The sequence below is a fragment of the Microbacterium sp. NPDC090007 genome (assembly GCF_044748345.1).
Lineage (GTDB): Bacteria > Actinomycetota > Actinomycetes > Actinomycetales > Microbacteriaceae > Microbacterium.
This window is the reverse complement of sequence record NZ_JBIVFV010000001.1, coordinates 1,645,312-1,757,642: the sequence shown is the minus strand read 5'-3', so window position 1 is coordinate 1,757,642 and position 112,331 is coordinate 1,645,312. Positions and strand designations below refer to the sequence as shown.

The 112,331-nt window shown below is 70.8% G+C and carries 110 protein-coding genes, 1 tRNA gene and 1 pseudogene (3 of these 112 cut by a window edge); 34 read left to right on the top strand and 78 right to left on the bottom strand.

Features of this window, described 5'->3' with window-relative positions:
- Nucleotides 1–7, top strand: the final stretch of a protein-coding gene (locus ACIPVB_RS08235) for an LON peptidase substrate-binding domain-containing protein (RefSeq protein WP_400368092.1). The gene continues 767 nt to the left of window position 1, outside the view; the window shows 7 of its 774 coding nt (coding positions 768–774); the start codon falls outside the window, past its left edge; it ends in the stop codon at nt 5–7.
- Here ACIPVB_RS08235 and ACIPVB_RS08230 read toward each other — a convergent pair.
- The 3 genes from ACIPVB_RS08230 to ACIPVB_RS08220 all read right to left on the bottom strand — a co-directional run.
- Nucleotides 1–678: the 5' portion of an isocitrate lyase/phosphoenolpyruvate mutase family protein gene (locus ACIPVB_RS08230; protein WP_400368091.1), read on the bottom strand. The gene continues 99 nt to the left of window position 1, outside the view; 678 of the gene's 777 nt are visible here — the first part of the coding sequence; the start codon lies at nt 676–678; the stop codon falls past the left edge of the window. The two genes, ACIPVB_RS08235 and ACIPVB_RS08230, sit on opposite strands and share 106 nt — an antisense overlap.
- Entirely contained in the window at nt 675–1,349 is a 675-nt protein-coding gene (locus ACIPVB_RS08225) for an SDR family oxidoreductase (RefSeq protein WP_400368089.1), read from the bottom strand. Before ACIPVB_RS08225 ends, ACIPVB_RS08230 begins: the two co-directional genes overlap by 4 nt.
- 100 nt (nt 1,350–1,449) lie before the next feature.
- On the bottom strand, nt 1,450–1,848 hold the full coding sequence (locus tag ACIPVB_RS08220) for a YchJ family protein (RefSeq protein ID WP_400368088.1): 399 nt from the start codon (nt 1,846–1,848) through the stop codon (nt 1,450–1,452).
- A gap of 79 nt (nt 1,849–1,927) precedes the next feature.
- Between ACIPVB_RS08220 and ACIPVB_RS08215 the strand changes: the two genes are divergently transcribed.
- Nucleotides 1,928–2,839, top strand: coding sequence for a 5'-3' exonuclease H3TH domain-containing protein (locus ACIPVB_RS08215; RefSeq protein WP_400368086.1), 912 nt, complete (start codon nt 1,928–1,930; stop codon nt 2,837–2,839).
- A 3-nt stretch (nt 2,840–2,842) separates the two neighbouring features.
- Here the strand turns inward: ACIPVB_RS08215 and ACIPVB_RS08210 are convergent, their stop codons facing one another.
- A complete protein-coding gene (locus ACIPVB_RS08210; RefSeq protein ID WP_400368084.1) occupies nt 2,843–3,835 on the bottom strand; it encodes a PHP domain-containing protein in 993 nt (330 codons plus the stop codon).
- Between the two features lie 2 nt (nt 3,836–3,837).
- Nucleotides 3,838–4,899, bottom strand: a complete 1,062-nt coding sequence (trpD, locus tag ACIPVB_RS08205) for an anthranilate phosphoribosyltransferase (RefSeq protein ID WP_400368082.1) — start codon at nt 4,897–4,899, stop codon at nt 3,838–3,840.
- Nucleotides 4,900–5,032: 133 nt separating this feature from the next.
- On the opposite strand from trpD, the gene ACIPVB_RS08200 reads away from it, so the two are divergent.
- The 6 genes from ACIPVB_RS08200 (at nt 5,033) to ACIPVB_RS08175 (ending at nt 11,046) form a co-directional block, all read left to right on the top strand.
- On the top strand, nt 5,033–5,704 hold the full coding sequence (locus ACIPVB_RS08200) for a heme-copper oxidase subunit III (RefSeq protein WP_400368081.1): 672 nt from the start codon (nt 5,033–5,035) through the stop codon (nt 5,702–5,704).
- A 15-nt stretch (nt 5,705–5,719) separates the two neighbouring features.
- Entirely contained in the window at nt 5,720–6,532 is an 813-nt protein-coding gene (locus ACIPVB_RS08195; RefSeq protein WP_400368080.1) for a c-type cytochrome, read from the top strand.
- Between the two features lie 39 nt (nt 6,533–6,571).
- The gene (locus ACIPVB_RS08190; protein ID WP_400368079.1) at nt 6,572–7,630 is read left to right on the top strand and encodes a Rieske 2Fe-2S domain-containing protein; all 1,059 of its coding nucleotides are present in this window, start codon (nt 6,572–6,574) and stop codon (nt 7,628–7,630) included.
- Nucleotides 7,627–9,471 (top strand): cytochrome bc complex cytochrome b subunit, encoded by a 1,845-nt coding sequence (locus ACIPVB_RS08185; RefSeq protein WP_400368078.1) that lies wholly within the window; start codon nt 7,627–7,629, stop codon nt 9,469–9,471. The genes ACIPVB_RS08190 and ACIPVB_RS08185 overlap by 4 nt, the downstream gene beginning before the upstream one ends.
- 145 nt (nt 9,472–9,616) lie before the next feature.
- Nucleotides 9,617–10,024, top strand: coding sequence for a rhodanese-like domain-containing protein (locus ACIPVB_RS08180; RefSeq protein ID WP_400368077.1), 408 nt, complete (start codon nt 9,617–9,619; stop codon nt 10,022–10,024).
- Nucleotides 10,025–10,095: 71 nt separating this feature from the next.
- Nucleotides 10,096–11,046, top strand: a complete 951-nt coding sequence (locus ACIPVB_RS08175) for an alpha/beta fold hydrolase (RefSeq protein WP_400368076.1) — start codon at nt 10,096–10,098, stop codon at nt 11,044–11,046.
- Nucleotides 11,047–11,083: 37 nt separating this feature from the next.
- On the opposite strand, the gene ACIPVB_RS08170 is transcribed toward ACIPVB_RS08175, so the two are convergent.
- From ACIPVB_RS08170 to ACIPVB_RS08145, 6 genes are all read right to left on the bottom strand, one after another.
- A complete protein-coding gene (locus ACIPVB_RS08170; RefSeq protein ID WP_400368075.1) occupies nt 11,084–11,875 on the bottom strand; it encodes a PP2C family protein-serine/threonine phosphatase in 792 nt (263 codons plus the stop codon).
- Nucleotides 11,876–11,879: 4 nt separating this feature from the next.
- Nucleotides 11,880–12,296 (bottom strand): cytochrome c oxidase subunit 4, encoded by a 417-nt coding sequence (locus tag ACIPVB_RS08165; RefSeq protein ID WP_400368074.1) that lies wholly within the window; start codon nt 12,294–12,296, stop codon nt 11,880–11,882.
- A 4-nt stretch (nt 12,297–12,300) separates the two neighbouring features.
- Entirely contained in the window at nt 12,301–14,064 is a 1,764-nt protein-coding gene (ctaD, locus tag ACIPVB_RS08160) for a cytochrome c oxidase subunit I (RefSeq protein ID WP_400368073.1), read from the bottom strand.
- A 2-nt stretch (nt 14,065–14,066) separates the two neighbouring features.
- Nucleotides 14,067–14,948, bottom strand: a complete 882-nt coding sequence (gene coxB / locus ACIPVB_RS08155) for a cytochrome c oxidase subunit II (RefSeq protein ID WP_400368071.1) — start codon at nt 14,946–14,948, stop codon at nt 14,067–14,069.
- Between the two features lie 164 nt (nt 14,949–15,112).
- Nucleotides 15,113–15,478: an iron-sulfur cluster insertion protein ErpA gene (gene erpA, locus ACIPVB_RS08150; RefSeq protein ID WP_056227791.1), complete on the bottom strand. Its 366-nt coding sequence runs from the start codon at nt 15,476–15,478 to the stop codon at nt 15,113–15,115.
- Between the two features lie 72 nt (nt 15,479–15,550).
- Nucleotides 15,551–16,945, bottom strand: coding sequence for a dipeptidase (locus ACIPVB_RS08145; RefSeq protein ID WP_400368070.1), 1,395 nt, complete (start codon nt 16,943–16,945; stop codon nt 15,551–15,553).
- A gap of 46 nt (nt 16,946–16,991) precedes the next feature.
- Between ACIPVB_RS08145 and ACIPVB_RS08140 the strand changes: the two genes are divergently transcribed.
- On the top strand, nt 16,992–17,564 hold the full coding sequence (locus ACIPVB_RS08140) for a DUF3043 domain-containing protein (RefSeq protein ID WP_400368069.1): 573 nt from the start codon (nt 16,992–16,994) through the stop codon (nt 17,562–17,564).
- Nucleotides 17,565–17,637: 73 nt separating this feature from the next.
- Here ACIPVB_RS08140 and ACIPVB_RS08135 read toward each other — a convergent pair whose 3' ends face one another.
- The 24 genes from ACIPVB_RS08135 to ACIPVB_RS08020 all read right to left on the bottom strand — a co-directional run bounded on the left by ACIPVB_RS08135 (nt 17,638) and on the right by ACIPVB_RS08020 (nt 44,621).
- Nucleotides 17,638–18,660: a quinone-dependent dihydroorotate dehydrogenase gene (locus ACIPVB_RS08135; protein ID WP_400368068.1), complete on the bottom strand. Its 1,023-nt coding sequence runs from the start codon at nt 18,658–18,660 to the stop codon at nt 17,638–17,640.
- A 10-nt stretch (nt 18,661–18,670) separates the two neighbouring features.
- The gene (gene nrdR / locus ACIPVB_RS08130) at nt 18,671–19,156 is read right to left on the bottom strand and encodes a transcriptional regulator NrdR (protein ID WP_400368066.1); all 486 of its coding nucleotides are present in this window, start codon (nt 19,154–19,156) and stop codon (nt 18,671–18,673) included.
- 10 nt (nt 19,157–19,166) lie between these two features.
- On the bottom strand, nt 19,167–20,468 hold the full coding sequence (gene hisD, locus ACIPVB_RS08125; protein ID WP_400368065.1) for a histidinol dehydrogenase: 1,302 nt from the start codon (nt 20,466–20,468) through the stop codon (nt 19,167–19,169).
- Nucleotides 20,469–20,531: 63 nt separating this feature from the next.
- Nucleotides 20,532–21,953 carry a hypothetical protein gene (locus ACIPVB_RS08120; protein WP_400368063.1) on the bottom strand — a complete coding sequence of 474 codons (1,422 nt, stop codon included), beginning with the start codon at nt 21,951–21,953 and terminating at the stop codon, nt 20,532–20,534.
- A gap of 105 nt (nt 21,954–22,058) precedes the next feature.
- Complete coding sequence (gene dnaE / locus ACIPVB_RS08115) at nt 22,059–25,523, bottom strand: DNA polymerase III subunit alpha (RefSeq protein WP_400368217.1); 3,465 nt, start codon at nt 25,521–25,523, stop codon at nt 22,059–22,061.
- A 157-nt stretch (nt 25,524–25,680) separates the two neighbouring features.
- Nucleotides 25,681–26,604: an RluA family pseudouridine synthase gene (locus tag ACIPVB_RS08110; protein ID WP_400368062.1), complete on the bottom strand. Its 924-nt coding sequence runs from the start codon at nt 26,602–26,604 to the stop codon at nt 25,681–25,683.
- Nucleotide 26,605: 1 nt separating this feature from the next.
- Nucleotides 26,606–27,190 carry a signal peptidase II gene (gene lspA, locus ACIPVB_RS08105; protein WP_400368060.1) on the bottom strand — a complete coding sequence of 195 codons (585 nt, stop codon included), beginning with the start codon at nt 27,188–27,190 and terminating at the stop codon, nt 26,606–26,608.
- A gap of 4 nt (nt 27,191–27,194) precedes the next feature.
- A complete protein-coding gene (locus ACIPVB_RS08100; protein WP_400368059.1) occupies nt 27,195–27,815 on the bottom strand; it encodes a DivIVA domain-containing protein in 621 nt (206 codons plus the stop codon).
- 120 nt (nt 27,816–27,935) lie between these two features.
- On the bottom strand, nt 27,936–28,238 hold the full coding sequence (locus tag ACIPVB_RS08095; protein WP_400368057.1) for a YggT family protein: 303 nt from the start codon (nt 28,236–28,238) through the stop codon (nt 27,936–27,938).
- A gap of 6 nt (nt 28,239–28,244) precedes the next feature.
- The gene (locus ACIPVB_RS08090; protein WP_108317885.1) at nt 28,245–28,715 is read right to left on the bottom strand and encodes a cell division protein SepF; all 471 of its coding nucleotides are present in this window, start codon (nt 28,713–28,715) and stop codon (nt 28,245–28,247) included.
- Nucleotides 28,716–28,746: 31 nt separating this feature from the next.
- Nucleotides 28,747–29,433 carry a YggS family pyridoxal phosphate-dependent enzyme gene (locus ACIPVB_RS08085; RefSeq protein ID WP_400368055.1) on the bottom strand — a complete coding sequence of 229 codons (687 nt, stop codon included), beginning with the start codon at nt 29,431–29,433 and terminating at the stop codon, nt 28,747–28,749.
- A 67-nt stretch (nt 29,434–29,500) separates the two neighbouring features.
- On the bottom strand, nt 29,501–30,700 hold the full coding sequence (ftsZ, locus tag ACIPVB_RS08080) for a cell division protein FtsZ (RefSeq protein ID WP_400368054.1): 1,200 nt from the start codon (nt 30,698–30,700) through the stop codon (nt 29,501–29,503).
- A 151-nt stretch (nt 30,701–30,851) separates the two neighbouring features.
- Nucleotides 30,852–31,790, bottom strand: coding sequence for an FtsQ-type POTRA domain-containing protein (locus ACIPVB_RS08075; RefSeq protein ID WP_400368053.1), 939 nt, complete (start codon nt 31,788–31,790; stop codon nt 30,852–30,854).
- A 2-nt stretch (nt 31,791–31,792) separates the two neighbouring features.
- Nucleotides 31,793–33,199 (bottom strand): UDP-N-acetylmuramate--L-alanine ligase, encoded by a 1,407-nt coding sequence (gene murC, locus ACIPVB_RS08070; protein ID WP_400368052.1) that lies wholly within the window; start codon nt 33,197–33,199, stop codon nt 31,793–31,795.
- A 257-nt stretch (nt 33,200–33,456) separates the two neighbouring features.
- Complete coding sequence (locus ACIPVB_RS08065) at nt 33,457–34,530, bottom strand: UDP-N-acetylglucosamine--N-acetylmuramyl-(pentapeptide) pyrophosphoryl-undecaprenol N-acetylglucosamine transferase (protein WP_400368051.1); 1,074 nt, start codon at nt 34,528–34,530, stop codon at nt 33,457–33,459.
- Between the two features lie 145 nt (nt 34,531–34,675).
- Entirely contained in the window at nt 34,676–35,914 is a 1,239-nt protein-coding gene (gene ftsW / locus ACIPVB_RS08060) for a putative lipid II flippase FtsW (protein ID WP_400368050.1), read from the bottom strand.
- A 10-nt stretch (nt 35,915–35,924) separates the two neighbouring features.
- On the bottom strand, nt 35,925–37,445 hold the full coding sequence (gene murD, locus ACIPVB_RS08055; protein ID WP_400368049.1) for a UDP-N-acetylmuramoyl-L-alanine--D-glutamate ligase: 1,521 nt from the start codon (nt 37,443–37,445) through the stop codon (nt 35,925–35,927).
- On the bottom strand, nt 37,442–38,548 hold the full coding sequence (gene mraY / locus ACIPVB_RS08050) for a phospho-N-acetylmuramoyl-pentapeptide-transferase (protein WP_400368048.1): 1,107 nt from the start codon (nt 38,546–38,548) through the stop codon (nt 37,442–37,444). Before mraY ends, murD begins: the two co-directional genes overlap by 4 nt.
- The gene (gene murF / locus ACIPVB_RS08045; protein ID WP_400368046.1) at nt 38,545–39,957 is read right to left on the bottom strand and encodes a UDP-N-acetylmuramoyl-tripeptide--D-alanyl-D-alanine ligase; all 1,413 of its coding nucleotides are present in this window, start codon (nt 39,955–39,957) and stop codon (nt 38,545–38,547) included. Before murF ends, mraY begins: the two co-directional genes overlap by 4 nt.
- Nucleotides 39,958–40,021: 64 nt before the next feature.
- Nucleotides 40,022–41,815, bottom strand: coding sequence for a peptidoglycan D,D-transpeptidase FtsI family protein (locus tag ACIPVB_RS08040; protein ID WP_400368045.1), 1,794 nt, complete (start codon nt 41,813–41,815; stop codon nt 40,022–40,024).
- Between the two features lie 4 nt (nt 41,816–41,819).
- Entirely contained in the window at nt 41,820–42,443 is a 624-nt protein-coding gene (locus ACIPVB_RS08035) for a hypothetical protein (RefSeq protein WP_400368043.1), read from the bottom strand.
- Nucleotides 42,440–43,393, bottom strand: coding sequence for a 16S rRNA (cytosine(1402)-N(4))-methyltransferase RsmH (gene rsmH, locus ACIPVB_RS08030; protein WP_400368041.1), 954 nt, complete (start codon nt 43,391–43,393; stop codon nt 42,440–42,442). The genes ACIPVB_RS08035 and rsmH overlap by 4 nt, the downstream gene beginning before the upstream one ends.
- 100 nt (nt 43,394–43,493) lie before the next feature.
- The gene (gene mraZ / locus ACIPVB_RS08025; RefSeq protein ID WP_264630642.1) at nt 43,494–43,925 is read right to left on the bottom strand and encodes a division/cell wall cluster transcriptional repressor MraZ; all 432 of its coding nucleotides are present in this window, start codon (nt 43,923–43,925) and stop codon (nt 43,494–43,496) included.
- Between the two features lie 315 nt (nt 43,926–44,240).
- Nucleotides 44,241–44,621, bottom strand: coding sequence for a DUF3040 domain-containing protein (locus ACIPVB_RS08020; RefSeq protein ID WP_400368040.1), 381 nt, complete (start codon nt 44,619–44,621; stop codon nt 44,241–44,243).
- A 64-nt stretch (nt 44,622–44,685) separates the two neighbouring features.
- On the opposite strand from ACIPVB_RS08020, the gene ACIPVB_RS08015 reads away from it, so the two are divergent.
- Nucleotides 44,686–45,768 (top strand): polyprenyl synthetase family protein, encoded by a 1,083-nt coding sequence (locus tag ACIPVB_RS08015; RefSeq protein WP_400368039.1) that lies wholly within the window; start codon nt 44,686–44,688, stop codon nt 45,766–45,768.
- 34 nt (nt 45,769–45,802) lie between these two features.
- Here the strand turns inward: ACIPVB_RS08015 and ACIPVB_RS08010 are convergent, their stop codons facing one another.
- Complete coding sequence (locus ACIPVB_RS08010) at nt 45,803–46,147, bottom strand: Rv2175c family DNA-binding protein (RefSeq protein WP_400368037.1); 345 nt, start codon at nt 46,145–46,147, stop codon at nt 45,803–45,805.
- Nucleotides 46,148–46,295: 148 nt separating this feature from the next.
- On the opposite strand from ACIPVB_RS08010, the gene ACIPVB_RS08005 reads away from it, so the two are divergent.
- Together ACIPVB_RS08005 and pknB are read left to right on the top strand one after the other, a co-directional pair.
- Nucleotides 46,296–47,312 carry a LysM peptidoglycan-binding domain-containing protein gene (locus ACIPVB_RS08005; RefSeq protein WP_400368035.1) on the top strand — a complete coding sequence of 339 codons (1,017 nt, stop codon included), beginning with the start codon at nt 46,296–46,298 and terminating at the stop codon, nt 47,310–47,312.
- A 59-nt stretch (nt 47,313–47,371) separates the two neighbouring features.
- Complete coding sequence (gene pknB, locus ACIPVB_RS08000) at nt 47,372–49,324, top strand: Stk1 family PASTA domain-containing Ser/Thr kinase (protein ID WP_400368034.1); 1,953 nt, start codon at nt 47,372–47,374, stop codon at nt 49,322–49,324.
- A 160-nt stretch (nt 49,325–49,484) separates the two neighbouring features.
- On the opposite strand, the gene ACIPVB_RS07995 is transcribed toward pknB, so the two are convergent.
- From ACIPVB_RS07995 to ACIPVB_RS07985, 3 genes are read right to left on the bottom strand one after another with little or no spacing between them, the layout of a single operon-like run.
- Nucleotides 49,485–50,822 carry a class II 3-deoxy-7-phosphoheptulonate synthase gene (locus ACIPVB_RS07995; protein ID WP_400368033.1) on the bottom strand — a complete coding sequence of 446 codons (1,338 nt, stop codon included), beginning with the start codon at nt 50,820–50,822 and terminating at the stop codon, nt 49,485–49,487.
- A 9-nt stretch (nt 50,823–50,831) separates the two neighbouring features.
- Nucleotides 50,832–51,545 (bottom strand): lysophospholipid acyltransferase family protein, encoded by a 714-nt coding sequence (locus tag ACIPVB_RS07990; RefSeq protein ID WP_400368031.1) that lies wholly within the window; start codon nt 51,543–51,545, stop codon nt 50,832–50,834.
- Between the two features lie 2 nt (nt 51,546–51,547).
- Nucleotides 51,548–52,483 (bottom strand): ROK family glucokinase, encoded by a 936-nt coding sequence (locus ACIPVB_RS07985; RefSeq protein ID WP_400368029.1) that lies wholly within the window; start codon nt 52,481–52,483, stop codon nt 51,548–51,550.
- A 150-nt stretch (nt 52,484–52,633) separates the two neighbouring features.
- Here ACIPVB_RS07985 and ACIPVB_RS07980 point away from each other — a divergent pair, with 150 nt between their 5' ends.
- A complete protein-coding gene (locus ACIPVB_RS07980; protein ID WP_400368027.1) occupies nt 52,634–54,460 on the top strand; it encodes an AMP-dependent synthetase/ligase in 1,827 nt (608 codons plus the stop codon).
- 192 nt (nt 54,461–54,652) lie between these two features.
- On the opposite strand, the gene def is transcribed toward ACIPVB_RS07980, so the two are convergent.
- Genes def through ACIPVB_RS07965 form a run of 3 tightly spaced genes read right to left on the bottom strand, consistent with a single transcriptional unit; the run spans nt 54,653 to nt 60,916 of the window.
- Nucleotides 54,653–55,144 carry a peptide deformylase gene (gene def, locus ACIPVB_RS07975; RefSeq protein WP_400368025.1) on the bottom strand — a complete coding sequence of 164 codons (492 nt, stop codon included), beginning with the start codon at nt 55,142–55,144 and terminating at the stop codon, nt 54,653–54,655.
- Complete coding sequence (locus ACIPVB_RS07970) at nt 55,141–57,462, bottom strand: MinD/ParA family protein (protein ID WP_400368023.1); 2,322 nt, start codon at nt 57,460–57,462, stop codon at nt 55,141–55,143. The genes def and ACIPVB_RS07970 overlap by 4 nt, the downstream gene beginning before the upstream one ends.
- Nucleotides 57,463–57,508: 46 nt before the next feature.
- Nucleotides 57,509–60,916: a pyruvate carboxylase gene (locus ACIPVB_RS07965; protein ID WP_400368021.1), complete on the bottom strand. Its 3,408-nt coding sequence runs from the start codon at nt 60,914–60,916 to the stop codon at nt 57,509–57,511.
- A 68-nt stretch (nt 60,917–60,984) separates the two neighbouring features.
- Between ACIPVB_RS07965 and ACIPVB_RS07960 the strand changes: the two genes are divergently transcribed.
- Nucleotides 60,985–61,797, top strand: a complete 813-nt coding sequence (locus ACIPVB_RS07960) for a ParA family protein (RefSeq protein ID WP_108320518.1) — start codon at nt 60,985–60,987, stop codon at nt 61,795–61,797.
- A gap of 302 nt (nt 61,798–62,099) precedes the next feature.
- Here the strand turns inward: ACIPVB_RS07960 and ACIPVB_RS07955 are convergent, their stop codons facing one another.
- The 3 genes from ACIPVB_RS07955 to ACIPVB_RS07945 all read right to left on the bottom strand — a co-directional run bounded on the left by ACIPVB_RS07955 (nt 62,100) and on the right by ACIPVB_RS07945 (nt 63,916).
- Complete coding sequence (locus tag ACIPVB_RS07955) at nt 62,100–62,645, bottom strand: MerR family transcriptional regulator (RefSeq protein WP_400368019.1); 546 nt, start codon at nt 62,643–62,645, stop codon at nt 62,100–62,102.
- A 96-nt stretch (nt 62,646–62,741) separates the two neighbouring features.
- Nucleotides 62,742–63,428 carry a MerR family transcriptional regulator gene (locus ACIPVB_RS07950; RefSeq protein ID WP_400368018.1) on the bottom strand — a complete coding sequence of 229 codons (687 nt, stop codon included), beginning with the start codon at nt 63,426–63,428 and terminating at the stop codon, nt 62,742–62,744.
- Nucleotides 63,428–63,916 (bottom strand): FHA domain-containing protein, encoded by a 489-nt coding sequence (locus ACIPVB_RS07945; RefSeq protein ID WP_400368017.1) that lies wholly within the window; start codon nt 63,914–63,916, stop codon nt 63,428–63,430. The genes ACIPVB_RS07950 and ACIPVB_RS07945 overlap by 1 nt, the downstream gene beginning before the upstream one ends.
- Before the next feature lie 269 nt (nt 63,917–64,185).
- Between ACIPVB_RS07945 and ACIPVB_RS07940 the strand changes: the two genes are divergently transcribed.
- Together ACIPVB_RS07940 and lpdA are read left to right on the top strand one after the other, a co-directional pair.
- A complete protein-coding gene (locus ACIPVB_RS07940; RefSeq protein WP_400368016.1) occupies nt 64,186–64,830 on the top strand; it encodes a copper resistance protein CopC in 645 nt (214 codons plus the stop codon).
- A 9-nt stretch (nt 64,831–64,839) separates the two neighbouring features.
- Entirely contained in the window at nt 64,840–66,237 is a 1,398-nt protein-coding gene (lpdA, locus tag ACIPVB_RS07935) for a dihydrolipoyl dehydrogenase (RefSeq protein WP_400368014.1), read from the top strand.
- 555 nt (nt 66,238–66,792) lie between these two features.
- On the opposite strand, the gene ACIPVB_RS07930 is transcribed toward lpdA, so the two are convergent.
- The gene (locus ACIPVB_RS07930; RefSeq protein ID WP_400368013.1) at nt 66,793–67,437 is read right to left on the bottom strand and encodes a CYTH domain-containing protein; all 645 of its coding nucleotides are present in this window, start codon (nt 67,435–67,437) and stop codon (nt 66,793–66,795) included.
- Nucleotides 67,434–67,661 carry a response regulator gene (locus ACIPVB_RS07925; RefSeq protein ID WP_400368011.1) on the bottom strand — a complete coding sequence of 76 codons (228 nt, stop codon included), beginning with the start codon at nt 67,659–67,661 and terminating at the stop codon, nt 67,434–67,436. Before ACIPVB_RS07925 ends, ACIPVB_RS07930 begins: the two co-directional genes overlap by 4 nt.
- A 68-nt stretch (nt 67,662–67,729) precedes the next feature.
- Between ACIPVB_RS07925 and ACIPVB_RS07920 the strand changes: the two genes are divergently transcribed.
- Nucleotides 67,730–68,485, top strand: coding sequence for a glutamine amidotransferase (locus ACIPVB_RS07920; RefSeq protein WP_400368009.1), 756 nt, complete (start codon nt 67,730–67,732; stop codon nt 68,483–68,485).
- On the opposite strand, the gene ACIPVB_RS07915 is transcribed toward ACIPVB_RS07920, so the two are convergent.
- The 6 genes from ACIPVB_RS07915 to ACIPVB_RS07890 all read right to left on the bottom strand — a co-directional run bounded on the left by ACIPVB_RS07915 (nt 68,473) and on the right by ACIPVB_RS07890 (nt 72,169).
- On the bottom strand, nt 68,473–69,216 hold the full coding sequence (locus ACIPVB_RS07915) for an NAD(P)H-hydrate epimerase (protein ID WP_400368008.1): 744 nt from the start codon (nt 69,214–69,216) through the stop codon (nt 68,473–68,475). The two genes, ACIPVB_RS07920 and ACIPVB_RS07915, sit on opposite strands and share 13 nt — an antisense overlap.
- Nucleotides 69,209–70,243, bottom strand: a complete 1,035-nt coding sequence (locus ACIPVB_RS07910; protein WP_400368006.1) for a YihY/virulence factor BrkB family protein — start codon at nt 70,241–70,243, stop codon at nt 69,209–69,211. The genes ACIPVB_RS07915 and ACIPVB_RS07910 overlap by 8 nt, the downstream gene beginning before the upstream one ends.
- 102 nt (nt 70,244–70,345) lie before the next feature.
- Nucleotides 70,346–70,798, bottom strand: a complete 453-nt coding sequence (locus ACIPVB_RS07905; RefSeq protein WP_400368005.1) for a prepilin peptidase — start codon at nt 70,796–70,798, stop codon at nt 70,346–70,348.
- Between the two features lie 5 nt (nt 70,799–70,803).
- Nucleotides 70,804–71,100, bottom strand: a complete 297-nt coding sequence (locus ACIPVB_RS07900; RefSeq protein ID WP_400368003.1) for a DUF1905 domain-containing protein — start codon at nt 71,098–71,100, stop codon at nt 70,804–70,806.
- Entirely contained in the window at nt 71,097–71,597 is a 501-nt protein-coding gene (locus ACIPVB_RS07895; RefSeq protein WP_400368001.1) for a DUF2809 domain-containing protein, read from the bottom strand. The genes ACIPVB_RS07900 and ACIPVB_RS07895 overlap by 4 nt, the downstream gene beginning before the upstream one ends.
- 5 nt (nt 71,598–71,602) lie before the next feature.
- Nucleotides 71,603–72,169, bottom strand: a complete 567-nt coding sequence (locus ACIPVB_RS07890; RefSeq protein ID WP_400367999.1) for a mismatch-specific DNA-glycosylase — start codon at nt 72,167–72,169, stop codon at nt 71,603–71,605.
- 56 nt (nt 72,170–72,225) lie between these two features.
- Here ACIPVB_RS07890 and ACIPVB_RS07885 point away from each other — a divergent pair, with 56 nt between their 5' ends.
- Entirely contained in the window at nt 72,226–73,023 is a 798-nt protein-coding gene (locus ACIPVB_RS07885; RefSeq protein WP_400367998.1) for an alpha/beta fold hydrolase, read from the top strand.
- 281 nt (nt 73,024–73,304) lie between these two features.
- Here ACIPVB_RS07885 and ACIPVB_RS07880 read toward each other — a convergent pair whose 3' ends face one another.
- Both ACIPVB_RS07880 and ACIPVB_RS07875 read right to left on the bottom strand, forming a co-directional pair.
- Nucleotides 73,305–75,260: an ArnT family glycosyltransferase gene (locus ACIPVB_RS07880; RefSeq protein ID WP_400367996.1), complete on the bottom strand. Its 1,956-nt coding sequence runs from the start codon at nt 75,258–75,260 to the stop codon at nt 73,305–73,307.
- 116 nt (nt 75,261–75,376) lie between these two features.
- A complete protein-coding gene (locus tag ACIPVB_RS07875; RefSeq protein ID WP_400367995.1) occupies nt 75,377–76,993 on the bottom strand; it encodes a cellulase family glycosylhydrolase in 1,617 nt (538 codons plus the stop codon).
- Here ACIPVB_RS07875 and ACIPVB_RS07870 point away from each other — a divergent pair.
- From ACIPVB_RS07870 to ACIPVB_RS07835, 8 genes are all read left to right on the top strand, one after another.
- Nucleotides 76,992–77,186 (top strand): hypothetical protein, encoded by a 195-nt coding sequence (locus ACIPVB_RS07870; protein ID WP_400367994.1) that lies wholly within the window; start codon nt 76,992–76,994, stop codon nt 77,184–77,186. The two genes, ACIPVB_RS07875 and ACIPVB_RS07870, sit on opposite strands and share 2 nt — an antisense overlap.
- Before the next feature lie 15 nt (nt 77,187–77,201).
- Nucleotides 77,202–77,672 (top strand): Lrp/AsnC family transcriptional regulator, encoded by a 471-nt coding sequence (locus tag ACIPVB_RS07865; RefSeq protein ID WP_400367992.1) that lies wholly within the window; start codon nt 77,202–77,204, stop codon nt 77,670–77,672.
- A complete protein-coding gene (locus ACIPVB_RS07860; protein WP_400367991.1) occupies nt 77,669–79,075 on the top strand; it encodes an aspartate aminotransferase family protein in 1,407 nt (468 codons plus the stop codon). The genes ACIPVB_RS07865 and ACIPVB_RS07860 overlap by 4 nt, the downstream gene beginning before the upstream one ends.
- A 235-nt stretch (nt 79,076–79,310) precedes the next feature.
- Nucleotides 79,311–80,672: an APC family permease gene (locus ACIPVB_RS07855; RefSeq protein WP_400368216.1), complete on the top strand. Its 1,362-nt coding sequence runs from the start codon at nt 79,311–79,313 to the stop codon at nt 80,670–80,672.
- Nucleotides 80,673–80,819: 147 nt separating this feature from the next.
- Nucleotides 80,820–82,295, top strand: coding sequence for a DUF3375 domain-containing protein (locus tag ACIPVB_RS07850; RefSeq protein ID WP_400367989.1), 1,476 nt, complete (start codon nt 80,820–80,822; stop codon nt 82,293–82,295).
- Between the two features lie 112 nt (nt 82,296–82,407).
- On the top strand, nt 82,408–83,133 hold the full coding sequence (locus ACIPVB_RS07845; RefSeq protein ID WP_400368214.1) for a DUF4194 domain-containing protein: 726 nt from the start codon (nt 82,408–82,410) through the stop codon (nt 83,131–83,133).
- The gene (locus tag ACIPVB_RS07840; RefSeq protein ID WP_400367987.1) at nt 83,130–86,477 is read left to right on the top strand and encodes an ATP-binding protein; all 3,348 of its coding nucleotides are present in this window, start codon (nt 83,130–83,132) and stop codon (nt 86,475–86,477) included. Before ACIPVB_RS07845 ends, ACIPVB_RS07840 begins: the two co-directional genes overlap by 4 nt.
- Before the next feature lie 246 nt (nt 86,478–86,723).
- Nucleotides 86,724–88,493, top strand: coding sequence for a Na+/H+ antiporter (locus ACIPVB_RS07835; RefSeq protein ID WP_400367985.1), 1,770 nt, complete (start codon nt 86,724–86,726; stop codon nt 88,491–88,493).
- 199 nt (nt 88,494–88,692) lie between these two features.
- Here the strand turns inward: ACIPVB_RS07835 and ACIPVB_RS07830 are convergent, their stop codons facing one another.
- From ACIPVB_RS07830 to ACIPVB_RS07820, 3 genes are read right to left on the bottom strand one after another with little or no spacing between them, the layout of a single operon-like run.
- Complete coding sequence (locus ACIPVB_RS07830; RefSeq protein ID WP_400367983.1) at nt 88,693–89,088, bottom strand: ribonuclease inhibitor; 396 nt, start codon at nt 89,086–89,088, stop codon at nt 88,693–88,695.
- 36 nt (nt 89,089–89,124) lie between these two features.
- Nucleotides 89,125–89,790, bottom strand: coding sequence for a response regulator (locus ACIPVB_RS07825; protein WP_400367982.1), 666 nt, complete (start codon nt 89,788–89,790; stop codon nt 89,125–89,127).
- On the bottom strand, nt 89,787–90,974 hold the full coding sequence (locus ACIPVB_RS07820; RefSeq protein WP_400367981.1) for a sensor histidine kinase: 1,188 nt from the start codon (nt 90,972–90,974) through the stop codon (nt 89,787–89,789). Before ACIPVB_RS07820 ends, ACIPVB_RS07825 begins: the two co-directional genes overlap by 4 nt.
- A 134-nt stretch (nt 90,975–91,108) precedes the next feature.
- Here ACIPVB_RS07820 and ACIPVB_RS07815 point away from each other — a divergent pair, with 134 nt between their 5' ends.
- Nucleotides 91,109–91,816, top strand: a complete 708-nt coding sequence (locus ACIPVB_RS07815) for an ABC transporter ATP-binding protein (protein WP_400367979.1) — start codon at nt 91,109–91,111, stop codon at nt 91,814–91,816.
- Entirely contained in the window at nt 91,813–93,114 is a 1,302-nt protein-coding gene (locus ACIPVB_RS07810; RefSeq protein ID WP_400367978.1) for an ABC transporter permease, read from the top strand. Before ACIPVB_RS07815 ends, ACIPVB_RS07810 begins: the two co-directional genes overlap by 4 nt.
- A 158-nt stretch (nt 93,115–93,272) precedes the next feature.
- On the opposite strand, the gene ACIPVB_RS07805 is transcribed toward ACIPVB_RS07810, so the two are convergent.
- The 3 genes from ACIPVB_RS07805 to ACIPVB_RS07795 all read right to left on the bottom strand — a co-directional run bounded on the left by ACIPVB_RS07805 (nt 93,273) and on the right by ACIPVB_RS07795 (nt 94,986).
- The gene (locus ACIPVB_RS07805) at nt 93,273–94,085 is read right to left on the bottom strand and encodes a shikimate 5-dehydrogenase (RefSeq protein ID WP_400367977.1); all 813 of its coding nucleotides are present in this window, start codon (nt 94,083–94,085) and stop codon (nt 93,273–93,275) included.
- A 311-nt stretch (nt 94,086–94,396) separates the two neighbouring features.
- On the bottom strand, nt 94,397–94,567 hold the full coding sequence (locus tag ACIPVB_RS07800) for a hypothetical protein (protein WP_400367976.1): 171 nt from the start codon (nt 94,565–94,567) through the stop codon (nt 94,397–94,399).
- Between the two features lie 59 nt (nt 94,568–94,626).
- Nucleotides 94,627–94,986: a YnfA family protein gene (locus ACIPVB_RS07795; protein WP_400367975.1), complete on the bottom strand. Its 360-nt coding sequence runs from the start codon at nt 94,984–94,986 to the stop codon at nt 94,627–94,629.
- A 215-nt stretch (nt 94,987–95,201) separates the two neighbouring features.
- Between ACIPVB_RS07795 and ACIPVB_RS07790 the strand changes: the two genes are divergently transcribed.
- Together ACIPVB_RS07790 and ACIPVB_RS07785 are read left to right on the top strand one after the other, a co-directional pair.
- Nucleotides 95,202–95,579 (top strand): DUF732 domain-containing protein, encoded by a 378-nt coding sequence (locus ACIPVB_RS07790; protein ID WP_400367974.1) that lies wholly within the window; start codon nt 95,202–95,204, stop codon nt 95,577–95,579.
- 39 nt (nt 95,580–95,618) lie between these two features.
- Nucleotides 95,619–95,960 (top strand): hypothetical protein, encoded by a 342-nt coding sequence (locus ACIPVB_RS07785; protein ID WP_400367972.1) that lies wholly within the window; start codon nt 95,619–95,621, stop codon nt 95,958–95,960.
- Between the two features lie 43 nt (nt 95,961–96,003).
- Here the strand turns inward: ACIPVB_RS07785 and ACIPVB_RS07780 are convergent, their stop codons facing one another.
- Together ACIPVB_RS07780 and ACIPVB_RS07775 are read right to left on the bottom strand one after the other, a co-directional pair.
- The gene (locus ACIPVB_RS07780; protein ID WP_400367970.1) at nt 96,004–96,642 is read right to left on the bottom strand and encodes a hypothetical protein; all 639 of its coding nucleotides are present in this window, start codon (nt 96,640–96,642) and stop codon (nt 96,004–96,006) included.
- A 203-nt stretch (nt 96,643–96,845) separates the two neighbouring features.
- On the bottom strand, nt 96,846–97,043 hold the full coding sequence (locus ACIPVB_RS07775) for a hypothetical protein (protein WP_400367969.1): 198 nt from the start codon (nt 97,041–97,043) through the stop codon (nt 96,846–96,848).
- Between the two features lie 92 nt (nt 97,044–97,135).
- Here ACIPVB_RS07775 and ACIPVB_RS07770 point away from each other — a divergent pair.
- Nucleotides 97,136–97,300 (top strand): annotated as a pseudogene (locus tag ACIPVB_RS07770) (CoA-disulfide reductase); the annotation flags it as partial.
- 222 nt (nt 97,301–97,522) lie between these two features.
- Here ACIPVB_RS07770 and ACIPVB_RS07765 read toward each other — a convergent pair.
- Nucleotides 97,523–98,035, bottom strand: coding sequence for a GNAT family N-acetyltransferase (locus tag ACIPVB_RS07765; RefSeq protein ID WP_400367968.1), 513 nt, complete (start codon nt 98,033–98,035; stop codon nt 97,523–97,525).
- Between the two features lies 1 nt (nt 98,036).
- A complete protein-coding gene (locus ACIPVB_RS07760; protein ID WP_400367966.1) occupies nt 98,037–99,341 on the bottom strand; it encodes an NAD(P)-binding domain-containing protein in 1,305 nt (434 codons plus the stop codon).
- Between the two features lie 81 nt (nt 99,342–99,422).
- Between ACIPVB_RS07760 and ACIPVB_RS07755 the strand changes: the two genes are divergently transcribed.
- Nucleotides 99,423–99,824 (top strand): ArsR/SmtB family transcription factor, encoded by a 402-nt coding sequence (locus tag ACIPVB_RS07755; protein WP_400367965.1) that lies wholly within the window; start codon nt 99,423–99,425, stop codon nt 99,822–99,824.
- Between the two features lie 272 nt (nt 99,825–100,096).
- Here ACIPVB_RS07755 and ACIPVB_RS07750 read toward each other — a convergent pair.
- A tRNA-Pro gene (locus ACIPVB_RS07750) sits at nt 100,097–100,170 on the bottom strand.
- Nucleotides 100,171–100,293: 123 nt separating this feature from the next.
- Between ACIPVB_RS07750 and ACIPVB_RS07745 the strand changes: the two genes are divergently transcribed.
- Together ACIPVB_RS07745 and ACIPVB_RS07740 are read left to right on the top strand one after the other, a co-directional pair.
- Complete coding sequence (locus tag ACIPVB_RS07745) at nt 100,294–100,872, top strand: GNAT family N-acetyltransferase (RefSeq protein WP_400367964.1); 579 nt, start codon at nt 100,294–100,296, stop codon at nt 100,870–100,872.
- 38 nt (nt 100,873–100,910) lie between these two features.
- Nucleotides 100,911–101,291: an RNA-binding S4 domain-containing protein gene (locus ACIPVB_RS07740; protein WP_400367962.1), complete on the top strand. Its 381-nt coding sequence runs from the start codon at nt 100,911–100,913 to the stop codon at nt 101,289–101,291.
- 159 nt (nt 101,292–101,450) lie between these two features.
- Here ACIPVB_RS07740 and ACIPVB_RS07735 read toward each other — a convergent pair whose 3' ends face one another.
- The 12 genes from ACIPVB_RS07735 to tyrS all read right to left on the bottom strand — a co-directional run.
- On the bottom strand, nt 101,451–102,353 hold the full coding sequence (locus tag ACIPVB_RS07735) for an NUDIX domain-containing protein (RefSeq protein WP_400367960.1): 903 nt from the start codon (nt 102,351–102,353) through the stop codon (nt 101,451–101,453).
- 254 nt (nt 102,354–102,607) lie between these two features.
- Nucleotides 102,608–103,051, bottom strand: a complete 444-nt coding sequence (locus ACIPVB_RS07730) for a DUF805 domain-containing protein (RefSeq protein WP_400367959.1) — start codon at nt 103,049–103,051, stop codon at nt 102,608–102,610.
- 89 nt (nt 103,052–103,140) lie between these two features.
- Entirely contained in the window at nt 103,141–103,578 is a 438-nt protein-coding gene (locus ACIPVB_RS07725; protein WP_400367957.1) for a DUF805 domain-containing protein, read from the bottom strand.
- 480 nt (nt 103,579–104,058) lie between these two features.
- Nucleotides 104,059–105,582, bottom strand: coding sequence for a ribosome biogenesis GTPase Der (gene der / locus ACIPVB_RS07720; protein ID WP_400367955.1), 1,524 nt, complete (start codon nt 105,580–105,582; stop codon nt 104,059–104,061).
- Nucleotides 105,572–106,309, bottom strand: coding sequence for a (d)CMP kinase (cmk, locus tag ACIPVB_RS07715; RefSeq protein ID WP_400367953.1), 738 nt, complete (start codon nt 106,307–106,309; stop codon nt 105,572–105,574). The genes der and cmk overlap by 11 nt, the downstream gene beginning before the upstream one ends.
- The gene (locus tag ACIPVB_RS07710) at nt 106,302–107,435 is read right to left on the bottom strand and encodes a prephenate dehydrogenase (protein ID WP_400367952.1); all 1,134 of its coding nucleotides are present in this window, start codon (nt 107,433–107,435) and stop codon (nt 106,302–106,304) included. The genes cmk and ACIPVB_RS07710 overlap by 8 nt, the downstream gene beginning before the upstream one ends.
- 52 nt (nt 107,436–107,487) lie before the next feature.
- Nucleotides 107,488–108,294 carry a pseudouridine synthase gene (locus ACIPVB_RS07705; protein WP_400367950.1) on the bottom strand — a complete coding sequence of 269 codons (807 nt, stop codon included), beginning with the start codon at nt 108,292–108,294 and terminating at the stop codon, nt 107,488–107,490.
- Complete coding sequence (gene scpB, locus ACIPVB_RS07700; RefSeq protein WP_400367949.1) at nt 108,291–108,938, bottom strand: SMC-Scp complex subunit ScpB; 648 nt, start codon at nt 108,936–108,938, stop codon at nt 108,291–108,293. The genes ACIPVB_RS07705 and scpB overlap by 4 nt, the downstream gene beginning before the upstream one ends.
- Nucleotides 108,928–109,827 carry a segregation and condensation protein A gene (locus tag ACIPVB_RS07695; RefSeq protein WP_400367947.1) on the bottom strand — a complete coding sequence of 300 codons (900 nt, stop codon included), beginning with the start codon at nt 109,825–109,827 and terminating at the stop codon, nt 108,928–108,930. Before ACIPVB_RS07695 ends, scpB begins: the two co-directional genes overlap by 11 nt.
- Complete coding sequence (locus tag ACIPVB_RS07690; RefSeq protein WP_400367946.1) at nt 109,811–110,713, bottom strand: ParA family protein; 903 nt, start codon at nt 110,711–110,713, stop codon at nt 109,811–109,813. The genes ACIPVB_RS07695 and ACIPVB_RS07690 overlap by 17 nt, the downstream gene beginning before the upstream one ends.
- 168 nt (nt 110,714–110,881) lie before the next feature.
- Entirely contained in the window at nt 110,882–111,763 is an 882-nt protein-coding gene (locus tag ACIPVB_RS07685; RefSeq protein WP_400367945.1) for a DUF4184 family protein, read from the bottom strand.
- A 1-nt stretch (nt 111,764) separates the two neighbouring features.
- Nucleotides 111,765–112,331: the final stretch of a tyrosine--tRNA ligase gene (gene tyrS, locus ACIPVB_RS07680; protein WP_400367943.1), read on the bottom strand. Its footprint extends 789 nt past the window's final position; only the last 567 of its 1,356 coding nucleotides appear in the window; its start codon lies off the right edge, out of view — the gene reads right to left on this strand; its stop codon occupies nt 111,765–111,767.

Sequence of the window (112,331 nt, the reverse complement as noted above, 5' to 3'; positions counted from 1 at the left end):
GCCGTAGGAGATGCGGGCCACGCCGAGCGCCTCGTACTCGGCCGCGGTCAGGTTGCCCGGCACGCCGATCACGCTGATCTTGCGCTCGCCGATGCCCTCCACGAGCCGGCGCGTGGTCTCGGCGTCGAGTTTGCCGGGGATGAACACCGAGGTCGCTCCGGCGGCGAGGAAGGCGCGGCCGCGCTCCACGGCATCCGCCACCTTGTCGTCGACGGCGCGATCGGCCCCCTTCAAGAAGACGTCGGTGCGCGCGTTCAGGACGAAGGGGACGCCCTCGGCCTGTCCGGCGGCGATCACGGCCTCGACCGCGGCCACCGCCTCGGCGAGGGGCTTGACCCGGTCCTCGACGTTGGCGCCGACGATCCCCCGGGCGATCGCCCGGCGCGTGGTCTCGCCGGGGTTGCCGAATCCGGCGTCGAGGTCGGCGCTCACGGGCACGTCGACCGCGTCGACGATGCGCCCGACCATGTCGAGCATGAGCTCGAGCGGGATGTTCTCGCCGTCGGGGTAGCCGAAGGTCGCGGCAATGGAGTGCCCCGCCGTGGCGAGGGCTTTCGTCTCGGGCAGGGCTGCGATCGCCTTCGCCGAGACGACGTCCCAGACGTTCACGACACGCAGGATCTCGGGGGCGGTGTGCAGCGCGGCGAGGGACTCGGCGCGGTCACGGGGCGCGGTCATGCGTCATCTCCCTGGTGGCGTGCGGAATCGTCGACGATCGCCTCGGCGATCAGGGTGTCTCCCGCGCCGAAGCGGATGAAGCGTCCGATGCTCGCCGGCTGGACGAGGACCGCGGCCGCTACCGCGGCGACGTCGGCGCGCGAGACCTCGCCCTTGCCCTCGGGGGCGGTGGTGATCCGCCCGGACGGCGGGTCGAGGGTGAGCGTGCCGGGTCCGAGGATCGTCCAGTCCAACTCGCTGGCGCGCAGGTGGTCGTCGGCGGCGAGTTTCGCGTCGGCGTAGGCGAAGAAATCGTCGTCGGGGTCGATCCCGTGGTCGGGCGTCGAACCGATCCACGACACCATGACGAAGCGCCGCACGCCCGCCTTCGCCGCGGCGTCGATCGCGCGCTGCGCGGCATCGCGGTCGACCGCGTAGGTGCGCTCGGCGCTGCCGCCGCCGGCGCCCGCCGACCACACCACGGCATCCGCACCCGAGAAGGCGTCGGCCATCTCGTCGATCCCGGCGTTCTCGACGTCGAGGACCAGCGGCGTTGCGCCGACCTGCTCGATGTCGCTCTTCTGGTCGGGGTTGCGGATGACGGAGGTGGCCTCGTCTCCGCGGTCGGCGAGCAGACGGGCGAGGTGCAGGGCCACCTTGCCGTGTCCGCCGATGATCACGATGCGTTCCATGTCGTTGTCCTCCTCGGGGGTCGGTCGCCAACGACCTTACGCAGGCCCTCCGACACGCCCGTGCGGGGTTGACGCCCTCGCGCGAGCGCTCTGATGCGTCTCAGTCCACGTCGCCGTCGACGTAGACCCAGCGCCCCGCGCGACGCACGAACCGGCTCCGCTCGTGCAGTCGGCCCGCCTCGCCCGCGTGCCACCACGTCGCACGGAACTCCACGACCGCGGCATCCACGTCTTCGTGCGCCTCGACGATGTCGAGCCCGGTCCACCGCGTGCCGTCGTCCGCCTCGATCCGGTCGGGTCGGGTGCGCGGATGCCACGACCTCGCCAGGTGCGCCGTATCGCCGAGCGCGAACGCGGTGTAGCGCGAGCGCATCAACCGCTCGGCGCTCGGCGCGGGCGCACCGTCGAGGATCGGCCCGCAGCAGGATGCGAACGCTCCCCCGCCGCACGGGCACACGGCCGTCGCGGACGGGCGGAGGGATGCCGAGCCGAAGGACATCACGCCACTCTAGGTCGCGTCGGCCGGCGCGAGCCGCCGGTACTGCCGGCGAGAAGTCGAGCGTGCCAGGATCGGAACCGTGACCGACCGCCTCATGCTCCTCGATACCGCGTCGCTGTACTTCCGTGCCTTCTACGGCGTGCCCGACAAGGTGAAGGCTCCCGACGGCACGTCGGTGAACGCGGCGCGGGGTCTGCTCGACATGATCGCCAAGCTGGTGAGCACCTATGCGCCCACGCACCTCGTCGCGTGCTGGGACGACGACTGGCGTCCGGCGTGGCGCGTCGAGCTGTTGCCGAGCTACAAGGCGCACCGCGTCGTGGAGCCGTCGGCCACCGGTCCCGATGTCGAAGAGGTCCCCGATCCGCTCGACGCGCAGCTGCCGGTCATCCGCGCCGCGCTCGAGGTGCTCGGCATCCCGATCGTGGGGACGGGCGCCCACGAGGCCGACGACGTCATCGGAACCCTCGCGACGCGCGCCGACATCCCGGTCGACATCGTCACGGGCGATCGCGACCTCTTCCAGTTGATCGACGACGACCGCGGGGTCCGGGTGATCTACACGGCTCGTGGCATGAGCAACCTCGAGGTCGTCGACGACGCCGCCGTCGTGGCGAAGTACGGCGTGCACGCGGCGCAGTACGCCGACTTCGCCGCCCTGCGTGGCGACCCCTCCGACGGTCTTCCCGGTGTGTCGGGGATCGGCGAGAAATCGGCGGCGTCGCTGCTGAGCGCGGGCGGCTCGCTCGACGGTGTGCGCGACGCGGTCACCGCCGGGACGCTGGGCACCGCCTCCCAGCGGGCGAAGATCGCCGCCGCCGCGGACTATCTCGATGTCGCCCCGACCGTGGTCCGGGTCGTCCGCGACCTCGAGCTCGCCCCCGTCGACGATCGCCTCGCGCCCGTGGACCGCGATGCGGCCGAGGCCCTCGCCGAGAAGTGGAACCTGGGATCCTCGATGACCCGGGCGCTGGCGGCCCTGCCCTCCTGAGGGTCAGCGCGGGCGTTCCAGCCACTCCCGGAGCCGGTCGAGCGGCCAGGTCGTGACGATGCGTTCGGTGGGGACACCGAGCGCCTGCGCCCGCGCGGCGCCGTGATCGAGCAGCGAGAGCTGACCGGGGGCGTGCGCGTCGGAGTCGATAGAGAACAGGCACCCGGCCTCGATCGCCCGTGTCAACAGCTCATCGGGCGGGTCCTGCCGCTCGGGACGCGAATTGATCTCGACCGCCACCCCGCTCTCGGCGCATGCGGCGAACACCGCCTCCACGTCGAACTCCGAGGGCGGACGCGTCCCCCGCGCCCCCTCGACCAGCCGTCCGGTCACGTGACCCAGCACGTCGACGCGTGTGTCCCGCGCCGCGGCGACCAGACGTCTCGTCATGGGCGCGCGCTCCATGCGCAGTTTGGAATGAACGGATGCCACGACCACGTCGAGGTCGCGCAGGAGCTCGTCCTGCTGGTCGAGGGCGCCGTCGTCGAGGATGTCGACCTCGATGCCGGTCAGCAGCGTGAAACCGTCGCCGCGATGACCCCGGACGATCTCGATCTGCGCCCGCAGCCGCTCCGGCGACAGACCGTTGGCGACCGTCAAGCGAGGAGAGTGGTCGGTGAGGGCGAGGTATTCGTGTCCGAGGCCGCGTGCCGCCTCGACCATCGCGTCGATCGACGTCAGGCCGTCCGACCAGTCGCTGTGGCTGTGCAGGTCGCCGCGCAGAAGAGCGCGCACCTCGGCACCCCCCACCGGAGCGGCCTCGGCGCGCAGGGTCGCCAACCGCTCGGGGACCTGGCCGGCCAGAGCCTGCTGGATCACCGCGAACGTGGAGTCGCCGATGCCCGGCCGACGCCGCAGCCCGGGATCTCGCAGGTCGTCGGCACTCAGCCCCTCGATGGCCGCGGCCGCGGTGCGGAACGCCTTGGACTTGTAGCGCGACGACCTCTCCCGCTCGAGCAGATACGCGATCTCGGTGAGGGCGTCGAGCGGGTCCACGATCACTCCGCCAGGTCGCGCGAGGTGTGCACCCAGGCGTCGAGCTTGGCCAGGGCCCGGCCGTCGTCCACCGCCGTCGCTGCGTCGGCCATGGCCTCGGCGAGACGCTCGATGATGGGGCGCTGCACCTCGGCGGCATCCTGGAACAGCCGGAACGACACCAGCCCGGCCGCCGCGTTCAGCAGCACGATGTCGCGGACGGGTCCCGTCTCTCCGGCGAGGACCCGCCGCACCACCTCGGCGTTGTGGTCGGGGGAACCGCCCAGCAGGTCGTCGATGTCGGCGAGGGGGATGCCGAGATCCCGCGGATCCAGGTCGTGCTCGTGAACGTCGCCCCGGCTGATCTCCCACACCCGGCTGTGTCCGGTGGTGGTCAGCTCGTCCAGGCCGTCGTCGCCCCGGAACACCAGCGCGGTGGCCCCGCGCGTGCGGAAGACGCCGGTGATCAACGGCACCCGGTCCAGGTGCGCCACGCCGACCGCGTTCGCCTCGGCGCGGGCCGGATTGCACAGCGGACCGAGGAAATTGAAGACCGTCGGCACCCCCAGCTCGGAGCGCGTGGCCGCGGCGTGGCGGAACCCGGGGTGAAAGGCCGAGGCGAACGCGAAGGTGATGCCCGTGCGCTCGAGCGTCTCGGCCACCTTCTCGGGCGACAGCGTCAGGGCGATGCCCAGCGACGACAGGACGTCCGACGAACCCGACGCGGAGCTCGCGGCACGGTTGCCGTGCTTGACGACGGGGACCCCGGATGCCGCCGCCACCACGGCGGCCATCGTCGAGACGTTGACCGTGCCGTAGCGGTCCCCGCCCGTGCCGACGATGTCCAGCACGTCGGCGCGCACCGGCAGGGGCACAGCGGCTTCGAGAATGGCGTCGCGGAAGCCGACGATCTCTTCGACCGTCTCGCCCTTCGCGCGCAGAGCCATGAGGAACCCGGCCAGTTGCGAGGGGGTCGCCTCGCCCGCCATGACCTTCTTCATCGCCCACGTCGATTCCGACACGCTGAGGTCGGTGCCGGCGAGCAGCGAGGTGAGCAGATCGGGCCAGGCGAAGCGTTCCGACATGCCATGATCCTTTCACACGCGGGTCCGCGCGCCGCGCTGCACCGACCACGAACGGAACCTCCTCCGTACCGGGGATTCCTTGCGGATTCTGAGGCTTCCCTAAGTCTCGACCGTGGAATATCTCATGTTGGGGATGGGAATATTGCGCCCCGGCATCGCGCATAATGGAACGGTGACGACCTCAGCGACGTATTCCCAGGCCGTGCGTGCCGTGAAGCGACCCGACCCGGTCGCCGTGGGCACCATCGTGTGGCTGGGCAGCGAGGTCATGTTCTTCGCCGGCCTCTTCGCGATCTACTTCACCCTGCGCAGCACCTCCGCCTCCCTGTGGGCCGAAGAGACCCAGCTGCTCAACGTCCCCTTCGCGACCGTCAACACGATCATCCTCGTGCTGTCCTCGGTCACCTGCCAGATGGGCGTGTTCGCCGCCGAGCGGTACCAGCCGTACCGCACGGGCACGCGCACCGGCATCCTGAAGTGGGGAATGGTGGAGTGGTTCTACCTCACCTTCATCCTCGGCGCGGTCTTCGTGTCGGGTCAGGTGTGGGAGTACGCGACGCTGATCGCCGAAGGCATGCCCATCAGCGCCAACCCCTACGCCTCGGCCTTCTACCTCACCACCGGCTTCCACGCCCTTCACGTGACGGGCGGCCTCATCGCCTTCCTGCTCGTGATCGGCCGTGCGTACGCCGTGAAGAACTTCGGACGAAAAGAGATGACCACCTCGATCGTCGTGTCTTACTACTGGCACTTCGTCGACGTCGTCTGGATCGCCCTGTTCTTCGTCATCTACTTCCTCAAGTAAGAGAGCTGCATCCACATGGCACGCGAGAAGAAGACTCGTAAGGCGACCGGGCGTCGGAGCCCCCTGGCCGCCGCCGCACTGATCGGTATCGGACTCCTCCTCACCGGAGGCGTCTACGCGGGCGCGACGGCGGCGGTCGCCGCCACCTCCAGCACCCCGGTCAGCGAGGCCAACAACGCGACCGCGGTCGACGAGGGCGAGAAGCTGTTCCAGGCGAACTGCGCCACGTGCCACGGCCTCGACCTCGAGGGCAGCGAGCAGGGTCCGTCGCTGTTCGGCGTGGGCGAGCTGTCGGTGCACTTCCAGGTCTCCACCGGTCGTATGCCGCTGCAGGCCCAGGGTCCTCAGGCACCGGTCAAACCCGTCCAGTTCACCGAAGAGCAGACCAACGCCATCGCGGCCTACGTCCAGTCGTCCGCCCCCGGTCCCGCCTACCCGTCCGAGGAACTCCTCGACGGCGAAGGCGACCTGGCCCACGGCGCCGAGCTCTTCCGCATCAACTGCGCGATGTGCCACAACGTCGCCGGCGCCGGTGGGGCGCTGACCGAGGGCAAGTACGCCCCGGACATCCACTCGACGACGCCCGTCAACATCTACGCGGCGATGGTCACCGGCCCGCAGAACATGCCGGTGTTCAACGACCTCAACCTCACCCCCGAAGACAAGCGCGACGTCATCTCGTACCTGATGTACAACCAGCAGAACGAATCCCCCGGCGGATTCGCCCTGGGCTCGCTCGGCCCCGTCTCCGAGGGCCTGTTCATCTGGATCTTCGGTATCGGCGGACTGATCGCCCTCACCGTGTGGATCACGGCGAAGTCCAACTGACCGTCGTCTTCGACATTACGTAAACGCACGAGGAGCACCATGGCACACGAGGACGACGCACTGGAGCACGAGAGGGCTTCCTGGAAGCCCGGCTCGGGGCTCGCCGTTGCGGTTCCGGACGCCGCGAAGAACCCGGGACTGCCCGGCCACCGTCAGCGCATGACGGACAAAGACCCGCAAGAGATGAAGCGCGCGGTCCGCACGGTATACACCCTGTTCTACGTCTCCGTCGCCGCGAGCATCTGGGCGAGCATCGCCTACATGATCTTCCCGATCGAATCGGGCGCGATGGTCGACATCCGCTACAACAACCTCTTCATCGGGCTGGGAATCGCGTTCGCGCTCCTCGCGATCGGCATCGCCACCATCCACTGGGGCAAGTCGGTCATGTCCGACAAGGAGTACATCGAGGATCGCCACGCGACGCGCGGCCGCGACGAGGTCCGCGAGGGCGCCGTCAACGTCTTCGTCGAGGCCGAGAAGGACTCCGGCTTCGGCCGTCGCGAGATCATCCGCAACTCGCTGTTCGCGGCTCTCGCCGCCTCGGTCATCCCCGGCATCACCCTGTTCCGCGGCCTCGCGCCGCAGGACCAGGATCCCGTGGCCAATCTCAGTCACACCATGTGGAAGCAGGGCATGCGCCTCGCGCACGACCCCTCGGGTCGCCCGATCCGCGCTGCGGACGTCACCCTCGGTTCCGCGTTCCACGTCATCCCCGAAGAACTCGCCGGCCTGGGCCACGACGAGGGTTACCTCGAGGAGAAGGCCCGGGCGATCGTCCTGCTCATGCGCATGCAGCCCGAGCAGCTCAACCCCGAGACCAACAACCTGGACTGGTCGTACGACGGCATCATCGCGTACTCCAAGGTCTGCACGCACGTCGGATGCCCCGTCGCCCTCTACGAGCAGCAGACCCACCACCTCCTGTGCCCCTGCCACCAGTCGCAGTTCGACGTCGCCAACGGCGCCGCCGTCATCTTCGGCCCGGCTGCCCGTCCCCTGCCGCAGCTCCCCATCACCGTCGACGCCGAGGGTTACCTCGTCGCGCAGAGTGACTTCCAGGAGCCCGTCGGCCCCAGCTTCTGGGAGCGCTCATGAGTACCGGTACTCACCCCACCGAGAACGTCACGACCGAACCGGCCGTGTATTCCGGACCGCCGCAGGCCCCCGCCGGCCGCGACGGCAAGCCGCTCGGCGGCAAGTTCGTCGGCGCAGCCGCCAACTACCTCGACGAGCGCACCAGCATGTCGGGGCTCGTCAAGGAGCTCGGCCGCAAGATCTTCCCCGACCACTGGTCGTTCATGCTGGGCGAGATCGCGCTGTGGAGCTTCGTCGTCGTGCTGCTGTCCGGCACGTTCCTGACGTTCTTCTTCCAGGCCTCGATGGTCGAGACGCACTACGACGGCGCCTACGAGCCGATGCGCGGAATCGCGATGTCGGCGGCCATGGAATCCGCCCTGCACATCTCGTTCGACCTCCGCGGCGGCCTGCTCGTCCGCCAGATCCACCACTGGGCCGCGCTCGTCTTCGTCGCCGGCATCGGCGTGCACATGCTGCGCGTCTTCTTCACCGGCGCGTTCCGCAAGCCGCGCGAGCTCAACTGGGTCGTCGGCTTCATCCTCTTCATCCTGGCGATGGCCGAGGGCTTCACCGGCTACTCGCTCCCCGACGACCTGCTGTCGGGCAACGGACTGCGCATCATCGACGGCATGATCAAGGGTCTCCCGATCATCGGCACCTGGACGTCGTTCCTGCTCTTCGGCGGCGACTTCCCCGGCACCGCGATCGTCGGACGCCTGTACACGCTGCACATCCTGCTGCTGCCTGCGATCCTGGTCGCCCTGCTGGCCGTGCACCTCATGCTGATGATCATCAACAAGCACACGCAGTTCGCCGGGCCCGCCCGCACGAACAGCAACGTCGTGGGCTACCCGATCCTCCCGGTGTACGCGTCCAAGATGGGCGGCTTCTTCTTCATCACCTTCGGTGTGATCGTCCTGATCGCCGCGCTGGTGACGATCAACCCGATCTGGAACTACGGTCCGTACGACCCGTCGCCGGTGTCGGCCGGTACCCAGCCGGACTGGTACATCGGCTTCGCGGACGGCGCGCTGCGCCTCGTCCCGCCGCACCTCGAGTTCGTGCTCTGGGGCCACACCTGGTCGTGGAACATCATCCTGCCGGTGGCCGTGCTGGGTCTGTTCATCGTCCTCGTGTTGATCTACCCCTTCATCGAGGCGTGGGTCACGGGTGACAAGCGCGAGCACCACATCGCCCAGCGCCCCCGCAACGCGGCGACCCGCACGGCGATCGGTGCGGCCGGTGTCACGTTCTACGCCGTGATGTGGGCGGCCGCATCCTCCGACATCATCGCGACGCACTTCAAGCTGACGATGGAGGGTGTCATCCACACCCTGCAGGCGCTGCTGATCCTGGGCCCGATCTTCGCCTACTTCATCACGAAGCGCATCTGCATCGCGCTGCAGAAGAAGGACCGCGAGATCGCACTGCACGGCTACGAGTCCGGACGCATCGTACGCCTCCCCGGTGGGGAGTACATCGAGGTGCACCAGCCCGTCGACGAGTTCGAACGCTGGAAGCTGGTCGACAACGAGACCTACGAACCGCTCGTCGTGCGCCCCAACGACAAGGGCCAGATCCCGTGGCACGAGAACATCCGCGCCTCCATCTCCCGCTGGTTCTTCGAGGACCGTCTCGCCCCGATCACGCAGGCGGAGCTCGACGCCGCGGTGGCCCACCAGCACCACGAGCTGGATCACATCGCCCACGAAGAGGCCGACGAGATCGCCGGTGCCAACGCCCGGGCCGACGAGGACGGCCGCCCGCCGATGGCCATCGGTGAGCGCGTCGAGGTCGAGATTCCGGCGCCGAAGGGCCTCGCGGATCGCAACCGATCCGGTGACGACAAGAACGAGTGACCACTCAGACGAAACCCCGGTGCATCGGCACCGGGGTTTCGTCGTTCTCCCGGGCGCGTACCGCCCGGCGCGCCTGGCAGGAACCCGCGGGCGGATGGCATCCGCTCCCCTCCCCCGCGTCCGCCTTCCGCCGTACCGTGTGGAGATGACCGATGCTCAGGATCATTTCTCCGCCCGCCTCGCCTTCGAGACGGACCCCTCGGACGTCTACGCCGCGCAGCGCGCGGGGGACGCCTTCACGCTCGTCGACGTGCGCGGACAGGACGCCTGGGCGCAAGGACGTATCACCGGGGCCGTGCATCTGCCGTACCGTGAGATCCCGGACCGCGCCGAGAACGAGATCCCGAGGGACCAGCCCGTCGTCGTCTACTGCTGGAGCCCCGGATGCAACGCGGGTCAGAAGGGCGCTCTCGCCCTCGCGCGACTCGGCTACGAGGTCCGCGAGATGATCGGCGGTTTCGAGTACTGGGTCCGTGAGGGACAACCGACCGAAGACGACCGCGGGCCTTGTGAGCGCATCTTCGACCCCACCGTCATGGTCGTGCGCAACTGAGCGCCCAGCACCGGCCCCAGCCCTCCCCCGCGCTCAGGCCCAGGCCCAGGCCCAGGCCCTAGGATGCCTCGATGCAGCATCCGCCACTCGAGCCCTTCGCCCACGGCTTCCTCGATCGACCCGACGGCGCCCGACTGTACTGGGAGACATCGGGGAATCCGCGCGGCCGCCCCGCTCTGTATCTTCACGGCGGTCCCGGCGGTGGACTCGGCAGGGGTGGGTACCGTCGACGTTTCGACCCCGACCTGCATCTCATCATCGGCGTGGACCAGAGGGGATGCGGACGCAGCACCCCGTGGGCCTGCGACGACCTGGCGAGCCTCACCCGACAGACCATGGACGATCTGCTGGGCGACCTCGAAGCGCTTCGCGTCCACCTCGGCATCGAGCGGTGGCTGTTGCACGGGGTCTCGTGGGGATCCACCCTGGCTCTCGCGTACGCCCTCGCCCACCCGACGCGCGTGACCGAGATCGTCAACCTCGCCGTCACGACCGGATCGCGCTGGGAGATCGACTGGATCACCGACGGGATCGCGCCCGTCTTCCCCGAGGCGTTCGCTCACCTGCGCGGGCTCCTCGGTGCCGAGGAACGCACGATCGAGGGGTACGCGCGACTGCTGCGGGACCCTGATCCCGCGGTGCGCGTCGAGGCCGCCGAGCGGTGGGATCAGTGGGAGGCCACGCACCTGTCGCTCGGCCCTCTCGCCTCCCCGGGCCCCCTCCACGCCGATGCCCGCCATCGGCTCAACTTCGCGACGCTGGTGACGCACTACTGGGCGCGGGACTGCTTTCTCGTCGGCGGGGACGCCGTCCTCACGCGCGCGGGTGAGCTCGCCGGCATCCCCGGCGTCCTCGTCCACGGCAGACGCGACATCAGCGGTCCCGTGCTGACACCCTGGCTGCTGCATCAGGCGTGGCCCGGCAGTCGTCTCCAGATCGTCGAGGAAGACGGACACGGCGGTCCTCGGAGCGCGGAACTCTGTCAGCTCGCGATGGACGCCTTCGCCGAGGCTGCGACCTGACGCCTCACTTCGGGGGCGGGATCCCGCCCGTCCGACGTCACGCCGTCTCGACGCCCTCGGTGAACCAGCGGGCAGCCGAGCCGAAGAACACGGGGTCCACGATCGTGGAGTCGTCATCGTCGACGACGTCGCAGACGACGACGGTCACGTTGTCGCGGGTCCCGGCCTCGAGGGCCAGGCTCACAGCCTCCGTCGCCGCGGAACGCGCATCGGGCGCCGCGGCGATCAACCGCGCGACGTCGGCCTCGGGGACGTAATCCGTGAGACCGTCGCTGCACAACATCCATCGATCGCCCGCGAGCGGAGGACGCTCCGCCACTGAGACGACATCACCTTCGGCACCTCCGAGGGATGCCGTGATGATGTTGCGTCGCGGATGAGCCGCCGCCGCCTCGGGCGGGATGATGCCGTGGTCGACGAGCGCCTGGACGTACGAATCGTCACGCGTCTCTCGAGAGAACTCGCCGTCTCGCAGGAGATAAGCGCGGGAGTCGCCCGTGTGCGCGAGCAGAAGATCGCCACTCGTGCTGAGGAAGATGCCGGTGAAGGTCGTCGCCATGCCCTCGAGGGCGGGATCGCGCTCGACGTGGGCGCGGATGTCCCAGTTCGCCTCGCGGATCCGCACGAGCAGGCCGTCGGCATCCATGCTGCGTCCGCTTGTCGCCACCAGGCGGTGGACCAGAGCAGCCGAGGCGAGGTCCCCCGACGGGCCGCCGCCGACGCCGTCCGCCACCGCCGCACCCCAGGATGCCGCGAAGGCGGCATCCTGGTTGGTGGGACGGTGGGCGCCGGCATCGGATGCGGCGGCCGTGATGAGCCGTACGGGCACGGGATCAGCGCGCGAAGTACCCGCGGTAGTACTCGTACACCCAGCCGACGATGGCCACAGCGAACACCGCGAATCCGACGGGGACGAGCCAACTACCCACGGCCAGGCCGACGACGGCGATCGCCGCGGAGGCGGCCAGGACGATGGGCCACCACGACCACGGGCTGAATTCGCCCATCTCGGGATCGCCGTCGTCGATGTCGGCGGTCAGCGTGTCTTCGGGAAGCTCGCCGCGCTGTGCCTTGAGGACGCGTCCGATGTAGAACGCGATCATCGTCGACATCAGGCCGAGGAAGGCCAACGCGACCGTTCCGACCCACTCGACGCCGCCGTGCTGGAGCAGGCTCCAGACCGTGTAGATGGCGGCGATCAGGTAGGCGAAGACTGCCAGGAGCCACCAGAGGTTGACGTTGGTACGCATGTCGTTATTTGACCTCTCCGCCAGCTGCGTCGACGACGGGTGCATCGGGGGCGTCCTTCGCCGGTCCCACACCGACCGGGATGCCGGCCTCGGGGTGGTTGAGGTCGAAGGCGGGGCGCTCGCTGCGGATACGCGGGATCGAGGTGAAGTTGTGGCGCGGCGGCGGGCAGGACGTCGCCCATTCCAGCGAGGCTCCGTAGCCCCACGGGTCGTCGACGGTGACCTTCGGCGCCTTGCGCGCAGTGATCCACACATTCAGCAGGAACGGGATCATCGACGCACCGAGGATCATCGAACCCACCGTGGAGAGCTGGTTCTCCCAGGTCCACCCGTCAGCGGCGGCGTAGTCGGCGTAGCGGCGCACCATGCCGTCGACACCCAGCCAGTGCTGGATGAGGAAGGTCATGTGGAAACCGATGAACAGCATCCAGAAGTGCACCATGCCCAGACGCTCGTTCAGCATCTTGCCCGTCCACTTGGGCCACCAGAAGTAGAAGCCCGCGAACATCGCGAAGACGACCGTGCCGAACACGACGTAGTGGAAGTGCGCCACCACGAAGTACGAGTCGGACAGGTGGAAGTCCAGCGGCGGCGACGCCAGGATGACACCGGTGAGGCCACCGAAGACGAACGACACGAGGAAGCCGAGCGCGAAGACCATCGGTGTCTCGAATGTCACCGATCCGCGCCAGAGCGTGCCGATCCAGTTGAAGATCTTCACGCCCGTCGGGACCGCGATCAGCATGGTCATGAGCGCGAAGAACGGCAACAGCACACCGCCCGTGACGTACATGTGGTGCGCCCACACGGCGACGGAGAGGGCGGCGATCGCGATCGTGGCGTAGACCAGCGTCTTGTAGCCGAAGATCGGCTTGCGGCTGAAGACGGGGAAGATCTCGGACACGATGCCGAAGAACGGCAGCGCGATGATGTAGACCTCGGGGTGTCCGAAGAACCAGAACAGGTGCTGCCAGAGCAGCACTCCGCCGTTCTCGGGGCTGTAGATGTGCGAGCCGAGCACGCGGTCGCTGGCGGCGGCGAAGATGGCCGCAGCGAGGACCGGGAAGGCGAGCAGGATCAGGATGCTCGTGATGAGCGTGTTCCACGAGAAGATCGGCATGCGCCACATCGTCATACCGGGGGCGCGCATGGTGAGGATCGTGGTGATGAAGTTCACCGCACCGAGGATCGTTCCGAAACCGCTGATGCCGAGACCCAGCATCCACAGGTTGCCGCCGACACCGGGCGAGAAGCTCGCGTTGGCGAGGGGCTGATAGGCGAACCAGCCGAAGCCGGCTGCACCCTGCGGGGTGAGGAAGCCGGAGACCGCGATGGTCGAACCGAACAGGAAGAGCCAGAACGCGAAGGCGTTCAGACGCGGGAAGGCCACGTCGGGGGCGCCGATCTGCAGGGGCAGCAGCGCGTTGGCGAAGCCCGCGAACAGGGGCGTCGCGAACATCAGCAGCATGATCGTGCCGTGCATCGTGAACAGCTGGTTGTACTGCTCTTTGGTCGGGATGATCTGCATGCCAGGCTCGAACAGCTCGGCGCGGATGATGAGCGCCATCACACCGCCGAGCATGAAGAACACGACTGAGGCGATCAGGTACATGTACCCGATGGTCTTGTGGTCGGTGGAGGTGATCCACTTGACGACCAGATTGCCCTTCTGCTCGACACGCGTGGTGCTCAGCAGTGCGGCTTGACGCGGCGGGAGAGTCGTCGGGCGAGAAGTGCCCGTCCCCTGGAGCGGAAGCGTCGTGGCCATGATCACTCGTTCCCTTCGGCGCCGGCCGTGTTGAGGTTCTGCAGGCGCGACAGATCACTGATGTCGCCGACGTCACCGGCCGCACGCAGCGAGTCGAGGTAGTCCTCGTACTCGGCCTCGCTCACGACCTTGACGTTGAAGAGCATGGCGGAGTGGTACTCACCGCACAGCTCGGCGCACTTGCCCTCGTAAGTGCCCTCACGAGTGGGCGTGAACGACCACTCGTTGTCGCGGCCGAGGTACATGTCTTTCTTGTACAGGAAGTCGATGATCCAGAACGAGTGGATGACGTCGCGCGAGCGCAGGTCGATCTTCACCGTCTTGTTCACCGGCAGGTAGAGGGTGGGCACGTCCTCGAGGTCGTAACCGTCGCTGGTGGCCGTGGCCTGCACACCCATCGAGTAGACGGCGTCCGAGTTGTCCTCACGCTCGCCGTTGTACTGGAAGTCCCACGCCCACTGCTTGCCGTACGCGGTGATGGAGACGTCGGGGTCTTCGTACTGCGTCTCGAGCGTGTTCTGGTCGCGGGCCGTGAAGGCGAAGAACCCGACCACCAGGATCAGCGGGACGATCGTGTAGAAGATCTCGACCGGCATGTTGTAACGCAGCTGCACCGGGAGGCCGGACTGGCCCTTGCGACGGCGGTAGGCGATGACCGACCAGAGCATCAGGCCCCAGGTGATGACGCCCACGGCGAGCAGGACGATCCACGAGTTGACCCACAGACCGGCGACCATGTCGGTGTGGTTCGTGGCAGGCGTGCCGTCATCGACGAAGCCGGGGAGGAAGCCGTGGAGCTGGGTCGTGGTGCAGCCCGAGAGGAGTGCGACGGAGGCGATCCCCAGGGGGAGCGCTGCCCAGCGAAGGCGACGTTTGGAGGGCACAATGCACCTTTCCGGGTCGTGGATGTTGCTCTGACAGTCTAGAGCAACCTCTCACCGTTCTCAGGCCAATCGTCCAGCGCCGAGACATCGAGAACCCCCGGAATCCACGGGATGATCCGTGGCCCGGGGGCTCTCGATCCGACGCCGGGGAGCGGCGTTTCAGGTCAGTGGAAGCTGTCGCCGCAGGCGCAGGATCCCTGGGCGTTCGGGTTGTCGATCGTGAAGCCCTGCTCCGAGATCGTGTCCTTGAAGTCGATGTTCGCCCCGTCGAGGTACGGCACGCTCATGTCGTCGACGATGACCTCGACGCCGTCGAAGTCGACGACCTTGTCGCCGTCCAGATAGCGCTCATCGAAGTAGAGCTGGTAGATCAGGCCGGAGCAGCCACCGGGCTGCACCGCGACGCGCAGGCGGAGGTCGTCGCGACCCTCCTGCGACAGCAGGCTCTTCACCTTGTCGGAGGCGGCCGCGGTCAGGCCGACGCCGTGCTCGCGGGTCTCGGCGGAGGACGACAGAGTGGTGTCGGTCATGGCGATGCCCTTCGGGTTGTTCGGTCGCGGGGACGGGTCGAGTCTACGCCCGTCCCGCCCCCGCGGCCTCGTTCAGATCGTGCGGGCGTTCAGGCGCGCCAGCAGCAGCGCCTCGGAGACGAGCGCATTGCGGAAGGTCTCGAGGTGCAGCGACTCGTTCGGGCTGTGGGCGCGGGCGTGAGGATCCTCCACCCCGGTGACGAGGATCTGCGCCGTGGGGAACTCGCGCACGAGGTCGGAGATGAAGGGGATCGAGCCGCCGATGCCGACGTCCACGGCGTCCACGCCGTACCCGTCGGCGAATGCCCCCCGGGCCTCTTCCACGGCCCAACCGCCCGTGTCGACGAGGAACGAGTCGCCGCAGTCGACGTCGCTGAACTCCAGATGCGCACCGAACGGCGCGTGGGCGCGCAGGTGCTTCTCGACCGCGGCGAAGGCCTCTTCGGCATCCTGTCCCGGCGCGACGCGGGCGCTCACGACGACGCTCGTCTGCGGAGCGAGGGTGTTCGAAGCCGCCGCGACGGGCGTGGCATCCCACCCGGTGATCGTGATCGACGGCTTGTTCCAGATGCGGCTGAGGATCGAGTCGCGACCGATCGGGCTCACCCCCTCGAGCAGACCGGATTCGGCGCGCAGCGTCGCCTCGTCGTACGGAGGCGTCTCGGCGTCGCGCACGGCGAGACCCTCGACGGCGACCGCGCCGTCGTCGTCCCACAGGGTGGCGAGGAGCTTCACGGTGGCGAGCATGGCATCCGGCACCGCTCCACCCATCATCCCGGAGTGCGAGGCGTGCTCCAGCGTGCGCACCGTCAGGGTGAAGCGGGCGTTGCCGCGGAGGGACACGGTCAGACCGGGGGTGCGCTCGTCCCAGTTGCCCGAGTCGGCCACGACGATCACGTCCGAGCGGAGGACGTCGAGGTTGTCCGCGAGGAACTGCCCGAACGAGCGCGAGCCGTATTCCTCCTCGCCCTCGATGAAGACGGCGATGCCGAGGTCGAGGTCGTCGCCGATCGCTTCGGCGATCGCGCGCACGGCGCCGACGTGCGCCATGATGCCGGCCTTGTCGTCGGCCGCGCCGCGACCGTAGAGGCGGCCGTCACGGACCGTGGGCTCGAACGGCGGCGAGTCCCACAGGGCTTCGTCGCCCGGCGGCTGGACATCGTGATGGGCATACAGCAGTACCGTGGGGCGGCCGTTGCGGGCGGCGCGGGTCGCGAGCACCGCCGGCTGACCGAACTCGTCGGTCCCGGGGATCGCGGCGCGCTTGACCTCCACGGAGTCGAACACGCCCGTCCCACGCAGGAGCGCGGCGACGGCGTCGGCACTGTGCACGAGGGCGTTCTGGTCGAAGGCGGGCCAGGCGATCGAGGGGATGCGCACCAGGGATCCGAGATCGGCGAGGGCTACGGGGATTCCGGCGTCGGCTGCTTTTTGCACAGCTTCCTGCCGGGACAGGTCGAGGGTCATGCGGGTAATCTTAAGTCTCCCGATCAGCGAATCACCGAGGTTTCCCGTGGCCAAGTCCCCCGCCCCCGCCCCCAACGACACCCCCGTCGAGCCGACGGAGCTCGGATCGGGCAAGGGCCGCGCGACGCCGTCGCGCGCCGAGCAGGAGGCCGCGCGCAAGCGCCCCCTGGTCCCCGACACGAAAGAGGCCAAGGCCCGCGCACGCGCCGAGCTCGCCGCTCAGCGCGAGAAGGCCCGCATCGGCATGGCCGCGGGCGAGGAGCGCTACCTGCCCGTGCGCGACCGGGGCCCCCAGCGTCGCTTCGCCCGCGACTTCGTGGATGCCGGATGGCACCTCGGCGAGGGCGTCATGCCGTTCATGGTGCTCGTGATCGTCGCCACGCTCATCCCGGTGGCGTTCTTCCAGTACTGGTCGTTCGTGGCGCTGTGGATCTTCATCCTCTTCGTCGTCGGCGACATGATCATCACCTCGATCCGCGTCAAGCGCGCGGCGAAGGAGAAGTTCGGCGAGACCCGTCTCGAGAAGGGTCTGGGCTGGTACGCGGCGATGCGCACCGTGCAGATGCGCTTCATGCGGCTTCCCAAGGCCCAGGTCAAGCGCGGTCAGTACCCCGCCTGATCCGACTCCCCACGAAGCGGCGTACCCTCGGGTGCGCCGCTTCGGCGTCCGGGGCGGGTTGCGACCGACCGGGTCACCGGCGGACGAGACCGTGGTTGATCTGGCGGGCCCAGAGCGGACCGCGGTAGAGGAAGGCCGTATACCCCTGCACGAGTGTCGCCCCCGCCGCGACGCGCTCGCGGACATCGTCGGCGGTCTCGACTCCCCCGGCCGAGATCACCACGAAATCCGCGGGCACGGCCGCGCGCACGAGACGGAGCACCTGCACCGCGCGATCCTTGAGCGGGGCGCCCGAGAGACCTCCCGCGCCCATCGCCTCGACCGCGGCCACCGGGGTCGACAGACCCGAACGCTCGATCGTGGTGTTGGTGGCGATGAGGCCGGACAGACCCGCGTCGACCGCGAGCCGCGCGATGTCCCCCACCTCGTCGTCGCTCAGGTCCGGCGCGATCTTCACCAGCAGCGGAGTGTCCCCGGCCGCATCGCGCACGGCCGTCAACAGCGGCCGCAGCGTCTCGACCGCCTGCAGACCGCGCAGTCCGGGTGTGTTGGGCGACGAGACGTTGACCACGAGGTAGTCGGCCAGGGGGGCGAGCAGACGGGCGCTGCGGACGTAGTCGGTCGTCGCGTCGTCGACGGCGACGACGCGGCTCTTGCCGATGTTCACGCCGATCACCGGCCGCCGTCGAGACCGACGCAGCCGGCGCAGACGGTCCGCGGCGAGGACCGCGCCGTCGTTGTTGAATCCCATGCGATTGATGACCGCGCGGTCGGCGACCAGGCGGAACAGGCGCGGCCTCGGGTTGCCGGGCTGCGGCAGGGCCGTGAGGGTTCCCACCTCGACGTGCCCGAAGCCGAGCGCACCCAGCCCGCGGCCCATCGTGACGTTCTTGTCGAAGCCCGCGGCGACGCCGAACGGCGAGTCGAAACGCAGACCCAGCGCGTCGACGCGCAGCTCCGGCGACGGGGCGGTGAAGCGGCGGACGAGGGATGCCACCGGCTCGACGCCCGCGGCGCGGATGACCAGCGCCCCGAGGTGGTGGGCGAACTCCGGGTCGAGCCGGGCGAGGATCGTGCGGAAGACGAGGGGATACATCCCCGCCAGGTTACTGGACCGCGTCGCCCTCGACGCTCGTCGCGCGCGCCGCGTGATCGGCCCGGAGCTGCGCGATCGCCGCGTCGAAGTCCTCGAGCGAGTCGAAGGCCTGATACACGCTGGCGAAGCGCAGATACGCCACCTCGTCGAGCTCGCGCAGCGGCCCGAGGATCGACAGGCCGATCTCGTTCGCCTCGATCTGCGAGGAGCCGGTCTGTCGGATCGCCTCCTCGACCTGCTGGGCCAGGACCGCCAGGTCGGCATCCGTCACCGGTCGCCCCTGGCACGCCTTGCGCACGCCCGACATGACCTTCTCGCGACTGAACGGTTCGACCACGCCCGACCGCTTGATCACGTTGAGGCTCGCGGTCTCGACGGTCGAGAAACGACCGCCGCACTTGGGGCACTGTCGACGGCGACGGATGCTGAGGCCGTCGTCGCTGGTGCGCGAGTCGATCACGCGCGAGTCCGGGTTGCGGCAGAACGGGCAGTGCATGACGTCGCTCTCAGACCTCGAAGCGCGCGGTCACGGCCTCGCCGTGGGCGGGCAGCGCCTCGGCCTCGGCCAGGGTGACGATGGCATCGCGCACGCGGGACAGGGCGTCGCGGTCGTACTGCACGACCTGCTGCGGGCGCAGGAAGGTCGCGGCCGAGAGTCCCGCGCTGTACCGGGCCTGTCCCCCGGTCGGCAGGACGTGGTTGCTGCCGGCCAGGTAGTCCCCGAGGCTCACCGGCGTGTACGGGCCGACGAAGACGGCGCCCGCGTTCACGAAATCCTCGGGACGCGGGTCGGCGAGGTGCAGCTCGAGGTGTTCGGGCGCGTAGGCGTTGCTGAACGCCGTCGCCTGCGCGAGGTCGTCGACGAGGACGACGGCGGACTGCGGTCCGTGGAAGGCCGCCGTCACCCGCTCGCTGTGCCGGGTAGCCGCCACGCGCGCCGGGAGGGCCGCTCGGACGGCCTCGGCGAGGGCCGGCGAGTCGGTGACGAGCACGGCGGAGGCCTGCTCGTCGTGCTCGGCCTGGCTCACCAGATCGACGGCGACGAGATCGGGGGTGGCGGAGTCGTCGGCGACGACGAGGATCTCGGTCGCCCCCGCCTCGGAGTCCGTGCCGACCCGACCCGCGACCGCACGCTTGGCGGAGGCCACGAAGTTGTTGCCCGGTCCCGTGACGACGTCGACCGGGTCGAGACCGATCTCGGCCACTCCGTACGCGAAGGCGCCGATGGCTCCGGCGCCGCCCATGGCGTAGACCTCGGTGACCCCCAGCAGGCGGGCGGCGGCGAGGATGACCGGGTGCACCCGGCCGCCGAACGCGGCCTGCGGCGGCGAGGCGAGGGCGACCTCGCGCACACCCGCGACCTGGGCGGGGACCGCGTTCATCACGACGCTCGAGGGGTAGACCGCTTTACCGCCGGGGACGTACAGGCCCACGCGACGCACCGGCTGCCACCGCTGGGTGACGCGGGCGCCGTCGGAGAGCTCGGTGACAACGGGCGGGGGCACCTGGGCTGCGGATGCCGTGCGCACGCGATCGATCGCCTCGTCCAGCGCCGCACGGATCGCCGGATCCAGATCGCGCAGCGCCTCGTCGAGGTGGGCGGCGGGGACTCTCAGCACGTGGTCGCTCACGCGGTCGAAACGTGCCGCCTGCTCGCGAAGGGCCTCTTCGCCGCGGCGGGCGACATCGTCGACGAGGCGCGCTGCCGTGGCCAGGGCCTCGTCACGGGCGGCGTCGGCGCGGGGGACGACGGCGAGGAGCTCGGCCGGCGAGAGCACGCGGCCGCGGAGATCGATCGTGCGGAGCATCGTCCCAGGCTACCGGCCCCCTGCGAGCCGCCTCGCGCGACGCGGGCGGCTCGCAGGCGGTGCTCAGCCGCGGGTGACGCCCGAGACGTCGTGGAGGTAGCCGATGCGACCGTCGTCGTGGCGCACGACGAACGTCTCGCCGCGGTCCTCCACGACGAGCGCCCACGCCGTCGGACCGATGTGGAAGATCGGCGTGCCGTAGTCGTCGACGATCTCGCGCTCCTCGGGGGCGAGCGCCCAGAACGCCTGCGCGTGGGGATGCTCGTCGCGGATCGGCTCGGCCGACGCGCTCACGTCGCGCCGGTTCTCGTCACGCTCGTCGTCCGAGGTGCGCAGCGGCGCGAAGATGTCGGTGTCGTTGTCGTCCCCGTGCGGGGCCGCGGCCCCGCCGTCACCCGCCTCGTCGCGATGAGGACGGTCCGCATGGGGGGTGGGCAGAACGCTCGTGCGCGGTGCGGCGTCCTCGTGCGAGAGGTCGGTCGACCCGGTGTAGCTGCCGGGGGTGGGCGCGTCGTCCGCGTCGGGCGCGACGGGCGTGCCGTGCGCGAGCGCGCGGTCGTCGACCGGCGTCGTGGCGGGGGTGCGCGCGGGGCGCGGGGTCCGCGGTGTCCGGGGACGGGCGACCACGGGGCGGATCGGACGCGCGTTACGGTGCGCGGGCACCTCGTCGCGGTCGCGGAAGTCGCGCGAGAACGGAGGGATGATCGGCGCGAAGACCGTCAGGACGACACCGGCGAGGAGCACGACCGCTTCGACCCAGATGACCCACGAACGCGTCCAGATCCCGGTCTCGCCGAAGACCGCCACGGTGTCCCACACCCACGAGACCCACACGAGCGCGGCGACGGCGAAAGCGACGGACGCGAACTGGTCGATGCCGAGGGATCCGACGCGCCGGATGCCCTGCGGTGAGAGGCGTCGCAGCACGATGAGCCCGACGGCGACGGTCGGCAGCGCCACGGCGGGGATCCACCACAGCCCGGACAACCAGACATTGCTCCCGCCGACGAGGACGCCGGAGGGAGAGTCGAGGATGTTCGTGCGGAAGAACGAGACGAGGAAGGCCACGACCCACACGCCGAGCAGGGCGACTTCGCGGACCGAGAACGGGCCGACTCCGTAATGGGGGCCTTCGGCGCCGCCCGCCGCCGCGCGCGCGGGGCCGGGGGTCGACGCGGCGTCGCCCCGCCCGGACTCGTCGTGAGCGGGGACGCCGCCGAACCGGGCGGCATTGGCGTGGGCCGAGGCGGGGACGGACGAGACGCCGAGCGCGCCGCCGCCCGAGGACTCCGGAGCACCCGACGCGTCGGCGCGATCGAACGCGTCGACGGCCCCGGAATCACCCCTGTCTGCGGCGACCGCGTCGCGGTCGAGCGCGGGGCGGGCGCCGGAGGCGACCTCGTCGCGTGAGCGCCGGTCGCGTGAGAGATCGTCCGACGCGGACGCGTCGGACGCGGAATCGTGATGGGGGGTCTGATCGGTCACGGTGGTCCTTTCACCAGGGGCGCCGGAGCGCCCGGTCATCCTAACCAGCGGGTGTTCTGCATCCGCTGGGGTTGTGGCGACGGCATACGAGGGGATGGAGCGGGGTCAGCCGAGACAGTTCGGTCCCAACAAGCCCTTCAACTCGCCGAAGAGATCGGCGGTCACCCGGACGGGCAAGGGGACCTCGAAGACCTTCGCGGACCCGCCCTTGTGGAGTTTGAGGACGACCTCCGTCGATCCCGCGTGGCGACGGAGCATGTGCGCGAGCTCGCCGACGAGGGCCTCGTTCGCGCGCTGCTCGGGGACGACCAGAGTGAGACCGCCGGTCTCGTCGAGCCCCTCGAGATCGGGGGCGAAGGCGCTCTGGGCGTGCAGGTTGAGCCCGTCGTCCCGACGGGACACGCGGCCGCGGACGACGAGGATCGAATCGGCCTGGAGGACGGGCGCGAACTCGGCGTACGTCTTGCCCATGAACATCACGGTCACCTCGCCGTTGAAGTCCTCGACGGTGACCATGCCGTACGGGTTGCCGCTCTGCTTGGCGACGCGATGCTGCACGCTCGTGAGCAGCCCCGCCACGGTGACCTGGTCGCCGTCCTGAACGTCTTCTGACGCGAGCAGATCGTGGATCGACGTCGAGGCGTGCTTGGCCAGTGGGACCTCGAGACCGGCGAGCGGGTGATCGGAGACGTAGAGCCCGAGCATTTCGCGCTCGAACGCCAGTTTGTCCTTCTTCGTCCACTCCGGCCGCTCCGGCACCTTGACGACCTGCTGCGGTTCGTCCCACAGAGAGTCGAAATCGAACCCGACCTCGCCGTTGGCCTCACGGCGTTTGTCGAGCACCGCCCCTTCGCAGGCGTCCTCGTGCACCTCGACCAGGGCCCGCCGCGTCGAGCCGAGGGTGTCGAACGCGCCCGCCTTGATGAGCGACTCGACCGTGCGCTTGTTGGCGACGTGCATCGGCACCTTGGACAGGAAGTCGTGGAACGACGTGTACGCGGCATCCTGTCGGGCCGCGACGATCCCGTCGACGACGTTCGTTCCGACGTTGCGCACCGCGCCGAGGCCGAAGCGGATGTCTTCGCCGACGGCGGCGAAGAAACGGATCGATTCGTTGACGTCGGGGGGGAGCACCCTGATCCCCATGCGGCGGCACTCGTTGAGGTAGACCGCCATCTTGTCCTTCGAGTCGCCGACGCTGGTGAGCAACGCCGCCATGTACTCGGCGGGATAGTGCGCTTTGAGGTAGGCGGTCCAGTAGGACACGAGTCCGTAGGCGGCGGTGTGCGCCTTGTTGAAGGCGTAATCCGCGAAGGACTCCAGCACCTTCCACAGCGTCTGCTGCGCGACCTCGCCGAACCCGCGCTCGGTCATTCCGCCGAAGAAGATCTCTTTCTGCTTGTCCAGCTCGCTCTTCTTCTTCTTACCCATCGCACGACGCAGCAGGTCGGCCTGGCCGAGGGTGTAGCCGGCGACGCGCTGGGCGACGGCCATCACCTGCTCCTGGTAGACGATGAGGCCGTAGGTCGTGTCGAGGATGTCGGCGAGCGGCTCTTCGAGCTCGGGGTGGATCGGCTCGATCTCTTGCTGCTTGTTCTTGCGCAGGGCGTAGTTGATGTGCGAGTTCACACCCATCGGGCCGGGGCGGTAGAGCGCCAGCACGGCAGAGATGTCCTCGAAGTTGTCGGGACGCATCAGGCGCAGGAGCGACCGCATGGGTCCGCCGTCGAGCTGGAAGACGCCCAAGGTGTCGCCGCGGGCGAGGAGCTCGTACGAGGCCGTGTCGTCGAGATCGAGGTCCTCGAGGACGAGGGGGTGGCCGCGGTTGGCCTCGATGTTGTCGAGCGCGTCGTTGATGATCGTGAGGTTTCGAAGCCCCAGGAAGTCCATCTTGATCAGGCCCAGCGATTCGCACGCCGGGTAGTCGAACTGCGTGACGATCTGCCCGTCCTGTTCGCGGCGCATGATCGGGATGATGTCGATGAGCGGCTCGCTCGACATGATGACGCCGGCCGCGTGCACGCCCCACTGGCGCTTGAGGTTCTCGAGTCCCAGGGCGGTGTCGAACACCGTCTTGGCCTCGGGATCGGTCTCGATGAGCGTGCGGAATTCGCTCGCCTCTTTGTACCGGGGATGCTCGGGGTTGAACATGCCGTCCAGCGGCATGTCCTTGCCCATGACGGCGGGCGGCATGGCCTTGGTGAGCTTGTCGCCCATGCTGAAGGGGAACCCGAGCACACGGCCGGCGTCCTTGAGGGCTTGCTTGGCCTTGATGGTGCCGTAGGTGACGATCTGCGCGACGCGCTCGTCGCCGTACTTCTCGGTGACATATTGGATGACCTCGCCGCGGCGGCGGTCGTCGAAGTCGACGTCGAAGTCGGGCATCGAGACGCGGTCGGGGTTGAGGAACCGCTCGAAGATCAGACCGTGCTGCAGCGGGTCGAGATCGGTGATCTTCATCGCGTAGGCGACCATCGAGCCGGCCCCCGAGCCACGGCCGGGACCGACGCGGATGCCGTTGCGCTTGGCCCAGTTGATGAAGTCGGCGACGACCAGGAAGTACCCCGGGAAGCCCATCTGCAGGATGACGTCGGTCTCGTATGCGGCCTGCGTGCGCACGGCATCGGGGATGCCGCCGGGATAGCGGTCCTGCAGGCCGTTCTCGACCTCTTTGATCATCCAGCTGCTCTCGGTCTCGCCCGCGGGGACCGGGAAGCGCGGCATGTAGTTCGCCGAGGTGTCGAACTCGACCTCGCACCGCTCGGCGATGAGAAGGGTGTTGTCGCAGGCCTCCGGGTTGTCGCGGAACACCTGGCGCATCTCGGCGGGCGACTTGACGTAGTACCCGTCGCCGTCGAACTTGAACCGCTTGGGGTCGTCGAGGGTGGACCCCGACTGCACGCACAGCAGAGCTGCGTGGCTGGTGGCGTCGTGCTGGTGCGTGTAGTGCAGGTCGTTCGTCCCGACGAGGGGGATGCCGAGATCCTTCGAGATCCTGAGCAGGTCGGCCATGACGCGGCGCTCGATGGACAACCCGTGGTCCATGATCTCGGCGAAGTAGTTGTCTTTGCCGAAGATGTCCTGGAACTCGGCCGCCGCCGCGCGCGCCGCGTCGTACTGCCCCAGCCGCAGGCGGGTCTGCACCTCGCCCGAGGGGCAGCCGGTGGTCGCGATGAGCCCCTTGCCGTAGGTCTGCAGCAGCTCGCGGTCCATGCGGGGCTTGAAGTAGTAGCCCTCCATGCTCGCCTTGGACGACAGGCGGAACAGGTTGTGCATGCCCTCGGTGGTCTCGGACAGCAGGGTCATGTGCGTGTACGCGCCCGAACCCGAGACGTCGTCGCTCTGCTGCTCGGGCGTGCCCCACCGCACGCGCGCCTTGTCGGAACGGTGCGTCCCGGGGGTGACGTAGGCCTCGATGCCGATGATCGGCTTGATCCCGGCATCCTTCGCCGTCTTGTAGAACTCGTAGGCTGCGAAGGTGTTGCCGTGGTCGGTCACCGCGATCGCCGGCATGCCCTGCGTGACGGCCTCTTGGACCATCGGGCCGATGCGCGCGGCGCCGTCGAGCATCGAATACTCGCTGTGCACGTGAAGGTGAACGAAGGAGTCTGCTGCCACGCGTCGAGTCTACGTTCGCCCTCCGACATCGACCCCGGATGTTCGGGGTGGACGCCCAGTTCGGTCGTCCCGCCCGGGCGCGTCGACGACCTGGTCCGGGACGCCCGTCTCAGGCGCCGTCGGCGAGGATCTCGAGCGCCCGCGCCAGATCGGCGGGGTAGGGCGACGCGAACTCGACCCACTCCCCCGACCCCGGGTGGGTGAAGGCGAGACGATGGGCGTGCAGCCACTGGCGGGTGAGCCCGAGACGCGCCGAGAGCGTGGGATCGGCACCGTAGAGGGGGTCACCCGCGCACGGGTGGCGGTGCGCGGCCATGTGGACGCGGATCTGGTGCGTACGCCCCGTCTCGAGGTGCACCTCGAGCAGAGACGCACGGGGGAACGCCTCGAGCGTCTCGTAGTGGGTCACCGAGTCCTTGCCGTCGGGCGTGACCGCGAATTTCCACGAGTGGTGCGGATGCCGCCCGATCGGCGCGTCGATCGTTCCGGCGAGGGGGTCGGGATGCCCCTGGACCACCGCGTGGTAGATCTTGTCGACCTCGCGCTCCTTGAACGCGCTCTTGAGCAACGTGTACGCCCGCTCGGTCTTGGCCACGACCATGAGACCGCTCGTACCGGCGTCCAGCCGGTGCACGACCCCGCGGCGTTCGGCGGGGCCGCTCGTGGCGATGCGGAAGCCCGCGGCGGCGAGGGCGCCCAGCACCGTCGGCCCCTCCCACCCGACCGACGGGTGGGCGGCGACACCCGCGGGCTTGTCGACCACGACGATGTCGTCGTCGTCATGGACGATCCCCAGATCGGGCACCTCGACCGGGATGATCTCGGGGTCGCGCTTGGGCTCCCACTCGACGCTGATCCACGAGCCCGCGCGCAGGCGGTCGCTGCGACCGGCCGTCCGACCGTCGACGCTCACTCCCCCGGCATCCGCGACCTCTGCCGCGAACGTCCGTGAGAAGCCGAGCATCTTGGCCAGCGCCTGATCGATGCGCGTCCCGTCGAGCCCGTCGGGGACGGGAAGGCTCCGCGACTCCATGTCAGCGGGTGCCCGGCTCGGCGCCCGAAGGCGCGTCGTCGGCCGCCCCCGCGTCGGGGGTGCGTGCGGGCTTGGTCTCGCGAGTGCCGTCGAGGCGCAGACCGACCAGCACCAGGATCGCCACCGAGATCATCATCGACACGATGAAGATGTCGGCGACGTTGTAGATCGCGGGCATCATCCACGGGGTCGAGATGAAATCGACGACGTGGCCCACGGGGAATCCGGGCTCGCGCAGCAACCGGTCGGTGAGGTTGCCGAGCACCCCGCCGAGCAGCAGGCCCAGGACCACGGCCCACAGGCGGGAGCGGACGCGGCGAACCGCGAGGTACACGATGATCGCGGCGACGACCGCGAGGGCGATGGTGAAGATCCAGGTGACGCCCTCGCCCAACGAGAAGGCGGCGCCGGGATTGCGCACGAGGTAGAACTGCAGCGCCTCACCGATCACCGGGACGACGCGCTCGGGCGGCAGGGTGTCGATGGCGACGGTCTTCGCCAACTGGTCGGCGGCCAGCACCAGCACCGCGAGGATCGCGATGATGATGCCGGCCGCCGCCGAACGCAGAGGAGGTCGACTGCGCAAAGAGTTACAGACCGATCGCCGACACCGGGGTCGAGCCCGACGACGTCGCGGTGGTGTCGAGGTCGCGGAGCTGGCCCTCGATGTAGGAACGCAGCTGCGAACGGTAGTCCCGCTCGAAGTTGCGCAGCTCGGTGATGCGGCCCTCGAGCGTGGTGCGCTCCTTCTCGAGACGGGCGCGCTCTTCGCGGCCCTTCTGCTCGGCCTCGGCGACGATCGACGCCGCCTGCGCCTGAGCCTCGCCGATGAGCTGATCGCGCTGGGCCTTACCCTCGGCCACGTGCTCGTCGTGCAGACGCTGGGCGAGCTCGATGATCCCCGCGCTCTGCGCGGCGGGCTCGGCGTCGGCCTTGGGGGCCTCGGCGACCGGCGCCGGGGCGGGCGCCTCGGCGACGGGCTCGTCGGCCTTGGGCGCCTCGGCGACGGGGGCCGCGGTCGCGGCCGGAGCGGTCTCGCCGGACTCGTACGCGGCGAGCTTGGTCTTCAGCTCCTCGTTCTCGGCGATGGTCTTGCGCCACTCGACGACGATCTCGTCGAGGAAGTCGTCGACCTCGTCGGGGTCGAAGCCCTCCTTGAAGCGCACGTGCTGGAACTGCTTGGTGACGACGTCATCGGGGGTCAGTGCCATGGTGTTTCCTCTTTCGAGAGCTCTGATGTCGGAACTATGGGGGTGTCGCACCGGGGCGTACCGCTTCGGAACAGCATAGCCGCCGCCCTCGACCGGTGTCGAAGGGCGGCGGCGAGAGCGTCAGGCGGCCGCGAGGGACCGCGTGACGCTCAACAGCATGAAGCAGACGAACATGACGATCGCGAAACCGAAGTCGATCGCGATGCCCCCGATGCGCAGGGGCGGGATGATACGGCGGATCAGCTTGATGGGCGGGTCCGTCACGGTGTAGACGATCTCGGCGAGCACCAGGACGGCACCCCGGGGACGCCACTCGCGATTGAACATCGGGATGTACTCGAGCACGAGGCGCGCGAGCAGGACGATGATGTAGATGAACAGGATCGCGCTGAGGACGGAGCCGATCAGGCTCAGGACGGCCACGATCGGTTACTGGGACGCGAAGGGCGCAGCCTCGGGGTCGGCCTGCGCGATCGCACCGTCGCCGGAGACGGCGATGTTCTCAGGAGAGAGCAGGAAGACCTTGCTCGTCACCCGCTCGATACGGCCGTACAACCCGAGCGAGAGACCGCTCGCGAAGTCGATCAGGCGGCGCGCGTCGGCGTCGCTCATCTGGGAGAGGTTGATGATGACCGGGATGCCCTCGCGGAAGTTCTCGGCGATCGTCTGGGCGTCGCGGTACTGCTTGGGGTGCACCGTGAGGATCTCGCTCACGGGTCCGGCCGAGGGCTGACGCACCACGGCGGGACGGTGCAGGGGGGTGACCGGCGCGGCCTTCTCCACGGGAGCGGCCGGTGCGGCCTGCTTGCGCGCGATGGGCTGCGGCGCCGTCTCCTCGTAGGTCTCTTCCTCGTCGGCGAGGCCCAGGTACACCATGGTCTTCTTCAGGGGGTTCGACATCGCATCCTCCGTTCGCTCGTCTGGTCCGAGGCTAGTCGCGCGTGGGCCTCGGGCCCGTGATTGCGGAGCCGATCCGCAGGTGTGTCGCGCCCATCGCGATCGCTTCGGGGAAGTCGCCGGTCATGCCTGCCGAGATCCAGTCGGCGTCCGCCACCACGGCCTTCACCGCGTCGGCGCATCGACGCAGCCTTTCGAAGGCTCGGGCGGGTCGCTCATCGAGGGGGGCGACCGCCATGACGCCCCGCAGGCGCAGGCTCTGGAGCGCGGCGACGTGGGTGGCGAGCTCGTCGACCTCGTCGGGCGCGACTCCCCCGCGACCCGGGTCGTCCGTGAGGTTGACCTGGACCAGGACGTCCAGGACGTCGTCGCCGGCGGCGGCGTGGTGCAGCGCGTCGGCGATCCGCGCCCGATCGACGGAGTGCACGGCATCCGCCCCCGCCCGCACGGCACGCGCCTTGTTCGTCTGCGCCTGACCGATGAAGTGCCAGGTCAGATCCGGGATGCCGGTGAGCTGGGCGCGCTTGGCGGTGAGCTCTTGCTGACGGTTCTCGCCGACGTGGCGGACACCGAGGGCGTGGAGGTCGGCGACCAGCGAGGCGGGGTGGAACTTGGTGACGACGATGCGCGTGAGGGCGTCCGCGTCGCGGCCGGCGGCGCGGGCGGCATCCCGAATGCGTTCGTCGACGGCGGCGAGCCGGTCGGCCAGGGCGGTGTCCATGCTGCTCCTTCGACGACGAGAGCGGGCCCGGTGGAGACCGGACCCGCTTTCGTCGGAGAGATCGTGCTTACTTCAGGAAGTCGGGCACATCGAGGTCGTCGTCGGCGTAGCCGTTGTCGTACGAGGTCTCGGGCACGCGGGCGATGACCGGGGCCGGCTCGGGCCGACGCTCGGGAGCGCGCTCGATCGGACGCTCGGTCGCCGCCTTCTGCTCCTCGGCCGCGTCGAGGTCGCGGGCGACGTCGTCGGCGGGGATGACGGGCACCACGGGGATGCTGGCCGGACGCTGCGCGCTGACGGGGTCGATGCGCAGCGAGGGCTCACCGCCGTCGAAACCGGCGGCGATGACGGTGACGCGCACCTCGTCGCCGAGCGTGTCGTCGATGACGGTTCCGAAGATGATGTTGGCCTCGGGGTGAGCGGCCTCTTTCACCAGCTGGGCGGCGTCGTTGATCTCGAAGATGCCGAGGTTCGATCCGCCCTGGATCGACAGCAGCACACCGTGAGCGCCCTCGATGGAGGCTTCGAGCAGCGGCGATTCGACCGCGAGCTCGGCGGCCTTGATCGCGCGGTCGGCGCCGCGCGACGAGCCGATGCCCATCAGCGCGGATCCCGCACCCTGCATCACGCTCTTGACGTCGGCGAAGTCGAGGTTGATCAGACCGGGGGTCGTGATGAGGTCGGTGATGCCCTGCACACCGGCGAGCAGCACCTGGTCGGCGGTGGCGAAGGCCTCGATCATCGAGATGCCGCGGTCGCTGATCTCGAGCAGGCGGTCGTTGGGGACGACGATCAGGGTGTCGACCTCTTCTTTCAGCCGCTGCACCCCGCCCTCGGCCTGGCTCTGGCGGCGACGCCCCTCGAACGAGAAGGGCTTGGTGACGACACCGATGGTCAGGGCGCCGATCGACTTGGCGATCTTGGCGACGACGGGTGCGCCGCCCGTACCGGTTCCGCCACCCTCGCCCGCGGTGACGAAGACCATGTCGGCGCCGCGCAGGGCCTCTTCGATCTCTTCCGCGTGGTCCTCGGCGGCGCGTCGGCCGACCTCGGGGTCGGCACCGGCACCGAGGCCGCGCGTGAGCTCGCGACCGACGTCGAGCTTGACGTCGGCGTCGCTCATGAGCAGCGCCTGCGCATCGGTGTTGATCGCGATGAACTCCACGCCGCGCAGGCCGAGTTCGATCATGCGGTTGACGGCGTTGACGCCGCCCCCGCCCACACCGACGACCTTGATCACGGCGAGGTAGTTCTGGTTGTGGCTCATGCCGGCCTCCGTTTGTCCCCGAACCCGAAACTCTAAACCTCATGTTGAGGGTTAAAGAATTGCCCGGTATGCAATTCCTTAGCTCGAAGGTAGGTGGCGGATCCGGCGCCGGTCGCCCGACACGCGGCGTGTTCCGTTATCGCCCCGCAGATCAGCGGACGACGCCGGCGTCGGGCGACGTCACGTCGTACTCCCGGGCCTGATCCGGCGGGCTCTTGGCCGTCAGCCGGTCCAGGACGATCGCCTTCTCGGCCGAGCGCTCGGCGCTGCCCCACACCACGCGCGACCCCGATGCGCCGAGCGTCAGGGTCACGTCGTCGGGCGTGGATGCCGAGACCTGTGTCACCTGGACGCGGATCGCGTCCGGCAGGGCGCGCACGACCCGGCCCGCGGCGCGGAACGCCGCCGAACCGGTGCCCCCCGCGACCTCGAGCACCGCCTGACCCGCGGGGGCGTCGGGGGTCGTCGACAGCGCGACGCCCGCGGCATCCACCACCGTGAAACCCGCGGCCGTCTGCAGCGCCCCGATGGGGGTGCGCTCCACGATCCGCACGACGAGATCGTGCGGCGGACGGGCCTCGAGCGTGTAGGACTCCACCAGGGGGAAGCGCACCAGCGCGGCCTTGACCGCGCTGTCGTCCACCATCGCCAACGGCGTGCCCACCTGGCCCGCCAGGGCGTCGGTCACCGTCGCCACGTCGAGCTGCGACGTGCCCACCACGTCGATGCGCTCCACGGCGAACAGCGGGCTGTACGCCACACCGGCCGTGCCGAGCACCGTGACGAGGAACGCCGCCCCGACGCCGATCCACACCCGCCTGCGACGCCGCTGACGCACCGTGAAGCGCTTGACCTCGGCCGACAGCGCCCGTCGGCGCGCTCGGGAGGCGCGCCAGACGTCGCGCAGCCGCGTGGCCTCGGCATCCGGGGTTCCCGGCGTCGTCGGGTCGTGCTCCTGCCGCGCGAGGGGCGTGACCGGGGTGGCGTCGTCGACGGCGTCCGGATGCCGCGGGGCACGGGTCGCGGCACGCTCGGCCTTCGGCGAACGGGCGGACTCCGGCCGCTGCGGCAGGGGCGAGGGCCGGCGCACGCTCAGACCGCCGGCGCCTCGGTGCGGGAGAGCGCCTCGAGCACCTGCGGGATGATCTGGTAGACGTTGCCGCAGCCGAGGGTGATGACGTAGTCGCCGGGACGAGCCACGCGCGCGGTGTAGTCCGCGGCCTGCTGCCAGTCGGGTACGTAGTGCACGTGCGCGGGATCGGCGAACGCGCCGCTGACCAGCTCGCCGGTGACGCCCGGCACCGGGTCCTCGCGCGCGCCGAACACGTCGAGCATGACGGTGTGATCGGCGTGCGCCTCGAGCACCTCGGCGAACTCCCGGTACATCTCCTGCGTCCGGGAGTAGGTGTGGGGCTGCTGGATCGCGATGATGCGCCCCTCGCCCACGACCGTCCGCGCGGCCGACAGCGCCGCCGCGACCTCGGTGGGGTGGTGGGCGTAGTCGTCGTACACGCTCACGCCGTGCTGCACGCCGTGCAGCTCGAAGCGGCGGACGGTGCCGCCGAAACCCTCGACCGCGCGCGCGGCGTCGGGGAGCCGGTAGCCGAGCACCCGCAGCACGGCGATCGCGCCGGCCGCGTTCACCGCGTTGTGGGTCCCCGGCACGCGCAGACGCACCTCGACGCTCTCGCCGTCGGCGGTGAGCGTGAACGCGACCGGGCCGTCGGTGCGGATGCCGCTGAGCCGGACGTCGGCGGAGGGATCCTCACCGAAGGTCACGACCGACGGGTGCGTGATGCGCGCGCGGACGGCGCGGGCCCCCGGATCGTCGGCCGAGATGACCACGGCCTCGCCCGCGGCATCCGCGAACCGGGCGAAGGCGGCGTCGAAGGCGTCGCGCGAGCCGTAGTGGTCGAGGTGGTCGGGGTCGACGTTGGTGATCAGCGCGACCGCGGTGTCGTAGAGCTCGAACGTGCCGTCGGACTCATCGGCCTCGATGACGACGAGGTCGTCGGAGCCGGTGCCGCTGGAGACGCCGAGGTCGGCGATGACACCGCCGTTGACGAACGTCGGATCGGCGTCGAGCGCGCGCAACGCGGTCACGACCATGCCGGTCGAGGTGGTCTTGCCGTGTGCACCGGCGACCGACACCAGGCGGCGGCCCCCGATGAGCCAGTGCAGGGCCTGCGAGCGGTGGATGACGTGCAGGCCGCGCTCTTTGGCGGTGACGAATTCAGGGTTCTCGGGCCAGATGGCGCCGGTGTGCACGACGGTGTCGGCGTCGCCCAGATGCGCGGCGTCGTGGCCCACGTGCACGGTCGCCCCGCGCGCCGCGAGGTCGCGCAGCGCCGCGCTGTCGGCACGGTCGGATCCGGAGACGCGGATACCGCGGTCGAGGAACATGCGGGCCAGGCCCGACATCCCGGAGCCGCCCACGCCGATGAAGTGCGCGGAGGTGATGGTCTCGGGGAGAGGGAGGCTCAGGTCGGGTCTGATCATGGCGTCTGCGAGTTTACGTCGCCGATCCTGCGCGCGAGCCCCGGCGCGCGGGCCGGGGCTCGCGGGGCCGGGGCCGCGGACGGGCAGAGCGTCGACCGTCCTGCGGATGCCGGCACCGACACGCCGCGAGCCGGAGCCCCGGCACGGTGCGTCCCGGCCGGGATCCGTAGGACGGCGCCGACGAGCCGAGAGCGCGCCGCGCCGGCCGGGCCGGGCGGCATCCGCGGGACGGCATCGACGGGGCTCGCCGGGCGACGTCAGCGCGCGAGGGCCTCATCGATCATCGCGATCACATTCTCGGTGCCGGTGCGGATGCCGGTGCGCGCCGCCGCCGCGCGCATGGCCTCGCGCCGGGCCGCGTCGCCCAGCAGCGGCACCACGTCGGCGCGCACCCGCTCGGGCGCGAACTCGGCATCGGGGATGAGCACCGCGGCCCCCGCCCGGACCGCGGCGGCGGCGTTCAGACTCTGCTCGCCGTTGCCGACGGCGTAGGGGACGTAGATCGCCGGGATGCCGAGGGCGTTGATCTCGCTGACCGTGGCCGCGCCCGAGCGCGAGACCACCAGATCGGCGAGGGCGAAGGCGAGGTCCATCCGGTCGACGTACCGCACGACGGCGTACCCCTCGGCGCCGGGGTCGGGCAGGTCGGAGTTCTGTCCGGTCACGTGCAGCAGCTGCCACCCGGCGTCGAGCACGTCGCGCCACGCGCCGCCGAACGCGGTGTTCAGACGCAGGGCGCCGAGGGAGCCCCCGAAGACCAGCAGTGTCGGGCGCGCGGGGTCGAGGCCGAAGTGCGCCGCCGCCTCGGCCCGGGTCGCCGCGACGTCGAGGTCGACGATCTCGCGGCGCAGCGGCATCCCCACCTCTTTCGCACCGCGCAGCGGCGTCCCCGCGAAGGCCGCGCCGACGCCCGCCGCCGACCGCGCCCCCAGCACGTTGGCCAACCCGGGTCTCGCGTTGGCCTCGTGCACGACGAACGGCACGCGCTCGCGGCGCGCCGCGACGTAGGCCGGGGCCGCCGCGTAGCCGCCGAAGCCGACGACGACGTCGACGCCGCGCTCGCGGATGAGCCGGCGCACGTGCGCCACGGCCGCGAGGAACCGCGAGGGGAAGACGGCGGCCGCGCGGTCGGGACGCCGCGGGAACGGCACCTTGGCCACGATCAGCAGCTCGTAGCCGCGCAGCGGGACGAGCCGTGCCTCCAGGCCCTCGCGCGTACCGAGCACGAGCACGTCGGCCGCGGCGTCGCGCGCGCGCAGGCCGTCGGCGACCGCGAGGAGGGGGTTCACGTGCCCGGCGGTACCGCCGCCGGCGAGGAGGTAAGTCGTCACCGTACGACCCTAACCAGATCGGGCGGGGGTCCCGATCGAGATGGCGGGTGCCCCGGCATCCCCCCGCGCGGGACGGCGTGCGCTCGCGGGCCGCGCGGAAGGTGCCCGGGCGTCCCCGGCTCCGGCGCGTTCGGTCGCCGGCGGATCAGCCGCGCGACGCGGCTCGTCGGGCCGGACGAGGCGCCGTGGCCACGGCCGCACGGCGGTCGGGCAGGGTCCGCGCGCACGACAGGAGCACGCCGCACCCGATCAGCACGGACAGCAGCGAGGTGCCGCCCTGCGACATGAACGGCAGCGGCACGCCCAGCACGGGGAACACGCGCAGCACCACGGCCACGTTGATCATCGCCTGGCCGACGATCCAGATCGTGATGCCACCCGCGACGATGCGGACGAACGGGTCGTCCGTGCGGCGGATGATGTGGAACGCCCCGACGGCGAACAGCGCGAACAGCGCGAGCACGACGACGCAGCCGATCAGACCGAGCTCCTCGCCGACGATCGCGAAGATGTAGTCGTTGGCTGCGGCGGGCAGCCAGTCGTACTTCTCGGCGGAGTTGCCCAGGCCCACCCCGAACACCCCGCCCGCGGCCAGCCCCCAGATGCCGTGCAGCGGCTGGTAGCAGTCACCGAGGTAGTCGGCCAGGCAGTCCTGGTCGAGGAAGCTCATGATGCGGCGCATGCGGTCGGCGCTGGTGAGGGCGAACAGAGCGACCGCCGCGAGCGCGCCGAGCGCCGGGAGCAGGAAGATGCGCAAGCGCACCCCCGAGAAGAACAGGGCGCCCAGCAGGACGAGCACGAGGATCATCGTGGTGCCGAGGTCCCTGCCGCCCATGACTGTGGCGATCACCAGCGCCGCGACGGGCACGATCGGGATGAACACGTGGCGCCAATTGCCCAGCAGCGTCTGCTTGCGGAAGAGCACGTACCCGAGCCACAGTGCGAGGGCGAGCTTGAGGAACTCGGCCGGCTGGGCCTGGATCCCCCCGATGAGGATCCAGTTGCGGTTTCCGTTGGCCGAGATGCCCAGGGGGGTGAACACCAGCAGTTGGAAGATCGTGGCCAGGATCAGGGCGGGCCACGCCATACGCTTCCAGAACCGCAGCGGTGCGCGGCTGAGGACGAACATGAGCGGGATGCCGATCACCGCGAACACGCCTTGCTTCAGCACGTGCTCGAAGGGGTTCTGCGCACCGTCCAGCGCCGAGGTGGCCGAGAGCACCATGACGAGGCCGAAGAGCGTCAGCAGCAGGGCCGCCGAGGTGATGAGCAGGAACTCGCTGGGGACCGGACGAAAGGCCCGGCCGAGCGACACACGTGCGGACAGGCCCCCGCGGGGAGGCTCTTCGGGGATCCGCCGGGGAGGAGGCGCCGTCGTGGTCACGCGTGTCCCCTCACTCGGTCGGTCGAACTGCTCCGTCGCCCTGGCCCGCGATCCACGCCCGCACCGCGTCGGCGAAACGATCACCGCGGTCCGAGTAGGACGCGAACTGATCGAAGGATGCCGCCGCGGGAGCGAGGAGAACGGTGTCCCCGTCCCGCGCCACACCCGCCGCCAGTTCGACGACCTGGGCCATGACGTCTTCAGTCTCGGCGTGGTCGACCTCGAACAGCGGCACCGCGGGGGCGTGTCGCGCGAACGCCGCGACGATGTCGCCGCGCTCGGTGCCGATGACGATGACCGCGCGCACGGTCCCCCCGCGCTGACGGACGAGGTCGCCGAGGTCGACGCCCTTCAGCAGCCCGCCCACGATCCACACCGCACCCGGGTAGGCCGCGAGCGACGACGCCGCGGCGTGCGGGTTGGTGGCCTTGGAGTCATCGACCCACGTGATGCCGCGGTGCGCGCCGACGACCTGGATGCGGTGCGGATCCAGACGGAAGCGCTCGAGGGTGTCGAAGACGTGCGCGGGCGTCGCGCCCAGAGAACGCGCCAGAGCGGCGGCGGCGAGGATGTTCGCGACCATATGGGGGGCGGCGAGTCCCCGCTCGGCAAGAGCGGCGACGGTGGTCAGCTCCAGTGCCGAGGTCGCCCTCTCTTCGAGGAAGGCCCGATCCACGAGGATGCCGTCCACGACACCGAGATCGCTGGGCCCGGGGACGCCGAGGTCGAAGCCGATGGCACGGGCGCCCTCGACCACCTCTGCATCTGCGACCATCTCGCGGGTGGCCGCGTCGGCCTTGTTGTAGACGCACGCGACCCGGGTGCGGGCGTAGACGCCCGCCTTGGCCGCGCGGTACTCGTCCGCGCCGCCGTGCCACTCGAGGTGGTCGTCGGCGAGGTTCAGGCAGACCGCGGCGTGGGGCGAGAGGGCGTCCGGGCCCGTCTGCAGGTTCAGGTACCAGAGCTGGTGGCTGGACAGTTCCACCACGAGGGCGTCGAAGCCGCCCGGGTCGCGCACCGCGTCGAGCACCGGGGTGCCGATGTTGCCGACGGGGGCCGCACGCAGCCCCGCCGTCACCAGCATCTCGGCCGTCAAGCGCGTCGTCGTGGTCTTGCCGTTGGTGCCGGTGATGAGCACCCAGTCCGCGGGTCGACCGTCGGCGCGCACGACCTTGTCGCGGACGCGCCAGGCGAGCTCCACATCGCCCCACAGCGCGATCCCGCGCTCCTGCGTCCACTGGATCACCGGGTGGTGCGGGGGGAAGCCGGGCGAGGCGACGACCACCTCGGGGGCGAAGTCGGTCAGCTCGACCGGGACGGCGTCCAGCGGCCCCTCGTGCAGGCGCACGCCGAGGACCGGCAGCAGGCGGCCGTACTCGGCATCCGCCCGCTCGGTGACCACGAGCACGTCGGCACCGAGTTCGGCGAGGGTGTCGGCCACCGAGAAGCCCGTGACCGACAGGCCCATCACGGCGACGCGCAGGCCCTTCCAGTCGGCGTGCCAGCTGGTGAGAGTGGTGAGGTCGGTCATACGCGCGCGAGCCATTCGACGTAGAAGAATCCGATTCCCGAGACGGCCAGGAGGCCGGCGATGATCCACATGCGCACGACGATGGTGACCTCGGGCCACCCGCGCATCTCGAGGTGGTGGTGGAGGGGGCTCATGAGGAACAACCTCTTGCCCCGCGTGATCTTGAAGTAGGCCCGCTGCAGGATGACCGAGCCCGACGCGATGACGTAGACGCCGGCGATGAGCACGAGCAGCAGCTCGGTGCGGGTGAAGATCGCGAGGGCCGCGATCACACCGCCGATCGCCATCGAGCCGCAGTCGCCCATGAACACCTTGGCCTTGGGGGCGTTCCACCAGAGGAACCCGACGAGGGCCCCCACGAACGACGCCGATACGATCGCGAGGTCGAAGGGGTCGCGGACGGCGTAGCAGCCGGCCTGGACGCTCGGATCGAGAACGTCCGCGCACACCTGCTTGTTCTGCCAGAACGCCATGAGACTGTATGCGCCCACGACGAAGATGCCGGAGCCCGCCGCGAGGCCGTCCAGGCCGTCGGCGACGTTGACGGAGTTCGAGGTCGCGGTGCCGATCAGCGAGATCCAGGCGAGGTACAGCAGCCACCCCAGGATCGGACCGAGGGCGAAGAACGACAGCAGCTGGATGTCGCGGAACACCGAGACGTAGCCCGACGCCGCCGTCTGACCGACCGCGTTGGGGAAGTTGAGGGCGACGATGGCGAACGGGACGACGACGATGACCTGGCCGGCGATCTTGCGCCACCCCGACAATCCCAGGCTGTTCTGGTGACGCACCTTCATGTAGTCGTCGATGAAGCCGACGACGCCGAAGCCGAGCATCATCCACAGCACCAGCAGACCCGACATGGTGGGCGGGTTGTTGCCCGCGAACGAGCCGATCAGATACCCGACGATCGTGCCGAGGATGAAGATCGTGCCGCCCATGGTGGGCGTGCCGCGTTTGGCGCCGTGCGAGGGGTTGTGCACGTTCTCGGGGGTGCGGATGACCTGCCCCCACCCCCACTTGCGGAACCACCGCAGGAACACGGGGGTGAGGAACAGCGTGAAGGCGAGCGAGATCGCCGCCGACGTCAGCAGGCTTCTCACGCGAACACCTCTCCCAGACGGTCGCCGAGATGCCGCAGTCCCGCCGCGTTCGACGACTTCACCAGCACGCGGTCGCCGTCGCGCAGTTCGGTGCGCAGGTACGCGAACGCGGCGTCGGCGTCGGCGAAGAACACCGCCTCGCCGTCCCACGACCCCTGCGCGATCGCCTCGAGGTACATGCGCCGCGCCTCGGGCCCGATCACGACGATCCGCTGGATGCGCAGGCGCACGGCGAGCAGGCCCACGCGGTCGTGCTCTTCGTCGGCGTACTCCCCCAGCTCGCTCATCGCACCGAGCACCGCGACGGTGCGTTCGCCCGGGCCGGTGATCTGCGCGAGGGTGCGCAGGGCCGCGGCCATGGAGTCGGGGCTGGCGTTGTAGGCGTCGTTGATGATGCGCACGCGATCGGAGCCCATCGGCTGCATGCGCCAGCGCTCGGCGATCTCGACGGTCTCGAGCCGCGCGATCGCGTCGGCGGCCGAGACGCCCAGGGCGGTCGCTGCGGCGAGGGCCGCGAGGGCGTTCATCACGTGGTGCTCGCCCAGCACCCGCAGGGTCAGGGTGTGCGGTTCGCCGTCGACGAGCAGGTCGGCCCGGGTTCCGGATGCCGAGACCTCGACGTCGAGGGCGCGCACCTGGGCGCGCTCACCCCGGCCGAACCACCGGACGTCCTGCGCGCGCTCGCGCGCGATCGGTTCCATCGCCGCGACACGCGGGTCGTCGGCGTTCAGCACGGCGACTCCGCCCTCCCGGGTGGCCCGCACGAGCTCGCTCTTGGCGTGGAAGGTCGACTCGATGCCGCCGAAGCCGCCGGCGTGGGCCATGCCGACCATCAGGACGATGCCGATGTCGGGAGTGACGAGACCCGCGAGGTGGGCGATGGCGCCCGGCGCACTGGCTCCGAACTCGCTCACGAGGTAGCGGGTGGCATCCGTCACGCGCAGCATGGTCAGCGGGGCGCCGACCTCGTTGTTGAACGACGCGCGCGGGGCCACCGTCTCGCCCTCGGCCTCGAGGATGCGGGCGAGGAGGTTCTTGGTGGTCGTCTTGCCGTTGGAGCCGGTGATGCCGACGATCTCGAGGTCGCCCTGGGCGCGCACGCGGGCGACGACGTCGCGGGCCAGCGCGCCGAGGGCGGCCACGACGTCGGGGACCACGATCTGGCTGACCTCGTCGTCGAGTTCGCGCTCGACCAGGGCGAGGACGGCCCCGCGCTCGACGGCGGTGCCGACGAAGAGGTGCCCGTCGGTGGTCTCGCCGGGCTTGGCGACGAACACGCCGCCGGGTTCGATCAGGCGCGAGTCGGTGTCGACGGCTCCGGACACGACCGTGTCGGGCGTGTCGCCGCGGCGCACGACGAGGCGCCCGCCGATCACGTCGGCGATGTGGGAGAGCTGAGTGGGGATCATTGCTGTGCGGACGCCCTTTCCGTGTCGCATTCGTTACCGAGACGAGACCGGCGTCGGCGGTGTCTCAGCCGAACTTGGGCAGTTCGGGGGTCGTGGTTCCGGACGGGATGACGCGGTAGTTCTTGAGAACCTGCGTCATGGCCTTCTGGAACGCGGGGGCGGTGGCCGCGGACGATTTTACCGTCCGCGGTTCGTCCAGGTTGACCTCGACCACGTACTGCGGGTCGTCGGCCGGGGCGAAGCCGATCATGGTGGTGAAGTAGGCGTCGCCCTTGTAGGCGCCCGTGACGGGGTCGGTCTTCTCACCGGTTCCCGTCTTGATGCCGATGCGGTAGCCGGGGATGGCCACCTGCGAGGCGAGGGTGCCCTGCGTGGCGACGTTCTCGAGCATCTGCGAGACGGTGCGGGCGGCTTCTTCGGACACCACGCGCGTGCCCTCGGCGTCCGGCACGTCGGTGACGGTGCCGTCGGGGGCGGTGCAGCTCTCGACGAGCGACAGCGGCATGCGCACTCCCCCGTTCGCGATGGCCTGATAGGCACCGGCGAGCTGCGGGATCGTCACCGCGACGCCCTGGCCGAACGTGGTGTTGTAGAAGGTCTGCGTGTCCCATGTCGAGGGGTCGCGCAGGATGCCGGCGGACTCGCCCGGGAACCCGACGGCCGTCTGCTCGGTGAGGCCGAACTTCTGCAGGTACGAGATGCGGGTGTCCAGCGGGATCATCTCGCCGAACTTCGAGATGCCGACGTTCGAGGAGTCGATGAGCACCCCCGTCAGCGTGTACCGGTTCTCGGGGTGCGCGAACGAGTCCGACACGCGGGCTCCGCCGGGCAGGGTCTCGCTCGAGGACGCCGTCACCGTGGTGTCGGCGCCGAAGGACCCGCTGTCCAGCCCGATCGCCGCGGTGATCGCCTTCATCGTCGAGCCGGGCTCGTTCGGATCGGCGAACGCCGCACCCTCGCGCTCGTTCGCCGGGGTGGCGGTCGGGTCGTTGGGGTCGACCGTGGGGTATTCGGCCAGGGCGCGGATCTTGCCGGTCTTCGCCTCGACGACCGTGATCGTGCCGCGCAGCGAGCCGGTGTTCTGCACCTGCTCGGCGATGAGCTGTCCGAGGTACCACTGCAGGTCGCGGTCGATCGTCAGCTTCAGCGTGCCGCCGTCCACGGCGGGCTGGGTGACGACCTCGGTCCCGGGGAGCACGACACCCGAGGGGCTCCGCTGGAAGACGACCTTGCCGTCGGTCGACGCCAGGCACGAGTCGTCCGCCGCCTCCAGGCCCGCGAGAGCCTGGCCGTCGCTGCCGACGAAGCCCAGGATGTTGCCGGCCACGGCGCCGTCGGGGTACACCCGACTGGCCTGCGGCGGAAAGCTGAGGAAGGGCAGCCCGAGGTCGGCGAGGGCCCGGTACTGCTCGGTGGGCACCGCCTTGGCGACGATCGCGTACTGGGAGCCGGGGTTGTCGGCCACGGCATCCGTGACGATCTTCTGCACGTCGGCACTGCTCATGCCCAGGACCGCGGCGATCTTCGCGGCGAGGTCGGGCCAGGGCGTCTCGATCTTCTGCTGGTCGTCGCCGAGCGTTTCGATGCCCTGGACGGCGAGAGAGGGATCGATCTGCACGTCGTAGCGATTGATGCTCGTCGCCAACGACGTGTTGTCGGCGTCGACGATCGAGCCGCGCGACCCGTAGAGCGTGCGGGAGCTCTGCAGGCCCATCGACAGCGAGTCGTCCACGTGCTCGCGGGCGTTGACGACCTGGATGTCGATCAGGCGCACCACGAAGGCGACCAGCACGATCAGCACGACCGCGAGGGCGATGACGGTGCGGCGGCGCGGGGACCGGGAGGCGGCTGTCGTCATGCGCTTATCGTGTCGCGGGCGTCGGCAGACCGTCGCTGATCGACGGGGGTGTCGCCGATCCGGTCGCGGGGATCTCCCCCGCGGCCGCACCCTCGGCGGGCGCAGCGGGTGCGGCGGCGGTCGGTGCGGGGGGCTCGACGGCCGGGGCCGCCGGGTCGGTCACCAGCGGCACCCCCGCGATCAGGGAGTTGTTCACCGAACCGCGACCCTTGGCATCCACCGACGAGGTGGTGTCGGCGGGGGTGTCCGAGCCGATGACCGCCCCGTCGCTCAGGCGCAGGTAGGTGGGCGACTCGTCGATCACCATGCCGAGCGCGGCGGCGTTGGCGGCGAGGTACTGGGGCGAGCTGAGCCCGGCGGTCTCGTCGTACAGGATCTGCTTCTGGTAGGTCAGGTCTCGCTGCTGCTGCGTGAGCGTGGCGATCTCGAACGAGCTCTGGGTGGTCAGGATGCCCAGTCCCATCTGCACCAGCACGATCGCCAGCGCGCCGGCCACGGCGACGATGCCGAACAGGCGGCGCGGGGCACGACGACGGGCCGTCGCGGGGACGACGGTCAGCCGGCGTTCGCGGACCGGGGTCGGGAAGTCGGGAAGGAAGGCGGCGTCGATGGCCTGGGATGCACTCATGCGTCCTCCTGGATCCGCTCGGCCGCACGCAGTCGCACGGGGGTGGCTCGGGGGTTGGCGGCGCGCTCGTCGTCGCCGGCCAGTTCGGCACCGCGCACGAGCAGCCGGAATTTCGGCGCGTGCTCGGGCAGTTCCACGGGCAGTCCCCGGGGGGCGGTGGATGCCGAGGCCTCGGCGAAGACGCGCTTGACCAGGCGGTCCTCGAGCGACTGGTAGGACAGCACCACGATCCGCCCCCCGACACCGAGCACGCCGAGCGCCGCGGGGATGGTGCGCTCGAGGACCGACAGCTCGGCGTTGACCTCGATGCGCAGCGCCTGGAAGACGCGCTTGGCGGGGTGGCGCTCGCGCAGCACGGCGGCGGGGGTGGCCGCCTGCAGCACGTCGACGAGCTGGCCGGAGCGTTCGAGCGGCGCCTCGGCGCGCGCGGCGATGATGGCCCGGGCGTAGCGCCCGGCGAGCTTCTCTTCGCCGTAGCGCTCGAAGATGCGCCGCAGGTCACCCTCTCCGTAGGTGGCGAGCACCTCGGCGGCCGTGACCCCGGTGGTCTGGTCCATGCGCATGTCGAGGGGGGCGTCCTGCGCGTAGGCGAAGCCGCGGTCGGCCACGTCGAGCTGCAGCGACGACACGCCCAGGTCGAACAGGATGCCGTCGACCCTCGTCAGACCCGCGGATGTCACGGCCTCGGCGATGCCGTCGTAGACGGTGTGCACGAGCGTCACGCGGTCGCCGAAGCGTGCGAGCCGCTCGCCTGCGATGCGCAGGGCGTCGGTGTCGCGGTCGAGCCCGATGAGCGAGGCGTTCGGGAAGCGCTGCAGGAACGCCTCGGAGTGCCCGCCCATGCCGAGCGTGCCGTCGACGAAGACCGCGCCCGGCTTCTGCAGCGCGGGTCCGAGGAGCTCGGCGCAGCGCTCCAGCAGGACGGGGGTGTGGATGTCGCGGATATCCATGATGAGCGGGGACCGGTCCTCCGACTCTGATCCCCACCCGCATCGACCTGGCGCCGGGGAAGTGCGTCAGGGCGTGCGGCTGGGCATCACAGCCGGAGGGTCAGAACAGTCCCGGGATCACCTCCTGCTCCATCTCGGCGTAGGTCTCTTCGTTGCTTTCGGCGTAGGCGTTCCACGCCTCGGCATCCCAGATCTCGGCGTGGGCGCCGACACCCGTGACCACCAGTTCCCGCCCCAGCCCCGCGTAGGAGCGCAGCGCCGGCGGAACGGTGATGCGGTTCTGGCTGTCGGGCTTCTCGGCGCTGGCCCCCGAGAGGAACATGCGCAGGAAGTCGCGGGCCTGCTTGTTGCTGAGCGGGGCCTCGCGGATCCGCTCGTGCACGCGCTCGAACTCCTCGGTGCTGAACACGTAGAGGCAGCGATCCTGCCCGCGCGTGATCACCACCCCGGCGCCGAGATCGTCACGGAACTTCGCCGGCAGGATGACCCGACCCTTGTCGTCGAGCTTGGGTGTGTGCGTACCGAGCAGCATTCGGGCGTCCACCCCCTTCGTCCGGCCTGCGAAGTTTCCCCCACTTTACTCCACAGCCCTCCACAACGCCATCGAAATCCGGGGTCTTCTGGGCAGGCGCTCCTCCGTGTACTGTGTGCGGCACCGAAGAGCGCCACGCCGAGAACCGCGGAATCCCGCGCCCCGACCGCATCCCGGACCGCGCGGTGGAGCGCGAGTGGAGCGAAAGGGAGCGAGTCGGCCGCCGGAGACCGAGGGATGCCGACCCCCGGGCACACGAAAAAGCACCGACTCCGAAGAGCCGGTGCTTGATCGACGAGGGGGTGGGCTGGCGGGTCAGGGACCTTCGCGGCGGCGGTCCCACCGGTCGTTCATGCGATCCATGAAGGAACTGCCCGAGGCGCGGGGACCGCGCGTCTTGCCGGTGCGCGCGGGCGCTGCAGCGGCGCCACGGGTGGGGGTCACCGCGAAGACGACACCGCCGACCATGAGGACGAAGCCGATCACGCCGATCGCGATGCCGAGGACACCGGTGTTGAAACCGATCGACACGCCCACGACCAGGGCACCGAGACCGGCGAGCACCAGGATCGAACCGAGGACGATGTTGCGATAGCTGAGGGCGCGACTGGGAGCGGACACGACATCCGTGTCGTTACTCATGAGATGGCGCTCCATCTCATCAAGCAGACGCTGCTCCTGTTCGGAGAGTGGCATGCATCCCCCTCTATTGTTCGATGCGGATAATTCTACGCGCGGCGTGGATCACTAGGCTAGGCCCGTGCCGACCTCCCAGGAACCGATCGAAGCTGTTTCCCAGCGACTCGACAAGTTCCTCTCCGAACAGTTATCGTACGCGTCCTCACTGGGGCCCGAGGCCGAGATGCTCACCCGCTCCGGAGCGTCCGCACTCCGCGGTGGCAAGCGCCTGCGGGCCCGCTTCTGTCTCACCGGGTTCCGCGCCGTCGACGAGGCCGGTGACGATCGACACGACGCAGCGCTGGCTGTTGCGACGTCGCTGGAGATCTTCCACGCCGCCGCCCTCGTCCACGACGATCTGGTCGACAACTCCGACACCCGACGGGGTCAGCCCGCCGCCCACCGCGCCCTCCAGAAGGCGCACCGCGCCGCCGGCTGGACCGGCGATTCCGACTCCTTCGGGCGCTCGGGCGCGATCCTGCTCGGCGATCTGCTCGTGGCGTGGAGCGACGACCTTCTCGAGGACGGCCTGGCCCTCTCCCCCGCCACCGCGGCGGCGGCCCGTCGGGCGTACGCCCGGATGCGGCGCGACGTCACGATCGGCCAGTTCCTCGACGTCGCCGAGGAGTCCGCCTACACCGTCTATCCCGACGACACCCACGCCGATCGCGCCCTGCGGGTGGCCTCGTACAAGTCGGCGCGCTACAGCATCCAGCAGCCCCTGCTCATCGGGGCCGCCCTCGCCGGAGCCGACGACGCGCAGCGCGACGCGCTGGGCCGGTTCGGCCACGACGTCGGCATGGCCTTCCAGCTGCGCGACGACGTCCTGGGCGTGTTCGGCGACACCGCCGTGACGGGCAAGCCCGTGGGCGACGATCTGCGCGAGGGCAAGCGGACCGTGCTCGTCGCCTACGCCCGCGAGGCCCTCTCCGACGTCGAGCGCGCGCGCATCGACGCACTGCTGGGCGATCCGGGATTGGATGCCGCCCAGATCGCCGATCTGCAGCGAGTCATCACCGGCACGGGAGCGCTTGACCGTCTCGAGCAGCTCATCTCCGCGTACGCGCGGGCCGCCGACGATGCCCTCGACGGTGCTCCGCTGCGCGCGGAGGCCGTCGACGAGCTCCGCACGCTGGCGCACGCCGCGACCCAGCGCACGGCCTGAGCGCACCCGGAGCGCGCGGACGCCGAGGCCGCCCTCAGGCGAGCGTCGCCGCGACCCGCCGCACCTCGCTCTTGCGCCCCGCCCGGAGCGCTTCGATGGGGGCGAGGCCGATGGTGTCCTCGGGCGTCAGGAGCCAGTCGATCGTCTCGTCGGGATCGAAGCCCGCATCGTGCAGCACGATGATCGTGCCGCGGAGCGAGGGCAGCGGTCGCCCGTCGACGAGGAACACCGACGGCACCTTGAAGACGCCGTCCCGACGCGAGCCGACGAGGTAGCTGTCGTCGAGGAGGCGGCGGACCTTTCCGAGGGGCTCGTCGAGCAGCTCGACGAGGTCGGGGATGGTCAGCCATTCGGTCGCGTAACGGGAGTTCTCGGTCACCGTCCCACTATCTCACCCGGGGCGATGGAGGTCCTCCCGCACCGCCGGGACCTCGTGCGTCACAGCAGTCACATGAGCCTCATGCGTTGACATCCTTCCCGAGCCATGTCAGCGTGTCGGGCAGTCGGAAGAACGGAAATCCCCCACCATGCGACGACTCCCCTCCTCCCCCCACCTCGTCCGCGACGCCGCTGACGGCGCCTCGCGCCGTGCCGCATTGGCCTGGCCCGCCGCCGTGGCCGGCACCATCGCGCTCAGCCTCACGGGCGACAACGCCGCCCACGCGGCGACCCCGCTCCCCCCGCTCGCGTCCGCACCCTCGGCGACGCCCCGGGCGGCCCTCCCCGTGGTCGCCGCCGTCGCGGCGCCCCCGGCCACCCACACCGTCCGACCCGGCGACACCGTGTGGGCGATCGCGCGCGCCCACGGCGTCGAGACGGCATCCATCCAGGCGGCGAACGGCCTCGGCCCGGGCAGCGTCATCCGACCGGGCCAGGTGCTCTCGCTCGGTCCCGCGGCGAGCCCGCCCGCGGTCGATGCCCCGGCCCCCGCTCCCGCACCGGCGACCACGGCGCATGAGGTGCGCCCCGGTGACACCGTCTCGGCCATCGCCCGCGCCCACGGCGTCTCGGTCGACGCGGTCCTCGGGGCCAACGGCCTCACCCGCGCGTCGATCATCTACCCGGGCGACGTGCTGCAGATCCCTTCCGCCGCTCCCGCCGCCGCGCCCGCGGCGACCGTCGTCACCGTCGCCCCCGGCCTGGACGCGGAACAGTCCGAGAACGCGCGCCTGATCATCCGGATCGGCCGCGAGCTCGGGGTCTCGGATCGGGGCATCGTGATCGCCCTGGGCACCGCGATGCAGGAGTCGTGGCTGCGCAACCTCGACTGGGGCGATCGCGACTCGCTCGGGCTCTTCCAGCAACGGCCGAGCATGGGCTGGGGCACGGCCGAGCAGATCCGCGACCGCGACCGCGCCACGCGCGTGTTCTTCGGCGGACAGGGCGACCCCAACGGCGCGACCACGCGCGGCCTGCTCGACATCCCCGGATGGGACCGGCTCGGCTACGCCGACGCGGCGCAGGCCGTGCAGATCTCGGCCTACCCCGACCGCTACGCGCAGTGGGAAGCGCCCGCGACCACCTGGTTGCAGGTGCTGGGCTGAGCCGAGGACGCGGTGAGCCGTTGCCCGTGCTCACAGGGGCCGCTCCGTAGACTCGACCTGTGAGCACGAGTCAGCAGGCCGACCCGCTGATCGGCCGTCTCGTCGACGGCCGGTACCGGGTCCGCGCGCGCATCGCGCGCGGAGGCATGGCGACCGTCTACGTCGCGACCGATCTGCGCCTGGAGCGCCGGATCGCGCTCAAGGTCATGCACGGCCACCTCAGCGACGACACCGTCTTCCAGAGCAGGTTCATCCAAGAGGCCCGCTCCGCGGCGCGGCTGAGCGACCCGCACGTGGTCAACGTCTTCGACCAGGGTCAGGACGGCGACATGGCCTACCTGGTCATGGAGTACCTGCCCGGCATCACGCTGCGCGAACTGCTGCGCGAGCACCGGCGCCTCACGATCGATCAGACCCTCACGATCATGGACGCCATCCTCTCGGGCCTGGCCGCCGCCCACCGCGCGGGCATCGTGCACCGCGACGTCAAGCCCGAGAACGTCCTGCTCGCCGAGGACGGCCGCATCAAGATCGGCGACTTCGGACTCGCGCGCGCGACCACGGCCAACACCGCCAGCGGGGCCCAGCTCATGGGCACGATCGCGTACCTGGCGCCCGAGCTGGTCACGCGCGGAACCGCCGATGCCCGCAGCGACATCTACTCGCTCGGCATCATGCTCTACGAGATGCTGACCGGCGAGCAGCCCTATAAGGGCGAGCAGCCGATGCAGATCGCCTACCAGCACGCGACCGACTCGGTCCCGCGCCCCAGCGCCCGCAACGCCGGCGTGCCCGAACAGCTGGACGAGCTCGTACTGTGGGCGACCGAGCGCGAACCCGGCGACCGCCCACTGGACGCGGGCGCCATGCTCGAGCGGCTGCGCGCGATCGAGAAAGAGCTGGGGCTGGCGCCGCAGGTGGCCCGCGCCGTCGCCGTCGGCACGGCCGGCGCTCCCACCCCCGCCGAATCGCGCGAGCTGACCAAGGTGCTGCCGCAGACCGCCGCCGTCCCATCGGCCACCGTGGACGAGCCCGACAACGCCGCTCGCCTCCGGTCTCGCACGCGCAAGCGCTCCGCACGCGGCGTGTGGGTGCTCATCGTCGTGCTCCTGCTCGCCGCGGGCGCCGGGTTCACGGGGTGGTACTTCGGGTCGGGCCCCGGCTCTCTCGTGGCCGTGCCCGATGTGTCGGGCCGCAGCTTCGCCGATGCGCAGATCCTGCTCGCGGAGCAGCAGCTCCAGGCGCAGCAGCAGGACGTCAACGATCGCGACATCCCCTCGGGGACCACGATCGGGTCGGATCCCGCCCCGGGCGCGCGTCTCGACAAGGAGTCGCTCGTCACCGTGTTCGTCTCGATCGGACCGGCGACCCACCAGATCCCCGCGCTCGGCGGACGCGGCGCCGACGAGGTGCGCGGCATCCTGCAAGGGGCGTTCGTCGGCGTCGGCGACGACCCGGAACGTCAGTTCTCCGACGCCGGCGAGGGCGCCGTCCTCGATGCCACGATCATCCCGCGTTCCGGTGGCGACGCGATCGCCTGCACCGACGGCTGCACCGTGTACGAGGGGGACGCCGCCACGCTGGTCGTCTCGCTCGGTCCGATCCCCGACGTCACCGGTGAATCGCTGAGTCAGGCCCAGCGCGCTCTGGACGGAGTCGGGCTCGCGTCGACCGTCTCGGAACGCTTCAGCAACTCCGTGGCATCCGGCGTCGTCATCAGCATGGGCGACCGCGAGGGGGGCGGCAACTGGCGCCCCGGCGACACCGTTCCGCTCGTGGTGTCGAAGGGCCCCGAGCCCGTGCAGATCCCGGGTGACCTGGTCGGCAAGTCCATCCGCGACGCCGTCACCCAGCTCGAGGGCCTCGGATTCGAGGTGAACGCGGGCATCGACGACGGCACCCTCCCGCTCGGCTTCAAGTACTGGGACATCTACAAGGTGCGCGCGAGCAACCCGCAACCGGGGTCGACGGCCCCGCGCGGTGCGACCATCACCCTCACGCCGACGCTCTGACGGGCGCCGCGCGCGCGACGCTCTCGAGTGCGGCCTCCGACACCGGGATGCCCTCGTCGCGGTGGGACCCGGTGGTGCACGGTCGCGGAGTGAGCTGCGCGCCCGGGAACGCGGACGCCCCCGACCCTACGGGCCGGGGGCGTCGTCGACGCGACGGGCGTCAGCGCTTCTCGAGCTCCTCGGCGACGAGGAACGCCAGCTCCAGGCTCTGCCGGTGGTTCAGGCGCGGGTCGCACAGGCTCTCGTACCGCGTCGCGAGGGTCGCCTCGTCGATCTGCTCCGAACCGCCCAGGCACTCCGTCACGTCGTCGCCGGTGAGTTCGACGTGGATGCCGCCGGGGTGCGTGCCGACGGAACGGTGGGCCTCGAAGAACCCGCGCACCTCGTCGACGACGTCGTCGAAGCGCCGCGTCTTGTACCCGGTCGGTGTCGTGATGCCGTTGCCGTGCATCGGGTCGGTGACCCACAGCGGCGTCGCACCCGAGTCGCGGACGGCCTCGAGCAGCGGAGGCAGTGCGTCGCGGATCTTGCCGGCGCCCATGCGCGTGATGAAGGTCAGACGCCCGGGCTCGCGCTCGGGATCGAGCTTGTCGATCAGCGCGAGGGCGGTCTCGGCCGTGGTCGTGGGGCCGAGCTTGACCCCGATGGGGTTGCGGATCTTCGAGAAGTAGTCGACGTGCGCACCATCGAGCTCGCGCGTGCGCTCGCCGATCCACTGGAAGTGCGACGAGGTGTTGTAGGGAAGACCCGTCCGCGAATCGATCCGGGTCATGGGGCGCTCGTAGTCCATGAGCAGACCCTCGTGACCGGTGTAGAACTCCACGCGCGTCAACTCGTCGAAGTTCGCGCCCGCGGCCTCCATGAATTTGATGGCCCGGTCGATCTCGGTCGCCATGCTCTCGTAGGCCTGGTTGGCGGGGGTGCTCGCGAAGCCCCTGTTCCAGCTGTGCACCTCGCGCAGATCGGCGAACCCGCCCTGCGTGAATGCACGGATCAGGTTCAGCGTCGACGCGGCGGTGTGGTAGCCCTTGAGCAGACGCGCCGGGTCGGCCTTGCGCGACTCCTCGGTGAAGTCGTAGCCGTTCACGATGTCGCCGCGGTAGGCCGGCAGCGTCACGGCGCCGCGCGTCTCGGTGTCGCTCGAGCGGGGCTTGGCGAACTGCCCCGCCATCCGCCCCATCTTGACCACGGGCATCGACGCGCCGTAGGTGAGCACGACGGCCATCTGCAGGACCGTCTTGATGCGGTTGCGGATCTGCTCGGCGGTGGCGCCCGCGAACGTCTCGGCGCAGTCGCCGCCCTGCAGCAGGAAGGCCTGACCGGCGGCGGCGCGCGCGAGGCGGTCGCGCAGGATGTCGACCTCGCCGGCGAAGACCAGCGGCGGGAGGGTCGCCAGCTCTGCGGATGCCGCGGCCACCGCGGCCTCGTCATACCACTGCGGCTGCTGCTTGATGGGCAGAGAACGCCAGTGGTCGAGGTCGAGGAGCTGCTGATTCACCCCTGAAGTCTAGTGGCGCGCCGACGGCGCCTTCGCCGCCTGCGCGGTCACCAGGCGGTCCTTCACCGTCGAGGCGTAGACGTCCTCGTAACGCTGTTCGCCCAGGCGCTGCAGAGCGACCATGATCTCGTCGGTGACCGAGCGCAGCACGTAACGATCGCCCTCCATACCCTCGAAGCGCGAGAAGTCGAGCGGCTCGCCGATGACGATCCCCACGCGCCCCACGCGCGGGACGCGCTGTCCGATCGGCATGACCGCGCCGGTGTCGACCATGACGACGGGGATGACGGGAACCCGTGCCTCCAGCGCCATCCGGGCGATGCCCGTGCGGCCGCGGTACAGGGTGCCGTCGGGACTGCGCGTTCCCTCGGGATAGATGCCGAGCAGCTCCCCACGACCGAGGACGCCGAGACCGGTGTTGAGCGAGGCCTCCGACGCCTTGCCGCCCGAGCGGTCGATGGGCAGCTGACCGGTCGCGGTGAAGAACACGCGGGTGGCCCAGCCCTTCAGGCCCTTCCCGGTGAAGTAGTCGCTCTTGGCGAGGAACGCCATGCGGCGATCGATCATGAGCGGGAGGAAGATCGAATCCGAGAACGACAGGTGATTGCTGGCGAGGATCGCCGCCCCCTCGGTGGGGATGTTGCGCCGACCCACCATCCACGGGCGGAACACGGCCTTGATGACCGGTCCGATGACCACGTATTTCATGAGCCAGTAGAACATCGTCAGCGCTCCTTCCCGGCGAGGTCGGCGACCCCGATGAGACCGGCGTCGTTGCCCAGGCGCGCGATCGCGAATTCCGCGACCGGACGTTCACCGTACCCCGGCAGTGACGTCTCGTATGCGAGCTTCACCGGCTCGAGCAGGTCGGCCCCCAGCTGCGCCACTCCCCCGCCGATCACGAAGACCTCGGGGTCGAGCACCGCCTGGAAGCCTCCGCACGCCTCGCCGAGGGCGGTGGCGACGCGGCGCAGGGCCTCGACGGCACCGGGATCGCCGGCCAGCACGAGACGCGAGACGGCCGGTCCCGGGATCGCACCCCGCTCCTCGCGGACGGCGGCCAGAGCGGCACCGATCCCGCCCTCGTCGGCGATGGCGTTGGCCTCGCGCTGCAGCGCACGTCCCGAGGCGTACTGCTCGAGGCATCCGTTCTGTCCGCAGCCGCAGGGGTGGCCGCCCCGGACGAAGCGCATGTGCCCCAGTTCGGCGCCGATGCCGTGCCCGCCACGGAAGAGCTCGCCGTCGGTGACGATCGCGCCGCCCACACCCGTGCCCATCGTGAGCATCACCATGTCGCGCACACCCTGGCCCGCGCCGAAGCGGTACTCGCCCCAGCCGGCGGCGTTGGCGTCGTTCTCGATGGTGACGGGTGCGTCGAGACGCTGCTCGAGCCGCGCCCGCAACGGCTCGTCGCGCCAGTCGATGTTGGGGGCGTAGATGACGGTGCTGCGGTCGCGGCTGATGAATCCCGCCGCGGCCACGCCGATGGCGTGCACGTCGTGGGCGCGACGCAGGTGGTCGGCCATGTCGACCACGGCGTCCACGAGGGCCGAGGGGTCGATGGGGGTGTCGACGCGGAGCTTCTCGATGATCGTGCCGTCGGCGTCGACGACGCCGCCCGCGATCTTTGTGCCCCCGATATCGATGCCGACGTTGCGCACCGCACTCCCTTCCGGGCCGAGCGTGCCGCGCGGCCCGGAGAAGTCTAGCCACCCCCGTCGAGCCGCGGAGGCGCCGTCCCGGACCGCACCGATGCATGCGGATAGACTTGCGGGACCGTTCGACGTTCTGCCGGTGCCAAAGGAGTTACCGTGATCCAGTTCGACCTTCCCGCTGTCGTCCCCGCCGATCCCGATGCCAACGCGTCCGATCTGCTTGCCGAGCGCGTTCGCGCAACGCCGGATCGGCCCCTCTTCGCCGTCCCCGACGCCGACGGTTGGCGCGAGGTCACGGCCGCCGACTTCGAGCGCCAGGTGATCGCGCTCGCGAAGGGTTTCGTCGCCGCCGGTGTGCAGCCGGGCGAGAAGGTGGGCTTCATCGCCCGCACCACCTACGACTGGACCCTGGTGGACTTCGCGCTGTTCTACGCGGGAGCCGTCATGGTGCCGGTGTACGAGACGAGCTCCCCGTCGCAGATCTCGTGGATCCTGTCGGACTCGGGCGCGATCGCCGTGGTCCTCGAGTCGGCCGAGCACGCCCAGCGCCTCGAGGAGGTGCGCAGCGACCTCCCGCTCGTGCGTGAGGTCTGGGGCATGCACGCCGGGGATCTCGATCGTCTGGTGACGAACGGGACGCACATCACCGACGAAGAGATCCAGCGGCGCCGTCACCTGGCCAAGGCGGACGACGTCGCGACGCTCATCTACACCTCGGGCTCGACCGGCCGTCCCAAGGGCTGCGTGCTGGTGCACAGCAACTTCGTCGAGCTCGCCCGCAACTCCGCGAAGGCGCTGCACGAGGTGGTCGAGACCCCGGGCGCCTCGACGCTGCTGTTCATCACGACCGCGCACGTGTTCGCCCGGTTCATCTCGCTGCTGAACGTGCACGCGGGGGTCAAGACGGGCCACCAGCCCGACACCAAGCAGCTTCTGCCCGCACTCGGATCGTTCCGCCCGACGTTCCTGCTGGCCGTGCCGCGCGTCTTCGAGAAGGTCTACAACTCCGCCGAGCAGAAGGCCGAGGCCGGCGGAAAGGGCAGGATCTTCCGGGCCGCCGCGGCCACGGCCGTCGAGCACTCGCAGCGCCTGCAGGACGGCAAGAAGATCCCCCTGGTGCTCAAGGCCAAGTTCGCCCTCTTCGACAAGCTGGTGTACTCCAAGCTCCGGGATGCCATGGGCGGACGCGTCGTGTACGCGGTGTCGGGATCGGCCCCGCTCGGCCCACGGCTGGGGCACTTCTTCCGCAGCCTCGGCGTCGTCATCCTCGAAGGGTACGGCCTCACCGAGACGACCGCGCCCGCCACCGTCAACCTCGCCACCATGTCGAAGATCGGCACGGTCGGCCCGGTCCTTCCCGGCGTGGGCGTGCGCCTCGCCGACGACGGCGAGATCCAGGTGCGCGGCATCAACGTGTTCCGCGAGTACTGGCAGAACCCCGAGGCCACCGCCGAGGCCTTCGACGGGGAGTGGTTCAAGACCGGCGACATCGGCTCCTTCGACGCCGACGGGTTCTTGGCGATCACCGGACGCAAGAAAGAGATCATCGTCACCGCGGGCGGCAAGAACGTCGCCCCCGCCGCGCTCGAGGACCCCATCCGCGCCAACCCCATCGTCGGACAGGTCGTGGTGGTCGGCGATCACAAGCCCTTCATCTCGGCGCTGGTGACCCTGGACCCCGAGATGCTGCCGACCTGGCTCGCCAACAACGGCCTGCCCGCCGACCTGTCGCTCGCCGATGCGAGCACGAACGAGAAGGTGCGCGCCGAGGTGCAGGGCGCAATCGACCGCGCCAACACGCGGGTCTCGCGCGCCGAGTCCATCCGCAAGTTCACGATCCTCCCGACGGAGTGGACCGAGGCCAGCGGTCATCTGACGCCCAAGATGAGTATCAAGCGCAACGTCATCGTCGCCGACTTCGCCGACGCCATCGAGGACATCTACGCCGTACCCGTGAACACGACCAACGTGTCGCTGCCCTGACCCGGGATGCCGAAACGGCCCGGTCCCTCGGGGGATCGGGCCGTTTCGCGTCACGAGGACAGGAGATGCCACGCAGACAGGACGGTTCGCGGCGCATCCGCCTGTCGTCGACGCACGCTCCTGTTCTCGTGACGCCAGCGCGGACGTCCGGGTTGGACGGATGCCGTCATCCGTCCCCCGGCAGGAGTCGGGTCAGAACCAGTCGCTCTCGCGCACCTGCCGCATCGCCTCGCGGCGCGTCTCGGCGGGGAGCCGCGAGAGATAGAGCATGCCGTCGAGGTGGTCGGTCTCGTGCTGCAGCGCCTGCGCGAGCAGACCCTCGCCCTCGAGCACGACCGCGTTGCCGTCCAGGTCGGTGCCCTCGACCCGCGCCCACGGGTAGCGGAGGGCGTCGTGCCACAGTCCGGGAACCGAGAGGCATCCCTCACCCACCGGTTCGGGCTCGCCGCGAGTCTCGACCAGAACGGGGTTGAGCACGTAGCCGATGTCGCCGTCGATGTTGTAGCTGAACGCGCGCAGTCCCACACCGATCTGCGGCGCGGCGACCCCGGCGCGACCGGGGAGCGCGACCGTGTCGAGCAGGTCCTGGACGAGGGCGCGGACGCCGTCGTCGACCTCGGTGATCGGCTCGCTCTTCGCGCGCAGCACGGGGTCGCCGAAGAAGCGGATCTGCCGGACGGTCATGCCGCGCCCGCCGATGCGCGCAGCCCCTCGACGACCGCCGCGGCGAGCTCTCGGGCGGCCTGTCGCGTCGAGGGCTCGAGGTCGCGGAAGGCGATGGCGCTGCCGGCCGCGATGCGCGCGTCGTACGGCATCCGGATGACGGTGCGCACCCGCGAGCGGAAGTGCGCCTCGAGCTCGTTCTCGCGCACGAGCGGCGCTCCGGGGCGGGCGTTGTTCAGCACCACGACGGCGTCGCGCACGCGTGCGCCGTAGCCGTTCGTCTCGAGCCAGGTCAATGTCTCGGACGCCAACCGTGCCTCGTCCACCGACAGACCCGCGACGATCACGAGAGTGTCGGCCAATTCGAGCGTGGCGCCCATCACGGAGTGCACGATCCCCGTTCCGGTGTCGGTGAGGACGATGGAGTAGTAGTGCGCGGCGACGTCGGCGACCTGGCGGTAGTCGTCGTCGCTGAAGGCCTCGGACACGCGCGGATCGTAATCGGATGCCAGGACGTCGAGGCGGGTGGCGTCTCGGGCCACGATGGTGGAGACGTCGTTGTACCCCGCCATCTCGTCATGCGCGCGGACGAGGTCGCGCACCGTGCGACCGTTGGGGCGGCCCACACGGTCCGCGAGGGTTCCCCGGTCGGGGTTCGCGTCGACGGCGATGATGCGGTCGTCGCGCGCGTCCGCGAGGGCCATGCCCAGCAGGGAGGTGACGGTGGTCTTGCCGACGCCGCCCTTGCGCGAGAGCACCGGGACGAAACGCGCTCCCCCCGTCAGCGGGGCGGCGATGCGACGATCGAGATCCTTGCGATCGCGCGCGCGGCGGCCGTCACCCAGGTTGATGCGGTGCCGCGACACCGAGTACACCAGCTGCTGCCACAGTCCCTCGGGCTCGGGGCGGGTGATCTGGCGCGGGTCGAGCAGCCGGTCGGCGGTGAGCAGGTCGCTGCTCTCACGCTGGTCGTCGATCTGCCCGATGCGCTTGGAGGTCAGTGCGACCTCGGGGGCGGTGGTGCGCACCCGTTCCATCGCGTGGGCGCGCTCGACGCGGGCCGTGTCGTCCGCGGCGCGCGCGGCCTCGTCGGCCTGATGGGCGCCGCGACGGGTGAGGGGCACCGTACCGATCACACCGGTCGCCGCGCGCTCGGCGCGTGTGGTCGGGGTTGCGGAGACCGCCGCGGCCGGGGAAGCGGCGTCCGCGGTCGCGAGGTCCGCGGCGGAATCGTCCTCCCGGTCCCCGGCGAGCGACGAGCCGCCGGACGACGCGCCCGCGACGGCCGCCTCGTCGGGCACCTTCGCGACGACGTGGTCGGCCGGCGCGTCGTGGATCGTGCGGGCGGCCGTCTCGTCGACGACCTCTTCCGCCGGTGCGGGTGTCCACGGCGCGTGGGTCAGGGGTTCGTCGAGCGCGGCGGCCACGACCGCGGCGTCGACGCGGTCGGGATCCCCCGCGGCGTCGTCCAGGTCGACGGGCTCGGCGGCATCGGCCTCGAACAGCTCGACGTCCTCGACCACCTCGAGATCCTGCAGATCGGCGGCGCGATCGTCGTCGTGCAGACCGCCGCCGTCGTCGACCGCACCGGGCACGTCGCCCGCGTCCTCGTGCCCGGCGTCCCCGTTCCGAGCACCCTCGTGCCCGCCGTCCTCGTGCCCGGCGTTCTCATGCCGAGCACCCTCGTGCCCGGCGTTCTCATGCCGAGCGCCCTCGTGTCCAGCGTCCTCGTGTCCGGCGTCCTCGTGTCCGGCGTCCTCACGTCGAGCGCTCTCGTGCCCGGCGTTCTCGTGCCCGGCGTCCTCGTCCCCGGCGTCCTCGTGCGACCCGCCCGCGGCGGCGTCGATGCCCGCCGACTCGTCCGCGGCCAGGGCGCGGGAGCCGCCGTCGGTCGACGCGCCGGGGGCCTCGGCATCCGTCGGCGGTTCTTCGTCGACGACCTCGGCGTCGAGGACGTCGTCGAGGGGTTCCGTCTCGCGGTGGTCGATGTCGCCGTCGTGCGGCTCGAGGATGATGTCGCCCGTCGGCAGCTGCTCGACGTGGTGGTCCTGCACGAGATCCTCCTCGCCCGGGGCGGCATCGCCGCGGTCGGCGGCGATCGCCGCGGGCTGCGCCCCGCCCGGAGCCAGGTCGGCCGGCGCGGAGTCGATCGGGAGCTCGTCCTCGATCACGTCGTCGTCGATGTCGTCGTCATCGGAGGCCACCGGCAGGTCGACGCTGACCTGGGCGATGCGCCCTCCGAGGATCGTGATGCTCGCCGTGTCGAGGTTCCCGCTCTCGTCGAGCACGCCGTGCTCGGCGCCCTCGTGGGGGTTCTCGTCGGTGCGGTCGGGGGTCACTGCAGTCTCCAAACGGGAAGAGGGCGCGAAAGCGCCCCCTCCCAGGCTACTGCGCGGGGCGGATCACCAGCAAAAGGTCGCCGGCCTCCACCTGCTGCGTGGCCCCGATCGCGACCCGCTCGATCACGCCCTCGACGGGGGCGGTGATCGCCGCCTCCATCTTCATGGCCTCGATCGACGCCACCGGCTGACCCGCGGCCACACGGTCGCCCTCGGTCGCCTTGAGCGTGACCACTCCCGAGAAGGGCGCCGCGACCTGACCGGGCCGGGAGGTGTCGGCCTTCTCGGCCTGACGGGCCTCGACGTCGATCGAGCGATCGCGCACGAACACCGGCCGCAGCTGGCCGTTCAGGGTCGTCATGACCGTGCGCATGCCCTTGTCATCCGCGTCACCGACCGCCTCGAGTCCGACGAACAGCTGCACGCCCCGTTCGATCTCGACGGTGTGCTCACCACCGGCCTGCAGACCGTAGAGGTAATCGGCCGTGTCGAGCACGCTCAGATCGCCGAAGGTCGCGCGGGTCTCGAGGAACGTGCGCGTGGGTCCGGGGAAGAGCAGGGCGTTCAACCGGGCGCGGCGCTCGCCCGACTCCCCCGCCAGAGCGGCGGCGTCGTCGTCGGTGAGCGGCGTCGTCCCCGACTTGGCGTCGCGACCGGCCAGGACCTTGGAGCGGAACGGTTCGGGCCAGCCGCCCGGCAGATCGCCGAGCTCGCCCGCCATGAACGAAACGACCGAGTCGGGGACGTCGTACTTCTCGGGATTGCGCTCGAAGTCGGCCGGGTCGGCCTTGACGGCGGCCAGGTGCAGCGCGAGGTCGCCGACGACCTTGGACGACGGGGTCACCTTGGGTACGCGACCGAGGATGCGGTCGGCGGCGGCGTACATGTCCTCGATGAGTTCGAAGTCGTCCGCCAGCCCCAGGGCGATCGCCTGCTGGCGCAGGTTGGACAGCTGGCCGCCGGGAATCTCGTGCCGGTACACGCGACCGGTGGGGCCCGCGAGCCCCGACTCGAACGGCCGGTACAGGTGGCGCACGGCCTCCCAGTAGGGCTCGAGGTCGCTGACCGCGGCCAGATCGATCCCGGTGTCGCGCTCGGTGTGGGCGAGGGCGGCGACCAGCGCCGAGAGCGACGGCTGGCTCGTGGTGCCGGCCATCGGCGCCGACGCCGCGTCCACGGCATCCGCCCCCGCCGCCGAGGCGGCCAGGAGGGTTGCGAGTTGTCCTCCCGCGGTGTCATGCGTGTGCACATGGACGGGCAGGTCGAACCGGTCGCGCAGCGCCGCGACCAGACGCGCGGCCGCGGCCGGTCGCAGCAGACCCGCCATGTCCTTGATCGCGAGGATGTGCGCGCCCGCGTCCACGACCTGCTCGGCCAGACGCAGGTAGTAGTCGAGCGTGTAGAGGTCCTCGGCGGGGTCGAGCAGGTCGCCGGTGTAGCAGACGGCCACCTCGGCGACCGCCGTGCCCGTGGCCAGGACCGCGTCGATCGCGGGGCGCATCTGCGAGACGTCGTTGAGCGCGTCGAAGATGCGGAAGATGTCGACACCGGATGCCGCGGCCTCGGTCACGAACGCATCGGTCACCTGCGTGGGGTACGGGGTGTATCCCACGGTGTTGCGGCCGCGCAGCAGCATCTGGATCGCGATGTTGGGCAGGGCCCGGCGCAGCACGTCCAGGCGTTCCCAGGGGTCTTCACCGAGGAAGCGCAGGGCGACGTCGTAGGTCGCTCCGCCCCACGCCTCGACCGACAGCAGGTCCGGCGTCATGCGGGCGACGTACGGCGCCACCCGGGCGAGGTCGCGGGTGCGCACCCGGGTGGCCAGCAGCGACTGGTGGGCATCGCGGAAGGTCGTCTCGGTGACGGCGAGGGCGGTCTGCTCGCGCAGGGCACGGGCGAACCCCTCGGGACCGAGCTGCTGCAGCCGCTGCCGTGAGCCCTCCGGAGCGGGGTCGGCCAGGTCGAGGCGCGGGAGCTTGGCGGCCGGGTCGATCGAGAGCGGATTCTCGCCGTTCGGCCGGTTGACCGTGGTGTCCACCAGCCACGACAGGATCTTGGTGCCGCGGTCCTTCGACTCGCGCCCGCGCAGCAGCTCGGGACGCTCGTCGATGAACGAGGTGCTGAGGTCACCGGCGACGAACGCGGGGTCATCGAGCACCGCCTGCAGGAAGGGGATGTTCGTCGACACCCCGCGGATGCGGAACTCCGCCAGGGCCCGACGCGCTCGGGCGACCGCCGCGGGGAAATCGCGGCCGCGGCACGACAGCTTCGACAGCATCGAGTCGAAGTGCGGACTCACCTGGGATCCGGCCGCGGTCGTCCCACCGTCCAAGCGGATGCCGGCACCGCCGGGCGAGCGGTAGGTCGTGATCTTGCCGGTGTCGGGGCGGAAACCCTGCGTGGGGTCCTCGGTCGTGATCCGGCACTGCAGCGCGGCTCCCCGCAGATGGATCTCGTCCTGCAACAGGTGCAGGTCGGAGAGGGTCTGCCCCGCGGCGATGCGCATCTGCGACTGGACGAGGTCGACGTCGGTGATCTCTTCGGTCACGGTGTGCTCGACCTGGATACGAGGGTTCATCTCGATGAACACGACCTCGCCGGTCCGAGGTCCCGCCGTCTCGAGCAGGAACTCCACGGTCCCGGCGTTCTGGTAGCCGATCGAACGGGCGAAGGCCACGGCGTACCGGTGGAGGTCCTGCCGGACGGCGTCGTCGAGGTTCGGCGCCGGAGCGATCTCGATGACCTTCTGGTGGCGACGCTGGACGGAGCAGTCGCGCTCGAACAGGTGCACGGTCTCGCCCGTGGCATCCGCGAGGATCTGCACCTCGACGTGGCGCGGACGCTGCACCGCCTGCTCGAGGAACATGCGCGGATCCCCGAACGCACTCTGGGCCTCGCGCATGGCCTCGGCCAGAGCCGGAGCCAGCTCGCCCATGCTCTCGACCCGGCGCATCCCGCGACCGCCACCGCCGGCGACCGCCTTGGCGAAGAGGGGGAAGCCGATGCCGTCGGCCTGGTCGAGCAGGGCGTCGATGTCGTCGGAGGCGGGGGTCGAGCGCAGCACCGGCACGCCCGCGGCGATCGCGTGCTCCTTCGCGGTGACCTTGTTCCCGGCCATCGACAGCACCCCGGCGGGAGGGCCGATGAACGTGATGCCGTGGGCCGCGGCCTTGGCGGCGAGCTCGGGGTTCTCCGAGAGGAATCCGTAGCCGGGGTAGATGGCATCCGCTCCGCACTCGCGCGCGACACGGATGATCTCGTCGACGTCCAGGTACGCCCGCACGGGGTGTCCGCGCTCACCGATCTGGTAGGCCTCGTCGGCCTTGAGCCGGTGCAGGGAGGCGCGGTCCTCGTAGGGGTAGACCGCGACGGTGCGCGCGCCCACCTCGTACGCGGCGCGGAACGCACGAATGGCGATCTCGCCGCGATTGGCGACCAGGATCTTCGAGAACATGCGCACCTCACGTCAAGCTGGCGGAGCTGAATGTGCTCACAGCCTAGGGGACGGTAACGTGGACTCTCGTGCACGTACTCTCCGTCAGCTCTCTCAAAGGCGGGGTCGGCAAGACGACCGTGACACTCGGGCTGGCTTCGGCAGCCTTCGCTCGTGGCGTTCGCACTCTCGTCGTCGACCTCGACCCCCAGTCCGACGTGTCGACCGGGATGGACATCCAGGTCGCCGGTCGCCTCAACATCGCCGATGTCCTGGCGAACCCCAAAGAGAAGGTCGTGCGGCAGGCGATCACCTCGAGCGGGTGGGCCAAGGTGCACCCCGGCACCATCGATGTGCTGATCGGCAGCCCGTCCGCCATCAACTTCGACGGCCCGCACCCGAGCGTGCGCGACGTCTGGAAGCTCGAAGAGGCGCTCGCCACGATCGAGAGCGAGTACGACCTCGTCCTCATCGACTGCGCCCCCTCGCTGAACGCCCTTACGCGCACCGCGTGGGCGGCGAGCGACCGCGTGGTCGTCGTGACCGAGCCGGGTCTGTTCTCGGTGGCCGCGGCCGACCGCGCGCTGCGCGCGATCGAAGAGATCCGCCGCGGCCTCTCGCCGCGTCTGCAGCCCCTCGGCGTCGTCGTCAACCGCGTACGCCCGCAGTCGATCGAGCACCAGTTCCGCATCAAGGAGCTGCGCGACATGTTCGGCCCACTCGTGCTCAACCCGCAGCTGCCCGAGCGTACGTCGCTCCAGCAGGCGCAGGGCGCCGCCAAGCCCCTGCACGTGTGGCCCGGTGACTCGGCGCAGGAGCTCGCCGCCGACTTCGATGCGCTTCTGGACCGCATCGTGCGCACCGGCCGGATCCCCGTCGCGTCAGAGGCCCCTCAGGCCTGAGGCTTTCCGCGGAGACGCCGTCCCGCTGCCCGGCAGCCGGGGCGGCGTTTCGTCGTCTCGTGCGTAGGTGACGGCTCGCGCCGTCGCGCGCCCGTTTCGGGTCGTCCCTGACCTCGATAAACGGCATCCGTGCGCAGAAACGCCCCCTCGGACCGTTTCTCGTCACGGATCGCGTTTATCGCGGGGGTACGGGCGGGGCGGGCCGGGTGGGCGGGTGCGCGCTGCGGAGGACGGATGCGGGCGTGCGACGCAGAAGATCCCGGATGCCATGGCGACCGGGATCCGAAGACGTCGTCGTCGCGTCAGGCGGTGCGTGCCGCGCGACGGGCGGCGAGTTCGTCGACCGCGTCAGGGGCGGCCTTCTCGAAGTCCACGAGCGTCGACTCGACCTCGCGCAGCACCTTGCCGACCGCGATGCCGAAGACGCCCTGCCCGCGACTGACGAGATCGATGACCTCGTCGTTCGACGTGCAGAGATACACCGAGGCGCCATCGCTCATGAGCGTGGTTCCGGCGAGATCGCGGATGCCGGCGGCGCGCAGCTGGTCCACCGCGGTGCGGATCTGCTGCAGCGAGATACCGGTGTCGAGCAGTCGCTTGACGAGCTTGAGCACCAGGATGTCGCGGAAACCGTAGAGGCGCTGAGACCCGGACCCGTTCGCACCGCGGACCGTCGGGACGACGAGCTCGGTGCGCGCCCAGTAGTCGAGCTGACGGTACGTGATCCCGGCCGCGCGAGCGGCGACCGCTCCGCGGTACCCGGTGTCGTCATCCATCTCGGGCAGACCGTCGGTGAAGAGGAGGTCGGTGGCGAACCGAGGTTCGCCGACTGCGTCGCCAGCGTTCATGCTCGCGCCCTCCTTCTTCTGCTCGTTTCTTCCACGCTAGATCAGCGAGGCTCCCCCGGCAATGACATCCGCTCCGAGGGTCGCGGCGTGTCGCGGTCAGGACAGCAGACGCTCCAGAGCGTCCCGCACGAACATGCCGCGGACCTCGTCCAGGCGGGTCGCCAACTCGGGGGCGAGCTCGTTCGCCTTGGCGCGCGAGGGGGCATCGGGACGACGCAAGAGCGCCGACAGCGCCGATTCGACGAGGGACACCTCGCGTTCGGCGCTCTGGCGCAGCGATCGGATGTGACGGGGTTCGATCCCGTGTCGATCCAGCGCGACGAGAGCCCGCAGCAGCGCGACGGTCTGCTCGGAGTACATGTCGGCCGCGGCGATCACGCCCGTGCTCACCGCGTCGTTCAGAAGCTGCGGTCCGGCACCTGCCGCGGCCAGGAGCTCGTCGCGCCGATAGCGTCGCGGCGCCGAGGTGATCGAGGGGATCGCGGTGGGCGGCGCGGGATTGCGACCGGCGTCGAGGTCTTCGAGGTACTCCCGGATCACGACCAGGGGCAGATAGTGGTCGCGCTGGAGGGTCAACGCCAGACGCAGACGCTCGAGATCGGCGGGCGAGAACTTGCGGTATCCCGACTCGGTGCGCGTGGGCGTCACGATGCCCTGCACCTCGAGGAAGCGCAGCTTGCTCGAGGTCAACGCCGGGAAGTCGGGAGTCAGGCGCGCGAGCACCTGACCGATGCTGAGCAGCCCCGCAGCCGCCTGACGACCACGGGAGGGGGCTGCCGCCATCAGTGCTCTGCCGTGGGCAGGTCGACGGGCGAGCCGAAGAAGTTCAGACGGAACTTGCCGATGCGCACCTCGGCCCCGTTGACGAGAGCGGACCGGTCGACCCGCTCACCATTGACGTAGCTGCCGTTGAGCGAACGCTGGTCGACGATCTCGAACGACGAGCCCGTGCGGATGATCTCAGCGTGACGACGAGACACGGTGACGTCATCGAAGAAGAGATCTGCTTCGGGATGCCGGCCCACGGTCGTGACGTCGGTGTCGAGCAGGTAGCGGGCGCCGGTCGTGGGTCCCGACCGCACGATGAGCAGCGCGGCTCCCGAGGGCAACGCGTCGATGGCCTCGAGCTCGGCCTCGGTGAGGTCGGCCCCGAAGGGGACGAACGACAGGTCCGCGTCGTGGGTCTGGGTCGTGTCGTGTGCGCGATCAGTAGCGGCGGCGTCGGCCGCGCGTCGGATCTCGTCGCGATCGAATCGGCTGGTCTCGTCCACGGCTTCTCCTTCTTGTTCACCATAACCGATCGCTTCTGCGGGGGAGGAGCGACCGAGCGGAAGCGGGCCATGGTGAGGCGTGATGTCTCTGGGCTTCGTCGACCAGGACCGCGGAATGGGGGTGCGGAGCCGGCCGACGAGACACTCGAACCTATCGACCCGGGGTCACCCCTGTCGAGTCCGCACCCGGTCGCACCCGCGCTCCGGGCGCGCCCCGCCGCCGACGCGACTCCCAGGACGGTGTCGGAGACCCTCGTTAGGCTTGCAGCGTGATCTCTTCTCCCGACGCGCGCCGACGTTCTCTGCCCGCCGCCGTGGCCGCTCTTCTGCTCGCACTGGCCGCCGTTCTCCTGCCGGGTGTTCCCGCATCCGCGCACGATGAACTGGTCTCGAGCGATCCGGCCGCCGACGCGACCCTCGACGCCCTCCCGTCCTCGCTGACACTGACGTTCAGCGCCGAGGTCCTCACCGACGACGGTGCCACCGTCATCGAGGTCACGGATGCCGCGGGCACGCGTCTCGACGAGGGCGCCCCCGTGGTGGCGGGCACCGAGGTCACTCAGGCGCTCAACGGCGAGGGGTCCGGCGCGGTCACCGTGCTGTGGCGCGTGGTCTCGAGCGACGGCCACCCGATCGACGGAGACTTCTCGTTCTCGGTGCCCGTCGCGGCATCCACCCCGACGCCGACCGCGTCGGCGAGCACCTCGACGCCGACGCCCACCGCCGTGGAATCGAGCGCGCCGTCCGAGGCCGCCGAGACCGCCGCCGCTCCGGCCGAGACCGCCTCGGCGACCTCTCCCCTGCCGTGGATCCTCCTCGTCGTCGCACTCGTGATCGTGGCCGGCGTTTTGGTCTACGTCTTCGCCGCGCGCGGCCGGGGTGACGCCGCCGACCGCGGCAGCGTCGGGCGATAGGCTGGAAGCATGCCTCATTACGATCTGGTCATTCTTGGTGCGGGTCCCGGCGGGTACGTCGCCGCCGTCCGCGGCGCGCAGCTGGGGCTGTCGGTCGCGATCGTCGAAGAGAAGTACTGGGGCGGTGTGTGCCTGAACGTGGGCTGCATCCCCTCCAAGGCTCTGCTCCGCAACGCCGACCTCGCCCACACGTTCCACGCGAAGGCCGACCTGTTCGGCATCTCCGGGGACGTCACCTTCGACTTCGGCAAGGCCTTCGACCGCTCCCGCACGGTCGCCGCGGGTCACGTCAAGGGCATCCACTACCTGATGAAGAAGAACAAGGTCACCGAGTACGAGGGCCGCGGCCACTTCGCCGACGACCACACGATCGAGGTGACGAAGACCGACGGCTCGAAGGAGCAGGTCACCTTCGACAACGTCATCATCGCCACGGGCTCCACCGTGCGCCTGCTGCCCGGGGTCACCCTGAGCGAGAACGTCGTGACCTACGAGGAGCAGATCCTCACCCGTGAGCTGCCCGAGTCGATCGTCATCGTCGGCGCCGGCGCCATCGGCATGGAATTCGCGTACGTCATGACCAATTACGGCGTGAAGGTCACCATCATCGAGTTCCTCGACCGTGCCCTGCCCAACGAAGACGCCGAGGTCTCGAAAGAGATCCAGAAGCAATACAAGGGCTACGGCGTCGACATCCTCACCTCTACCAAGGTCGATTCGGTGACCGACCACGGCGACAAGGTCACGGTGGCGTACACGGCGAAGGACGGCTCCACCGGCTCGATCGACGCGGACCGCGTGCTGATGTCCATCGGTTTCGCCCCCAAGGTCGACGGCTACGGTCTCGAGAACACCGGCGTCAAGCTCACCGAGCGCGGTGCCATCGACATCGACGACCACATGCGCACCAACGTGCCGCACATCTACGCCATCGGCGACGTCACCGCCAAGCTCCAGCTGGCCCACGTCGCCGAGGCACAGGCCGTCGTCGCCGCCGAGACCATCGGCAAGGCCGAGACGCAGACCCTCGGCGACTACCGCAACATGCCCCGCGCCACGTTCTGCAACCCGCAGGTCGCCTCGTTCGGCCTCACCGAGCAGCAGGCCCGCGACGCCGGCCACGACATCAAGGTCGCCAAGTTCCCCTTCAGCGCGAACGGCAAGGCCAACGGCCTGGGCGAGCCCGTCGGCTTCGTCAAGCTCGTCGCCGATGCCGAGACCCTCGAGCTCATCGGCGGCCACCTCATCGGCCCCGACGTCTCAGAACTTCTGCCCGAGCTCACCCTCGCGCAGAAGTGGGATCTCACCGCGCTCGAGGCGGCCCGCAACGTGCACACCCACCCGACGCTGTCGGAGGGCCTGCAAGAGGCGTTCCACGGCCTCGCCGGACACATGATCAACCTCTGATCTCAGCGCTCGTCACGAAGGCCCGCCCGGTACACCCGGGCGGGCCTTCGGCGTTCCCGCACGCCGTGCGGCGTCGGGCGCCCGGCGCAGGCCCACGGCACGCGAGGCCCGGTGCGGCCGGGCGCCGGGCGCCGGGAATACGCGAGACTGCACGCCGCTGACAACTCGGCGACATCCTGCAACCGAAACGTCAGCCACATGCAGTCTCGCCGCCGCCGGGGGCCGGTGCGGCCGGGCGCCGGTGCGGCCGGGCGCCGGTGCGGCCGGACGCGGGGCGCCGGGCGCCGGGCGCCGGACGCCGGGCGCGGCTCGGCCGGGCGCCGGGAGCGGGGCGCCGAGCGCCGAAGATTCGCGAGACTGCAGGTAGCTGACAACTCGGCGACATCCTGCAACCGAAACGTCAGCCACGTGCAGTCTCGCCGCCGCCGGGGGCCGGCGCGGCCGGGCGCCGTGGGCGGGTCGGCGGGGCGCCGCGGCCGGCGCGGCCGCGCGCCGCGGCGGCACGGTTGTGGGGCGCCCGGGCCCGGGGCGCCCGGGCGACCGGTGGCCGGGGTGTCAGTGGCCGAGGGCGCGCGCCAGCTTGGAACCGGATGCCGCGGGGCGGCCGCCGGCGGCCGAGACTGCCGCGTCGACCGCGGTGAAGAACTCCGCCCGTCCGGCGTCGTCGGCGGGGGCGGCGGGCCCCAGCTCGACCTCCCATTCACGCCAGGACGATTCGGCGCCGCGGCGCTCATCGCGCGCGCGGACCCGGTCGTCCACGAATTCGGCGACCTCTCCCCCGTCCGCGTCGAGAAGGGCGTAAGCGGTCCGCGCGTTGCGGACCCGCGCCAAAGGCAGGAATGGCGGGTGCGCGATCGACACGACGGCATCCTGCACCGACTCCGGAACCACCGGATCGGCGTCGTCGTCGCCGACCTCGCCGAGGGGCCACTGGGTCTCGCGTCGACCACCGTCCTCGACGGGTCCCTTCACGTGCCAGCCCTCGTCGGGGCCGCCGCGCCGACGCCGCACCGCGACCCCCGCGCGTGCGAGGTCGGCGTCGGCGGTGTCGACGTAGCGGGCGTCGAGATCACGCAGCTCGGCTGCACCCACCCGCGTCACTCCCGGCAGCGCCGAGAAGTCGGGAAGGGGTGTGTCGGCGTCGACGTCGTACTTCTTCTCGACCTCGACGCTCGACCCGCCCGCCGCAGCCGCGCTCAATCGTCGCGACCGTAGCCGTCGGGGTGGATGTCCTCGGTCTCTTCGTCGTACGCGAAGACGCTCTGCGTGGGGCCGTCGGAATCCCCGGTGTGCGTCGCCTCGCCCTGGCGGCGATAGACCAGCTGGCCCTCGCTGTAGGGCATGATCAGCGTGTCGTCGGAGTCGTTCTCGAGGGGGATGACCTGCCCGTCGAGCGGGCCTCCGGTCAGTCGTGCGATAGCCATGCCGTCAGCGTAGACCGCGATCCCGGTGCCGCCCGGCGCCTTGACAGCTCTGGCCTAGAATCGCTCGGGTGACTGCGACGGACCTCCCCGGCGACCGCCCGTTCGTCCTGCTGGCCACGCGTGCCGAGGACCGGCCGGCCGATGAGGAGTACGCCCTCTTCTTGCGCTACACCGGTCTCGCTCCCGAGCGACTCATCCGGGTGCGCCTCGAGCGCGACCCGCTCCCTCCGCTCGACCTCGATCGGGTATCGGGCATCCTCGTCGGCGGCAGCCCCTTCAACGCGTCCGATCCCCTCGAGAAGAAGTCGGCGGTCCAGCGACGCGTCGAGGCTGAGATCGCGGATCTCGTCGCCGAGGTCGTCGCCCGCGATACGCCGTTCCTCGGCGCCTGCTACGGCGTCGGGACGCTCGGTACGCATCTGAACGCCCCCATCGACGCGACCTACGCCGAGCCCATCAGCGTCGTGGACGTCCGCCTCACCGCCGCGGGGCGCGAGGACCCGCTCACGGCCGGACTCCCCGCGGACTTCACCGCCTTCGTCGGACACAAAGAGGCGATCAGCGCGCTTCCCCCCGAGGCGGTGCTGCTGGCATCCTCCCCCTCCTGCCCCGTGCAGATGTTCCGGCTCGGGCGGAACGTCTATGCGACCCAGTTCCACCCCGAACTCGACGTCGAGGGGATCGTCACCCGCATCCACGCGTACGCGTCGTACGGGTACTTCGGGCACGACGAGCTCGACCTCACCCTCGCGGCGGTCCGACGTGCGCCCGTGCACGAACCGTCGCGGCTGCTGCGGACCTTCGTCGAACGCTACGCGCGATGAGTCACCGGGGCTGACGACCCGGGCGTGCTCATTCGCACGAGATCGATCGGCGCCGTCAGAGCGGGCCGCGCGAGGCGCAGAGAGGGCTCGAGCCCCAGATCGACCACGTGCACCCGCCCGGCCAGCGCCGGACCCCGACCGCGGACCAGACCCGCCTTGAGAGCGCCGAAGGTCACCGTGACGTCGGCGGGGAGCACGGCGGCATCCGCCGAGCCGTCGTCGGGGTCCAGACCGCTCGGCACGTCGACCGCCACGATCCGCGGCCGCGGCGAGAGCGACAGCACGCGCTCGACCAGCGCCCGCGCGCTGCCGCGCAGGCGCCGATCCGCGAGGCGGCCGATTCCCAGGATGCCGTCGAGAACGACCGTGCTGTCGGAGAGGAGCGCCCAGGCCTCGGACGTCGACCGCACGCGGGCGCCCGCGCTCGTCGCCGCCTCGAGGGCGGCGCGGTGCACCCGGTCCCGGACGAGCACCACGTCGACCCGGTCGGCCACGGGGCAGAGCTCGGCGGCCGCGTACAGCGCGTCCCCGCCGTTGTCGCCGGCGCCGGCCAGGACCAGCACGGATCCCGGCCGCGCGTGCAGCTCGGCCCGGACGACGTCGGCGAGCGCCGACGCCGCCCAGCGCATGAGCGGCCGACCGGCGGCCAGCGCGGGCTTCTCGGCGGCGCGGATCGCGTCGGCGCTGTAGGCGGCGAACCGGGTCGGGGCGGGGTCCGCCGGCTCAGGCATCGGCCGCGGCCTTCTGCGCGGCGGCCGTGAGCGTCTCGCGCTCCTTCTTCTCGGCGGCACGGGCGGCATCCAGTTCTCCGGTGGCGGCGCGCACGGCCTTCTCGGCGCGGGCGACGCGGAACTGGATCAGGGTGGAGGCGCCGTACTTGGCCTTGACGCGATCGCGGTCCTCTTCGGTGGCGACCGTGATCCAGGCGCCGGCGAGCAGGATCACCTGGCTGGACAGATTGAGCCACAGCAACAGGGCGATGAGCGAGGCGAAGGTCGCCAGCAACGGGTTCCCGCCGGCACCGCCCACGAACAACCCCGACAGCTGCTGCAGGACGACCAGGCCGACGCCGCCGAGCAATGCCCCGCGGATGAGCGTGGAGCGACGCGTGCGGACGCCGGACAGCGCGGCGAAGGCGACCGCGACGGCGGCGGTGTCGAGGGCGAGGACGATCGCCGTGGACAGCAGCCAGGTCAGGACCGCGGTGATCCAGGAATCGGCGGAGATCCCGAGGAGCTCGCGCACGAAGGTCAACCCGGCCGTGGCGAGGAAGGTCACGACGGCCGCGCCCACCAGAGCGACGCCGATGCCGACCGCGACGAGCAGGTTGCGCAGGATGGTCAGGATCGGGAGGGTGTCGTCGGTGGTGACGCCGGCGATCTGACGCAGCGCGGTGCGCAGGGTCCCGATGGCTCCGATGGCCGCGCCGACCAGACCGATCGAACCGATCACGCCCGCGACGGTCAGACCGCCGGGGGCCTCGATGTCGCTGATGTCGATGAGTCCGTCCGAACCGACGAGGCCGGGAACCACTCCGTTGACGGAGCGGACGAGGGCGTTCAGGGCGTCGGGGTTGCCCGAGAGCCACAACGCGGCGAACGAGAAACCGATGAGCACCGCGGCGAAAAGGCTGAACAGCGTGCGATAGGTCACGCTGTCGGCCAGCGCGGGACCGCGGGCGCCGGAGTAGACGAGGAAGGCGCGCACGATGCGGAGCGAGAGGGCCCACGCGGTGACGCGACGGATGAGGTCGGCCATGGGGTCAGGGTAGCTGCCGGGCGAGCGGGCGCCGCGCGGGTTGACCGGCGCGTTCGCGCGCGACAGGGGCGGGTCGGACGCCGAGGTCGCGGTCGCGGGTGCTCACCCCTGCAGCATCCGCCACCACGCCCCTCCCAGGAGGGCTGGACCGTAGGCGAGATGGTCGCGCCGCGCGCCCGCGAGCCACATGCCCGCTGCCGCGAACCCGCCCAGGATGCCGGCCACCAGCAGACCGGATGCCACAGCCTCGGCCCCGAACCAGCCGAGGTGGGCGCCGACGAGCCCGGCGAGTTTGACGTCACCTCCGCCGAACGCCCACGGTCGCGCGAGATGCGCGAGCAGACAAAGGGCGAACGCCGCGAGCGCTCCCCCGGCCACGTCCCGAGCGCGCGAGGGATCGCCGAGCACGCAGGCCGCCAGGGCGAGGAGGACCACCGAGACGGCGAACACGGGGAGCACGACGACGTCGGGCAGTCGCCGCCGACGGAGGTCGAGCACGGTGAGGACGGCGCTCGCGACGGCGAACACGCCCCAGGCGGCCAGCAGCGCGGTCATCGCGCTCAGGCGTCGATCACGACCAGGCCGACCTCGACGAGTGCACCGGGGTCGATACCCTCGACGTCGCGCACCGTCTTCTTCAGCGGCAGCACATAGACCCCGCCCGCCTGCGGGAAGATCGACGTCCGCCACGTCGACGCACCGATCGTCGCTTCCACGCGCACCCCGCCGAATCCCCGGCGGTACGTCTGCGTCTCGCGGATGTCGGCGCTCAGCCCGGGCGGGAGTGCGACGAAGTACCAGTCGCTGTCGGACCGCGCCTCCCAGCGGAAGACGTCGCCCTCGAACCGTACGATCATCGCCGGCCCCCTTCGTCGCTCGGAGGCATCACGATAGCGCCGCCGTCACGCGCGGTCGCCGGATCTCTCCGTCGCCTCCCCCCGCGCCGGGCTGGGGAGGACGCGAGCCGACGGCGGATGGCCTCGTCGATGACCGCGGTCACCACCGCCGCGGCCGGGTAGACGAGCAGGTCCCGCGGGTCGAAACCCGTCCCGAGCACCAGAGCGACCGGGGGGACGTCGGACGCGAGCCGGGCGGGGACGCCCGTGGCCTGGAACAGCTCCACGGCGACGCTCCACCCGGCGGCGATCGTCGCGACCGCCGCGGGCCGGGTGCGCGGCAGGAGGATGACCAGTGCGCCGTACACCGCGACGGCGTACAGCGCATCTCCCGCCACGTCGGCGGCGACCCCGGGCACGGGCGCGACGCGCGTCGCCAGGCCCGCCGCGACTGTCGCCGCGAGGGCGATCAGGGCCGCCACCCGGCGTCCGCGCGTCCGTCCGGTCGTTGCGTCCACGGCGTTCACGGCAGCACGCCCGCCGCACGCGCGGGCTCCGCGTAGGCGCGGGCGAGCGTGTCCACGGTGTCGTGGGCGTTCAATCCGCTCGGGTTCGGCAGCACCCAGGTGGGGACACCCGCGATCGGGTCGTCCTGACGCCCCGTCGCCGCTCTCGGCCGGTCGAATCCCTGTCGGTACGCGGTCACCCCGACCACGGCCACCACGCGCGGCCGCCAGGCCGCCACCCGGTCGACGAGGGCCGCCGCCCCCGCTCGCAGCTCGTCGCGACTCAGTTCGTCGGCGCGCGCGGTCGCACGGGCGACAAGGTTGTCGACCCCGATGCCGGCGTCGAAGATCATGCGCCGATCGGGGGCCCCGAGTGCGTCGGCGTACGCCGGCGGCCGGGGCAGGATCCCCGCGGTCACCAGCGCCGGCCAGAACCTGTTGCCCGGCCGCGCGAAGGGCGTGCCCGTCGCCGCGGTCCACAGGCCGGGATTGATGCCGACGAACAGCAGCCGCACCCCGGACTCCACCAGCGGCGGGATCGTGGCATCCCGGAACGATTCCAGCTCTGCGCGCGTGAATCCCATGAGACCACTATGACCACTACGCATCCCGCCGTCGGCCGTCTGCCAGGATCGGGGGAATGGATGCCGTCCCCGCCCTCACCGAGATGCCCCCCGCGCAGTCCGTCATCGTCGGCGACAACGTGCGCCTGGCCACCTACTCCTGGGGCGACATGGACGCCGAACCGGTCCTGTGCGTCCACGGCTTCGGTTCGAGCACGCGCGACAACTGGGTGAACACCGGGTGGGTGCGCGACCTGCTGCGCGCGGGATTCCGCGTGATCGCGGTGGACCAGCGCGGACACGGCGAGAGCGAGAAGCCTTACGAGGCGGCCGCGTACACGATGCCCACGCTCGTGTCCGACCTCGTCGCCGTGCTCGACACCTACCTCGTCGACCAGGTGCGCTACCTCGGCTACTCGCTGGGGGGACGCGTCGGATGGCAGCTGGCGGTGGATGCTCCCGAGCACGTCGAGAGAGCGGTGCTCGGCGGCATCCCGGACGGACGACCGCTGGCCCGCCTGCGCGTCGATCAGGCGCGGGCGTTCCTGGACCACGGCACGCCCGTGGAGGATGCCACGACCCAGCGCTACGTCTCGCTCGCCGAACGCGTGCCCGGCAACGACCTGCGCGCCCTCGTCGCGATCGCCGAGGGCATGCGCCTGGGCGAGACCGACCCGGACCCGTCGGCGCCGCCGGCGCAGCCGGTGCTCATCGCGACCGGCACCGACGATCCCATCCACGACCAGTCCGCGCACCTGGCGAGCCTGCTCCCCCGCGGCGAGTTCGCCGACATCCCGAAACGTCATCACGTGAATGCGCCGGGATCGCGGGCGTTCCGCGAGGCGGGGCTGGAGTTCCTGGCTCGGTCGCTCTGACCGCGGGGGCGATGCCCGCCCGCCGGGTCTGCCGCGGGGCGACGCAGGCCGAGAGCCCTGCCGCAGGGCGACGCCCGCTGGCCCTGCCGCAGGGCGACGCCCGCTGGCCCTGCCGCAGGGCGACGCCCGCTGGCCCTGCCGCAAGGCGACGCCCGCCATCCCTGCCGCAGGGCGACGCCCGCCATCCCTGCCGTGCGGCGACGCCGGCCGACAGCCCGGCCGCAGGGCGACGCCGGCCGCCGGCCCGGCTGTGCGTCGCCCCGGCGGAGGGCCCGTTCCGCTCACCCGCAGGCGTACACCGTCGAGGGTGCGCTCGTGTCGAGCGCGCAATGCTGCCCCACCCACTCGCGGATCTGCGCCGACGCCGAGGTCGTATCGCCGCCCGACACCCCGCCGCCGCGGCTCCCCGTCCACTGACCCGCGGGCTCGATCACGTAACGCACCTCGCCGCTCTCGACGAGCGAGATGAACTCGTCGAGCGTGGGGACGGCATCCGTTCCGTTGAAACCGCCGATGGGCAGGAACGAGCCGCCGTCCGAGGCGAGGATCAGCTGCGCGGCCGACTGGGCGCCGAACGTGGCCGCCAGGTAGGTCGACCCGGCGGCGTTCTGCTGCAGCCAGGCGAGGAGCTGCGTATCGACCGTCGACGTGGCCCCGCCGCCGGCCGCCCCGCCCGAGCGTCCGCCGTCCCCCGCCGCACCACCCGGCGCCGCACCCCCCGGCGCCGCACCGCCCGGCGCCGCACCGCCCGGCAGCGCCCCGGCGGCCCGGCCGTCGCGGCCGGCACCCGGCATCCCTCCCCCTGTCCCGAACCCGCCGCCACCGCCGGTCATCTCGGACACCCCACCCGCGACGGGGTTGATCGAGCTCGGGTGGGCGATCGTCACGGCGGACCACACCGCCGGCGTCAGCAGCAGGCCCACCAGCATCGCCGCCGTCGTCGTGCCGCGCGGGGCGCGCCGGAACAGCAACAGCGCGATCGCGATGCCGGCGGCCACCGCCTGGACGACGGCCACCGGCACGCTGTACCCGCCCGCGGCCAGGCCGATACCGAGCGCGGTCGCCCCCGCCGCGCCGACGATGGCGACCTGCGGCCACGTCCGGCGCGACCGGTGCGAGACGGCGAGCGCGACGGCGATCACGAGGGCGAGCGGCACGGCGAGCGCCGCGGTGTAGAACTGGTGCATGCCGGCCACGGCCGAGAACATCGCGGCGAACGTCAGGGTCCACACCGTCAGCAGCACTGTCACCGGCCGTGAGAAGCGCAGGACCCAGAGCACGACGAGCGCCACGAGCGCGGCGGGCACGAGCCAGGCGATCTGGCCCGCGAGCTGCGCGTTGAACAGGCGCAGCACCCCGGGGTCGCCCGAGAACGGCGGGGTGAACGATTCGTAGGCGGTGCTGTCGGCCGTCGCCGAGAACCGACCCAGACCGTTGTACCCGAACACCATCTCCCACGGGTCGTTCGCCAGTGTGCTGCCGATGAAGGGCCGGCTGTCCGCCGGGATGAGCGACACGATCACCACCCACCACAGCGACGCCGCCAGGCTCACCACACCCGCGACGGCGAGGTGGCCGATACGCCGGGCCCACGACTGGCGCGTCACGAGGTACGCGGCGGCGAGGGCGGGCCAGACCGCCCAGGCCTCGAGCATGTAGAACTGGAACGACAACCCCACAAGTGCGCCGGCGGCGATCAGCCATCCGGCGCTGCGCTGCTGCACGGCGCGCACTCCCGCCCACGCCGTCGCCGCCAGGCCCAGGACGAAGAACGTCTCGGGCTGGTTGGAGCGGGCCACCGCGACGAGGATCGGTGTCACCGCCACGATCGCCCCCGCGACGAGTCCCGCGCGCACGCCGGCGGTGCGGCGCGCGGTGACGGCGGTGAGGAGCGCGGCCGCCACCGCGGCGAGCGCGTTGGGCAGGATCACCGTCCACGCCGAGAAGCCGAAGACCCGGACGAACAGGGCGGGGATCCAGAACGAGCCGGGGATCTTGTCGAGGGTGACCGTTCCGGCGGGGTCGACGGCGCCGAAGAAGAAGTTCGACCACGAGCGGCTCATCGACAGCGCGATGGACGCGTAGTACTCGCTGGGGGCGCCCGCCCACACCTGCCACCCGGTCAGGACGAGGGCCAGCAGGCCGATCGATGCGAGGCCGAGCGGCCACCCGCGCGGCTGGCGTCGGGAGATCGAGGTCGCGGTGGACGGTGCGTCGGAAAGGGCGGTGGCGGTCACCGGCGCATCGTAGGCAGCCGCGCCCTCTTCGCCGCCCAGCGGCGCCTATGCGTGAGCGATGGATGCCGTCGCACCGGGCCGTGGCAGACCGCGCGCGCGGCCGCGTCCGGCGGCGCTCAGGATGCCGAGAGCGTGAGCGGGGGTGACTGCGGCGCCCGCGTGGCGGCGGCCTGGAACCCGACGCGGACGGTCTGGCCCGCGGTGAGGGCCTGTGTCCAGTCGCGGCCGGCGCAGGTCACCCGGGTGCCGCTGATCGTGCACCCGACACCCCACGCGTTGGTGATCGCCGTGGTGCCGGGGGCGTCGAACGACACCGACCAGTTCTTCACCGGGCCGGTGGCGGTGACCGAGAGCTCGACGACGTATCCCTCGCCCCAGGTGCTCTGCGGGATCCACGTCGCGGTGATTCCGGCCGGCGCCGAGGGGGCGGGGGTCGGCGCGGGAGTCGCGGATGCCGTGGGCCGCGGTGTCGCGGTGGGCGTCGGGCTGGACGTGGGCTTCGGCGTCGCGGACGCGGTGGGCTTCGGCGTCGCGGACGCGGTCGGCTTCGGCGTCGCGGACGCGGTCGGCCTCGGCGTCGCGGACGCGGTCGGCTGGGGAGTCGCGGACGGGGTGGGCGTCGGTGTTACGGCTGTCGGCGTCAGGATCGGCTTCAGCGCAGCGAGCTTCGCCGTCTGCGGCGTGCGCCAGTCGTCGGCGACGAGGCCCCCGGTGTCTCCGCTGTTGGGGTTGAACGACCAGTAGGCGTACGAGATCTTGGTCTTCGCGAAGTACGCGACGAGGGTGGTGAGCCACGCCCTGTCGCTGTCGGTCTCGAGCTTCGTGCCGAACTCGCCCACCAGCACGGGGGCGATGTTCTTGCGCACGAGGTAGCCCCAGTTGGCATCCCACACCGCTTCGAGATTGGCGGGGTAGTCGGATGCCGAGAACCAGGGCTGCGCGTAGACGCTGGCCGGGTACTCGTGGGGCGAGTAGACCACGCGGTTCTTCACCGAGAGCGTCACGGGCGCCGCCCCGGCATCCTTCAGCCCTCCTCCCCACCACGTGTTGGATCCGTCCTGCTGGCGTTCGACGCCTTCGACGATGATGAGCAGTTTCGGATTGACCGCGAGCACCGCGTTTCCGGCGCGCGTGGCAGCGGCCCTCCAGTCGCGGGCGGTGTCACCGCAGTTCCAGCAGGCGGGTCCGTGCGGCTCGTTGTGCAGGTCGACGCCGATCACGGCGGATTCGTTCTTGTAGCGCGACGCGAGCATCTTCCAGTCGTCGATCCAGCGCTTCTCGCTGTACTGCGAGGTGTACCAGAGCTGGCTCTGCGCGCCGGAGTCGGGACGGTGGCGGTCCAAGATCACCGACAGGCCATACGCCTTGGCGCGCGCGATGACGGTGTCCATCAGCTGCAACGGGGTGAGCGAGACGAGCGCCGGATTGACCGAGGCGTCGATCGAGTTCGACGAGCGCGCCGCGAGGCATTCGTTCGAGAACGGCAGGCGGATGGTGTTGAAGCCCATTCCGGCGATCGCGGCCAGACCGTCGTCGAGCGAGATCGTCCACAGCCCGTGCGGCGCACAGGTGGAGGTCTCCATGCCGAACCAGTTGGCCGCCTTGATCGTGTAGGGCGTACCCGCCGAGGTCACGATCGATGACCCCTTCGTCGACAGCCAGCCGGGCAGCGCCGCCGCCGAGGCCGCGGGTGCCGCGAGAGCGCCCGCCGCGACGAGCGCGGTTCCTGCCATGATCGCCGCCGTCCGACGGATCGAGCGACGCATGGTCGACCATCGGTTCAGCATTGTGTACATCGGCACCCCCTCGGTCATCGTATCGGCGGGCGGGCACCTTTCCCGGCGAATTCCTATCAATGACGGTTTCCGTTTTGTTTCCGCGAATGAAATGTCGAAATCGTCATTGATCAGCCGTTCGGACGACTGATACCGTCGCTCCATCATGAGTCCGGCAACTGTTCGCACCCCCGTCATCGACAGCGTGTCGAAGGCCATCGTCGAGCAGTTGCAGGAGGACGGGCGCCGGTCCTACGCCGAGATCGGAAAGGCCGTGGGCCTGAGCGAGACGGCGACGCGTCAGCGCGTCCAGCGGCTGCAGGACGCGGGTGTCCTGCAGATCGTCGCGGTGACCGATCCCCTGCAACTGGGGTTCGCCCGTCAGGCCATGATCGGCGTCCGCGTCTCGGGGGACACCCGGGTCGCCGCCGCCGCGATGACCGAACTGCCCGGGGTGACCTACGTCGTCTCCACCGCGGGCTCGTTCGACCTGCTGGTCGAGGTCGTCTGCGAAAGCGACGACGACCTGATCGACCTGCTCAACGACCGCATCCGGTCGTTGCCCGACGTCGTCTCGACCGAGACCTTCGTCTATCTCAAGCTGCACCGGCAGCTCTACAACTGGGGAACCCGATGACACTCATCGAATCCGACCCGCACACCGACGCGCAGGCTTCGCTGCAGAAGAAAGCCCGCGACCACCTCTGGATGCACTTCTCCCGTCAGTCGACGATGACCGACGGCCCGGGCGTCCCGATCATCGTCAAGGGCGAAGGGCACCACATCTTCGACGCCGGCGGCAAGCGCTACATCGACGGCCTGGCGGGACTCTTCGTCGTCAACGCCGGTCACGGACGGCGCCGGATCGCGCAGGCCGCCGCGAAACAGGCGGAGGAGCTGGCCTTCTTCCCCCTGTGGTCGTACGCCCACCCGGCCGCGATCGAGCTGGCCGAGCGTCTCGCCCACCACGCCCCCGGGGACCTGAACCACGTGTTCTTCTCCACCGGCGGCGGCGAGGCGGTCGAGACGGCGTTCAAACTCGCCAAACAGTACTGGAAGACCCAGGGCAAGCCCTCGAAGCACAAGGTCATCTCGCGCGCGATCGCCTACCACGGCACCACGCAGGGCGCCCTGGCCATCACGGGGCTGCCCGTGATGAAGCACATGTTCGAGCCCGTCACCCCCGGCGGCTTCCGCGTGCCGAACACCAACTACTACCGGGCCGCGGAATCCGGCTTCGGCGGCGGCACCCCCGAGGAGTTCGGCCTGTGGGCCGCCGACCGCATCGAGCAGATGATCCAGTTCGAGGGCCCCGAGACCGTCGCCGCGGTGTTCCTGGAACCCGTGCAGAACGCCGGCGGGTGCTTCCCCGCTCCCGCGGGGTACTTCCAGCGGGTGCGCGAGATCTGCGACAGGTACGACGTGCTCCTGGTCAGCGACGAGGTCATCTGCGCCTTCGGCCGCCTCGGCCATTACTTCGGCGCCAGCGCGTACGACTACCAGCCCGACATGATCACCTTCGCCAAGGCGGTGACCAGCGGCTACTCCCCGCTGGGCGGCACGATCGTGAGCGACCGCGTCTACGAGCCGTTCGCCCACGGCGACGCGACGTTCCCCCACGGCTACACCTTCGGCGGGCACCCGGTGTCGGCGGCCGTGGCGATGGAGAACCTCGACGTCTTCGAAGAGGAGGGTCTGCTCGAGAACGTGCGCGCCAACTCCCCCGTCTTCCGCTCGACGCTCGAGCGCCTGCTCGACCTGCCGATCGTGGGCGACGTGCGCGGTGACGGGTACTTCTTCGGCATCGAACTCGTCAAAGACAAGGCGACCAAAGAGACCTTCGACGACGACGAGTCCGAGCGGCTGCTGCGCGGCTTCCTCTCCAAGGCCCTGTTCGACGCCGGTCTGTACTGCCGCGCCGACGACCGGGGCGATCCCGTGATCCAGCTGGCCCCGCCGCTCACGCTCGGCCCCGCCGAGTTCGACGAGATCGAGCAGATCCTGCGCGGCGTGCTCACCGAGGCCTGGACCCGCCTGTGAACGAGGGGATGCCGGCGCCCGGCGCGGCGGCATCCCTGTGCCCTCCGACACTCGGCGGGGACGCCCACTGCCTCTCCCGACCCCCGCTCGATCGAGCGGTGCTCCCGATGCTGTACCCGACACCATCCGCACGTCGCGTCCGCGCGACCCGCACCCTCTAGGAGGAGCCACGAACGAGAACTCCCGCGCCGCCACGGCCGCGCAGACTCGCTCGGGCGCGAAGCTCGCCCGCACCCTGGGCCTCTGGTCGATCGTCGGCCTGGGCCTGGGGTACATGACCCCCACCGTCGTGTTCGACACCTTCGGCCTCGTCGCCGAAGAGACGAACAACGTCGTCCCCGCCGCGTACGCGGTCGCCCTCATCGTGCTCGCCTTCACGGCCGTCAGCTACGGCAAGATGGTGCGCGTCATCCCGAGCGCGGGGTCGGCCTACACGTACGCCCGCGAGTCCATCCACCCCGGCGTCGGCTTCGTCGTCGGGTGGACCGCGCTCACCGACTATCTGCTGCTGCCGATGGTCAACGCACTGATCCTGCGCAGCTACATGGAGGCGCTGTTCCCCGACGTGCCCGGCTGGCTCTGGGTCGTGGTGTTCACCGCCGGCGTCACCGGCGTCATCTACCTGACGATGCGCGGTACCTCGAACGTCAACATGATCCTGCTGGTGTTCTCGATCCTCGTCATGACGGTGTTCGTCGTCATGGTCGTGGTGCAGCTGGTCGGCGGAGCCGGCGCCGGCACCCCCGTCTCGATCGCGCCCTTCGCCCACAGCGACGTGCAGTTCGGCGCCGTGCTGGCCGGCGCCACCATCGTGTGCTTCTCGTTCATCGGATTCGACGCGGTGTCGATGTACTCCGAAGAGGCCAAGACCCCGAAGATCATGCCTCGCGCGATCCTGCTCACCCTGCTCGCGGGCGGCGCCATCTTCCTCATCGCGGCGTACGTCACGCAGCTGCGCTTCCCCGACTCGGCCGCATTCCCGCCGGAGGCGATCGAGAACAGCACCCTCCCCGAGATCGGTGTGCAGGTCGGCGGGCCCGTGCTGCAGGCGGTGCTCACGGCGGCCGGCTTCGCGGCGACCCTGGCGTCGTGGCTCGCCTCGCACGCGTCGGTCTCGCGCATGCTCATGGTGATGGGCCGCAACAACGTGCTGCCGCGGCGCATCTTCGGCTTCATCAACCCCCGGACCCACACTCCGACCTTCTCGATCGTCATCGTCGGGGTGGTGAGCCTGCTGGCGATCTCGTTCACGCTCGAACAGATCGCGGCCTACATCAACTACGGCGCACTCGTCGCCTTCACGTTCGTGAACGTGTCGGTGATCGCGTGGTTCGCCGTCCGCAAGGGCCTGCGCAAGACCCCGGGCGACATCTTCCGCTACATCGTGATGCCGGGGATCGGCGTGCTTCTCACGGGTCTGCTGTGGGTCAACCTCGACCTGCACGCGCTCATCGGCGGTCTCATCTGGACGAGCATCGGCGTGGTGTACCTCGTCGTCCTGACGCGCGGGTTCCGCCGCCCGATCGCCTCGTTCGACGAGAACCAGCCGGTCACCGGCTACAACAAGACCGTGTCGGGCCCGCGCTCCGAGGTGTGAGGAACCGGTGTGAAGCGGGCCGCGCCGTCCGCTTCACACCGGAGCCGCGGCCGTCCCGTCGGCGCGCCGGATCCGCGCCGCCACGCTCTCGCCGCCCGCACCGCGCACCGCCACGGCCACCACCGCGCCGCCGGTAGACTTCCCTCAGTGACCCGCACCCGAGCCGAAACCGCGTACCTGCGCTCGGCGACGGCGTTCAAAAATCCGACGCTCGACCTGCTGCACGGGCGTTTCGCCCCCTTCGTCGTCGCCGTCCTGTCGGTGGTCTTCACTCCCGACCGTCCCGCCGTGGCCGTGGCCGACGCGCACGTCGAGGTGGGCGAGGCGATCGACGAGCTGCGCGCGGCAGGTATCGACACCGAGGACGACCGCCGCATCCCCGCGGGAACCGCGCGCGAGATCTGCCGCGGCTGGGTGCGCGTGGGCTGGCTGAGCCTGCAGATCGAGGACGACGTCGAGGTCTACCGCCTGTCGGCGCACGCGGTGGGAGCCCTCGAGATCGCCGGCCGCGCCGGCGGGGGCCGCGCGCGCGTGTCGCGTTCGCGCGTGCGCACGCTGCTGGACGCGGTCGAACGCCTCGCCCGCGACGCCGAGACCGACCCCGCCCGTCGCCGCGAAGCCCTGCTCGAGGAGCGCGCGGCCCTGGATGCCGAGATCGCCGCCCTCGACGAAGGCGTCGTGGAACCCCTCGACGACGAGCACCTGCTCGAAGAGGCCGAGAACGTCATCCACCTGGCCCGCGAGCTGCCCGCGGACTTCTCGCGCGTCGCGGAATCCATCGCGGCGATGCAGCGCGACGTCGTCGCCGAGCTGCGTCGCGACGTGCGCCCCACCGGCGAGGTCCTGCGCGAGTACCTCGAACGCGGTCGGCAGGTGATGCAGGCGACGCCCGAGGGCCGGGCGTTCCAGGGCGCGCTGCGCCTCATCGGCGACCCCGAGCACATCGACGAGCTCACCGACCGCGTGCACGCCGTGCTCACCCAGCCCTTCACGCGACTGATGACCCCGGAGCAGCGCAGTGAGATGGATGCCATCGCCCGCCGCGTCGAGGCGGGAGTGCACGAGGTGCTCACCGCCCAGCGGCGGGCGTCGCACGTCATCACCGCCCAGGTGCGCACGCATGACCCGATCCGCGACCGCCAGGTCGACGACCTGCTGCGCTCGGTGATGGCGGGACTGCACCGCTGGAGTCAGACCCGCGCCCCCGGCCGCGTGGAACCGGTGCGCACGCTGCCCCTCGCCGACATCGGACACCTGCGCCGTTCCCTCAGCGACGTGCGACCACCCGGTGCGCCCGAGCCCCTGGCATCCGACACCTCCGACGTGGAGTTCGTCGACGCCGACACCCGCGCCTGGGGCGGCCCGCACTACGGCGAGCTCGAGGCCTACGTGCGCAGCCTCGACGACGGTTTCGACCTGGCGACCGCGTTCGCCGGGGCGGACGCCGACACCCGGCGCCCCGTCGACCTGGTCGGTCTGCTCGAGATCGTCCACCGCGACGGCCTGGTCGAGACCGATGAGGTCTCGGTGGTCGAGGCCGTCCGTCCCGACGGCACGACGCGGCGCTTCGCCTTCGGAGCGGTCCGCGCCGCGAGAACGACAGAAACGGATGCCGATGACTGACGTCGACACTCTCCCCCGCGACGAGACCGCCGGGGCCGGGACCTCGGTCCGCGACGCGTCCCCCGCGGCGACGCCGGACGCCGAGACGCCCGCGTTCATCGCCCCGGTCGCGATGGAGAACGACCCCGACGCCCTGTTCGCCGGTGACCGCGGCATCCTGGACGCCGACGTGCGCCGCGTGCTGGTGCGCATCCTGCAGCGGCGGTTCCTGCTCGCCGAGGCCTCGCCGACCGAGTGGAGGCTGCTGCTCGAACACCGGCAGAGCATCGAGTCGCGCCTGAACGACCTGTTCGTGCGTCTCGTCGTCGACCACGCGCGCGGTGTCGCGTACAAGGAGCAGGTGCGCAGCGACGAGGTCGACGTGCCCATCCTGCTCAAGGACGAGGCGTACTCGCGCGCCGAGACCCTGGTGCTGGTGTACCTGCGCACGGTGTTCCAGCGCGAGACGACGGCGGGCACGGCATCCGCCCGCGTCGACGTCGAAGAGGTCGAGCAGACCGTGCTGACCTACTTCAGCGAGACCGACGGCACGCGCGCCAGCCAGCAGCGGGCCGTGCGCACCGCCATCGCGCGGCTGGACCGCGAGGGCATCATCGAGGAGGAGTCCGAGGGCCGCTACCGCATCGGTCCGCTGATCGAGATCGTGCTCGACGCCGCGACCCTGCGCGAGCTGCAGCGCTGGTTGGAGGAGCAGACGACGGATGCCGTGCCCCCGACGCCGGGTGAGGCGTCGACCGATCGCTCCCCCGCGGACACCGAGGGCGTGCGCGAACGCCGGGCTCCGGCATCCGTCTCACCCGTCCTGCCCGAGACCGCAGAGGAAGAACCTCTCTCATGACGATGCTCGAGACCCTGTTCGGGCTGATCCCCGCCGCCTCGCGCGGCCAGCAGTGGGTCGCCGAAGACCTGCAGCTGATCAACTGGGGCGGTTACGACGGTCCGCACCGCGTGCGGTTCGCGCCGACCGCGACGCTGCTGTGCGGCGGCTCCGGCTCGGGAAAGTCCACGCTCATGGACGCCTACGTGGCGCTGATGATGCCGCACACCACCCCCTTCAACGGTGCCTCCAACGGTGCCGTGGTGGGGCGCCCGCGCGGCCAGGAGCAGCGCAACATCCTCTCGTACGGGCGCGGCAAGCTCGACGAGTCGCGCACCGACGAGGGCACCAAGGTGCGGGTGCTGCGCGGTGACGGCGCCGACACGTGGACCGCGATCGCCATGACCTGGGCCGACCACGACGGCGCGCGGTTCACCGCGGTGCGGGCCTGGTACATCCCCGCCGCCGCCCGCACCCTCGACGACGCGGTCAAGGTGCGCGCGACGGTGCACGGCGCGTTCGACCTGCGTCAGCTGGAGCGGGCGGCGCAGGGCCACCTCTCCGACTCGGCGGTGCGGGCCACGGGCCTGGACACCCTCGCCACCGACCGCGAGTTCTCGGCGCGGCTGCACGCCGTTCTCGGGATCGGAGCCGCCGGTTCGGGCGCGAAGGCGATGAGCCTGCTCGCGCGCATCCAGGCCGGGCAGCAGATCACCACCGTCGACGACCTGTACAAGCGCATGGTGCTCGAGGAGCCCGAGACGCTCGCGGTCGCCGAAGCCGTGGTCGCCCACTTCGACGGGCTCGAGGGCACCCGCACCCGCATGGTCGAGGCACGCCAGCAGGTGCGCGCGCTCCAACCGATCCGCGCGATGAAGACGCGCATCGACGAGGCCGGCGAGAAGCTGCGCCTGATCGACGCGCTCGGGCGCTTCACCGACCCGGACTCCCGCGCCTCGCTCTGGCGCGCCGCACGCCGGGTCGACCTGCTCGGCGCCGTCGAGGACGAACTGCGCGAGCGCACGCACGCGACCGACGCGCTGGTGCGCGAGCGTCAGGGGCTGGCCGAGGCGGCCGACGCCGAGCGCGAGGGTCTCGGCGATGTGCTGCGCGCGGCCGGCGGCGACCGTCTCGATGCCGCCCAGCGCGAACTGCGCGCACTGGAGCGCCGCATCGCGGGGATGCAGCGCGACCGCGAGCGCTTCGAGGCCGCTCTCGCGGTGCTCGGCACCGAGGTCGAGACCGCGGCGGACTTCACCGCCCTCGTCGACGAGGCCCGCGGGATCCTGGCCGACACCGACGCCAAGACCGCCGTCCGCGACGCCTTCGTGGCCGCCAGCAGCCGGCACACCGACCTGCGCCGGCAGCTCGCCGCGCTCGAGACCGAGCACCGGCGCACGCAGACCCGCGACGACAACATCCCCCCGCGCCTGCACGAGGCGCGCGAGGCGCTGGCGGCGGCGGCGGGGCTCACGGCGGCGGAGCTGCCGTTCGTGGCCGAGCTCGTCGACGTGCGCACCGAGTACGAGCCGTGGCGCGGCGCCTTCACCCTCGCCCTGGGCGGATTCGCGACGACGCTGCTCGTGGATGCCGGGCACCTGGCATCCTTCCGCTCCGCGATCGACGGGGTGCGGCTGGGCGAGCGCCTGCGGTTCGAGGGCGTCCCCACCGACCTTCCCGAGCGCGGCGGGCTGGATCCCGCGACCCTGCCGGGGCGTCTGGAATTCCGCCGCTCCCCCTTCACGGGCTGGCTGCAGGACCGCCTCGAGCAGCAGTTCGCCTTCGTCTGCGTGGATGCCGCGACCCAGCTGTCGCAGCACCGCATGGCCCTGACGATCTCGGGGCAGACCAGCCAGGGCGCTCGCGGCGCGCACGGCGGGTCGGCGGCGCACAGCATCCTGGGCTTCTCGAGCCGGGTGCGCCTGACCGAGCTGGGCGAGCAGATCGTCACGGTCCGTCGCGACCTCACCGCCGCCAAGGCCGCGGTCGACGAGGCCGCCGCGGCCCTCGACGCCTTCGACGACCGGCGCGGCGCCCTCGAGAGGATCGCCGACCTGACGTGGGACCAGGTGGACGTGGCATCCGTCGAACGCGAGCGCGAGCGCTGGGACGAGACGGTGGCCGAGATCACCTCCGGAAACCCGCGCATCGCCGAACTGCAGGAGCGGATCTCGGGCACGCGCGCCCGCGCGGCGCGCCTGCGCGAAGAGATCGGCGCCGCCAAGACCGAGCAGCAGGCCCTCGCCGCACGATGGGCGCAGGTGACCGACGAGGTGGATGCCGCTCAGCTGCTGCTCGAGCGCGCCGACGACCGTGAGATCGCCCTGACGCCCGAAGAGATCGACTACCTCGACGCCCTGTTCGTCGCGCCCGGCTCGTCCGAAGCCACGCCCTCGCAACTGCTCGCACGCTTCGATTCCGCCCTCGAGTCGGCCGCGAAGCGTCTGGCCGAGGAGCAGCGCGCGGCGCAGGAGACGTGGGCCGATCAGCGCGAGGGCCTCCGGCGCACGCTCACCGCGTTCACCGATCGCTGGCCGAGCCCCAACCTGCTCGCCGACCCCGACGAGTCGCTCGGAGATTTCGAGCGCATCCTCGCCGATCTCGAGGCCAGCGGTCTGCACGAGCTCGAGGCGGAGTGGCGCGATTCGCTGCTGCGCCTGTCGGGCAACGACCTGACCAACCTCGACGCGGCGCTGACCCGCGCGCTGCGCGAGATCCGCGAGCGCATCGCGCCGATCAACGACATCATGCAGGACCTGCCGTTCTACGACGACGAGCACCGTCTGCAGATCGTCCCGCGCGAGAACCAGTCCGAGGTGCGACGCCGGTTCCGCCGCGAGCTGCGCGACGTGCGGGCGGCGATCGACGCGGCCGGCACCGACGATGAGCGCGAGGCCGTGTACGCGCGGATGGCGCGCATCATCAACCGCGTGCGCCCGGGTTCACCCGACTTCGCCGACCTCGTCGACGTGCGCAACCACGTGCGCGTGAGCGCCGAGCGCTTCCGCGCCGACACGGGCGATCACGTGGCGCTGTACGACCACATCGGCGAGAAATCCGGTGGCGAGTCGCAGGAGCTCATCGCGTTCATCGTCGGCGCCGCCCTGCGTTATCAGCTGGGGGATGCCGGATCCGAGCGCCCCCGCTACGCCCCGGTGTTCCTGGACGAGGCGCTGATCAAGGCCGACGCGCACTTCACCAAGCGCGCGATCGGGGCCTGGCGCGGGCTGGGCTTCCAGCTGGTCATCGGTGCGCCGAACGACAAGTACAGCGCGATCGAGCCGCACGTGGATGCCGAGTACGACATCCTCAAGGACACCCGCGGTCGGTCGTGGGCCAAGGCGAAGGTGGCTCTGCCCGGCTGAACGCGGGGCGCGGGGGCCGGGCAGGCGCGCGGGCGCGGGGCGGGCGCGCGAGCGCGGGGCGCCGGGCAGGCGCGGCCGGGCGCCGGGCGCGCGCACAACCTCCGTGATGTGCGCACCCTCCGTTCGTTCCGCCTCCGCGCGACCGAGGTTGTGCACATCGCGGAGTTTGCACCCGCACAGACCCCCTCGGGAATGCCCGCGCCTCTCTTTACGCTGTGACCAGGGGCACACGGGGAAGGCGGCAGGATGCAAGGACTCGAGATCACGGTTCTGCTCGGGCTCGCGATGCTCGTCGGCACGGTGCTGGCACCGCGGCTCCGGGTGGCGACGCCGCTCGTGCTCTTGGTCATCGGCCTGGCACTCGGCTTCATCCCCGCGCTGCGGCAGATCGAGCTGCCGCCGGAGACGGTGCTGCTGTTGTTCCTGCCGGTGATGCTCTTCCGTGAGGCGTGGACGACGTCACTCCGCTCGGTCCGCCGATCCTTGCGCTACATCGTGCCGATGAGCACGTTGCTCGTCGTGGCATCCGCCTTCGCCGTCGCGGGTGTCGCGACCTGGATGGGCGTGCCGTGGGAGGCCGCTCTCGTGCTGGGGGCTGCGGTCGCCCCGCCCGACGCCACGGCCGTCGCAGCCCTCGGCCGACTGCTGCCGGCGAAGACCTTCATGAAGCTCAAGGCCGAGAGCCTCACCAATGACGGCACCGCCCTGGTGCTGTACGCCATCGCCGTCGCTCTTCTGCTGGGGGATCAGATCACTCCCCTGCAGATCACCGGCATGGTGCTCCTGTCGTACCTGGGCGGCGCGGCCGCGGGGATCGCGGTGGCCGCTGCGGCGTTCTTCGCCCTGCGGCGGATGCAGTCCACCCTCACGATCAACCTGACGATGGCGTTGGTCCCGTTCGTGTCGTTCCTCATCGCCGAGCTCATCGACGCATCGGGGGTGCTGGCCGTCGTCTTCGCGGGCCTCATCATGGCGTGGGTGTCGCCGCGCATCACGACCGCCATGTCGAGAAGAGCAGCGGATGCCACGTGGCCCTTCGGCGTGTATTTGCTGAACGGCGCCCTGTTCGTGCTGATCGGGCTCGAGGTTCAGCTCGTGCTGCACGAGATCTCGGGGTCCGAGATCGGCATCCTGCTGCTGGTGACCGTGGCGGCGTGGATCGCGCTCTTCGTGGTGCGGTACCTGTTCCAGTGGCTGTTCTCGCCGTTCGCGCGACCGGCCGCGGGGTCGTCGAGATCGCTGCGCCATCGCTCGCGAGTGGTGAGCACGGTCGCCGGGTTCCGCGGAGCCGTGTCACTCGCGATCGCGCTGTCGGTCCCGGTCACCACGGCAGCCGGCGATCCGGTGGTGGGGCGCGACGCGATCGTCTTCGTCACGGCGGGGGTCATCATCCTGACGCTCCTGGTGCAGGGACCGCTCCTGCCGGCCGTGATCCGCTGGGCGAGGCTGCCGAGCGACGACGCCGCGGTCGAGGAGTACGAACTCGCCGAGCGGGCGATCTCGGGTGCGGCTCTGGCGGCCCTCGACGACCTCGCGGTCGAGCACGGCATCAGCGACCGCGTGCGCGACCGCGCTCGGCGAGAGGGGTACGAACGTCTCGAGCTCGCCAACGCCCGTGCGGTGGCCCGTCAGCGTGCCATCGAGGAGCGCGACCTCGCCGAGCTCGACGCCTCGTTCGACGACGCCTCGTCGACGGGCCCGGTCCCGCCCGAGGGTCTCGACGCCGATCAGCGCACAGGCGACCGCGCGGCCGCGGAAACGGATCAGGATGCCGCCTTCACCGGGCCCCTGCAGATGATCGCCGTCAGCGACGACATCGACGTCACCCAGCGCTCGCCCCTGCTGCGTCACAAAGAGGCGCAGCGTCTGCGCCTCGCGATCCTCGACCGTAAACGCGAGGTGCTGCTGCGCCTGCGCCGCGAGGGCACCATCGACGACCTCGTCGCCCGCCGGATCCTCGCCGACCTGGACGTGGAAGAGATCCGCACGCGGGGAATAGAGAAGGCGGGCGAGTGACCCCACGCCGGTCGACGACTCGGCGTGGTCCTCTGGGCGGTCAGACGGCCGTCTTGAGGCCAGGATGACCGGCGCGAGGGGCCCAGGCGCAACCGTTACGGAAAAGCGGAACGGATGGCACACCGGGCTCCTCGAGTCGCGGATGCGCTGCTACAAGACCCATTCTGAGTTCCCATCTATCGTCGACGGTCGGTATTCATCAGTCGAGCACCACCTCGATGTTGCCGTGCTCACCGAACACGCGCAGCACCAGCTCGAAGTACGTCTCTCCGCCCCCGGCGTCCAGCGCCTCGAGTGCGCGGCGCGCGGCATCCTGCGAGTACACCTCGGGTCGACCGAGCTTGGCGCGGTAGTACTCCTTCGTCGCCGCGACGCCCAGCGCCCGCCGCACGACGTCGGCGTGTCTCCAGATGACGCGCACCGGCTCCCCGCCGCGCAGCACCCCGAACCCGCCGTACAGAAGGTCGTCGAGAGCGTCGAGGCTCTCACCGAGCGTCCACTCCTCGTCCGGGATGAAGACACGGTTCAGCTCGGCATAGAGCGACGGGATGCCGCGGACCACTGAACCGTCGATCTCGAGGGTGCGCGGGGGCATGGCATCCATTCTGGTGCGCCCTCTCGGATCGGGGCGTCACTCCCCCGGGACCAGCAGTCCGCTCTCGTAGGCCGCGATGACCAGCTGCGCGCGGTCGTGCGCAGCGAGCTTGAGCATCGTGTTCTTCACGTGCGTCTTCGCGGTGTGCGGAGAGATGAACAGGGATGCCGCGACCTCGTCGTTCGAGCGGCCCCGCGCCACGAGCGCCAGCACCTCGCGTTCGCGCTCGGTCAGCATCGCGAGCGAGGGGGCGTCGCGCGGGGCGATGGTCTCGGAGCGGCGGACGTACTTCTCGATCATCGCGCGCGTCGCGACGGGCGACAGCAGCGCCCCGCCCTCGTCGACGGTGAGCACGGCGCGCACAATCTCGTCGGGCTCGGCGCCCTTGCCGATGAAGCCGCTCGCCCCCGCGCGGAGCGCAGCGACGACGTAGTCGTCCTCTTCGAAGGTGGTGAGGATCAGCACCCTCGTCTCGGCCAGGGCCGGGTCGGCGCAGATGCGCTCGGTCGCCTCGATGCCGTCCATGCGCGGCATGCGGATGTCGCACACCACGACGTCGGGGCGCAGCGCCGCGGCCAGCGCGACCGCCTCCACGCCGTCGGTCGCCTCGCCGACGACGTCGATGCCGCTCTGCGCGTCGAGCAGATCGCGCACGGCGGTGCGGATGAGCGCCTGGTCGTCGACGACGAGCACGCGGGTCATCGGTCTGCTCCGCTCGGTTCGACACGGGCGTGCGGCAGGCGCGCTTCGAGGCGGAACCCGCCCGGGGCCATCCCCGCCTCGAGGCTCCCGCCCACCGACTCGACGCGCTCGCGCAGGCCGACCAGCCCGAAGCCCGAGGCCGTCGGCTTCTCGACGGGTCGGTCCAGCGGGTTGGTGACGACGACCTCGACCGCTTCGTCTACCCGGCGCAGCAGCACGTGCGCGCGCCGGCCCGTGCCGTGCTTGAGCGCGTTGGTCAGCCCCTCCTGCACCACGCGGTACGCGACGATATCGAGGGTCAGGGGCAGGACGTCGGGGGCGAGCTCGTCGCGGACGACCACGTCGAACCCCGCCACGCGCACGGATTCGACCACGTCGCCGAGGCGCGCCAGCCCCGGCTGATCGCGTGCACCAGGCTCATCGGGGGCGCGCAGCACCGCCAAGAGCGAACCGATCTCGGCCAGAACGTCGCGCGACGCCGTCCGGATGGTCGCGAGGGCCTCGCGCGCCCGCTCCGGTCGCGCCTCGAGGGTCGAGGTCGCCACCCCGGCGTTCAGGCTGATCACCGAGATCTGGTGTGCGACGGCGTCGTGCAGGTCGCGGGCGATGCGCAGGCGCTCCTCGGTGACCCGCCGGCGCGCCTCGGCCTCGCGGGTCTGCTCGGCGCGACGGGCGCGCTCGATCACGGCGTCCACGTACGCGCGGCGCGAGCGCGCGGCATCCCCCAAGGCTCCCGCGAGGGCCACGGCCAGGCCGATCTGCAGGAACCGGGTGTCGAGCCCCGTGGTCAGTTCGATCACGATGCCGGCGGCGACCAGGCCCGCGACGGCGGGGATCGCGACGGGCGCGGCCTCGCGACGGGTGAGGCGGTCGGCCATGCCGTACGCGGCGATCACCACCGCGAGGGCCGCGCCCGGGGCGAGCGTGCCCAGCGCGAGGGCGGTGACATAAAGGGCGATGCAGGCGATCAGGACCGACCGGGGCAGGCGACGCCGCAGCGGCAGCAGCACCGCCGGGGCGAGGACGAGGGCGCAGACGAGAGGGCTCGACGGGCGCAGCTCGGGAAAGGGGACCGGCGCGAAGGTCGGCACCACGACGAGCACGGCGATGACGACGTCAACGATCCACGCGCGACCGGCCGGCACCAGGCGCGGCGGGGAGTCCGTCATCGGGTCGGGTCGCATCGCTCCAGTCTGACCGCTCGGGCCGCCGGCCCACCATCGCCCTGCCGGGTCGGTCGAGGAATACCCCCATGGGGGGAGGCGGTCACCCCCACCGAGCGACGCGGATGCCGGGGCCGGCGGGCGACAGTGAGGACATGGCATCCGCACCTCCTCCCCCACTGCTCTCGGTCACCGATCTGCACAAGTCCTACGGTCGCGGTTCAACCCGCTTCGACGCCCTGCGCGGCGTGAGCCTCGACATCCACCGCGGCGAGAGCATCGCGATCGTCGGCAAGAGCGGCTCGGGCAAATCCACGCTCATGCACCTGCTCGCCCTGATGGACATCCCCACCCGCGGCACCGTCCGTCTCGAGGGGACGGATGCCGCGACCCTGCGCGGGCGCCGGCTGAACCGCACCCGTAACAAGACGTTCGGATTCGTCTTCCAGCAGTTCTTCCTGACCCCCACCGCCTCGGTGCTCGAGAACGTGGTGCTCCCGATGAAGATCGCCGGGGTCGGGCGAGCGGAACGCCGCCGCCGGGGCCTCGCCGCCCTCGCCGAGCTCGACATGCAGGACAAGGCCAAGAACAAGGCCACTGCCCTTTCGGGCGGCCAGAAGCAGCGCGCGGTCATCGCCCGGGCGCTGGTGAACGACCCGCAGGTGATCTTCGCCGACGAGCCCACGGGGAACCTCGATTCCGCCACCGGCGCCGTGGTCGAGGACATCCTCTTCCGCCTGAATCGCGAGCACGGCATCACCCTGATCGTCGTCACCCACGACGAAGATCTGGCGGCCCGCTGCGACCGCCGGGTGCTCATCCGCGACGGGGTCATCGTCGCCGAGGAACGGAGCGCGGCGTGAAGACCACCGACCTCGTCGCGACGGCTGCGGCCAACACCTTCCGGTCCAAGACCCGCACGATCCTCACGGTCCTCGCGATCTTCGTCGGAGCCTTCACGCTGACCCTGACCAACGGCCTCGGTACGGGCATCAACCGCTTCATCGACGACACGGTCTCGAGCATCGGCTCCTCCGACGTGCTCACGGTGACGAAAGCGACGGGCGGGGCCTCGGCATCCACCGAACCGCAGCGATACGACCCCGAGTCCATCACCTCGGGCAACACCGACCCGGGGCGCCCCGGGGCCACCACCGAGGTGTCCGCGCTGACGGATGCCGACATCTCGGCGATCGCGCAGCTGCCCGGCGTCGAGAGGGTCGTGCCCACCAAGGCCGTGAAGATCGACTTCGTCCAGGTGGACGGCGGAGAGCGCTACGTCGCGGGAGCCGGGTCGCTCATCGGCGGTCAGACGCCGCAGCTCGCGGCGGGTTCCGCGCCCGAGGATACCGCGGCTCTGCAGGCGGCCATCCCGCAGGCACTGGTGGCCCCGCTCGGCTTCGCCAGCGCCGACGACGCGATCGGCGCGACCCTCACCATCGCCGTATCGGACCCGGTACGCACCCAGCACCTCGTCGAGGCCGAGATCACCGGGGTCACAGAGGGGGCGTTCGCCTCCACCACTTCACTGACCACCACTCCCGCCCTCGAGGACGCGCTCTTCACCGCACAGAACACGGGAGTACCCCGGGATCAGCTCGACCGGTACGCCAATGCGAGCGCGTTCGTGTCGTCCTCGGCCGATCCGGCACAGATCGATGAGGTGAAAACCGCGTTGACGGATGCCGGATACGCCGGCCGGACCGTCTCCGACCAGCTCGGAACGTTCACGGCCGTGATCGACGCCATCGTGCTCGTGCTGAACGCCTTCGCGGTGATCGCACTGCTGGCCGCGAGTTTCGGCATCGTCAACACCCTGCTGATGTCGGTGCAGGAGCGCACGCGCGAGATCGGTCTGATGAAGGCCATGGGCATGGGCAGCGGGCGGGTGTTCTCGCTGTTCAGCCTCGAAGCGGTCTTCCTCGGACTGCTGGGCAGTCTGATCGGTGCGGTCGTGGCGATGGCGGTCGGCACCGCCGTCAGCGCGCAGCTCGGTCAGACGCTGTTCAGCGACTTGCCGGGCCTGCAGCTGATCGCCTTCGACCCGGTGTCGATCGCGGTGACGACGGTGGCGATCATGGCGATCGCGTTTCTCGCCGGCAGCCTTCCGGCCGCGCGCGCCGCGCGTGCCGATCCGGTGGAGTCGCTGCGCTACGAGTGAGTGCGGGAGCGGACGGCCCGGGTTCGATCGAGCCCGGGTCGTTCGGCGCAGGCGGCACGACGCGGGGAGCCGGTGCAGCGCCCCGCCCGCGTCGCGGGCCGGCGGCTGAGCCGCGACCGCGAGCCTCGGACGAGGTCGTCGACTGCGTATGCCGCCGCTCACGCCCGCGAGTGCGCCGAGGCGCGCTGCACCTGGTCGGGCGTGGGCGTCACGCCGGTGTACCGGGCGAACTGACCGGCGGCCTGCAGCGCGATGACCTCGGCGCCGGTGATGACGTCGCGATCCGCCGCGCGCGCGGTGCGGATGAGCGGCGTCTCGGCCGGAAAGGCGACCACGTCGAACACGGTGCGCGCCGCCTCGATGTGCGCGGGCGAAAAGGCGAGGGTCTCGGCATCCGCACCGTTCATTCCGAGCGGCGTCACGTTGACGACGATCGCGGCGCCGGGGGCGGGATCGACGGCGATCCACCGGTAGCCGTACGCCTCGGCGAGAGCGGTTCCGGCCGCGGCGTTGCGGGCGAGAACGGTGACGTCGGCGAAACCGGCCCCGTGGAACGCCGCAACGACGGCCTTGGCCATGCCGCCCGATCCCCGGACCAGGACGGATGCCGCGGGGTCGAGCCGGTTGGTGTCGATCAGGGTCGCGATGGCTTCGTAGTCGGTGTTCGACGCGGTCAGCACGCCGTCGTCGTTGACGATGGTGTTGATCGAGCCGATCGCCGCAGCCGAGGCTTCGATGCGGTCGACGAGAGGGATCACGGCCTCTTTGAAGGGCATCGAGACGGAACAGCCCCGGATGCCGAGGGCGCGCACTCCGCCGATCGCCGCCGCGATGTCGGTGGTGGTGAACGCCTTGTAGACGAAGTCGAGACCGAGCTCGGCGTAGAGGAAGTTGTGAAAGCGCGTGCCGATGTTCGACGGCCGGCCCGACAGCGAGATGCAGAGGGTGGTGTCTTTGCTCAACTCGGGCATGGCCGGGGCTCCTTCGGTGGGGGAACCTTCATGGTAGGGCGGCCGGCCCCGACCCTTTCGGACGGTGGCGACGACGAAGGGCCGGACGCCTGTCGGCATCCGGCCCTCTCGTTCGAACCTCGCACGGAGGTTCCGGACGACTAATCGCCGCCGTTGATCACCGACAGGTACGACCCGAAGGGCCGGGTGCTCTCGGTGGCGGCGAAGTCGTCGGCGATGCCCTCGTGAGGCGCGTATTCGTTCTGCATGAACCGAGTCTGCGTGAACGGGCGTCCCGAGCGGGGGCGCTTGACAAGCGCCTAATATCTCGCCTAGCTAACTACTCGCTCTTCTAAGGTTTCGATCCGCTGCTCGAGGTAGGCGATGTAGTCGGCCATGTACGACAGCTTCGCCTCGAGACGGTCCAGACGCGGGCTGATATGTCCCTGGTTGTAGCTGAAGGGCACCTTGAGGGGGTTGTCCGCGTCGATCTTGGAAAGCACAGCGCGCAGCCGACTGGTGTCTCCGGAGGCGTTCGTCATGAGAGTCAGCGTACGCGCGCTCACGCGCCCGGTGTCGCGTCCGCCGCGGCGACACCCGGCTGCAGCACGATCAGCCCCGCCCCCACGAGTGCCACCGCCGAGCCGACGTAATCCCACACCGTGGGCCGGAAGCCGTCGACCACGATCCCCCACGCGAGTGACCCCGCGACGAAGACTCCGCCGTAGGCGGCGAGGACGCGCCCGAAATTCGCGTCGGGCTGCAGCGCCGCCACGAAGCCGTAGGCACCGAGGGCCATGATGCCCAAGAGGGCGAACCACCATCCCCGGTTCTCGCGCACCGCCTGCCAGATGAGCCACGCCCCGCCGATCTCGGCGACCGCGGCGAGAGCGAAGAGGATGACGATACGGGCTGTGGTCATGCGGCCATTATCCCGGGGCCCGCGCACGGGCGTCCGACCGGGCTGCCGGGATGGCCGCGCACCACGACCGCGCCCGCACCGCCCGGCGGCGTACGCTCGCCCCGCACCGGCCGGCGGCGTACGCTCGCCCCGCACCGCCCGGCCGCGTACGCTCGCCCCGCACCGCCCGGCGGCGTACGCTCGCCCCGCACCGCCCGGCGGCGTACGCTCGCGGCATGAAGAAGATCCGCACCGTCACCGTCGCGCTCGCGCTGGCCGCGGGGTTGAGCGGCTGCGGCGCGATCCCCGTCGGGTCGGCGCCCCCGGCATCGCCGACACCCACCGTCGACGCGCAGGCGCAGCGGGTCTACGAGCAAGAGGTCGCCTACGTGCGGGCCCTTCGTCAGCAACTGCCGAAGACCGACCTGTCAGCGACCCAGGTCTGGGTCGATCTCGGCCACGCCGTGTGCAAGGCCTACGACGAGGGGATCACCCCCAAAGAGGTGTTCGACTCGATGTCGGGCGGCGCGATCACGCAGCAGGAGGCGAGCGCGGTCGTCGTGATCTCCGGCATCCATCTGTGTCCCGAATACGCGCCGACGCCCTCGGGCTAGCCCGAGGGTCGAGCGCGACCCATCGCGTAGCCTGGGCACATGACGTGCAGCTCTCGCCCGACGCTCGCCGAGATCATCGGCTGGGTGGCCGACTACGAGAAGACCTCGCGCGTCGCCCACGCCACCGTCCACGTGCTGCCGCAGGACGACCTCGAGCACGTGGACTCGGGCATCGTGGCCGTGCACCTCAACCACGGCCCCGCGTCGATCTACCTCAACGTCGACTGCGAGCGGCGCTGGACCGCCGCACTCACCGAGCGCTCGGGAGAGTTCCCCCTGCCGGGCAGTCACCTCATCGCGCTCGGCGAAGAACTGCTGACCACCGGCCAGCTGTGCGAGTACCTGCAGAAGAGGACGGATGCCGCGGCTCCGGTGAGCTGAGAAAGCCACCGCCCTCGCCCCCGCCGCGGCAGCTCGACGGCGCTCAGGGCGAGGTCGTGCCCGTTCGGGCGACGACGGTGTGATCGTCGGCATCGGTGCGGACGCGGAACCCCGCGACCATGCTGAGCAGTCCGACGAGCCCGAGCGGGGCGAGGTTGTGCAGCCACCACAGCGGCACGGACCACAATTGCACCGCGCCCAGCAGCACGGACGACACCCAGACGGCCACGACCAGCCTCCCCCACCCTCTCGGAACGGTCGGGGACCGCCGCACGGCCAGCGCCGCGACCAGTGAGGCCACGAGAGGGACGATGAGGCCCGCCAGCCAGAACGCGGTGAGCGCGCTCTCGGCTGCGCGGTAGGCGTCCAGTCCCCGGTCGTACGTGGCCCGATCCATCTGGGGAAGGACGGGAGCGATCCCTGCGGCGGCGAGGGGCCACACCGCGAGAACGACCATCGCGACGAGCCCGAGGGGGCGACGGTCCACCACGCTCTCGGCACGCGTCAACCCCACGGCGAGCAACAGGATGCCGGCCCCCGCCAGCGCGTCCGAAACGGTGGTCACGAGGTGCGCGGTCTCGGTGGAGATGCGGAACCCCACGCCCAGCGAAACGCCGCGAAGCAGCATCGACACCAGCAGCAGTGCCCCCGCGATCACCCAGCTCTTGTTCGCTCCGCGCACCGTCGCCCCTGTCCGCCCCCGACGGGGCCCCCGTGGGCGATCCTATCGCATCGCCCGCCGCAGACCCGTCCGGTCGAGCGCGAGCGAGCGCGGCGGCGACCCCGGGGGCCGTCGCGCCGGCCCGCCCGTTCAGCCGGCGCTGACGGTCGGACTGTTGACGCCGACGAAGAGAACAGTGGGGCGGGTCAGGGTGTCTCCGAGATTCAGGCGGCGAGCTGCGGCAGCAGTCCGTCGATACGGCGGGCGAGGTGTTGGTAGGTCTGTTCGAAAGCATCGGGCGCGGTGGCGGAGACGGGATCGGGAATCGACCAGTGCAGCTGCGTGCGGTCGAGGAGCTCGTGGGCGCTGTCGCACACACTGATGAGCATGTCGTCGTCGAGCCGGAACATCGGAGTGCTCATCGTGACCGTGCTCATCGCGCCGGACGCGCGAGTGCGCACCACGGCCGTTGCTTCGCCCCCAACCTCCACCAGCCGACCCTGAAGGACTGCTCATGCACATCGTCGCCATCGGCGGAAGCGACGCCGGTATCTCCGCCGCACTCCGCGCCCGCGAGCTGGACCCGACCGTCGACGTCACCGTCGTCGTCGCGGACGCCTACCCGAACTATTCGATCTGCGGCATCCCCTCCTTCTTCTCCGGCGAGGTGCAGCCCTGGGCGGAACATCTCGTCCTGACCGGCGACCCACCCCAGATTCACCAGGCGCCAGAGCGTCTCATCACGCGTCCGCGGGGCCTCGCCCGATGCGCCGGGCTGAGGTCGGGTCTCCGCTCTCGCACGCCGTCAGAATGTCGTCCCGTGTGAGGCAACCGCCCGCGGACAGAATCTCCAGGACAAGGAGCCTCACCCCGGTCAGGTGACGGGCGGCGTCGACCGCGGTCATGTGCGGCCGTTCATCGCGCTGCGGCGCTCAATCAGCACGGTGTCGCGCCACTGCCCGACCCACGGCCCGACGACCGAGCGGGCGATGCGTTCGCGCCGACCGACCTCGCGGAAGCCGAGGCTCTCGTGCAGGCGAAGGGATGCCGTGTTCTCGGGGAAGACGCTGGATTGGACCGTCCACACCCCGTTCATCTCTGCCGCGGCGATGAACGCGCGCAGGAGGGCAGTGCCGACGCCGCGACCTTGCGCGCGCCCGGCGACGTAGACGGAGTGCTCGACGACGCCCCGATACGCGGCGCGTGCCGACACCGGCGACGCCGCCGCCCACCCGACGACGCTTTGCGCATCGTCGACGGCGACCAGCCGGCCGAACCGGATCTTCGCGAGGTCGAACGCGTCCCACGTCGGCGTCTCGGTCTCGAACGTGGCGTTGCCACCCTCGATGCCCTCGCGGTACACGTCCTCAACCGCGGCCCAGTCCGCCCGTTCGAGCGCTCGTACGAGCGTCATGTCAGCAGCACCCGCCGGCATCCGTCGAACAAACGCCGGTCGCCGGCAGCGTCAGTTCGACGCGCGAAGCCGAGGCCAGATCGCCGGCGAGCCACGCCGCTACGGAGCGGACCTGCTCGTATCCGGTGGCGAGCAGAAAGGTGGGGGCACGGCCATAGGACTTCATGCCGACGATGAAGAACCCGTGCTCGGGGTGGGTGAGTTCACGGAAGCCGTGCGGCTCGACCGTGCCGCACGAGTGCACGTTCGGGTCGATCAGCGGCGCGAGCAGGCGGGGCGCCTCCACGATGGCATCCAAATCCGTACGGATCTCTCGAAGCGGCGCCAGGTCCGGCCGGAAGCCGGTCGCGTTGACCACGACATCGGCATCCAGCGAGGCGGGCTCACCCTGACGGCGTCCTCGCAGGCGAACCCCACCGGCGGTGGCCTCGACATCGTCGATCTCGAACGAATCGACCTTCTCCACCTTTCCGGACGCGACGTAGCGGTCGACTCGAGCACCGAGCTGAGCCCTGCTGAGGAGCTCATCCTCGGCAGAGGAGGACACGCGGACAGCCGTGGCGTTGCGAATGAGCCAGCTGATGCGAGTGCCCGGTTCATCCCGCTGAAGCTGGACGAGGGCGATGAGAGTGTTTGCCGCCGAGTGTCCCGCCCCGACGACGACAGCGTGCCGACCGGCGAAACGCTCGCGGTCGCGACCGAGCACGTCAGGAAGCGCGTGCGTGACACGGTCGGTCATGGCGGTGTCCTCGGCCGGGCTCCACCCTGCCGAGAGCAGCGGGTTGGGCGAGTTGTACGTACCAGAGGCATCCAGCACCGCGCGCGCCAAGATCTGCTCTGACTCCCGTCCTGCGCCGACGCGGATGACGAACGGCGTGGTGTCACGGCCCGCGGACCGAGTGCGGTCCATCCCTTCCCGGCTCACCGCCGTCACCCGCGTGTCGTAGCGGACATGGCGCGCGATCACCGGCAGTGCACCGAGGGGCCGGAGGTACTCATCGACCAGTTCCTGCCCGGAGGGCGCGCGGTTCTCGTTCACGGGGCCGTCCCAGCCCGCTTCCTGCAGGAGGCGCCGCGCGACCGGGTCGATGACTTCCCGCCACGCCGAGAACAGCCGAACGTGTCCCCACTGTTGGACGGCGGCTGCGGGACCGGAGGCAGCCTCGACAACGATGAATTCGATCCCTCGATCTGCGAGGTGTGCCGCAGCGGCGAGGCCGACGGGTCCGGCGCCGATGACGACGACGGGGAGCGTTGCGAGACGGTCGGTCAGACGCGGCCGGGGGGTCAGAGTCACAGTCGACACGAAGGCTCCTTCATAGATGAATGTCGATGACTGATCGTGGTAGCTATATCGAGATTTGTCAATATCGACTAGTATCGATGCATGACCTCGCTGGACATCCTCGACGCCACTGTCTGCTGCGCTCCAACTGCCTCACCGATGTCGACGAGCGATGCAGAGCGACTCGCGGCGACGTTCAAAGCCCTGGGCGACCCGACGCGGTTGAAGCTGCTTTCCATCATCGCCAGCTCCGTGGGGCAGGAGGCGTGCGTCTGCGATCTGACCGAGCCCGTCGGACTCGCGCAACCCACCGTCTCCCATCACTTGAAGGTGCTCGCGGAGGCGGGGTTCGTCAGCCGGTCCAAGCGCGGGACATGGGCCTACTACCGGCTCGAGCCGGAGGCGCTCCGCGCGGTGGAGAACGGCCTCCGTGAGCGTCTTTCCCTCGGCCCCCAGCTCACACCTGCTCGGCGAGAAGTCGAGGAAGGTTCCGGCCCGCGCTGAGTCGAGCGAACCCGCCTGCGGGCGGCGCCACAGCACGCACGAGCCAGCTGTCGGCCTCCATCCGTAGATGACGGCAACCTCCCACTCACGGGAGGGCTGGTCACGCTCGCCGATCGCCGAACCGCCGGAGACTCCGTCCCCGCGCCCATGTTCCGCTCTCACGGACCGCCGACCGGGTGAGGAACGACGAAGGCCCCTGCGAACCCGCAGGGGCCTTCGTGTTTCCGACTCATCGGACTGGTTGCAACTCGTGTTGCCAACCACCGTTTCTGTCGGGATGACAGGATTTGAACCTGCGACCCCTTGACCCCCAGTCAAGTGCGCTACCAAGCTGCGCCACATCCCGTTCCCTGCGAGCAGGCAACTCCCCTATATTAGCCCCTCGCCGACACCGCCGCGAACCGGGCTCCACCCCGGGCGTGTGGGGCCGCCCTTGTCGATGTCGGAGCCCCTCGCTACCGTCGCGACCATGACGATCGAGATCCTCCCCGCCACCGGTGAGCGCTTCGACGACGCCGAGGTCGCGCTGGACAGCGGTGACGGACCGGGGTGCCAGTGCCAGTGGTGGCTGCTGACGAACGCCGACTTCCAGGCGGCGTCACGCACGGACCTCGCGGAGCGTCTGCGCGCAGAGACGCAGAGCGAGCGCCCTCCGGGCCTCATCGCTTACATCGACGGCGAACCCGCCGGCTGGGTTCGCGTGGGCCCTCGCACGACGCAGCCTCGCCTCGCCCGCACCCGAGACGTCAAGACCTCCACCGTCGAGCCTCTCGACGCCGACGACGTCTGGGCTGTGTCGTGTTTCGTCGTGCGACGGCAGTTTCGCGGCAGGGGTCTCACCAGAGCTCTTCTGGATGCCGCGGTCTCGCGCGCTCGCGACGCCGGCGCGCGCGTCGTCGAGGGGTATCCGCTCGACCCGACGGTGACCGCACGGTCGACCGCTCAGTTGTTCCGCGGAACGGTCGCGGTGTTCCAGGATGCGGGGTTCGCCGTCGTGAACCGACCGAAGCCCGACCGCGCCCTTGTCGCCCTCGCCCTGCACGACTGACCCCCGCATACGATGGAGGTTCGCCCCCGGAGGACCCCATGACGGATGCCACCACCGCCCGCGTCGACGCGTGGCTCTGGGCCGTGCGCGTGTACAAGACCCGCTCCGCGGCGACCACCGCCTGCCGAGCCGGTCACGTCCGCGTCAACGGCGACCGCGCGAAAGCCGCGCAGCCCGTCCGCCCCGGCGACGAATTGCGCGTGCGGATCCAGGGGTTCGACCGGATCCTCGTCGTGAAGAAGACCATCGCCAAGCGCGTCGGCGCGGCTCTCGTCACTGAGTCTCTCGAGGACCGCACTCCCCCACCGCCTTCGCGAGAGAGCATGCCGTTCGTCCCCGTGCGCGACCGCGGCGCCGGACGCCCCACGAAGCGCGACCGCCGCGACATCGAGAAGCTTCGCGGCCGCGAGTTCGGCTGAGGCGCCCGCGGCCGACCGCGGTGCGCCGCCGACCACGTCGCGCGCACCCTCCGCGACCCGCACGATCTCCGCGACATCCCGCCCGGTCCGACTGACTCTGCGCGCATCGGGGAGTTCATGAACGGCCGGGCCGGCCGGACCCGCCGGGCCGCTCGCGCGTCAGCCCAGCTGATCGAGCAGCCAGCGCGCGCCGCGCACCGTCGCGCCGACGGCCTCGACCCGAGCGGCGAGCCCACGATCGCTCGTGACGACCACCACCGGACCCTGAGCGGCGACGAGCTCGCGCGCGACCGCGACGATCTCGTCGTCTCCCTCGCCGGCAGCCTCGCGCACCTCGACGCCGGTCACCGCCGCGGCAGCCGACCGCGCCCGGCCTTCGAGCACCGCGACGACCGTCGGGAACCAGAGCGTGGCCGAAAGGCCGAGGGCGTCGGCATCCACCCCCCGCTCCGACAACGCCGACACGCGGGCGAGAAGGCGCGCGGCGGCTCCTGCGCGGTCCTTCCACCACCCGTCGGGCACGGCGCCCATCACGTTCGCGACGTCGACCACGACGGCCGGCCGCGACGACAACGCCGACCGCAGCGCGGGCCACGACGCGGCGAATCCGGGATGCAGCGGCAACTCGCCGACGCGGTCGACGGCGACCCACTCCAGCGCCACGCTCTCGGGGTCGCTGATGACCGGCTCGAACGGCGTCGTCACATCGGCGACGAGGGTGGAGTACGACCACACGCCCAGGTCGAGAACGCTCTCGAAGCGCGCGCGCACGGCATCCGCCGGCACACCCGCCTCTTCACCCGACTCGCGCAACGCGCCGTCGCGGGCGGACTCGCCCTGATGCCGGGCACCGCCCGGCAGAGCCCATGTGTTGCCGAAGTGGCTCCACGCCACGCGGTGCTGCAGCAGCACCCCCCGCTCGGCGTCGAGGGCGAGAAGACCCGCGGCTCCGAAGCGCCCCCAGTACTTCTCGCCGGTGGGGGCCACGACCCAGGCGTCGCCGGGGTCACGCGGGCCATGAGGGCGGCGCGGTTCACCGGGGGCGGGGGGCTCGATCGTCATCGGGTCCAGCCTGGCACAGTCGCACGAGGGCGGCTCCGCCGAGCGTCACACGGCGCCGCGAACGCGGGACGTCGCACGGTGCCGCCGAAAACGGGCCCTGCCGCACCGGCATCCCCGGCTCGCGAGGACGGCCCCGAGCCGCCGAACACCACATCGCGCCGCGCGACGCGACGTCGGAATCCGCACCGCCGGACGCCCGCGAGACGCGAAACGCCCCGCCCCGCGAGAGCGGGGCGGGGCGCTCGTCGCGCGCGTCAGGCGTCGAAGCGCGCACCCGCCGGGTCGGCCGGCAGCAGCTCGAAGACGAGCAGGACGATCGGACCCACGACCGGGACCAGCACGACGAACACCCAGAAGCCGCTCTTGTTCGAGTCGTGCAAGCGGCGCACCACCAGCGCGATGCCGGGGATGAGCGTCACCAGACCCCACACTCCGTAGAGCACGAAGAAGACGAGGCCCAGGCCCGACGGGCCGACGGGCTGACCGAGCTCGTCGACGGTCGGGCCGCTCGTGGCGAGCGCGAGACCGCTGAGCACGGACGCGACCATGACGTTCACCAGCGCCCACCACCAGAACTCGCTGCGGCTGGCGCGGCCCCGGAAGGTCGCGTACTTCTTGAAGAAGCGCTGCACGGCGGCGCCGATCGGCGCTCCGTAATACGGCTGATCGAGCGGCACGGCGCTCTGGACGTTCGACATGTGATCCCCCTGGACGACTCGGGCCGACGGATCGTCGGCGCGAGTGAACCTTATCGACTCCGGGGTACGCCCCCGTCACCCGGCGTCACTCAGCGGTCGAAACGGACTCCTTCGGGACGCGGACCCTGCACCGTGAACACCAGCAGCACGATGGCGCCGATCACCGGGAGCACCCCGATCAGGATCCAGAAGCCGCTGTGACCGGCGTCGTGCAGTCTTCTCACGAGCACCGCGACCGTGGGCAGGAAGGTCCCCACCGCCCAGACGACCCAGACGAGTCCGAGGATCACCCCGAGCGGACCCGTGATCGTCGTCGACCCGTCGGCCTCGATCCGGATGCCGTCGGTGAGCGTCGGCAGCGCGTTCAGCACCGTGCCCACGACCGCGCCGGTCAACACCCACCACCAGTACTCGCTGCGGCTCGCGCGCCCCCGGAAGGTGGCGTACTTGGCGAAGAACCGCCGGATCGCCGCCCCCAGCGGAGCCCCGTAATACGGCTGGTCAAGTGGAGGTGCGGTATGCGTCATGACGACTCCCGGACGGTTCGCGGATGCCACGGCATCCGCCGTCGCCTGTGCACCGTATCGAGTCCCGGCACCCGTCCGCGCGCCCTTGCCCGCGCGCCCCGCCCGCCCGCCCGCCCGCGCCCGCCCGCGCCCGCCCACGCCCGCGCGCCCGCCCGCCCAGCGCCGCGAGACTGCATCCGGCTGACATCTCGTGCGCAGGATGTCGCCGAGTTGTCAGCCACGTGCAGTCTCGGCGCCTCCACGGCGCCCGCCCGCGCCCCCGCCCGCCCGCGCCCGCCCACGCCCGCGCGCCCGCCCGCGCCCGCCCGCGCCCGCCCGCCCAGCGCCGCGAGACTGCATCCGGCTGACATCTCGCGCGCAGGATGTCGCCGAGTTGTCAGCCACGTGCAGCCTCGGCGCCTCCACGGCGCCGCACCACCCGCCCGAACGCACGGACGCCCCGACCCCGTGGACGGGGGCCGGGGCGTTCGCGGCACGGACTCAGCGCTGGCGCTTCTCGCGGATGCGCATGTTCAGCACGATCGGCGTGCCCTCGAAACCGTAGATCTCGCGCAGGCGCCGCTGGATGAACCGGCGGTAGCCCGGGTCGAGGAACCCGGTCGTGAACAGCACGAAGGTCGGCGGGCGCGTCGCCGCCTGCGTCCCGAACAGGATGCGGGGCTGCTTGCCGCCGCGCAGCGGGTGCGGGTGCTCGGCGACGAGCTCGGACAGGAAGGCGTTGAACTTTCCGGTCGGGATGCGGGTGTCCCACGACTCCAACGCCTGCTCGAGCGCCGGGACGAGCTTGTCCAGGTGGCGACCGGTGCGGGCCGAGATGTTCACGCGCGGGGCCCACGCGACGTGCGCGAGGTCCTGCTCGATCTCGCGCTCGAGGTAGCGGCGCCGGTCCTGATTCTCCATGTCGTCGTCGTTGAGGCGGTCCCACTTGTTGAACGCCAGCACCAGCGCCCGGCCCGACTCGAGCACGAGGTCGATGATGTTGAGGTCCTGCACGCTGATGGGCTGCGAGACGTCGAGGACGACGACGGCGACCTCGCTCTTCTCCAGAGCGGTCGAGGTGCGCAGCGACGCGTAGAAGTCCGCGCCCTGCGACAGGTGCACACGGCGACGGATGCCGGCGGTGTCCACGAGCGTCCAGAGCTTGCCGCCGAGCTCGACGACCTCGTCGACGGGGTCGCGGGTCGTGCCGGCGAGCTCGTTGACGACGACGCGCTCCTCGCCCGCGGCCTTGTTCAGCAGCGACGACTTGCCGACGTTCGGCCGGCCGAGGATCGCGACGCGGCGGGGGCCGCCGATCTCGTACTTCGCGACCGCCGAGACCTCGGGCAGCACCTTCATGATCTCGTCGAGCAGATCGGCCACGCCGCGGCCGTGGATGGCCGAGACGGGGTGGGGTTCGCCCAGGCCCAGGTTCCACAGGGCCGTGGCCTCGGGCTCCTGACGGGCGTCGTCGACCTTGTTCGCGACGAGGAACACCGGCTTGTTGCTCTTGCGCAGCAGCTTCACGACGTGCTCGTCGGTCGAGGTCGCCCCTACCGTGGCATCCACCACGAACATCACGATGTCGGCCAGGTCGATCGCGACCTCGGCTTGAGCGGCGACCGAGCGGTCGATGCCCTTCGCGTCGGGCTCCCACCCGCCGGTGTCCACCAGCGAGAAGCGCCGGTCGAGCCACTCGGCCTTGTAGGTGACGCGATCGCGCGTGACACCGGGGGTGTCCTCGACGACGGCCTCGCGGCGACCGAGGATGCGGTTCACCAGCGCCGACTTGCCCACGTTCGGACGGCCCACGATCGCGACCACCGGCAGCGCCGGCAGGAACTCGATCTCGCCGTCGCCCGAGGCCAGGCCCGCGAGCAGCTCGGCGTCGTCCTCATCGAGGTCGAAGTCGGCCAGGCCCGCGCGCAGGGCCTCGGCCCGCTGCTCGGCCAGCACCTCGTCGAGGTTCTGCATCTTCTCGGCGAGCTGATCGGGCCCGCCCTCGTACTCGTCTTCAACGCCCATCTCGGGCTCCCATCGTGGAGTCGACGACGCTCAGCACGGCGTCGACGGTCTGTTCGAAATCAAGGCGGGTCGAATCGACGACCTCGACGCCGTCGGCGGCGGTGAGGAAGTCGACGACCGTGGAATCGGCCGCGTCGCGCCGGTGGAGGGCGGCGGCGACCTTTGCGGCGTCCTGGTCGGTCAGTTCGGCGCTGCGCCGGGCGGCGCGCACCTCGGGAGCCGCGGTCAGCAGGATGCGGACCGGCGCGTCGGGGAAGACGACCGTGGTGATGTCCCTGCCCTCCACGACGATCCCGGGAAGACCGGCGGATGCCACGAGCCGCCGGAACAGGTCGTTCACCGCGTGGCGCACGGGGGCGACGCGCGCGACGCCGCTGACGGCATCGGTGACGCGCGGCTCGCGGATCGCGGTGGTCACGTCGACCCCGCCGACCCGCACCCAGCGGTCGGTGGTGTCGAGCGAGATGGCGTAGTCGAAGTCGCCGAACACCTCGAGCACCGCCGTGGCGTCGGAGGTGTCGACGCCGTGCGCGAGGGCGTGCCACGCGAGGGCGCGGTACGCCGCTCCCGTGTCGAGGAAGCCGTAGCCGAGCCGCGCGGCGGTGGCCCGCGACACGCTGGACTTGCCACTGCCGGCCGGGCCGTCGATCGCGACGATCACGGGGGCGGATGCCGCGGAACCGTCGGCGGGCGGGCCGAACGCGGGTTTCAGGATCGACTCAGTCATGGGTGGTGCTCGCAATCCGCCATCCGCGCTGCTGGAGCCCGTCGACGGCTCGGCGGACCGCGTCGGGGACGACGCTGATCTCGGCGAGGCCGAAGGGGGCACCGGGCGAGTGCTCGAGGCGCAGGTCTTCGACGTTCACGTCGAGGTCTCCGAGCTCGCCGAACAGGCGGCCCAGCTGGCCGGAGGTGTCGTCGACCATGACGACGAAGCTGTCGAAGCGACGGTTCTGACCGTGCTTGCCGGGCAGGCGCTCCACGCCCTCGTTTCCCCGGCGGATGGTGTCGGCCACCGCGCGGCGTGCGCCGGGGGCGTCGGGAGCGCGCAACGCCGCGGCCACCTCGGCGAGGTCGCCGGCGAGCTGATCCAGGACTGCGACGACGGGCGCCGAGTTCGCCCCGAGGATCTGCACCCAGAGCTCGGGAGCGGATGCCGCGATGCGGGTCGTGTCGCGCACGCCCTGGCCCGCGAGACGCAGGGACCCGTCGGGTGCCTCGACGAAGCGGCCGGCGAGCAGGCTGGCCACCAGCTGCGGCACGTGCGACATGAGGGCGACGGACTCGTCGTGCTCTTCGGGCGTCATCTCGATGAGCGTGGCGCCGAGGTCGAGGGCGAGGCCTTCGACGAGCGAGAGGTCGAACGCCGAGGTCTCGCCGTCGCGGCAGACCACCCAGGGGCGGCCGACGAAGATGTCGGCGCGGGCCGAGATGGCTCCCCCGCGTTCGCGTCCGGCCATCGGGTGCGAGCCGATGTAGTGGCGCAGGTCGACGCCGCGCTCTCGCAGGGTGCGCAGCGGCTCGAGCTTGACGCTCGCGACGTCGGTGACCACGGCATCCGGGAATGCCGTGAGCTCGCGCTCGACCACGTCGGCCGTCACGTCGGGCGGAACCGCCACGACGACGAGCGAGGGGACGTCGTCGGGGCGTTCGGCGCGACCGGCGCCGTAGTCGATGGCCAGGCGCAGCTGCGAGGGGGACGCGTCGACGAGGACGACGTCGACGCCGCGGGCGGTGAGGGCGTGGCCGATGCTCGCGCCGAGCAGCCCCGAGCCGACGACGCGGACCGTGCCGCTCGTGCGGGTCGCCAAAGGCCCCGCCGCGCGCGCGGACGTTCCATCGAGGTGGCTCATCGGGTCTCCTACCCTGGGCGGTGCCGCCGGCACCGCGAAGCGCCCGAGAGTCTCACTCCGCCGGATCGGCCGGAGCGCTGTCGTCCTGGCGGGACAGCGTGAGCAGGGCGCCGCGTTCTACTGTAGTCAACTCGCGGGCCTTGCCCACCGGGAGAGTTCCCAGGTGGAGCGGGCCGAACTGCCGACGGACCAGCTCGACGACCGGATGGCCCACCTCGGCCATCATGCGTCGGACGATGCGGTTCTTGCCCGAATGCAGGGTCAGCTCCACCAGGCTCTCGCCCCCCGAGGCGTCGAGCAGGCGCGCCTTATCGGCCGCGATCCGTCCGTCCTCGAGATCGACGCCCTTGATCAGACGCTGAATCGTCTGCGGCAGCACCTGCCCCTCGACCTTGGCGATGTACACCTTCGTCACCCCGAACGACGGGTGCGCCAGGACGTGGGCGAGGTCACCGTCGTTGGTCAGCACGAGCAGGCCGGAGGTGTCGGCATCCAGTCGCCCCACGTTGTAGAGACGCTCTTCCCAGTCCTTCGTGTACTGGCGCAGATCGGGACGGCCGCGGTCGTCGTTCATCGAGCTGACGACGCCGGTGGGCTTGTTCAGGATGACGTAGCGCTTGGACTCGTCGAGTTGGATGGCCGTGCCGTCCACGTCGACGAGGTCGGTCTCGGGATGTATGCGCCGGCCGAGCTCGGTGACGACGAGCCCGTTCACGCGCACGCGGCCCTCGACGATCATCTGCTCGGCGACGCGGCGCGACGCCACTCCCCGGTTGGCCAGCACCTTCTGCAGGCGCACCCCGTCGTCGCTGGCGGAGCCCGTGGCCCCGGTCGCCGAGCCTGTCGAAGCGTCGGTCATGTCAGTGCCTCTCCGTCGAATCCGTCCGAGCCGTCGTCGAGCAACGGCGAGATGTGCGGCAGCTCGTCGAGCGAGTTGATGCCGAGGTGGACCAGCAGCTGGTCCGTCGTGCCGTAGTGGATCGCCCCGGTGTCCGGGTCGGTGAACACCTCGGTGATCAGCCCCCGGGCCAACAGCGTCCGCACGACCGAGTCGACGTTGACCGCGCGGATGGATGCCACCTGCCCCCGCGTCACGGGCTGCTTGTACGCGATGACGGCCAGGGTCTCCAACGCCGCCTGCGACAGGCGCGAGGGAGCCTGGGTGTTGACGAACTCCCCCACGACGTCGTCGTACTCCTCGCGGACGTACAACCGCCATCCGCCGCCGACCTCGCGCAGCTCGAAACCCCGGCGCGGGCCGCCGGTCTCGCCGTCGTAGTCGGCGACGAGCGCCTGTACGGCCTGACGCACCGCCGCTACGGGGGCGGCGACCGCCGCGGCCAGGCCCACCAGGCTCTGCGGTTCGTCGACGACGAGCAGGACGGCCTCGAGGCGACGGGCGACGGATGCCGGATCGGAGGGGCGCGGTGCGGATGACGGCGCCGTCGCCGCCGCGGTGCCCGGATCGCGGTCGGCGCTCACGGTGGTCGGGTCATCGGTCATAGTCGGCTCCCAGGGCGGCGAGGTTCTCGTCGGACCATCGCTCGGCGCTCCAGCGCAGCGTCAGCTCGCCGAGCGGCTCCAGCTGCTCGAACGACAGCGCCGCGTGACGGTAGAGCTCCAGGATCGCCAGGAACCGCGCCACCACGACTCCCGTCTCACCGACGCCGGCGACGAGGTCGCGGAAGGTCAGTGCGCCCGCCGACCGCAGCAGGGTGACCACGATCGCGGCCTGCTCGCGGATGCTGACCAGGGGGGCGTGCAGGTGATCGAGGCCGACGGTGGGGATCTGCTTCGGCGTGAAGGCCACCACCGCCAGCGCGGCGAAGTCGTCCGCGCTCAGCGTCCAGGTCGACTCCGGGACGGCGCTGCGGTACTTCTGCTCGAGCTTCACGGCGCGGGTGTGACGCGTCCCCTCGCGCTGCAGACAGCGGGCGAACCACGCCGACACCTCTTTGAAGGCCCGGTACTGCAGGAGCCGGGCGAACAGCAGGTCGCGGGCCTCCAGCAGCGCCACCGACTCGGCATCCACCAGTTCGCCCTGCGGCAGCAGTCCCGCGATCTTCATGTCGAGCAGGGTCGCCGCCACCACCAGGAACTCCGACGCCTCGTCGAGGTCGCCGTCGGGTCCCATCGCACGCAGGTACGAGATGAACTCGTCGGTCACCCGGCTGAGCGCGAGCTCGGTGACGTCGAGCTCGGCGCGCGAGATGAGCGTGAGGAGAAGATCGAAGGGGCCGTCGAAGTCCGGCAGCGACACCCGGAAGCCGGGCGCGTCGCCGGGATCCTCGGAACCGGGGCGGCTGAGCCCGTCGACGTCACCGGGAGCCGCGAAGGAGGACGCCGCGGCCACGGCGGCGCCGGCGAGGGTGTCGTCAGGCGACGGCGCCACGGGCGACCAGCTCCCGCGCCAACCGCAGGTAGGCCTGGGCGGCGGCGTGCTCGGGCGCGAACTCCGTGATCGGCATGCCCGACACCGACGCGTCGGGGAACTTCACCGTGCGACCGATCACCGTCTCGAGCACGTCGTCGCCGAACGCCTCGACCACGCGCTCGAGCACCTCGCGCGAGTGCAGCGTACGGGGGTCGTACATCGTGGCGAGCACGCCGTCGAGCTCGATCGCCGGGTTGAGGCGGTCGCGGACCTTGTCGATCGTCTCGACCAGCAGAGCGACGCCGCGCAGCGCGAAGAACTCGCACTCGAGCGGGATGAGCACGCCGTGCGCCGCGGTGAGGGCGTTCACGGTGAGCAGGCCCAGCGAGGGCTGGCAGTCGACGAGGATCACGTCGTAGTCAGCGGCCACCTTGCGCAGCACACGGGCGAGGATCGTCTCGCGGGCGACCTCGTTCACGAGGTGCACCTCGGCGGCCGACAGGTCGATGTTGGCCGGGATCACGTCGAGACCCTCGACACGCGTGTGGACCACGACCTCCCGGGGGTCGCGCTTGGTGTCCAGCAGCAGGTCGTAAATGGTGGGGACGTCATGCGTCTGGATGCCGAGACCCGCCGACAGCGCACCCTGCGGGTCGAAGTCGATCGCGAGGACGCGCCGACCGTATCCGGCGAGCGAGGCGGCCAGGTTGATCGTGGTGGTCGTCTTGCCGACGCCGCCCTTCTGGTTGCACAACGCGATGATGCGGGCGGGACCATGACCGTCGAGCGGCTGCGGGGTGGGGAACCCCTGGTACGGGCGTCCGGTGGGGCCGAGGATGACCTCGTCCGCTCCCGACTTCTTGCCCTTCGTGCTCGCCGACACCGAATCTCCCGCCTTCGTCATAACGTCCCCGAGTCTAGCCGTCGCCCACTCCGCCGCCCGTCGTGACCCGCGGGCGCCCGTCGATCGGTCCGCCCGCGCCCCGCGCCCCTGCCCCGCTCGCCCAGCCCGCCACCCGACCCGCGAGACTGCATACGGCTGACAAGTCGGCGACATCCTGCAACCGAGTCGTCAGCGGGATGCCGTCTCGCCGCCCCCGCGCCCGGCTGCGGCTGCGCGCGGGCCACCGCCCCCGCGCCCCGCGGCAGCCCCGCGCGGACCGCCGTCCCGACGCGCCACGACCCGCGCGCGCCGCGCCTGCACGACCAGCGCGAGCACGAGCGTCGCCGCGGCCCACGCGGCGGCGACCTTCGTCAGCACGCCATAGATCAGGTGCGTGATGGTGTACTCCGCGTCGAATCCGCCGTTCACCGCGACCGCGGCGACGGATGCCACGACCAATGCGACCGGCAGCGAGAGCCACCACGCCCAGCGGGCGGCATCCGGAATCAGCCTCCGCACAGGCTCCGGCGTGCGCCGCGACAACCACATCACCGCGAACACCGCGAGCACGACCAGCCCGAACGCACTCGAGGCGTGCTGCAGCCACTTGGCGCCCGAGAACGGTCCCCACTGCTCGGCCAGCACGGGGAGCAGTTGCTCGCCCGTCCGCCCCTCGTGCGTGAACAGGTCCCAGGCGATGTGCGACGCCACCCCGACGACCAGCGACAGGACGAGCCACAGGATGCCGACGACTCCCCCGCCGATGCTCTCGCGCCACCCCGCTCGGGCACCGGCATCCCACTGCGCCGGCAACCGCTCCGCCACCCGGCGCGGCAGCAGTTCGCGCGTCGCCGGGCGCAGGACGCAACGCCACACCAGCAGCAGAACGAACGCCACCACGGCGGTGACCGGCAGCCACGCCGGGTCGTGCGTCGTGCCGTAGTCGGGCCACATCCCGCGCAGGAACAGGGGCAGGTCGGGGGTCATGGCCCCGATTGCCACCGCGGCCGGAACCAGCCGCGTGCGCAGGAACGGAAGCGCGACGACGGCGTGGCTCGGGGTGAAGGGCATGTCAGCTCAGGAACAGTCCCGCGAGCGTCTTCTTTCCCCGCCGCAGCACCGACACCCCGCCGGGGAGCGTGCCCTCGACGATCGCGTCGTCACTCGTGACCTTATCGCCGTCGAGCGAGACGCCGCCCTGCGAGATCGCGCGACGCGCCTCGCTGAGGCTCGCGCACAGGCCGGTGGCGGTCAGCGCCTCGACGACGGTGGCGCCCGCGGGCACCGTGGCGTGCGGGAGCTCCTCGAGCGCGCTGCGCAGCACCGCGGCATCCAGCGTCTTGACGTCGCCCTGGCCGAAGAGGGCCTCGGTCGCGGCGATCACACTGTCGGCGACCTCGGCACCGTGCACGGTCGTGACCACCTCGCGCGCGAGGCGCTTCTGCGCCGCCCGGCGGAACGGCTCATCCTCGACCAGGCGGGCGTGGTCCTCGATCTCGGCGCGCGAGAGGAAGGTGAAGACCTTCAGCCGCTCGATCACATCGCGGTCGTCGGTGTTGAGCCAGAACTGGTACATCGTCCACGGGCTGCACATCTCGGCATCCAGCCAGATCGCATTGCCCTCGCTCTTGCCGAACTT

Coding starts and splice junctions, on each gene's coding strand:
- ACIPVB_RS08225 (WP_400368089.1), bottom strand. CDS start 1,349: ATGGAACGCATCGTGATCATCGGCGGACACGGCAAGGTGGCCCTGCAC.
- ACIPVB_RS08220 (WP_400368088.1), bottom strand. CDS start 1,848: ATGTCCTTCGGCTCGGCATCCCTCCGCCCGTCCGCGACGGCCGTGTGC.
- trpD (WP_400368082.1), bottom strand. CDS start 4,899: ATGTCGGAACGCTTCGCCTGGCCCGATCTGCTCACCTCGCTGCTCGCC.
- ACIPVB_RS08200 (WP_400368081.1), top strand. CDS start 5,033: ATGGGAATATTGCGCCCCGGCATCGCGCATAATGGAACGGTGACGACC.
- ACIPVB_RS08195 (WP_400368080.1), top strand. CDS start 5,720: ATGGCACGCGAGAAGAAGACTCGTAAGGCGACCGGGCGTCGGAGCCCC.
- ACIPVB_RS08190 (WP_400368079.1), top strand. CDS start 6,572: ATGGCACACGAGGACGACGCACTGGAGCACGAGAGGGCTTCCTGGAAG.
- ACIPVB_RS08185 (WP_400368078.1), top strand. CDS start 7,627: ATGAGTACCGGTACTCACCCCACCGAGAACGTCACGACCGAACCGGCC.
- ACIPVB_RS08180 (WP_400368077.1), top strand. CDS start 9,617: ATGACCGATGCTCAGGATCATTTCTCCGCCCGCCTCGCCTTCGAGACG.
- ACIPVB_RS08175 (WP_400368076.1), top strand. CDS start 10,096: ATGCAGCATCCGCCACTCGAGCCCTTCGCCCACGGCTTCCTCGATCGA.
- ACIPVB_RS08165 (WP_400368074.1), bottom strand. CDS start 12,296: ATGCGTACCAACGTCAACCTCTGGTGGCTCCTGGCAGTCTTCGCCTAC.
- ctaD (WP_400368073.1), bottom strand. CDS start 14,064: ATGGCCACGACGCTTCCGCTCCAGGGGACGGGCACTTCTCGCCCGACG.
- erpA (WP_056227791.1), bottom strand. CDS start 15,478: ATGACCGACACCACTCTGTCGTCCTCCGCCGAGACCCGCGAGCACGGC.
- ACIPVB_RS08145 (WP_400368070.1), bottom strand. CDS start 16,945: ATGACCCTCGACCTGTCCCGGCAGGAAGCTGTGCAAAAAGCAGCCGAC.
- ACIPVB_RS08135 (WP_400368068.1), bottom strand. CDS start 18,660: ATGTATCCCCTCGTCTTCCGCACGATCCTCGCCCGGCTCGACCCGGAG.
- nrdR (WP_400368066.1), bottom strand. CDS start 19,156: ATGCACTGCCCGTTCTGCCGCAACCCGGACTCGCGCGTGATCGACTCG.
- hisD (WP_400368065.1), bottom strand. CDS start 20,468: ATGCTCCGCACGATCGATCTCCGCGGCCGCGTGCTCTCGCCGGCCGAG.
- dnaE (WP_400368217.1), bottom strand. CDS start 25,523: ATGCTCGACGGCGCCGCGCGCATCGGCCCGATGGTCCAAGAGGCCGTC.
- ACIPVB_RS08110 (WP_400368062.1), bottom strand. CDS start 26,604: ATGGAGTCGCGGAGCCTTCCCGTCCCCGACGGGCTCGACGGGACGCGC.
- ACIPVB_RS08100 (WP_400368059.1), bottom strand. CDS start 27,815: ATGGCACTGACCCCCGATGACGTCGTCACCAAGCAGTTCCAGCACGTG.
- ACIPVB_RS08090 (WP_108317885.1), bottom strand. CDS start 28,715: ATGTCGAACCCCCTGAAGAAGACCATGGTGTACCTGGGCCTCGCCGAC.
- ACIPVB_RS08085 (WP_400368055.1), bottom strand. CDS start 29,433: ATGGACACCGCCCTGGCCGACCGGCTCGCCGCCGTCGACGAACGCATT.
- ftsZ (WP_400368054.1), bottom strand. CDS start 30,700: ATGAGCCACAACCAGAACTACCTCGCCGTGATCAAGGTCGTCGGTGTG.
- murC (WP_400368052.1), bottom strand. CDS start 33,199: ATGATCAGACCCGACCTGAGCCTCCCTCTCCCCGAGACCATCACCTCC.
- murD (WP_400368049.1), bottom strand. CDS start 37,445: ATGACCGACCTCACCACTCTCACCAGCTGGCACGCCGACTGGAAGGGC.
- murF (WP_400368046.1), bottom strand. CDS start 39,957: ATGATCCCCACTCAGCTCTCCCACATCGCCGACGTGATCGGCGGGCGC.
- ACIPVB_RS08040 (WP_400368045.1), bottom strand. CDS start 41,815: ATGACGACAGCCGCCTCCCGGTCCCCGCGCCGCCGCACCGTCATCGCC.
- ACIPVB_RS08035 (WP_400368043.1), bottom strand. CDS start 42,443: ATGAGTGCATCCCAGGCCATCGACGCCGCCTTCCTTCCCGACTTCCCG.
- rsmH (WP_400368041.1), bottom strand. CDS start 43,393: ATGGATATCCGCGACATCCACACCCCCGTCCTGCTGGAGCGCTGCGCC.
- mraZ (WP_264630642.1), bottom strand. CDS start 43,925: ATGCTGCTCGGTACGCACACACCCAAGCTCGACGACAAGGGTCGGGTC.
- ACIPVB_RS08020 (WP_400368040.1), bottom strand. CDS start 44,621: ATGCCACTCTCCGAACAGGAGCAGCGTCTGCTTGATGAGATGGAGCGC.
- ACIPVB_RS08005 (WP_400368035.1), top strand. CDS start 46,296: ATGCGACGACTCCCCTCCTCCCCCCACCTCGTCCGCGACGCCGCTGAC.
- ACIPVB_RS07990 (WP_400368031.1), bottom strand. CDS start 51,545: ATGTTCTACTGGCTCATGAAATACGTGGTCATCGGACCGGTCATCAAG.
- def (WP_400368025.1), bottom strand. CDS start 55,144: ATGACCGTCCGGCAGATCCGCTTCTTCGGCGACCCCGTGCTGCGCGCG.
- ACIPVB_RS07965 (WP_400368021.1), bottom strand. CDS start 60,916: ATGTTCTCGAAGATCCTGGTCGCCAATCGCGGCGAGATCGCCATTCGT.
- ACIPVB_RS07955 (WP_400368019.1), bottom strand. CDS start 62,645: ATGAACGCTGGCGACGCAGTCGGCGAACCTCGGTTCGCCACCGACCTC.
- ACIPVB_RS07950 (WP_400368018.1), bottom strand. CDS start 63,428: ATGGCGGCAGCCCCCTCCCGTGGTCGTCAGGCGGCTGCGGGGCTGCTC.
- lpdA (WP_400368014.1), top strand. CDS start 64,840: ATGCCTCATTACGATCTGGTCATTCTTGGTGCGGGTCCCGGCGGGTAC.
- ACIPVB_RS07925 (WP_400368011.1), bottom strand. CDS start 67,661: ATGGCTATCGCACGACTGACCGGAGGCCCGCTCGACGGGCAGGTCATC.
- ACIPVB_RS07915 (WP_400368008.1), bottom strand. CDS start 69,216: ATGCCTGAGCCGGCGGACCCCGCCCCGACCCGGTTCGCCGCCTACAGC.
- ACIPVB_RS07910 (WP_400368006.1), bottom strand. CDS start 70,243: ATGGCCGACCTCATCCGTCGCGTCACCGCGTGGGCCCTCTCGCTCCGC.
- ACIPVB_RS07905 (WP_400368005.1), bottom strand. CDS start 70,798: ATGACCGCGCTGCTGGCCGCCTGGGGCGTGTTCGCCGTCGCGAGCGCC.
- ACIPVB_RS07900 (WP_400368003.1), bottom strand. CDS start 71,100: ATGATCGTACGGTTCGAGGGCGACGTCTTCCGCTGGGAGGCGCGGTCC.
- ACIPVB_RS07890 (WP_400367999.1), bottom strand. CDS start 72,169: ATGGGATTCACGCGCGCAGAGCTGGAATCGTTCCGGGATGCCACGATC.
- ACIPVB_RS07885 (WP_400367998.1), top strand. CDS start 72,226: ATGGATGCCGTCCCCGCCCTCACCGAGATGCCCCCCGCGCAGTCCGTC.
- ACIPVB_RS07870 (WP_400367994.1), top strand. CDS start 76,992: ATGATCGCCGCCGTCCGACGGATCGAGCGACGCATGGTCGACCATCGG.
- ACIPVB_RS07875 (WP_400367995.1), bottom strand. CDS start 76,993: ATGGCAGGAACCGCGCTCGTCGCGGCGGGCGCTCTCGCGGCACCCGCG.
- ACIPVB_RS07865 (WP_400367992.1), top strand. CDS start 77,202: ATGAGTCCGGCAACTGTTCGCACCCCCGTCATCGACAGCGTGTCGAAG.
- ACIPVB_RS07860 (WP_400367991.1), top strand. CDS start 77,669: ATGACACTCATCGAATCCGACCCGCACACCGACGCGCAGGCTTCGCTG.
- ACIPVB_RS07845 (WP_400368214.1), top strand. CDS start 82,408: ATGGAGAACGACCCCGACGCCCTGTTCGCCGGTGACCGCGGCATCCTG.
- ACIPVB_RS07840 (WP_400367987.1), top strand. CDS start 83,130: ATGACGATGCTCGAGACCCTGTTCGGGCTGATCCCCGCCGCCTCGCGC.
- ACIPVB_RS07835 (WP_400367985.1), top strand. CDS start 86,724: ATGCAAGGACTCGAGATCACGGTTCTGCTCGGGCTCGCGATGCTCGTC.
- ACIPVB_RS07830 (WP_400367983.1), bottom strand. CDS start 89,088: ATGCCCCCGCGCACCCTCGAGATCGACGGTTCAGTGGTCCGCGGCATC.
- ACIPVB_RS07825 (WP_400367982.1), bottom strand. CDS start 89,790: ATGACCCGCGTGCTCGTCGTCGACGACCAGGCGCTCATCCGCACCGCC.
- ACIPVB_RS07820 (WP_400367981.1), bottom strand. CDS start 90,974: ATGCGACCCGACCCGATGACGGACTCCCCGCCGCGCCTGGTGCCGGCC.
- ACIPVB_RS07815 (WP_400367979.1), top strand. CDS start 91,109: ATGGCATCCGCACCTCCTCCCCCACTGCTCTCGGTCACCGATCTGCAC.
- ACIPVB_RS07805 (WP_400367977.1), bottom strand. CDS start 94,085: ATGCCCGAGTTGAGCAAAGACACCACCCTCTGCATCTCGCTGTCGGGC.
- ACIPVB_RS07795 (WP_400367975.1), bottom strand. CDS start 94,986: ATGACCACAGCCCGTATCGTCATCCTCTTCGCTCTCGCCGCGGTCGCC.
- ACIPVB_RS07790 (WP_400367974.1), top strand. CDS start 95,202: ATGAAGAAGATCCGCACCGTCACCGTCGCGCTCGCGCTGGCCGCGGGG.
- ACIPVB_RS07785 (WP_400367972.1), top strand. CDS start 95,619: ATGACGTGCAGCTCTCGCCCGACGCTCGCCGAGATCATCGGCTGGGTG.
- ACIPVB_RS07775 (WP_400367969.1), bottom strand. CDS start 97,043: ATGAGCACTCCGATGTTCCGGCTCGACGACGACATGCTCATCAGTGTG.
- ACIPVB_RS07765 (WP_400367968.1), bottom strand. CDS start 98,035: ATGACGCTCGTACGAGCGCTCGAACGGGCGGACTGGGCCGCGGTTGAG.
- ACIPVB_RS07755 (WP_400367965.1), top strand. CDS start 99,423: ATGACCTCGCTGGACATCCTCGACGCCACTGTCTGCTGCGCTCCAACT.
- ACIPVB_RS07745 (WP_400367964.1), top strand. CDS start 100,294: ATGACGATCGAGATCCTCCCCGCCACCGGTGAGCGCTTCGACGACGCC.
- ACIPVB_RS07740 (WP_400367962.1), top strand. CDS start 100,911: ATGACGGATGCCACCACCGCCCGCGTCGACGCGTGGCTCTGGGCCGTG.
- ACIPVB_RS07735 (WP_400367960.1), bottom strand. CDS start 102,353: ATGACGATCGAGCCCCCCGCCCCCGGTGAACCGCGCCGCCCTCATGGC.
- ACIPVB_RS07730 (WP_400367959.1), bottom strand. CDS start 103,051: ATGTCGAACGTCCAGAGCGCCGTGCCGCTCGATCAGCCGTATTACGGA.
- ACIPVB_RS07725 (WP_400367957.1), bottom strand. CDS start 103,578: ATGACGCATACCGCACCTCCACTTGACCAGCCGTATTACGGGGCTCCG.
- der (WP_400367955.1), bottom strand. CDS start 105,582: ATGGGCGTTGAAGACGAGTACGAGGGCGGGCCCGATCAGCTCGCCGAG.
- cmk (WP_400367953.1), bottom strand. CDS start 106,309: ATGACTGAGTCGATCCTGAAACCCGCGTTCGGCCCGCCCGCCGACGGT.
- ACIPVB_RS07710 (WP_400367952.1), bottom strand. CDS start 107,435: ATGAGCCACCTCGATGGAACGTCCGCGCGCGCGGCGGGGCCTTTGGCG.
- ACIPVB_RS07705 (WP_400367950.1), bottom strand. CDS start 108,294: ATGACCGACGCTTCGACAGGCTCGGCGACCGGGGCCACGGGCTCCGCC.
- scpB (WP_400367949.1), bottom strand. CDS start 108,938: ATGACCGATGACCCGACCACCGTGAGCGCCGACCGCGATCCGGGCACC.
- ACIPVB_RS07690 (WP_400367946.1), bottom strand. CDS start 110,713: ATGACGAAGGCGGGAGATTCGGTGTCGGCGAGCACGAAGGGCAAGAAG.
- ACIPVB_RS07685 (WP_400367945.1), bottom strand. CDS start 111,763: ATGCCCTTCACCCCGAGCCACGCCGTCGTCGCGCTTCCGTTCCTGCGC.